This is a genomic window from Pseudomonas sp. GW458-11-26-14-LB4 (genome assembly GCF_059423925.1).
Window position 1 is genome coordinate 1 of record NZ_JBWKYU010000019.1, and the last position, 115343, is coordinate 115343.

At 61.8% G+C, this 115343-nt stretch carries 85 protein-coding genes, 1 pseudogene and 1 riboswitch (1 of these 87 running past the window's edge); of the genes and pseudogenes, 35 read left to right on the top strand and 51 right to left on the bottom strand.

All coding sequences use genetic code 11. The features are described from left to right. Positions 1–215: 215 nt before the first annotated feature. A riboswitch (cobalamin riboswitch) is annotated at positions 216–437 on the top strand. 121 nt (positions 438–558) lie between these two features. The 4 genes from AC07XZ_RS22135 (at position 559) to cobM (ending at position 2717) form a co-directional block, all read left to right on the top strand. After that, positions 559–756, top strand: coding sequence for a CbtB domain-containing protein (locus tag AC07XZ_RS22135; protein ID WP_007959524.1), 198 nt, complete (start codon positions 559–561; stop codon positions 754–756). An 11-nt stretch (positions 757–767) separates the two neighbouring features. Continuing rightward, entirely contained in the window at positions 768–1469 is a 702-nt protein-coding gene (locus AC07XZ_RS22140; RefSeq protein ID WP_102687629.1) for a CbtA family protein, read from the top strand. After that, positions 1466–1879 carry a cobalamin biosynthesis protein gene (locus AC07XZ_RS22145; protein ID WP_011334491.1) on the top strand — a complete coding sequence of 138 codons (414 nt, stop codon included), beginning with the start codon at positions 1466–1468 and terminating at the stop codon, positions 1877–1879. The genes AC07XZ_RS22140 and AC07XZ_RS22145 overlap by 4 nt, the downstream gene beginning before the upstream one ends. Positions 1880–1970: 91 nt before the next feature. Further along, a complete protein-coding gene (gene cobM, locus AC07XZ_RS22150; protein WP_102687628.1) occupies positions 1971–2717 on the top strand; it encodes a precorrin-4 C(11)-methyltransferase in 747 nt (248 codons plus the stop codon). 119 nt (positions 2718–2836) lie between these two features. Here cobM and nfuA read toward each other — a convergent pair whose 3' ends face one another. From nfuA to AC07XZ_RS22165, 3 genes are all read right to left on the bottom strand, one after another. Then, entirely contained in the window at positions 2837–3421 is a 585-nt protein-coding gene (gene nfuA / locus AC07XZ_RS22155; protein ID WP_007959519.1) for a Fe-S biogenesis protein NfuA, read from the bottom strand. 91 nt (positions 3422–3512) lie between these two features. After that, complete coding sequence (locus AC07XZ_RS22160; RefSeq protein WP_085745493.1) at positions 3513–4514, bottom strand: acyltransferase family protein; 1002 nt, start codon at positions 4512–4514, stop codon at positions 3513–3515. A 59-nt stretch (positions 4515–4573) separates the two neighbouring features. Beyond that, on the bottom strand, positions 4574–6868 hold the full coding sequence (locus AC07XZ_RS22165; RefSeq protein WP_102687627.1) for a fatty acid cis/trans isomerase: 2295 nt from the start codon (positions 6866–6868) through the stop codon (positions 4574–4576). A gap of 158 nt (positions 6869–7026) precedes the next feature. On the opposite strand from AC07XZ_RS22165, the gene metH reads away from it, so the two are divergent. Next, positions 7027–10737, top strand: a complete 3711-nt coding sequence (gene metH, locus AC07XZ_RS22170) for a methionine synthase (protein ID WP_102687626.1) — start codon at positions 7027–7029, stop codon at positions 10735–10737. Positions 10738–10801: 64 nt separating this feature from the next. On the opposite strand, the gene AC07XZ_RS22175 is transcribed toward metH, so the two are convergent. Beyond that, a complete protein-coding gene (locus AC07XZ_RS22175) occupies positions 10802–16057 on the bottom strand; it encodes a dermonecrotic toxin domain-containing protein (protein ID WP_102687625.1) in 5256 nt (1751 codons plus the stop codon). A gap of 177 nt (positions 16058–16234) precedes the next feature. On the opposite strand from AC07XZ_RS22175, the gene AC07XZ_RS22180 reads away from it, so the two are divergent. Beyond that, positions 16235–16453 carry a DUF2970 domain-containing protein gene (locus AC07XZ_RS22180; RefSeq protein WP_007959515.1) on the top strand — a complete coding sequence of 73 codons (219 nt, stop codon included), beginning with the start codon at positions 16235–16237 and terminating at the stop codon, positions 16451–16453. A 4-nt stretch (positions 16454–16457) separates the two neighbouring features. Here the strand turns inward: AC07XZ_RS22180 and AC07XZ_RS22185 are convergent, their stop codons facing one another. After that, positions 16458–17531, bottom strand: coding sequence for an ABC transporter substrate-binding protein (locus tag AC07XZ_RS22185; protein ID WP_102687624.1), 1074 nt, complete (start codon positions 17529–17531; stop codon positions 16458–16460). A 525-nt stretch (positions 17532–18056) separates the two neighbouring features. Here AC07XZ_RS22185 and AC07XZ_RS22190 point away from each other — a divergent pair. Next, positions 18057–19715: a nitrite/sulfite reductase gene (locus AC07XZ_RS22190; RefSeq protein WP_085745488.1), complete on the top strand. Its 1659-nt coding sequence runs from the start codon at positions 18057–18059 to the stop codon at positions 19713–19715. Then, complete coding sequence (locus AC07XZ_RS22195; protein WP_007959510.1) at positions 19699–20193, top strand: DUF934 domain-containing protein; 495 nt, start codon at positions 19699–19701, stop codon at positions 20191–20193. The genes AC07XZ_RS22190 and AC07XZ_RS22195 overlap by 17 nt, the downstream gene beginning before the upstream one ends. Positions 20194–20240: 47 nt before the next feature. Here the strand turns inward: AC07XZ_RS22195 and AC07XZ_RS22200 are convergent, their stop codons facing one another. Both AC07XZ_RS22200 and sohB read right to left on the bottom strand, forming a co-directional pair. After that, positions 20241–25232: an NEL-type E3 ubiquitin ligase domain-containing protein gene (locus tag AC07XZ_RS22200; RefSeq protein WP_146024023.1), complete on the bottom strand. Its 4992-nt coding sequence runs from the start codon at positions 25230–25232 to the stop codon at positions 20241–20243. 85 nt (positions 25233–25317) lie between these two features. After that, positions 25318–26340, bottom strand: coding sequence for a protease SohB (gene sohB, locus AC07XZ_RS22205; RefSeq protein WP_102687622.1), 1023 nt, complete (start codon positions 26338–26340; stop codon positions 25318–25320). A 207-nt stretch (positions 26341–26547) separates the two neighbouring features. Here sohB and AC07XZ_RS22210 point away from each other — a divergent pair, with 207 nt between their 5' ends. Continuing rightward, positions 26548–27258: a histidine phosphatase family protein gene (locus AC07XZ_RS22210; RefSeq protein ID WP_102687621.1), complete on the top strand. Its 711-nt coding sequence runs from the start codon at positions 26548–26550 to the stop codon at positions 27256–27258. Between the two features lie 48 nt (positions 27259–27306). After that, the gene (locus AC07XZ_RS22215; RefSeq protein ID WP_007959502.1) at positions 27307–27624 is read left to right on the top strand and encodes an SCP2 sterol-binding domain-containing protein; all 318 of its coding nucleotides are present in this window, start codon (positions 27307–27309) and stop codon (positions 27622–27624) included. A 74-nt stretch (positions 27625–27698) separates the two neighbouring features. Here AC07XZ_RS22215 and AC07XZ_RS22220 read toward each other — a convergent pair whose 3' ends face one another. The 13 genes from AC07XZ_RS22220 to AC07XZ_RS22280 form a co-directional block, all read right to left on the bottom strand. After that, positions 27699–28298 carry a hypothetical protein gene (locus AC07XZ_RS22220; RefSeq protein WP_102687620.1) on the bottom strand — a complete coding sequence of 200 codons (600 nt, stop codon included), beginning with the start codon at positions 28296–28298 and terminating at the stop codon, positions 27699–27701. 2 nt (positions 28299–28300) lie between these two features. Next, complete coding sequence (locus AC07XZ_RS22225; protein WP_102687619.1) at positions 28301–29338, bottom strand: hypothetical protein; 1038 nt, start codon at positions 29336–29338, stop codon at positions 28301–28303. 12 nt (positions 29339–29350) lie between these two features. Continuing rightward, positions 29351–29878 carry a PAAR domain-containing protein gene (locus tag AC07XZ_RS22230; protein WP_102687618.1) on the bottom strand — a complete coding sequence of 176 codons (528 nt, stop codon included), beginning with the start codon at positions 29876–29878 and terminating at the stop codon, positions 29351–29353. A 34-nt stretch (positions 29879–29912) separates the two neighbouring features. Next, positions 29913–31547 (bottom strand): ABC transporter ATP-binding protein, encoded by a 1635-nt coding sequence (locus AC07XZ_RS22235; protein WP_102687617.1) that lies wholly within the window; start codon positions 31545–31547, stop codon positions 29913–29915. A gap of 1 nt (position 31548) precedes the next feature. Continuing rightward, positions 31549–32571, bottom strand: a complete 1023-nt coding sequence (locus tag AC07XZ_RS22240; RefSeq protein ID WP_085745482.1) for an ABC transporter permease — start codon at positions 32569–32571, stop codon at positions 31549–31551. Further along, complete coding sequence (locus AC07XZ_RS22245; protein WP_102687616.1) at positions 32571–33635, bottom strand: microcin C ABC transporter permease YejB; 1065 nt, start codon at positions 33633–33635, stop codon at positions 32571–32573. Before AC07XZ_RS22245 ends, AC07XZ_RS22240 begins: the two co-directional genes overlap by 1 nt. Continuing rightward, positions 33622–35469 carry an extracellular solute-binding protein gene (locus tag AC07XZ_RS22250; RefSeq protein WP_102687615.1) on the bottom strand — a complete coding sequence of 616 codons (1848 nt, stop codon included), beginning with the start codon at positions 35467–35469 and terminating at the stop codon, positions 33622–33624. The genes AC07XZ_RS22245 and AC07XZ_RS22250 overlap by 14 nt, the downstream gene beginning before the upstream one ends. A 114-nt stretch (positions 35470–35583) precedes the next feature. Next, positions 35584–38238 (bottom strand): TonB-dependent receptor, encoded by a 2655-nt coding sequence (locus AC07XZ_RS22255; protein WP_102687614.1) that lies wholly within the window; start codon positions 38236–38238, stop codon positions 35584–35586. A 118-nt stretch (positions 38239–38356) separates the two neighbouring features. Continuing rightward, entirely contained in the window at positions 38357–38860 is a 504-nt protein-coding gene (locus tag AC07XZ_RS22260) for an RES family NAD+ phosphorylase (protein ID WP_102687613.1), read from the bottom strand. Further along, entirely contained in the window at positions 38857–39348 is a 492-nt protein-coding gene (locus tag AC07XZ_RS22265; RefSeq protein WP_102687634.1) for an antitoxin Xre/MbcA/ParS toxin-binding domain-containing protein, read from the bottom strand. Before AC07XZ_RS22265 ends, AC07XZ_RS22260 begins: the two co-directional genes overlap by 4 nt. Positions 39349–39602: 254 nt before the next feature. Continuing rightward, complete coding sequence (locus AC07XZ_RS22270) at positions 39603–42527, bottom strand: TonB-dependent receptor (protein ID WP_102687612.1); 2925 nt, start codon at positions 42525–42527, stop codon at positions 39603–39605. A 91-nt stretch (positions 42528–42618) separates the two neighbouring features. Next, positions 42619–43566 carry a FecR domain-containing protein gene (locus AC07XZ_RS22275; RefSeq protein ID WP_102687611.1) on the bottom strand — a complete coding sequence of 316 codons (948 nt, stop codon included), beginning with the start codon at positions 43564–43566 and terminating at the stop codon, positions 42619–42621. Then, positions 43563–44069, bottom strand: coding sequence for a sigma-70 family RNA polymerase sigma factor (locus AC07XZ_RS22280; RefSeq protein ID WP_102687610.1), 507 nt, complete (start codon positions 44067–44069; stop codon positions 43563–43565). The genes AC07XZ_RS22275 and AC07XZ_RS22280 overlap by 4 nt, the downstream gene beginning before the upstream one ends. 298 nt (positions 44070–44367) lie before the next feature. On the opposite strand from AC07XZ_RS22280, the gene AC07XZ_RS22285 reads away from it, so the two are divergent. From AC07XZ_RS22285 to AC07XZ_RS22300, 4 genes are all read left to right on the top strand, one after another. Then, positions 44368–46086, top strand: coding sequence for a hydrogenase maturation protein (locus AC07XZ_RS22285; RefSeq protein WP_102687609.1), 1719 nt, complete (start codon positions 44368–44370; stop codon positions 46084–46086). Between the two features lie 238 nt (positions 46087–46324). Continuing rightward, entirely contained in the window at positions 46325–47188 is an 864-nt protein-coding gene (locus AC07XZ_RS22290; RefSeq protein WP_085610473.1) for a LysR family transcriptional regulator, read from the top strand. A gap of 109 nt (positions 47189–47297) precedes the next feature. Beyond that, positions 47298–48443, top strand: a complete 1146-nt coding sequence (locus AC07XZ_RS22295; RefSeq protein WP_102687608.1) for an SRPBCC family protein — start codon at positions 47298–47300, stop codon at positions 48441–48443. Beyond that, positions 48440–49516 (top strand): SMP-30/gluconolactonase/LRE family protein, encoded by a 1077-nt coding sequence (locus tag AC07XZ_RS22300; RefSeq protein WP_102687607.1) that lies wholly within the window; start codon positions 48440–48442, stop codon positions 49514–49516. The genes AC07XZ_RS22295 and AC07XZ_RS22300 overlap by 4 nt, the downstream gene beginning before the upstream one ends. A gap of 15 nt (positions 49517–49531) precedes the next feature. Here AC07XZ_RS22300 and AC07XZ_RS22305 read toward each other — a convergent pair whose 3' ends face one another. Both AC07XZ_RS22305 and AC07XZ_RS22310 read right to left on the bottom strand, forming a co-directional pair. Further along, positions 49532–49702 (bottom strand): hypothetical protein, encoded by a 171-nt coding sequence (locus AC07XZ_RS22305; RefSeq protein WP_007959467.1) that lies wholly within the window; start codon positions 49700–49702, stop codon positions 49532–49534. Between the two features lie 109 nt (positions 49703–49811). After that, on the bottom strand, positions 49812–50054 hold the full coding sequence (locus AC07XZ_RS22310) for an HP1242/YdcH family protein (RefSeq protein WP_007959466.1): 243 nt from the start codon (positions 50052–50054) through the stop codon (positions 49812–49814). A 205-nt stretch (positions 50055–50259) separates the two neighbouring features. Between AC07XZ_RS22310 and AC07XZ_RS22315 the strand changes: the two genes are divergently transcribed. The 7 genes from AC07XZ_RS22315 (at position 50260) to AC07XZ_RS22345 (ending at position 56448) form a co-directional block, all read left to right on the top strand. Next, on the top strand, positions 50260–50781 hold the full coding sequence (locus AC07XZ_RS22315) for a DUF4142 domain-containing protein (RefSeq protein ID WP_102687606.1): 522 nt from the start codon (positions 50260–50262) through the stop codon (positions 50779–50781). Between the two features lie 240 nt (positions 50782–51021). Next, a complete protein-coding gene (locus tag AC07XZ_RS22320; protein ID WP_102687605.1) occupies positions 51022–51873 on the top strand; it encodes an STAS domain-containing protein in 852 nt (283 codons plus the stop codon). Positions 51874–51876: 3 nt separating this feature from the next. Continuing rightward, positions 51877–52239 carry an STAS domain-containing protein gene (locus AC07XZ_RS22325; protein WP_011334518.1) on the top strand — a complete coding sequence of 121 codons (363 nt, stop codon included), beginning with the start codon at positions 51877–51879 and terminating at the stop codon, positions 52237–52239. Next, positions 52236–52640 (top strand): anti-sigma regulatory factor, encoded by a 405-nt coding sequence (locus AC07XZ_RS22330; RefSeq protein ID WP_011334519.1) that lies wholly within the window; start codon positions 52236–52238, stop codon positions 52638–52640. The genes AC07XZ_RS22325 and AC07XZ_RS22330 overlap by 4 nt, the downstream gene beginning before the upstream one ends. Further along, the gene (locus AC07XZ_RS22335) at positions 52637–53647 is read left to right on the top strand and encodes an ATP-binding protein (protein WP_102687633.1); all 1011 of its coding nucleotides are present in this window, start codon (positions 52637–52639) and stop codon (positions 53645–53647) included. The genes AC07XZ_RS22330 and AC07XZ_RS22335 overlap by 4 nt, the downstream gene beginning before the upstream one ends. Further along, a complete protein-coding gene (locus tag AC07XZ_RS22340) occupies positions 53640–54515 on the top strand; it encodes a sensor histidine kinase (RefSeq protein ID WP_102687604.1) in 876 nt (291 codons plus the stop codon). The genes AC07XZ_RS22335 and AC07XZ_RS22340 overlap by 8 nt, the downstream gene beginning before the upstream one ends. Further along, the gene (locus AC07XZ_RS22345; protein ID WP_102687603.1) at positions 54505–56448 is read left to right on the top strand and encodes a PAS domain-containing hybrid sensor histidine kinase/response regulator; all 1944 of its coding nucleotides are present in this window, start codon (positions 54505–54507) and stop codon (positions 56446–56448) included. Before AC07XZ_RS22340 ends, AC07XZ_RS22345 begins: the two co-directional genes overlap by 11 nt. 51 nt (positions 56449–56499) lie before the next feature. Here the strand turns inward: AC07XZ_RS22345 and AC07XZ_RS22350 are convergent, their stop codons facing one another. From AC07XZ_RS22350 to AC07XZ_RS22360, 3 genes are all read right to left on the bottom strand, one after another. Then, positions 56500–59133 carry an excinuclease ABC subunit UvrA gene (locus tag AC07XZ_RS22350; RefSeq protein ID WP_102687602.1) on the bottom strand — a complete coding sequence of 878 codons (2634 nt, stop codon included), beginning with the start codon at positions 59131–59133 and terminating at the stop codon, positions 56500–56502. A 28-nt stretch (positions 59134–59161) separates the two neighbouring features. Beyond that, positions 59162–61273, bottom strand: a complete 2112-nt coding sequence (locus AC07XZ_RS22355; RefSeq protein WP_102687601.1) for a hybrid sensor histidine kinase/response regulator — start codon at positions 61271–61273, stop codon at positions 59162–59164. Between the two features lie 132 nt (positions 61274–61405). Further along, a complete protein-coding gene (locus AC07XZ_RS22360) occupies positions 61406–62095 on the bottom strand; it encodes a GntR family transcriptional regulator (RefSeq protein WP_102687600.1) in 690 nt (229 codons plus the stop codon). Between the two features lie 140 nt (positions 62096–62235). On the opposite strand from AC07XZ_RS22360, the gene AC07XZ_RS22365 reads away from it, so the two are divergent. The 7 genes from AC07XZ_RS22365 to AC07XZ_RS22395 all read left to right on the top strand — a co-directional run bounded on the left by AC07XZ_RS22365 (position 62236) and on the right by AC07XZ_RS22395 (position 69723). Then, positions 62236–63321, top strand: a complete 1086-nt coding sequence (locus AC07XZ_RS22365; RefSeq protein WP_085603189.1) for an ABC transporter ATP-binding protein — start codon at positions 62236–62238, stop codon at positions 63319–63321. 1 nt (position 63322) lies between these two features. After that, positions 63323–64240 carry an ABC transporter permease gene (locus tag AC07XZ_RS22370; RefSeq protein WP_102687599.1) on the top strand — a complete coding sequence of 306 codons (918 nt, stop codon included), beginning with the start codon at positions 63323–63325 and terminating at the stop codon, positions 64238–64240. Then, positions 64237–65025 (top strand): ABC transporter permease, encoded by a 789-nt coding sequence (locus tag AC07XZ_RS22375; RefSeq protein WP_007959453.1) that lies wholly within the window; start codon positions 64237–64239, stop codon positions 65023–65025. Before AC07XZ_RS22370 ends, AC07XZ_RS22375 begins: the two co-directional genes overlap by 4 nt. 18 nt (positions 65026–65043) lie before the next feature. Next, positions 65044–66096 (top strand): extracellular solute-binding protein, encoded by a 1053-nt coding sequence (locus AC07XZ_RS22380; RefSeq protein WP_102687598.1) that lies wholly within the window; start codon positions 65044–65046, stop codon positions 66094–66096. A gap of 275 nt (positions 66097–66371) precedes the next feature. Continuing rightward, positions 66372–67568, top strand: a complete 1197-nt coding sequence (locus AC07XZ_RS22385) for an amidohydrolase family protein (RefSeq protein ID WP_102687597.1) — start codon at positions 66372–66374, stop codon at positions 67566–67568. Beyond that, a complete protein-coding gene (locus tag AC07XZ_RS22390) occupies positions 67565–69052 on the top strand; it encodes an amidohydrolase family protein (RefSeq protein WP_102687596.1) in 1488 nt (495 codons plus the stop codon). The genes AC07XZ_RS22385 and AC07XZ_RS22390 overlap by 4 nt, the downstream gene beginning before the upstream one ends. A gap of 11 nt (positions 69053–69063) precedes the next feature. Continuing rightward, positions 69064–69723 carry a flavin reductase family protein gene (locus AC07XZ_RS22395; protein WP_085745460.1) on the top strand — a complete coding sequence of 220 codons (660 nt, stop codon included), beginning with the start codon at positions 69064–69066 and terminating at the stop codon, positions 69721–69723. A gap of 103 nt (positions 69724–69826) precedes the next feature. On the opposite strand, the gene AC07XZ_RS22400 is transcribed toward AC07XZ_RS22395, so the two are convergent. From AC07XZ_RS22400 to AC07XZ_RS22435, 8 genes are all read right to left on the bottom strand, one after another. Next, the gene (locus tag AC07XZ_RS22400) at positions 69827–70486 is read right to left on the bottom strand and encodes a DUF799 domain-containing protein (protein ID WP_007959444.1); all 660 of its coding nucleotides are present in this window, start codon (positions 70484–70486) and stop codon (positions 69827–69829) included. Continuing rightward, positions 70483–70845 (bottom strand): DUF4810 domain-containing protein, encoded by a 363-nt coding sequence (locus AC07XZ_RS22405; protein ID WP_007959442.1) that lies wholly within the window; start codon positions 70843–70845, stop codon positions 70483–70485. The genes AC07XZ_RS22400 and AC07XZ_RS22405 overlap by 4 nt, the downstream gene beginning before the upstream one ends. A gap of 29 nt (positions 70846–70874) precedes the next feature. Then, positions 70875–71561 (bottom strand): CsgG/HfaB family protein, encoded by a 687-nt coding sequence (locus AC07XZ_RS22410; protein ID WP_162130490.1) that lies wholly within the window; start codon positions 71559–71561, stop codon positions 70875–70877. Between the two features lie 217 nt (positions 71562–71778). After that, positions 71779–74877, bottom strand: a complete 3099-nt coding sequence (locus AC07XZ_RS22415) for an error-prone DNA polymerase (RefSeq protein WP_207252690.1) — start codon at positions 74875–74877, stop codon at positions 71779–71781. Continuing rightward, on the bottom strand, positions 74853–76268 hold the full coding sequence (locus tag AC07XZ_RS22420) for a Y-family DNA polymerase (RefSeq protein WP_102687595.1): 1416 nt from the start codon (positions 76266–76268) through the stop codon (positions 74853–74855). Before AC07XZ_RS22420 ends, AC07XZ_RS22415 begins: the two co-directional genes overlap by 25 nt. A gap of 7 nt (positions 76269–76275) precedes the next feature. After that, positions 76276–76893, bottom strand: coding sequence for a translesion DNA synthesis-associated protein ImuA (gene imuA / locus AC07XZ_RS22425; protein WP_007959433.1), 618 nt, complete (start codon positions 76891–76893; stop codon positions 76276–76278). Then, a complete protein-coding gene (gene lexA / locus AC07XZ_RS22430; protein ID WP_039768874.1) occupies positions 76893–77510 on the bottom strand; it encodes a transcriptional repressor LexA in 618 nt (205 codons plus the stop codon). The genes imuA and lexA overlap by 1 nt, the downstream gene beginning before the upstream one ends. Positions 77511–77548: 38 nt before the next feature. Then, a complete protein-coding gene (locus tag AC07XZ_RS22435; protein WP_102687594.1) occupies positions 77549–78466 on the bottom strand; it encodes a LysR family transcriptional regulator in 918 nt (305 codons plus the stop codon). 103 nt (positions 78467–78569) lie between these two features. Here AC07XZ_RS22435 and AC07XZ_RS22440 point away from each other — a divergent pair, with 103 nt between their 5' ends. From AC07XZ_RS22440 to AC07XZ_RS22450, 3 genes are all read left to right on the top strand, one after another. Then, entirely contained in the window at positions 78570–80324 is a 1755-nt protein-coding gene (locus tag AC07XZ_RS22440) for an amidohydrolase (protein WP_102687593.1), read from the top strand. A gap of 102 nt (positions 80325–80426) precedes the next feature. Then, complete coding sequence (locus tag AC07XZ_RS22445; RefSeq protein WP_102687592.1) at positions 80427–81164, top strand: TorF family putative porin; 738 nt, start codon at positions 80427–80429, stop codon at positions 81162–81164. 162 nt (positions 81165–81326) lie between these two features. Continuing rightward, positions 81327–82985 (top strand): phosphoethanolamine transferase, encoded by a 1659-nt coding sequence (locus tag AC07XZ_RS22450; protein WP_102687591.1) that lies wholly within the window; start codon positions 81327–81329, stop codon positions 82983–82985. A gap of 7 nt (positions 82986–82992) precedes the next feature. Here AC07XZ_RS22450 and AC07XZ_RS22455 read toward each other — a convergent pair. The 4 genes and pseudogenes from AC07XZ_RS22455 to AC07XZ_RS22470 all read right to left on the bottom strand — a co-directional run. Next, positions 82993–83262 (bottom strand): annotated as a pseudogene (locus AC07XZ_RS22455) (DUF971 domain-containing protein); the annotation flags it as partial. Further along, positions 83259–84221, bottom strand: coding sequence for a HEAT repeat domain-containing protein (locus AC07XZ_RS22460; RefSeq protein WP_102687590.1), 963 nt, complete (start codon positions 84219–84221; stop codon positions 83259–83261). The pseudogene AC07XZ_RS22455 and the gene AC07XZ_RS22460, both read right to left, overlap by 4 nt. Beyond that, the gene (locus tag AC07XZ_RS22465; protein WP_102687589.1) at positions 84218–85066 is read right to left on the bottom strand and encodes an ABC transporter ATP-binding protein; all 849 of its coding nucleotides are present in this window, start codon (positions 85064–85066) and stop codon (positions 84218–84220) included. Before AC07XZ_RS22465 ends, AC07XZ_RS22460 begins: the two co-directional genes overlap by 4 nt. Next, positions 85066–85848, bottom strand: a complete 783-nt coding sequence (locus AC07XZ_RS22470; RefSeq protein WP_041475308.1) for an ABC transporter permease — start codon at positions 85846–85848, stop codon at positions 85066–85068. Before AC07XZ_RS22470 ends, AC07XZ_RS22465 begins: the two co-directional genes overlap by 1 nt. 18 nt (positions 85849–85866) lie before the next feature. On the opposite strand from AC07XZ_RS22470, the gene AC07XZ_RS22475 reads away from it, so the two are divergent. Then, the gene (locus AC07XZ_RS22475; protein WP_085745448.1) at positions 85867–86097 is read left to right on the top strand and encodes a hypothetical protein; all 231 of its coding nucleotides are present in this window, start codon (positions 85867–85869) and stop codon (positions 86095–86097) included. A 7-nt stretch (positions 86098–86104) separates the two neighbouring features. Here AC07XZ_RS22475 and AC07XZ_RS22480 read toward each other — a convergent pair whose 3' ends face one another. The 7 genes from AC07XZ_RS22480 to AC07XZ_RS22510 form a co-directional block, all read right to left on the bottom strand. Further along, the gene (locus AC07XZ_RS22480) at positions 86105–87508 is read right to left on the bottom strand and encodes an ABC transporter substrate-binding protein (RefSeq protein WP_102687588.1); all 1404 of its coding nucleotides are present in this window, start codon (positions 87506–87508) and stop codon (positions 86105–86107) included. A 110-nt stretch (positions 87509–87618) separates the two neighbouring features. Continuing rightward, a complete protein-coding gene (locus tag AC07XZ_RS22485; protein ID WP_007959413.1) occupies positions 87619–87864 on the bottom strand; it encodes a 4Fe-4S dicluster domain-containing protein in 246 nt (81 codons plus the stop codon). Between the two features lie 25 nt (positions 87865–87889). Further along, positions 87890–89620, bottom strand: coding sequence for a fumarate reductase/succinate dehydrogenase flavoprotein subunit (locus AC07XZ_RS22490; RefSeq protein ID WP_085603144.1), 1731 nt, complete (start codon positions 89618–89620; stop codon positions 87890–87892). A 2-nt stretch (positions 89621–89622) separates the two neighbouring features. Beyond that, positions 89623–90369, bottom strand: coding sequence for a GntR family transcriptional regulator (locus AC07XZ_RS22495; RefSeq protein WP_085603142.1), 747 nt, complete (start codon positions 90367–90369; stop codon positions 89623–89625). A 95-nt stretch (positions 90370–90464) separates the two neighbouring features. Beyond that, the gene (locus AC07XZ_RS22500; protein ID WP_085745446.1) at positions 90465–91433 is read right to left on the bottom strand and encodes a Gfo/Idh/MocA family protein; all 969 of its coding nucleotides are present in this window, start codon (positions 91431–91433) and stop codon (positions 90465–90467) included. Between the two features lie 9 nt (positions 91434–91442). Next, entirely contained in the window at positions 91443–92330 is an 888-nt protein-coding gene (locus AC07XZ_RS22505; RefSeq protein WP_102687587.1) for a Dyp-type peroxidase, read from the bottom strand. A 268-nt stretch (positions 92331–92598) separates the two neighbouring features. Then, a complete protein-coding gene (locus AC07XZ_RS22510) occupies positions 92599–93636 on the bottom strand; it encodes an AraC family transcriptional regulator (protein WP_102687586.1) in 1038 nt (345 codons plus the stop codon). A 211-nt stretch (positions 93637–93847) separates the two neighbouring features. On the opposite strand from AC07XZ_RS22510, the gene AC07XZ_RS22515 reads away from it, so the two are divergent. From AC07XZ_RS22515 to AC07XZ_RS22525, 3 genes are all read left to right on the top strand, one after another. Continuing rightward, positions 93848–94795 carry a SphA family protein gene (locus tag AC07XZ_RS22515; RefSeq protein ID WP_102687585.1) on the top strand — a complete coding sequence of 316 codons (948 nt, stop codon included), beginning with the start codon at positions 93848–93850 and terminating at the stop codon, positions 94793–94795. Between the two features lie 253 nt (positions 94796–95048). Next, entirely contained in the window at positions 95049–95243 is a 195-nt protein-coding gene (relB, locus tag AC07XZ_RS22520; protein ID WP_102687631.1) for a type II toxin-antitoxin system RelB family antitoxin, read from the top strand. After that, positions 95176–95517 carry a type II toxin-antitoxin system RelE/ParE family toxin gene (locus tag AC07XZ_RS22525; protein WP_102687584.1) on the top strand — a complete coding sequence of 114 codons (342 nt, stop codon included), beginning with the start codon at positions 95176–95178 and terminating at the stop codon, positions 95515–95517. Before relB ends, AC07XZ_RS22525 begins: the two co-directional genes overlap by 68 nt. A 48-nt stretch (positions 95518–95565) precedes the next feature. Here the strand turns inward: AC07XZ_RS22525 and AC07XZ_RS22530 are convergent, their stop codons facing one another. The 7 genes from AC07XZ_RS22530 to gspL all read right to left on the bottom strand — a co-directional run. Continuing rightward, complete coding sequence (locus tag AC07XZ_RS22530) at positions 95566–108078, bottom strand: filamentous hemagglutinin family protein (protein ID WP_102687583.1); 12513 nt, start codon at positions 108076–108078, stop codon at positions 95566–95568. Between the two features lie 190 nt (positions 108079–108268). After that, a complete protein-coding gene (locus AC07XZ_RS22535) occupies positions 108269–109378 on the bottom strand; it encodes a substrate-binding domain-containing protein (protein WP_102687582.1) in 1110 nt (369 codons plus the stop codon). Between the two features lie 350 nt (positions 109379–109728). Further along, positions 109729–110940, bottom strand: a complete 1212-nt coding sequence (gspF, locus tag AC07XZ_RS22540; protein ID WP_102687581.1) for a type II secretion system inner membrane protein GspF — start codon at positions 110938–110940, stop codon at positions 109729–109731. Further along, positions 110940–112346: a type II secretion system ATPase GspE gene (gspE, locus tag AC07XZ_RS22545; protein ID WP_102687580.1), complete on the bottom strand. Its 1407-nt coding sequence runs from the start codon at positions 112344–112346 to the stop codon at positions 110940–110942. The genes gspF and gspE overlap by 1 nt, the downstream gene beginning before the upstream one ends. Further along, positions 112343–114694, bottom strand: coding sequence for a type II secretion system secretin GspD (gene gspD, locus AC07XZ_RS22550; protein ID WP_102687579.1), 2352 nt, complete (start codon positions 114692–114694; stop codon positions 112343–112345). Before gspD ends, gspE begins: the two co-directional genes overlap by 4 nt. Beyond that, on the bottom strand, positions 114691–115236 hold the full coding sequence (locus AC07XZ_RS22555) for a type II secretion system protein M (protein ID WP_102687578.1): 546 nt from the start codon (positions 115234–115236) through the stop codon (positions 114691–114693). Before AC07XZ_RS22555 ends, gspD begins: the two co-directional genes overlap by 4 nt. Beyond that, positions 115229–115343, bottom strand: the end of a protein-coding gene (gene gspL, locus AC07XZ_RS22560) for a type II secretion system protein GspL (protein WP_102687577.1). The gene runs 1031 nt beyond the window's last position; the window shows 115 of its 1146 coding nt (coding positions 1032–1146); the start codon falls outside the window, past its right edge; its stop codon occupies positions 115229–115231. Before gspL ends, AC07XZ_RS22555 begins: the two co-directional genes overlap by 8 nt.

Genomic DNA, 115343 nt, shown 5'->3' on the forward strand with positions numbered 1-115343 from the left:
GCAAACCGTAGGCGATGCCCCCGGATCAATCCCGGAGCGAAGGAACCCGAGCCACAGCGAGGGCCGTACGTCAGGGTGCAGCCTTTTTGGTTACTTTTTCGGCGTTTGGAAAAAGTGACCCGCCGTAAGGGCGGAACCCTAAGCAGCCATAACCGCAGCAACGGATCTGCCCCCAATCCCAATCCCAATTGACTCAAATCCCCCGCGCATGGTCTCCTACACAACTTGTTACGGGTGCCCTTCACAGGGTGAAACGGGAAACCGGTGAATCATGTGCTTTACTCTAAAGCCATGTCAGTCCGGTGCTGCCCCCGCAACGGTAAGCGAGCGAAGCGTCAGATCCACTGTGCCCACAGGCATGGGAAGGTGACGCTTGCAGGTCGGCCAGACGCCAACCCCTCGTGAGCCCGGAGACCGGCCCGCAACACACAGTGCGCATCTTGCGTTACTGAACATAACAAACCCGCGGTGGGCGGGCGCTGTTCGAACCTCTGCGTGCCCGGCCGCAGGGGTTTTCATGCGCTCTATTCACCCGCTGACACTCCAGAGGGAAGCGCCATGTCGATCATCAGCAGCACCGGCAGCAATTCGGACAAGATCTCCAGCACCACCACCCTGAGCCAACGCCTGACCGCCGCCGTCTGCGCGTCTATCCTCGGCGCGTGCCTTGTGTATTTCGCCGGTTTCTCGCACATCGAAGCGGTGCACAACGCCGCGCACGATACCCGCCACAGCGCCGCGTTCCCGTGCCACTGAGACCTGACGACATGATCAAGCGTATTGCGCAGACCGCAGGTTTCACCGGCCTTCTGGCCGCCCTGCTCCTGACGTTGCTGCAAAGCTTCTGGGTTTCGCCGCTGATTTTGCAGGCCGAGACCTTCGAGAAAGCCGAACCGATTGCCGAAGTTCACGAACACGCCGCCGGCACCGCCGCCCACACCCACGATGCCGAAGCCTGGGAGCCGGAAGACGGCTGGCAGCGCGTGGTCTCCACCACTGGCGGCAACCTGGTGGTTGCCGTGGGTTTCGCCCTGATGCTGGCGGGCCTGTACACCCTGCGTGCGCCGACCAAGACTTCGCAAGGCCTGCTCTGGGGCCTGGCCGGTTACGCGACCTTCGTGCTCGCCCCGACCATGGGCCTGCCACCTGAGCTGCCGGGCACTGCCGCTGCGGATCTGGCCTCGCGGCAGATGTGGTGGATCGGCACTGCGGCCTCCACCGCTGTCGGCCTGGCCTTGATCGCGTTCAGCCGTAACTGGCTGATGAAGATCCTCGGCGTGGCGATCCTTGCCGTGCCGCACGTGATCGGCGCGCCGCAACCGGAAGTGCATTCGATGCTCGCCCCGGAAGCCCTCGAAGCCCAGTTCAAAATCGCTTCGCAGCTGACCAACGTCGCGTTCTGGCTGGCCCTGGGCCTGATCAGCGCCTGGTTGTTCCGCCGCAAAAGCGAAGGTCAGTACCGCGCATGACCGATGACAGCGCAGCGCCGACCTTCGTGGTCGGCCTGGGCTGCCAGCGCGGCTGCCCGGCCAGCACGCTGCGTGCATTGCTTGATCAGGCGTTGCAGGCCCACCGAATTGATCTTGAGAAGGTCAAGGCGCTGGCCAGCATCGACCTCAAGCGCGATGAACCCGGTTTGCAGGAACTCGCCGCCCAACTGGCGCTGCCGTTGCTGTATTTCAGCAGCGAGGAACTGGCCAGTTATCAGCAACGTTTGAGTCATCATTCACAGATCGCCTTCGAACGCACCGGCTGCTACGGCGTAGCGGAAAGTGCTGCTCTGGCGCTCGCCGAACAGTTGATCAGTGGCCCGGCAAAACTGCTGATTTCCCGGCAAAAGTACGCTCAGGCAACTCTGGCATTGGCCGGCGCGGCGTAAAATCCCGATAATCCCCGCTTTCGATCATGAGCATTCTTCATCTGAAAGGCTTGTGAAGCACCGCCCTGCCCCTTTTCTACAGGATCCAACGATGACCGTTTACTTCATCGGCGCCGGCCCCGGCGACCCGGAATTGATCACTGTCAAAGGCCAGCGGCTGATCCGCAGTTGCTCGGTGATCATCTACGCAGGTTCGCTGGTGCCGACGGCGGTGCTGGAAGGTCATTGCGCTGAAACCCTGGTCAACAGCGCCGAGCTGCACCTGGAACAGATCATCGACCTGATCAAGACCGCCCATGCCAAGGGCCAGGACGTGGCGCGGGTGCATTCGGGGGATCCGAGTCTGTATGGCGCCATTGGCGAGCAGATTCGTTATTTGCGCGAGCTGGATATTCCGTTCGAGATCATTCCCGGCGTGACCGCCACCGCCGCGTGCGCCGCGCTGTTGGGCGCCGAACTGACCCTGCCGGACATCTCGCAAAGCGTGATTCTGACCCGTTATGCCGACAAGACCGCGATGCCTGCCGGCGAAGAGCTCGGCAACCTGGCGCAGCACGGGGCGACCATGGCGATTCATCTGGGGGTCAATCATCTGGAGAAGATCATTGCCGAACTGCTGCCGCATTACGGCACGGATTGCCCGATCGCGGTGATTCACCGGGCGACGTGGCCGGATCAGGACTGGGTGACAGGGACGCTGGAAGATATTGCCGAGAAGGTGGCGGCGAAGGGGTTTCGGCGTACGGCGTTGATTCTGGTTGGGCGGGTGTTGGGTAGCGATCACTTTAGCGAGTCGTCGCTGTATCGCGCGGGGCATGCGCACCTGTACAGACCGTGAATGGGACGCGGAGCGTCCACGGCTGCATTCCCACGCAGAGCGTGGGAACGATCAATTGAATCTCACGCATAAAAAAACGGCGCTCACGGGGCGCCGTTTTTCATGCCGCAGCGAACACCTTAGTAGTAGGCGTTTTCTTTCTGCGTGTGGTCGGTCACGTCGCGAACGCCCTTGAGCTCCGGAATGCGCTCGAGCAAGGTGCGCTCGATGCCTTCCTTCAGGGTCACGTCCGCCTGGCCGCAGCCCTGGCAACCGCCGCCGAACTGCAGCACGGCAATGCCGTCTTCAACCACATCGATCAGGCTGACCTGACCGCCGTGGCTGGCCAGCCCCGGGTTGATTTCGGTTTGCAGGTAGTAGTTGATGCGCTCGTTGATCGGGCTGTCGGCGTTGACCATCGGGACTTTGGCGTTTGGCGCCTTGATGGTCAGCTGGCCGCCCATGCGGTCGGTGGCGTAGTCGACGACGGCATCATCGAGGAACGCTTCGCTGAACGAGTCGATGTAAGCGGTGAAGCTTTTCAGCCCCAGCGCCGTGTCTTCAGGTTTCTCTTCGCCCGGCTTGCAGTAGGCAATGCAGGTTTCGGCGTACTGGGTGCCAGGCTGGGTGATGAAAACGCGGATGCCGATGCCCGGGGTGTTCTGCTTGGAGAGCAGATCGGCCAGGTAATCATGGGCGGCGTCGGTAATGGTAATAGCGGTCATGGAGACTCCTCGCAGGCTTGAGGCGGAGTTTACGCCAATCGGCGCGCGGCACAAAGTCCTAGTATTTACGTAGGAATAGTTCGCAAATCGGCTAGGTGCCAGGTTCACCGTCAATCCGCGCTTTAAGCCATTGATAACTGCGTTTTTCCACCCATTCGTAGCTCAGCCACGAACCGATAGCGATGGCCAGCGCACAGACGACAAACATCAAATACGGGTTGATCCCATAGCGTCGGGCCAGATAACCGCCGGCCGACAACACCAGCACATGCATCAGATACACCGAGTACGAACAGTCGCCCAGCAGCTTGAGCAGCCTGTTGCGCTCGACATGCCGCTCCAGCGCCATACTGGCCATGACCAGCACCGCACTGGGCACGCCCCAGTTCAGCAATCGGGGTTCCGGCGGCAGGTGATAGATCGCCAGCAACGCCGCGCCGATCCCCAATAAGGGCAGCCAAAGCGCCGGCCCGATCCAGCCGCGACGGTAAAGCATGCCGATGCCGATCCCCAGCAGGAACTCATAAACGATGTCCGAGCGATAAAACTCGCTGACCCAGCCAAACCCGGTCCAGGCCTGACACACCGCAAACAGCAGCGCCGCGACCACCAGCAAACGTACTTGCAGCCGGAACAACAGTGCCCAGGCGAACAGCACGTAGAACAGCATTTCGTAATTCAGGGTCCAGCCGACATTCAGAGTCGGATAGATCCCGTAGCCGCCGGGGTTTTCCGTCGGGATAAACAGCAACGACAGCAGCAAATGACTCCAGTCCACCGTCTGATCCGGCAGCAACGGCCGAGCGAACACCACCAGCAACGCCATCAGCACGGTGTAGAGCCAATACGCCGGAACAATCCGAAACAGTCGATACAACAGAAACCGCGCTGGCGGCAGTGCCTTGCCTTCGGTCGACAGGAAAATCACCAGCCCGCTGATCACGAAAAAGATATCGACGCCCACGGCGCCCTTGTCGATGAACAGCTGCCCTATTGGCCCGCGCGCCTCGAAATCGAAGAAAATCTGCATGAAGTGATGGCAGACCACCGCCCACGCGGCGAGCGCTCGCAGGGCCTGCACTGAAATCAACATCGATGGCGCTCCCGATCCCGTACTTCACAGGATTGGGACAACCGCCATCGCTCAAACGATCAAAGATTCTCGTACCGGTTCATGTCCAGCACGCCCTCTTCCACCGGATCGGTTTCGTGGATGTACTGGCTCAGGTCATGGAAATAGAACCAGAACTGCGGATGGCTGCGGCGGATGCCCCAACGTTCGACGATTTTCTCGAACTGCGCCGCGTCCCTTGCACTTTCCATGGCGTCGACAAACGCCGGCACCTGATCCGCCGGGATGTTGAACATGAAATTCGGGTAGCTGCTGAGCACGCCCGGATAAATCGTCAGCGTGTCCAGCCCCGGCTGATAACGCAGGGATTCACCGAGCAGGAACGCCACGTTGCTGTGGGCGCGGTTGCGCAGCAGGCTGTAGACCTCGCGTTTGCCGCTGCGGGTTTCGACCCGCAGCATCGTCGCTTCCGGCAATTGATCGATCACTTTCAGGCCCGCTGCCGGACGCGAGGTCAGGCGACTCAGCGCCTGCTCGGCGTTCTGCAGGGCTGGGTCGATGTTCGGGCGTGAGCAATAGGCATCTTCGCAGCGGTTGATCGGATCCGGACGCGCGTTGAGATCGCCGTAGCGCGCCAGCAATTGCATGGCGAAATCGCGTTTCGGGTCTTTCTCGTCGAGTTTCAGCGCGGTCGGCTTGTCGTCATCGATGGCTTCGTAATCGAGCCACATCTTGAACTGGCCGCTGCTCTGGTACCAATCGTCGAGGTAACCCTCGCGGGAATCGGCAGGCATCAGACGCAGGAAATTCTGCTCGGCGCCGTTGCGGATCAGGTCGAAATACAAGCGCGTTTGCGCCTGATGGGAGACGTTGCCGAACACATCGAAATTCACTGCCAACTGGTAATAGGTGCGCTCCAGCAGAGGGTAGTCGAACAGCCACATTGTCTGTGGCACCTCGCCGATCAGGCCTTTGGTCACTGAGGCGCTGTCGAAGTGGCGGAAGATGCTGAGCAAGGCGTTGTCGTTGCCGGCCCAGAGGGTCGACCAGCTCGGCGCCGGCAGGTCGGCGTAGCTGTCACGGCGCAGGGCTTCGTATTTGTTTCGCTTGTTGCGGTAGTTGTGCCACAGGCTCAGGACACTGCCGACGTCGTCGTTCTGCCCCGGCATCGCCAGCAACGGCGTGGCCTGGCCCCGATAGTTCGGGTCGGTGATGTACAGGTCGTGTTCCGGGGCCTGGAACAGCGCCCAGAAGTTGTCGCGGATCACGTCGGTCGCGATCTGTCCACGGCACACCGGGCCGCGAATGAAGGTGCGCACGAAGTATTCGGCGTTATCGAGCATGAACTGATAACGCGCCTGCGCCGGGATCGCCTCGAAGGTCGCGAACGGGTTGGCCCGGCTCTGCGGCCCGTAGCCCGGCAAGGCATTGACCTGCCAGTTGCCGTTGTAGAACAGGCTTTTGACCCGCGCCATCTTCGCCGCGCTCAGCGGATAGGTGATGTGGGTCTTGTGCACGATCACGCCCTGCACCGGCCACAGGCGGTAATACACCTGAGTGCCCGGATCGTCGTTCGGGCGACGCGTGGCGATCAGATCGATCGGCTGGCCGGTCGGTGTGCGCGAACGCACCCACTGGAAGTAATGCCCCGGCTCGCCGTCCTTGAAATAGAGGTGCGCCAGGAACCAGTGCTCGTACAGCCAGCGCCCGACCAGACTTTCCCGTGCGCCGGGCTGGTTGAGCAGGTTTTCCCACTGGACGATCTGCATCGCTTCCCTGGTGCTCGGCGCCAGACCTTGCTCGTCGATAGGGGCGCCGGATGCCAGCCAGCGTTGCAGCGTCTGGTATTGCTGATCGGTCAGGCCGGTCACCGCCAGCGGCATGCCCTCTTTCGGATGGGCGCCGGCGTAGCCGTCAAACTCGGCAGGCATCGCGCACAGGTTCTCGCGGTTGAGGCCCAGCACGATGTCTTCCGGCAGTTTGGCGTTGGGTGTCAGCGGCGTTTTGTGTCCCAACTCCAGCATGCGTGCCATCAGAGCGGCCTGACTGCCTTGGGCGTCGAGTACCGAATAAAAGTCCTTTTGCTGCCAGGCGCGTTTGCCGAAGGCGTCGTAGAACAGCCGCGTGGTCGGTGCCGCCTGGGTGCGTTCGCCATCGTAGACCGGCATCTTGCTCGCGCCACGGGCCGCGCCTTCGCCGCTGCCCAGGTTCAACTGACAGGCAGAGTCGTAGCACGCATGGCAGGCCACGCACTTCTCGGTGAAGATCGGCTGGATGTCTCGGGTGTAGGAGATAGAAGAAGAAATAGCGGGACTCTGCGCCGCCGCGCCAAAGCTTAAAAACAGCAATGCAATGCTGATGACGCGGTACGACATGTCCCTGATCCTGATCCTGAAGAAAAACGCCGCGATTCTACCGTTATGACGCCCGTACCAACATGAGCGATATTCATGCAAAAGCTCGACATGCTCTAAAACCGCACAGGTTTGTTATGATCCCGGCCCTTCGTCATGGTCTTTTTCGAGTAGTCCCAATGTCCGATCGCAGCGTTCGCCTTCAAGCTCTCAAGCAAGCTCTCAAAGAGCGCATCCTGATTCTCGACGGCGGCATGGGCACGATGATCCAGAGCTACAAGCTCGAAGAGCAGGATTATCGCGGCAAACGCTTCGCCGACTGGCCGAGCGACGTCAAGGGCAACAACGACCTGTTGGTCATCACCCGCCCTGACGTGATCGGCGGTATTGAGAAAGCCTACCTGGATGCCGGCGCCGACATCCTCGAGACCAACACCTTCAACGCCACCCGCATTTCCATGGCCGACTACGGCATGGAAGAACTGGCCTACGAACTCAACGTAGAAGGCGCACGACTGGCGCGCAAGGTCGCTGACGCCAAGACCGCCGAGAACCCGGACAAGCCGCGTTTCGTCGCCGGCGTGCTCGGCCCGACCAGCCGCACCTGCTCGCTGTCGCCGGACGTCAACAACCCGGGCTATCGCAACGTCACCTTCGATGAGCTGGTGGAAAACTACACCGAGGCCACCAAAGGCCTGATCGAGGGCGGCGCCGACCTGATCCTGATCGAAACCATCTTCGACACCCTCAACGCCAAAGCCGCGATCTTCGCCGTGCAAGGCGTGTTCGAAGAACTGGGCTTCGAGTTGCCGATCATGATCTCCGGCACCATCACCGACGCCTCCGGCCGGACCCTGTCGGGCCAGACCACCGAAGCGTTCTGGAACTCCGTGGCCCACGCCAAGCCGATTTCGGTGGGCCTGAACTGCGCCCTCGGCGCCCGCGAACTGCGTCCGTACCTGGAAGAGCTGTCGGACAAGGCCAGCACCCACGTTTCGGCGCACCCGAACGCCGGCCTGCCGAACGAATTCGGCGAGTACGACGAGCTGCCGGTGGACACCGCCAAAGTCATCGAAGAATTCGCCCAGAGCGGTTTCCTCAACATCGTCGGCGGTTGCTGCGGCACCACGCCAGGCCACATCGAAGCCATCGCCAAAGCCGTCGCCGGTTATGCGCCACGGCAGATTCCGGACATTCCCAAGGCCTGCCGCCTGTCGGGTCTGGAACCGTTCACCATTGATCGCAGCTCATTGTTCGTCAACGTCGGCGAGCGGACCAACATCACCGGCTCCGCGAAATTCGCCCGCCTGATCCGTGAAGACAACTACACCGAAGCCCTGGAAGTCGCCCTGCAACAGGTCGAGGCCGGCGCCCAGGTGATCGACATCAACATGGACGAAGGGATGCTCGATTCGAAGAAGGCCATGGTGACCTTCCTCAATCTGATTGCCGGCGAACCGGACATCTCCCGCGTACCGATCATGATCGACTCCTCGAAGTGGGAAGTGATCGAAGCCGGCCTCAAGTGCATTCAGGGCAAGGGCATCGTCAACTCGATCAGCATGAAAGAAGGCGTCGAGCAGTTCATCCACCACGCCAAACTGTGCAAGCGCTACGGCGCCGCCGTGGTGGTGATGGCGTTCGACGAAGTCGGCCAGGCCGATACCGAAGCGCGCAAGAAAGAAATATGCAAACGCTCCTACGACATTCTGGTCAACGAAGTCGGCTTCCCGCCGGAAGACATCATCTTCGACCCAAACATCTTCGCCGTGGCCACCGGCATTGAAGAACACAACAACTACGCTGTGGACTTCATCAACGCCTGTGCCTACATCCGTGACGAACTGCCGTATGCCCTGAGCTCCGGCGGTGTGTCCAACGTGTCGTTCTCGTTCCGTGGCAACAACCCGGTGCGCGAGGCGATTCACTCGGTATTCCTGCTTTACGCGATCCGCGCCGGGCTGACGATGGGCATCGTCAACGCCGGTCAGCTGGAGATCTACGACCAGATCCCGCAGGAACTGCGCGACGCCGTTGAAGACGTGATCCTCAACCGCACGCCGGAAGGCACCGACGCCCTCCTCGCCATCGCCGACAAGTACAAGGGCGACGGCAGCGTCAAGGAAGCCGAGACCGAAGAATGGCGCAGCTGGGACGTCAACAAACGTCTGGAGCATGCGCTGGTCAAGGGCATCACCACCCACATCGTCGAAGATACCGAAGAATCCCGTCAGTCGTTCGCGCGCCCGATCGAAGTGATCGAAGGCCCGCTGATGTCCGGCATGAACATCGTCGGCGATCTGTTCGGCGCCGGCAAAATGTTCCTGCCGCAGGTGGTGAAATCCGCCCGTGTGATGAAACAGGCCGTGGCCCACTTGATCCCGTTCATCGAACTGGAAAAAGGCGACAAGCCGGAAGCCAAGGGCAAGATCCTGATGGCCACCGTGAAAGGCGACGTGCACGACATCGGCAAGAACATCGTCGGCGTGGTGCTGGGTTGCAACGGCTATGACATCGTCGACCTCGGCGTGATGGTCCCGGCCGAGAAAATCCTGCAGGTGGCCAAGGAGCAGAAGTGCGACATCATCGGCCTGTCCGGCCTGATCACTCCGTCGCTGGATGAAATGGTCCACGTGGCCCGCGAGATGCAGCGCCAGGACTTCCACCTGCCGTTGATGATCGGCGGCGCGACCACCTCCAAGGCGCACACGGCGGTGAAGATCGAGCCCAAGTACAGCAACGACGCGGTGGTCTACGTGACCGACGCCTCCCGCGCCGTGGGCGTGGCGACACAGCTGCTGTCCAAGGAACTGAAAGCCGGTTTCGTCCAGAAGACTCGCGAAGAGTACATCGACGTCCGCGAACGCACCGCCAACCGCAGCGCCCGTACCGAACGCCTGAGCTACGCCGCTTCGATCGCAAAAAAACCCCAGTTCGACTGGGCCTCTTACACTCCGGTCAAACCGACCTTCACCGGCACCCGCGTGCTGGACAACATCGACCTCAACGTACTGGCCGAATACATCGACTGGACGCCGTTCTTCATCTCCTGGGATCTGGCCGGCAAGTTCCCGCGCATCCTCGAAGACGAAGTGGTAGGCGAAGCAGCGACCTCGCTGTACAAGGACGCCCGCGAGATGTTGACCAAGCTGATCGACGAGAAGCTGATCAGTGCCCGTGCAGTGTTCGGTTTCTGGCCGGCCAATCAGGTGCACGACGACGATATCGAGCTGTACGGCGATGACGGCAAGCCTATGGCCCGTCTGCATCACCTGCGTCAGCAGATCATCAAGACCGACGGCAAACCGAACTTCTCGCTGGCCGACTTCGTCGCGCCGAAGGACAGTGAAGTGACCGACTATGTCGGTGGTTTCATCACCACCGCTGGCATCGGCGCCGAGGAAGTGGCCAAGGCTTATCAGGACGCTGGCGACGACTACAACTCGATCATGGTCAAGGCCCTGGCCGACCGTCTGGCCGAAGCCTGCGCCGAGTGGCTGCACCAGCAGGTGCGTAAAGAGCACTGGGGCTACGCCAAGGATGAAGTCCTCGACAACGAGGCGCTGATCAAAGAGCAGTATTCCGGCATCCGCCCTGCCCCTGGCTACCCGGCGTGCCCGGACCACACCGAGAAGGCCACGCTGTTCGCCCTGCTCGACCCTGAGGCCCAGGAAATGCGCGCCGGTCGCAGCGGCGTGTTCCTCACCGAGCACTACGCGATGTTCCCGGCAGCAGCGGTCAGCGGCTGGTACTTCGCCCATCCGCAGGCGCAGTATTTTGCCGTGGGCAAAATCGACAAGGATCAGGTGCAGAGCTACACCTCGCGCAAAGGCCAGGAACTGAGCCTGACCGAACGCTGGCTGGCGCCGAACCTCGGCTACGACAACTGATTGACGCAATAAAGCCCCTGTCTCGGATGCACTGAGACAGGGGCTCGACTCCGTGACGCTCAGGTTACCTGACGTCCTCCTCTGGTTCGGACTCGCTGCCGGACCAGTCAACAAACTGATCGAATTCGGTATCGGTAAGCCAAAAATCGAGCGTCTCCCGCTTGATACCCAAAACCTGCTCACCACCCACTCTGTCGAGATGAGCCCTGAGTCGAATCAGACTGTCCGTCATCAAGGAACGCCAGTTGGGCGACATTCGCGTACCCGCCAGCAAAACGTCGTGGTTTCCGTCAAACGCCCTTGGCGGAATCTCTCTTATCGGGTTGTCTTCCAGGTTCAGCGAAAGCAGGCGCTCAGCCTGCAACACACCTTCCGGCCACTCGCGCAAGTCATTGCCATTCAAATGAAGGACTTCCAGTGTTGCGCTAACAGGCCCGTTGAACTGCCTCATATGATTGAAGCTCAACTCCAGCCAGCGCAACGCCGGTAATTGCTCGGCCGTGACTCCATTGAAAACCGTCAGACGGTTGTAGTTCAGCTTCAGCCATTTGAGCCGCGGCATGGGACCCAATGCGTCGACAACAGCCGGGAAATCGTTGAACCGGTTACCGATGAGCCCCAGTTCTTCCAGTCGCTCCATGCCAGCAATGACCGACGGCACTGCACTCAGCTCGTTGAGACCAAGATCCAGCCAGCGTATCCGGGAAAAAGCCTGAAGAAACTCTTGAACGTCTGCTCCGCTCAAACCGAGCCCCCTCAGGCTAAGCCCTTCCACGTGTGCAAACTCTGGAGACAGTCGAGGCAGTGTTCCCAATCTGGAGATATTGGCCAGATCCAGCGTTCGATCGCTACGCGCCGACGCCCCCAGCAGCCCCTTCCTCCAGCACTCCATGATTCTGAGCGAGGCCTCCCGGCGACCCTGTGACGTCGACCAGTGCCCTCCAAAAAGTGTGTTTCCTGATCGACGCGTAAAGATCCAGCCATTGAGCTGGCGTGTCATTGACTCCAATCTCTGATTCCAGTCTTCGATCCGCGCATTGACCTGTTCGACGCTTGCGTCCTGCAATAAACCCTCGGCCACTTCCTCGGCCTTTTCTTCGGTCAGGGATGGATGCACCCTGCGCAAACGCCGGGTAAACGCCGGAACATGATCCGTGAATGGTATTGGCGTGGGTATACGCATCAACCGGCCAGCCACCAGAGTGCCGTTCTCTAGCGGCCGACTGTCCTGCTCGGGCACATCTTCGAGCATGAATTGCGCCAGCGACCCCTGCGGCAGATCCAGCGCCAGTTCGCATCGCTGCTGCGCGACCCGCAACTGCAAGCGTGCGTCATCGGTCAGTGGCGTCCCTGTCAGATTCATGTTCAGCACCCACTCATCGCGGGCCAGGGCCTGCCGTGGAATGTCGGAAATCAACGTATTACTCAGGTCCAGCCATCTCAGGTTGCGCAGATTGTCAGCGCCGAGCGGCCATTCCTGAAGACGCGTCCCCTTCAAATCGAGCAATTCGAGACGCCACATCCCGGTGACATCCAGGCGACTCACGGGATTGTCGGAAAGGTCCAGCTCAAGCAGCCGTGCAGAGCACTCCCGAGGGATCGGGTTGGTGACCAGGTGGTTGCCACTGAGGTCGAGGAATTCAAGTTCGGGAAAATTGCGCAGGAATCCGCGCATCTGTCCGAGGGTGGCGTGGGGCGCTTGAAGTCGCATCACCGTGACATGGGAGAAATCCGCCGAGAAACCGGGCAATGCTTCATCAGTGGCCAGATCCAGGTGGCGCAACGTCGGGTTTTCTTCGGCGAATGGCCGTTTTCGCCAGCACCTTTTGAGGCGGGTCGCGATCCGGTCTTTTTGCGCCCGGTTCGGTCCGGTATTGGCCCAATGGTCCAGGGTTTGTTCAAGCTCAAGCCATTGATGCCTCAGATCCTCCAGCAATTGAAGAATGTGCGCATCGCTTTTGCCTGTCCGAATCATCTTCAGGAGCACGCCGTTGGCCCTGGAAATGCTCAGATCCGGATAAAGGCTGAGCAATCTCACGACCAGCGAAGGATTCAGACCGGAGAGCCCGACCGCTCCTTCGCCGCTCGCGTAGTAGCCCACCAAATGCTCTCTGATCCGCTGCGGTGGCTTGAACTTGAGTGTCCTGCGGCCGTGCAGCGCTAGCATCGTGGCCGTATCGCCGGCATGCTCGGTAGCGTAAGCAGTGATGGCTCGCTGAAGATCGCTTCCGTGGGCGGCCTCCGACAGGCCGATGGCCTTTCGTACGTCTTCGGGCAGCAGGCGCAAGACCGAAGCGTAAAAACCGTTTCCCGAGACCGGCAGCTCATTGAGCGCGACACCATGTTCATTGAAAGCCTGATAGACCGGCCCCTTCTTGACTACGCTGCGGCGCACAGCCGCGCTTTCGTGACCGATGGAATCGATCTGTCTGCCGTCGACACGACCGTCACGGATATCGAGCTGCATATCAGCGGACCAACCCGGCAACTTGCTCAAGGTGTGCAAGGCAAGGCGGCGAGTGTCAGCTGACATCATGTGCTCCATGTGCAGCCCGGCAAGCGCGCGAACCAGTCGACCGCGCCGTGCATACCATCGCGCCTCCTCCAGCATTGCGTCCGGCATACGCCCGGTGCTGTACAAAATCGCCATGTCGTCAGCATTGGCGTGGCGAAGAATCTCTTGCGCCGCGGCGTCGCTGAGTCCGGCGTAAGCGCGCTGCAACCTGTCAATCATGGGATCCGCGATGGCACTTTCCTGGAACAGGCTTTCGAACAGCGTCGGACGATTCGCCCGGGCGTAATCGGCCAGCAGATCCCGAAAAGCCTGAGGTCGCCATACCCGGTCACCCGCCTCCTTGTCACCGAATAACGCGGATATCTCGGACTCATCGAGGGCAGACAGGATTCTGGCGGGTAACTCACCATTGAGCACATGGCTGCGGCTCAGCCGGATCGGCGGTTTATTCGCCATCTCCGCCAATGGATGTTCCGAACCATAGCGGGTGGAAGGCCCGGTAAAGTCTGGGGTGTCATAGACCTTCAAAATGCGCCCGACAGGCCAGCCCGGCAGTTCGATGATCAAGGGCAAGGCGTGTAAATAGCGATGATCGATGTCCAGATCGCCTGCCAATTGCTCGATGACTTGCACAACACCACGATCAGTATCGAACAGTCGCAAGGCATCCATGAGTTCCGGAGGCGGCGAAAGGTTATCCATGTGCATCTTGCGTAACGCGTTGTCGCTGACCCCGCTGATCTCACCGATCGTGAGAAGTTGTTCGTCTGTATACGCTTCAGTGATGTGTCCGATGCGCCGCAACAAGGTCTGCCGACTCCATTTCAGCGGGTTCTCGAGCGTATGGCGCCACGCTCCCGCCGCGTTGTGAGTCAGGACAGGCTGGTACGCATGCGGATTGTCGGGGTACCTGATACACCAGCGCCCCAGCGCCCGGTCATACACCTGCTCATAGGTCTTGCCCTCGATCCGAATGAAGTGTCTGCCCTGTATCTCGTAACGCCCCAGCGCATCGGGCCGGACACCTGGATCGATGCGGACCGTGCTTTCATATCCTCCGAGATCGGACTTTCTCAATCGCGCATGGCCATCAGGACGCGTGACGGGATGCAGATCCTCGATAACCGGGGCAGCATCGACCGGCTTCAGTCGGGTCACCCCCTTCGTCACGCCCCCCATCAACGCGATCAACGCCAGATTGCTCGCAATGTCCACCAGATGCGCCGTGGCAGCATGCCGATCCCCTTCGCTCCACTCGATCACGCCCTCGATGGACTCTTCCAGAAGCTGGCAAGCCATGACCCCCATCATCACTTCGCCCAGCACGGGCACAAGCATCGAAACCGTGTTCAACACGAGCATGCCGCTGTTCAGCAACTTCGCGAACAGTGTCTTGCGAGCATTCGCATCGACATCCTCTACGGGCACGGCGTAACTGCGTGCATCTTCAAGCAGTTGCTCGCGATGACGTTCGAACAGGTAATCCCACAGGTCGATGTTGTCATCCCAGAAACGCAGCCCCTTGAACGGCATGTTGACCGGGGCGAGAAACGGATCCTGGTTGGCAACCTGTCTGATCGCGGGCGCGGGTGGCACCAGATCGACCAGTGTGTTTGGCAAAGGGCTCAGCCCGTTGATCCAGTCGTTGATCCGTGCAAGATAAGACGTGACCCTGCTGCTGAACGAGGCATCCGGTGCATTGTCAGTGAACTGACTGAAGTAGTACGCACGGTCGGCATAGGCTACGAACCTGCTGAAAAATCGTTGATATGGCGTCGGCGTGCCGTCATCGGCCGACGCGCTTTCCCGGGCCGTGAATCGCCGCTTGAGCGCGGCCTCCAGCTGCGAGGTCTTGTATCGTTTAAGGGGGTGATGCGGATCATCGGGAATGTACAGAATCAGTTCTTCAGGGTCCTCGAACCTCTCACTGATTGCGAACCACAGACAACCGGTCAGGCGACGCCTCATCAGGCTCATTTCACAGAACCAGATGCGCCGCCCCCCGAGCAGGGGTTGGCGCTCCCCATGGAGGATTTCCTGGATCGATGCATGATCCGCAGGCTCGATATCTCCTTGCAGCAGTGCTTGCTCGGCAGCCGCATGCAAGGCTGCTCTGCGCGCCGTGGTGAATAGTTCACGCAGTGTTTGATGGGCTGGCTGATTTTCGGAATACAGGTAATGCTTGAGGTATCGCTGATACTGGCCGCCAATGTCCAGCGTGCGGCAGGCGACCATGAATTGCCGGACCGACATCGAAGTGCGCACAGCCTTGAAAGTCCCCGCTGGCAATCGGGCAAGAAATCCCGAGCGCTTGTGAAACGCACCGTTCTCACATTCGGCCGCTTCGAAATTGTGCAGCGCGGCTTGCAGCAATGACATTTTCGACACCTCGAAGGTGCCGATCTCCGTGGACCATATTCCTGCATTGATCGGTTGAATCAGTTGCAAAAACGTATCTTCGACATCCAGTTCGACATTGAAACGATCCTTGAGCATCGCGCACAGCAGGGTTTTGCCAAACACATGGATGCCCTGCATGTCGGCCAGCGCGTGGTCCAATCGCGTCTGGGCGCGAAAGCTCGCCGTAAAACTCTCGTTCAGAACATTGCGTTGTCCAGACGAGGCCTTCCGATACCAGTCCGGCAAAATGGCATTGGCGTTTCTCAACGACGCACGACGATGGGAAGCAGCCTCCGTCAGCCAGTCGGGAATGGATTGTTCGAGCGTTGCTGCGTGAATGCTTCGGGAAACGTGCTGGCGGGAAGGCTTGATGCTGCTCGAATCCGGCTGAAAGGTTTCAGACATGCTCTCGTTCCTTGGAATGAAAGCATCAGAACACCATGCCAGGCGAACCGGACTGCGTTAGATAGTTATCGCGACGGGCGACGATTTGTTGCCATGGATTTCTTCTGGCGTGACCGGCTCCGCACGATTCGCAGGATTGGCTAAGCTCAAGAGGTACACTTTTCAGACGAGGGATTTATGGACGATCCAGTCGACAACAAGCCACCGACCTTCTGGCAGATGCTGCACAGCGTCATGGCGGCGGCGTTCGGGGTGCAGAGCGGCAAGAACCGGGCAAGGGACTTCACCCACGGCAAGCCCAGCCATTTCATCTTTCTGGGCATCGCGTTCACGGCGGTGTTCGCCCTGACGCTGTTCGGCATTGTGCAACTGGTGGTGCATCTGGCGGGCGTCTGACGGCTTAATGCATCAGGGTCTGCAGATTGAACGGGTAGCGATACGACACCGGACGGCCCTTCGCCGAGAGCTTGCGAAAGTGCACGCCGTAGTCCGGCGAGGCGCCCATGGCAAGGATTCGCCGGGCATGATCCCTGTCGATCAGTTGCAGCAACGGAATCTGCCGGTCACGGCCGCCATACTGATTCAGATCGACGCCTTGCGCATGATCATGCAGCTCGACCAATGCCCAGCCACCCAAAGTGAAATGGCCGCCGAGCAATGCGCTCAGGCGCCCGTCGACCACCGCCTGCAACGCTTCGGGCGAAGTGTTGACCGCACTGAACAGCACGTCCTTGCCCGGCACCTTGCCGGCCTCGGACGCGGCACGCATCGCGCCGAAGGCCATTTCATCATTGGCTGCCCATACCAATGAAACGTCGGGATAGCGGACCAGCAACTGCTTCGCCTGCTCGTAAGCCCGTTGCTGGGTCCAGCCGCCATAGACCAATTGCCGCAAACGCACCTGCGGATTCTCCGCCAGCGCTCGCTGCATGCCCTTTTCGCGCAATTGCGCCGATGGCGTGATCTTGAGGCCGGAAAACGCCAGCAGATCGATGCTTTCACCGGGCGCCACGGGCGGATGCAGGCGAATCAGCTCCTTCATCATCAGGTAGCCGCCCTCCTCGTCGTTGGGCACCAGGCTGCCTATCCGATCCGCGGCCTCTGTCACCAGCGCCTGCTGGTTGGGCGTCAGACCCGAGTTGACAATAAAAAGCTTCACCCCGCTGCCATTGGCCATCCGCAGAATCTGCGGTGCCACGTACTGTTCGTTGACGAAAACCAGATAATCCGGGCGCTCAGGCCCCTGCAGGGCCAGTCGCGCCTGCGCCAAGGTCAATTCCGGCTGGCGCTGGGCGTAGAGAATGCGCAGGTCGATGCCCAGGTCCCGGGCGGCAGCCTGCATGAATTGCGAGTAGCTGACCCAGAACGCTTCCTGCGTCGAGCCGGGATTCAGGAACAGCACCGACTCTGCACGCGCGCAGGTACCGAAAACCGCGCCGAACAGCAGCAGGCTGAGTTGGAAAAGCTTGAACATGAATCATCCGGGCCCAAGGAAAAATGGCCGCGCATTATAGCCATTGATCACCTGGCCTTTGGCGCTTGATCCCGCCTTTTGTCCGACAATCGTCGCAAGCGGGGCCCGGACAAGTCGTTTTACTGATGGCTGACCCAGAACACCGCCGTTCCAACGACCAGAATGATCAGGAACAGAATGGCCCATGCATCGACACTGCTATCGCTTTTCCTTGCCTTGGTTGGGTTGCTCATTGCATCGCCTCTTGTCGGTTTTATCGGTGATTGCAGAAAGACTCGACCACAGTTAAGACGATGATTGTCCGCACGACAAATGTGGGTTAGGTGAAAGGAATTCTCGTTAGGCGTTTTGGTTCTTTCCATATACTCAAACATCACTTTTGCGCATAACTGCAAACGGGTATATTGCCCCGGCTCCGTCAGGGAGTGCGCGGCCGTGCGCGCAGAATTGCAGAGGAACCATCGGACTCCAGCAAGCGAAAACGCAGCGTTTTCCGAGTGGCCAAAGCCTGAGAACAGGACTTATATGTACGTATACGACGAGTACGATCAGCGGATCATCGAGGACCGCGTCAAGCAGTTCCGTGATCAGACCCGACGCTATCTGGCAGGTGAGCTGAGCGAAGAAGAATTCCGCCCCCTGCGCCTGCAAAATGGCCTGTACATCCAGCGTTTCGCGCCGATGTTGCGCGTGGCGGTGCCTTACGGCCAGCTGACTTCGCGTCAGACGCGCATGATGGCAAAAATCGCCCGCGACTATGACAAGGGCTACGCCCACATCAGCACGCGGCAGAACGTGCAGTTCAACTGGCCGGCGGTCGAAGACATCCCGGACATCCTCGCGGAACTGGCCACCGTGCAGATGCACGCCATCCAGACCAGCGGCAACTGCCTGCGCAACGTCACCACCGACCAGTTCGCCGGTGTTGCGTTCGATGAGCTAATTGACCCGCGTCCTTGGTGCGAAATCGTTCGTCAGTGGACGACCTTCCACCCGGAATTCGCTTACTTGCCGCGTAAATTCAAGATCGCCGTCAACGGTTCGACCTCCGACCGTGCGGCCATCGAAGTTCACGACATCGGCCTTGAGCCGGTCCATAACGCTGCTGGCGAACTCGGTTTCCGCGTGCTGGTCGGCGGTGGTCTGGGTCGAACCCCGGTGGTCGGCGCGTTCATCAACGAATTCCTGCCATGGCAGGACCTGTTGAGCTACCTCGACGCGATCCTGCGGGTCTACAACCGCTACGGCCGTCGTGACAACAAATACAAGGCGCGGATCAAGATCCTCGTCAAAGCGCTGACTCCAGAAGTCTTCGCCCAGAAAGTCGATGCCGAGATGGAACACCTGCGCGGCGGCCAGACCACGCTGACCGAAGCCGAAGTTCATCGCGTCGCCAAACACTTCGTCGACCCGGACTACAAGGCGCTGAGCAATCAAGACGCCGAACTGGCCGCCCTCGACAAGGAGCATCCGGGCTTCGCCCGCTGGCGTACCCGCAACACCCTGGCGCACAAGAAGCCGGGTTATGTGGCCGTGACCCTGTCCTTGAAGCCGACCGGCGTTGCACCGGGCGACATCACCGACAAGCAGCTCGACGCCGTCGCCGATCTGGCGGACCGCTACAGCTTCGGCCAACTGCGCACCTCGCACGAGCAGAACATCATTCTGGCCGACGTCGAGCAGAGCCAGCTGTTCACCCTGTGGGGCGAACTGCGTGAAGGTGGCTTCGCCACGCCGAACATCGGCCTGCTGACCGACATCATCTGCTGCCCTGGCGGTGATTTCTGCTCCCTGGCCAACGCCAAGTCGATCCCGATCGCCGAATCGATCCAGCGCCGTTTCGACGACCTGGACTATCTGTTCGACATCGGTGAACTGGACCTGAACATCTCCGGCTGCATGAACGCCTGCGGTCACCACCACGTCGGCCACATCGGCATTCTGGGAGTGGACAAGAAAGGTGAAGAGTTCTACCAGGTCTCGCTCGGTGGCAGCGCCAGCCGTGACGCCAGCCTGGGCAAGATCCTCGGCCCGTCTTTCGCTCAGGAAGACATGCCGGACGTGATCTCCAAACTGATCGACGTGTACGTGGAACAACGCACCGAAGACGAGCGTTTCATCGACACCTACCAGCGTATTGGCATCGACCTCTTCAAGGAACGCGTCTATGCAGCGAATCATTAAGAACAACGAGGTCGTCGACGAAACCTGGCACCTGCTGCCCAAGGATTTCAACATCGACGAAATCAGCAACTGTGACGACCTGATCGTCCCGCTGCAGCTGTGGCGTGAACACGCCCGCATGCTCAAGGCCCGCGATGGCGGTCTGGGTGTGTGGCTGGACGCCGATGAAGAAGCCGAAGAAATCGGTGACGACGTGAACGAGTTCCAGGTGATTGCCCTGAACTTCCCGGCGTTCACCGATGGCCGCAATTACTCCAACGCCCGCCTGCTGCGGGACCGCTACGGTTTCAAAGGTGAACTGCGGGCGATTGGCGACGTGCTGCGCGACCAACTGTTCTACATGCGCCGTTGCGGTTTCGATGCCTTCGCCCTGCGCGCGGACAAAGACCCGTACGACGCCCTGGAAAGCCTCAAGGACTTCTCGGTGACCTATCAGGCCGCCACTGACGAACCGCTGCCGCTGTTCCGTCGCCGCTGATCGTACGTCTACCTCGAGCCCGCATTGGCGGGCTCGAGGTCGCTGCTTTATCCCTCTCTCGTTCCCAGTCTGCCGGGCCCCGGCGTGACCGGCAACGTCAAACCCGGATGCCTCGCCAGCGCCGCATTGGTCAGCTGTTTGCGCAGTTCCAGGCTTTCATTCCTGAAGTTGTCAAAGATCGTCGTCATTTGCTGACTGGCTGCTTCACGGGACAGTCCGACCTGCGCTTCCAGGCGCGCGAACGCGTGAGCACTGCGATCCAGAACGCTGGTAAACGCATCCTGGCGTGTCGCCAGCAAATACTCGGCCCAGAACTCCTGCCTGCTGACTGACTCCGAGAGTTGCGCCGTCTGCTCGGCCCTGACGACCTCCAGATAGGCGTGATCGATCTGCGCGTCCGTCACCTCGGCATCCAGTGGCACATTCAGCTCTGTGGGTTGTGCCGGCAACGCCAGGCGCTGCGCCAGTCGCACCCGATAAATCAGGCTGATATCCAGTGCCTGGCGTTGAGTGAAAGTTCCTGCGCGGGATCGGCGCGCGATATCGAGCAACGCCTGTTTTTCTACCTGCTGCAACCGGAACAGCCCGCGCAAGAGACGAACCAGATCGCCTTCGAGTGTCTGGGTACCGGTGCGGGCCGCCGCCGCTGCCCGATAACACAGAACCCTGACCTCCAGATCGCTGAACAGTCCCGCAACATTGGGCGCACTGACCCAGCCTGTGCGGGCCATGCGAAACAGCGCGCGACGCAACGAATCATCCTCACAGGCCGCTTCCAGCACATTCCATACCCGCTGCCCGAGCTGTTCGCGGGTTCTGGAGTAATCGGCCGTTTCACGCAGTTGCATGAGCACTTCAAAAAAATCCCGGGAATCCGGGTCAGCCGACAGTGACGACAACACTTGCTTGGCCCGACCGATCTCCACCGTCGGCAAGCCGTTTACCCATCCCGCCCCTTCCCGGTCACCGGCCAGTCGTGCGGTGCTGGTGTACTCGGTGGTGATGACGCCCAGACTTATGCCTTGCGACTGTTGGTACGCAGCGATGGCTTGCAGGCTCTCGGTCGACAGCGGATTGCCATCGATCGTAGTGCCGCGATTCAGTACAGCGCGGGAGGTGAAGACGGACGTCGGGATCTCGACAATCCTGTTGTTGCGCAGATCCAGAGATTCCAGATGCGCAAGCGCATCGGTATTTCCGGGCCATTCGGTGATGCCGGTGTTTCGCAGGCTCAAGTGGCGCAATTTACGCATTGCACTGACGTCCGGAGTACGCCCCAGGAGGGGGTTGAAGCCCAAATCCAGTGTGCGCAGGTGATGCTTGCCGGCCAGCTCTACAATCGTCTGCTGAGTAAGCCGGATACGGTTGTTGCTCAGATCCAGACCTGTCAGCCCCGGCATGTCCCCGATCGCGACAGGGATGCGTGTCAGTCCGTTACCTGACAGGTTCAGCACCCTGAGTCCGGGAAAATTGCGCAGAAACGTATTCAGACCTGCACTGGCGCCCACGCCGCTCATTTCCAGCGCGGTGATGTGGGAAAAATCGCCGATAAGAACCGGCATCTGCCCTAACGGCACCGCATCGAGCGTCAGGCTGTAGGTCGGATGCCCCGAGTGCGCCGTGTGACGGGTTTCCTTGCGCCACGCGCGCAAAATGGCTTGCATTGCCCGCGCCTTGCTATGGGCGGGGACCTTGAGCCTCGGACCTTCCTCACCCTGATAATACGTATCGCGGTGGGTCCAGCGCTCCAGGGTTTCCACCATCGTCCTGTATTGCTCGCGCAACCGTTCAAGCGACCTGATAGCCAATACTTCGTCGGCGCCCAGAGAGGTCACAAAACGTTTGATCTGTGCGGTTGATTGAGTCGGATACAACTCCTGCGCCCGACGCACGAGCGCGGGCGAAACGCCCTGAGAAGGGCTTGAAGGTGCCGATTGCTCGACGGTGACCTGTTCGATCCGCTGATCTGCCAGCCCCATCGGGGAGCGGTAACTCGAGTGTGCCGGTGCAATTTCCAGCACCTTGGCGAAGGCTTCGCGCCGCTGCAGCGCCAATGCGGTGATTTTCTCCCGCAAGCCCGTGCCGTCGACGTCCGTTTCAACGCCGATGGCCTTGCGACTGTGGGCCGGAAGGCTTTCCCACAGTGCCTGGAAAAAATTCGCACGGGTGCGTGACGGATGACTGGAGACGCTATTGCTGCGCGCATCCTGAACCTGATAGCGCTCGGCATAGGCTTCGACGAGCACTTTGTGTGGGGCATCGCTCGGGCCAACGACGGCCCGCTGATCGGCATACACACCCCAGTCCAGAATTTCGACAAATACATCGCCCGGCCAGCCCGGCAAATGGCTCAAGGTGTCGAGTACCAGCATGTCGGCATCGCGCCCACTGGCGGCGTCCAGATATAACCCCTCGTACGCGCGATTCAATCGCTGGACCTGCTGATAGCGCCTGGCTTCCTCGGCCAGACGCAACGGTACGATGCCGGATTCAAGCTGCGCCCACTCACGCGCATCGGCATGTTGCACCAGTTCGTCGGCGACACTGGCTGAAAGCCCCGGGAATGCCTTGATGATCGGCTCGCCTCTGGAAAGCTCACAGACGTCGCTTCGCCGGAACAACCGGTCCATCATCGCCATGCGCATCCGCGGCGCCAGCCCGGCAATATGTTTGCCCAATAACGCTATCTGATTTTTCGACTCCACAGTGGCCGAGCCCAGCAAGTGTGAACGCTCACTGTCGCTGAGTGCTGCCAGAACAGGGGTATAAAACTGGCCGTTGCGCAGCGCGCCCTCTGTGAGGTTGACCTGGCGGACAGCCTCGTCTGCGCCATAGCGTGTCACTTCATTACCAAAGATGTCTTTCACAATGACTGCCATGTCCTGTGGCCAGCGACCTGCTCCTGTCAGCAAATACAGTTGCAGATCGGCATCCGCCAGCGGCGCAGATGCGGGCGTATCAATTTGCGTCATGAACTGGCTGACGTCGGAGTCGGCACGAAAGCGTCTCACCGAGTCCGTGAGCATCGCCATAGGCTTGCCGCGTTCAACGAACAGTTTGCGCATGGCTGCCTGGCCGATCCCGCTTACTGCAATGGCTTGCAAGGCACGGGGGTCTGAAATCTTTTCTTCACGAAAACCCAGGCGACGGAACAGGGTCAACAAACTCCACTCGTGAGGCAGTTCGGAGTCATGACGCCAGGCGCCAGCTCCATTGGTCTCAAGCAATGGTGAATAACGCCCGGGCAAGTGCGGATCATGGACCTCCCACAAACCGGTGCCGGTAACCGGACGCACCGCGTACGCATTGGCACCCAGCGGCAAATAGCGGTTGTCTGCGCGCCATACCAGCCCTTGCGCATCCGCAGCAAAACTGCGCGGCAAAGACTCGCGCTGGCGGTAAGCCGTCATGTCCGGATTCCACAGGCGATAAGACATTGGCCCAACTGGTACCCGCCGTAGTCCCTGCATGAAACTTGACGAGCGCACGACGGTGTAAGCCTTACCCACCGCGACACCGCCGGCAGCGAAACCCGCCATGAGGATCAGATTCTCAAGCGTGTCGAACAGGCAATCGGTGGCATGTTCCTGATCACCGTGGGCCCAACTGTCGATGCCCTCGTAGATCTGACCGAGCAACTGTATTCCGGCGACGGCACAAATGACCTCGCCGAGAACCGGCACGAAGGACACAAAGAACAACAGCGTATTCAGCCCGATGGCTTTATAGGACTCTTGCCTGGCAAGGCGGGTTTTCTCATCTTCATCATCCGTCGGCACTACCAGCAGGCGAGTATCGGCCCGAACCTGCGCCGCGCGGTGCTGGAAGATCGCGAGAAACAGGTTGTGTCTTGCGTCACCCTGTAGATCGAGCCCTGTCAGCGGAAGGAAGGTCGTGGAAACGGGAAACTGGTTCGGTCGCGCTTTCAACAAACGTACATCGAGTCCGTTAAGGAAAACCGAGCGATCCTTCATCGGGATGAAGCGCGTGAAAAAACTGCGAAACTGCGAGCCGCGTAAACGCCCGCTCAACTCGACCTCGAACTTCTGGAAACTGGGATACTCTTTGAGAGGATGATCGGGATCACCAGGCATATAGATCACACAACGGTAATCGCCATCCGCATGTTCGCTGACCGGGCCGATGAACATCGGCCCTCTGAGCTGCACCTCAAGCATTTCAAGGCTTTGATAACCCAAGGTGTTGTTGCCCAGTGTGATTGAAGAATCCGAGTTCTTGACCGACTCAAGCATGCGGTACACATCCAGACTGATATGGCCACGCATGTAAGCGATATGCCGCTCGACATCAAACTGGTCTCTGGAAAAGGCAACGGATGATTCCTGCAGACTGGCGAGTTGACTGTCGCTGCCGAAGAATCCTTCCACATGCTTTTTATATTGTTTACCGAGATCCAGATAACGACAAAGCCTGGCAAACTCGTGAGGTTGTATCGACAATACCTTATTGTTTCGCCCGGTTATCCGCTGCGGGATATACAGCAATGAACTCTCGTGATAGGTGCTGGCCAGAGTTTCCGACAATTCGAAATTTTCACAGGCAGCGGTCAGCAAATCACGATTGATCGGCAGCACCAGTTTCCTGCGCAATCCCAACAGGCTGGACTTTGAGCGTACATGTTGAAAAATCGCCCCTTCGACCTCGAAAAAAGGTTCGCCCAGCTTCTCAGCCATGGCTTTGGCCAGCAGTGGCGTACAAAAACTCTGCGGGGATTTCAGTGCGCGCAATTGCTCAAGTGCGGCATGACGGGATTTGAAACTGGCCTTGAAACTTTCATAGAGATCGTTTCGAACAGTTTCTGAAGATTTAAGCAACCAGTCAGGAATCTGTTTTTCATACAATTCAAAAAAGACACCCTGTTGAGCGGGCGTCATGACTGGCAAGATCAATTTACTCTTTTCAACATCCATGCTTAGCAACTTTATTTCTGAAAGGGGCATCCAGAATAAAGTTTCAGACTCTTTCAATACAGCGTGATTAGTTGATGAATCAACCTGTAAAACAACAACAATACGCAACTATAAAATATCTATGTACCGCACTTTCTTCCGCTGAAAATGCAGCACGCCCGCGAGTTTGATTGCTCACGAGCGTGTGAGGTGTTTACCAGAAGCGTTGCTGAGTCAGCCGGCTCCACCAGCTCAGCAACACGCGATCCACCGAACCGCTGGCCGCCATGCCGATGCGCTCCTGCAGGCTCTTACGCTCGGCGTAGTGCAGGTGATAGACCTCGGACTGTTTGGCACGCTCGGCCAGGTATTCGTCGCTGGTCTTGAGTTCGTCGACCAGTTTATTTTCCAGTGCCGCGATGCCCAGCCAGACTTCGCCGGTGGCGACCTCGTCGATCGCCAGTTGCGGGCGATAACGGGCGACGAAGTTCTTGAACAGCTGGTGGGTGATGTCCAGGTCTTCCTGGAATTTCTCCCGGCCCTTCTCGGTGTTTTCGCCGAATACAGTGAGGGTGCGTTTGTATTCGCCGGCGGTCAGCACTTCGAAATCGATGTCATGCTTTTTCAGCAGGCGGTTGACGTTGGGCAACTGCGCCACCACGCCGATGGAGCCGAGGATGGCGAACGGCGCACTGATGATCTTCTCGCCGATGCACGCCATCATGTAGCCGCCGCTGGCCGCGACCTTGTCGATGCACACGGTCAACGGCACGCCGGCTTCACGGACGCGCGCCAGTTGCGACGAGGCCAAGCCGTAGCTGTGCACCATGCCGCCGCCGCTTTCCAGACGCAGGACCACTTCGTCCTTCGGCGTGGCCAGGGTCAGCAGCGCGGTGATCTCGTGGCGCAGGCTTTCGGTGGCCGAAGCCTTGATGTCGCCGTCGAAGTCCAGCACGAACACACGCGGTTTGGCGTCGGGTTTCTTCTTCTGTTTCTTCTCGGATTTGGCCTGGCCCTTGCGCAAGGCCTTGAGCTGATCCTTGTCGAGCAGGGTCTGCTCCAGCCGCTCACGCAGGCCCTTATAGAAATCGTTGAGCTTGCTGACCTGCAACTGGCCCGCGGATTTGCGCCGGCCCTTGCTGCGCAACGCAGCAAAACTCGCCAGCACCACCAGAATGGCGATGACCAGCGTCACGGTCTTGGCCAGGAAACTGGCGTATTCAGTGAAAAACTCCACAGTGACTCCTTCAAACGATGCGCGGTCATGAAACACACGCGGGAATTGGCTCCAGCATACCCATGCACCAGCCGGTCGGCCAGCCGTGAAACCTCTGGCAACAAGGCTGGAACGGGCATTTCAAACAAGCGTATGTTTTTTCATTGACAGCTCACCGTCATCCCCATAACCTCGCCACAACCTTCAACGTACCGGGATGACGCGGACGTGGGCAGCATCTACTTGATTCGACATGGCCAGGCCTCCTTCGGTGCAGACGACTATGACGTCCTGTCGCCGACCGGTGTACGCCAGGCGGAAATCCTCGGCCGCCATCTCGCCGAACTCGGAATCAGCTTCGACCGCTGCCTGTCGGGCGACCTGCGCCGCCAGCAACACACGGCCAACAGCGCGCTGGAACAGTTCGCCGCCGCCGGCCTGCCGGTTCCGGCACTGGAAATCGATTCGGCCTTCAACGAATTCGACGCCGACGCCGTGATCCGCGCCCTGCTCCCGGCCATGCTGCCGGAAGAGCCCGAAGCACTGGAAATCCTGCGCAACGCCGCGCAAAACCGTGGCGAATTCCAGCGCATCTTCGCCCTGATCATCGAGCGCTGGCTCGCCGGCACCTACGACACACCGGGCCTGGAAAGCTGGGTGGGTTTCGTCGAACGGGTACAGGCCGGACTGCAGCGGATTCTCGAACAGGCTGACAACACCCAGAAAATCGCGGTGTTCACCTCCGGTGGCACCATCACCGCCCTGCTCCACCTCATTACTCAAATGCCTGCCCGGCAGGCCTTTGAACTGAACTGGCAAATCGTCAACACCTCGCTCAACCAGCTGAAGTTCCGCGGTCGCGAGGTGGCTCTGGCTTCCTTCAACAGTCATGCACATTTGCAACTGCTGAAGGCCCCGGAACTCATCACGTTTCGCTGAGTCCGGATTACTGTGACCCTGCTGCAATCAACCAAAAAGGATCGAACCATGACCTCCGTAGCTGATGCCGTAAAAGCAATGCAAGCCAAGTTCAACCCAGCCGCCGCTGCCGGTCTGGATCTGGTCTTCGGTTTCAACATCACTGACGAAGACAAGCAATACGCCCTGATCGTCAAAGACGGCACCTGCGACATCCAGGAAGGCGAAAACCCGGACGCCAACTGCACGCTGGTGCTGGACAGCGAAACCCTGAAAGGTATCGTCAGCGGCGAAACCGACGGCATGCAGGCTTTCATGGGCGGCAAGCTGCGCGTTGAAGGCGACATGATGCTGTCGATGAAGCTGTCCGAGCTGTTCCCGGCATAAACGCCCGGAAGCAATTCACGAATCCCGCCTCTGGCGGGATTCGTGCTTCCAGAGACCGATGATTTCTCTAACCATCAACGTGTTGAACCCGGCGCTCTTTCCAGCTCTCGCTGAATATCTCGAAACGCAATGGCCGCTTCACTTCCTTCAGCCAGATGCTCAGCCATCGACCCAGTCAGCATCTTTTTGTCGTTGACATCCCAGTCAATCGTGATGACAAACGTGTCGCCCCCCACAGTCACGAACAACCAATAAGAGTCCACAGGTCTGTCCGGTTCGGAGAACGCGCTGTAGGCATATCGGATCTGGCGACGAAGATCAGGTGTATCGAGAACCAGCCCCTCTGTATCCACCTTCGGATAACGCTCCTCCATCGCAACCAGCACTTTGGTCAGAAACTCGTCATTCGAAATGCCCCTCAACGGATCAGGACTGGTGCGCAGCATGGTGACAGGACTCTGTGCGGAAGGCGTCCCCATCAAACGCGGTCGATACATTCCCGAGCTGAACCATCGTGTCGCGTCAAAGCGCGTTTCTTCAGGGCTCCAGTCGCCGTAATACATCATTACCCTGGCGGACATTTGATCTTCCTTGCTGTAATAAAAAAAAACCGTAGTGATGAACACCGCCAGCAAGATGAGCAGGAGGCTGTTCTTTCTCGATAGACGCAGCATGCTCAAGCGGGTCTGTACTCAAGAAGGTGAGCGGGCACACCCGTGGGGGTATCCCCGGAACGGACATCACGATGCGCACCCAACGCATCCAGCGGATAACCCACGGTTTTCTCGTGAAAACTGCGGCTGTCCTCATGTGCTACCAACTTGCGCTCCTCATCAGTAACCGTTGAAAGGGGTTTTTGCGGAGCCTTTTCATCTGGAAGCTCAGCCGTCGGGTTCTTCGCTGTCTTGCGGTGTTCTGCAAGCTTTCGTTGATACTCGATATTCTTGCGGGTGTAGCTTTCCATCGCCTCCCTGTCGGAGGCCATCCGCTGACGCGTGCCGGGCACCGATTGCCGCTCCGCGTTGGTGCCATAAGTCGTGTCGTAATTGCTGCGTCGCGGAAACGCCATGACGGTTGTCCGGGTGGCGTTAGCCATGATCTGCGCGAGGCTGAGTTCATAGTGAGGGTCTTCGCCCTCGAGCACCCAACGCTCGGCGTTGATGCCCAGCCCGGTGCGACAGGCATAAGAGTGAATCTTTGCACCGTATGCAAACGCTTCCGGCTTGAACATTTTTGCCTGGGCATCACGCAATCGGTAACTTTCACGCTTATCCAGCTCGTATCCCAGCTCGATTGCACCCACTACGCCATGGGAGAAAAAATCGAGCTGTTTGATTTCTCTGCCGCGACGTTGCCGGGTAAAGATGAAATCCACTAGGCCGGATATTGAATCCAGTTCCCGGTATTGCGCGCCATGATCGCGCTCGACTACCAGCTTCAAGGCCGCCAGCAGGTTTTGCGGGTAGTCATCCTTGAAAATCAGAAAGACGCGCTGTTTCGAAAAACTTGGTGTGCCTTCGGGATACTTCGTCAGTTGTCGGATGCCTTGATTGATGAAGCGCATTTTATTGCCCTTCTGCCCGCGCCAGTTTTCTATCGTCGACATGTAGGAAGCCCCCACCACCGTCACATAGTCCTGGGCCAGCGTTCCCGTGACCTGAGTCGTCGCATGCTGCTCAGTGGTCTGGGCCTGTTTCTTCTTTGGTGCAGCCACGCGTCACCCTCCTTAATAGTCGATGCCCAGGGCATCCAGATGGGCGGCCGCTTCCTTGCCCCACTGAACAACAATGGACGTCGGATCGGCAGTGAATACCCTCGCAGCATTGCCATGGTTGTCGGTATGGCCGACCAGGCGCTGTCCATCGCCGGTTTCGATGCAATAGAGCATGTCGGGAATTGCTTCGCCGGTGGTTTCGTCCACCAGCTGGAAGCGTTCACTGTGTTTTGGCACGGTGACAATCGGGCTGAAAGGCGCGGAACCGACCTGCGTGCCGACGAAAACGTCGCCGGAGCCGGTAATGATCATTCCACCATGGGCTGTGGCGCTACCAAGAAAGGCGATTGGCTTGCCATTGATCAGAATGTTGCCGATGCCCTCGGTGACCGAGTCACCGCAGGCGGTGGTATCACCGACTCGCAGCACGGGCATGCCATTGATGTTCACATTGGGTGAACCGCTGGTGCTGGGGTTGGTACCGTGTCCAGTGATCGGGCAGGCATTGAGATCGCTGAGGCGCGCGGCAGGTTTTGCCATCATCTACATCCTTGTATGAGCGGAACCGCGAAATTTACCGGATCTGCCCTGTGGGCGAAAGGCTGGCCTCCTGCCTGCCCGTCTCTGCCGTGATAGGTGTCACAAACGATGCAGCCAGCAGCTCCCGCGTATACGGGTGCCGAGCCGAATGAAACAACCCCGCCGTTTCACCACGCTCCACCACCTCGCCATCCTTCATCACGATCAGATCGTGGGCCAGCGCCCGCACCACCGCCAGGTCATGACTGATGAACAGATAGGTCAGCCCGTGCTCCTCCTGCAACCGGCGCAATAGCGCGACGATTTGTTTCTGCACCGTGCGATCCAGCGCCGAGGTCGGCTCATCCAGCAAAATCAGATCCGGCTTGAGCACCAGCGCCCGAGCGATGGCGATGCGTTGCCGTTGCCCGCCGGAAAACTCGTGGGGATAGCGATGACGCGTCGCCGGATCGAGCCCGACTTCCTTCAGTACATCGATCACCGCCTGCTCGCGCGCCTGCGCATTTAAATCACTGTGCACCTGCAAACCTTCGGCAATGATCTGCTCCACACACAAGCGCGGGCTAAGGCTACCAAACGGGTCCTGAAACACCACTTGCAGGCGTTTGCGCAACGGGCGCAATTGTTTGCCGCTCAGTTGCTCAAGCGACTCACCCTTGAAGCGGATGCTGCCGTCGGCGTCGATCAGGCGCAGGATCGCCTGACCCAGCGTGGATTTACCCGATCCGGACTCACCGACAATGCCCAGCGTCTTGCCCCGCTGCAGGTTCAGATCGATGCCATTGACCGCGTGCAGATACGACTTGGCCCGCAGCCATCCGCCACCCAACGGAAAACGCACATGCAGATCGCGAACTTCGAGCAAATCCTCCGCCGCATCACGGCACAGCGCCGCGCCGCCGGGTTCGGCGTTGAGCAATTCGATGCTGTAGGGATGCTGCGGCGCGCGGAACAATTGCTCGCAGCTTGACTGCTCAACGATTTCGCCCGCGCGCATCACCGCCACCCGCTGAGCGATGGTGCGCACCAGATTCAGGTCGTGACTGATGATCAGCAGCGCCATGCCCAACCGCTGTTGCAGTTCCTTGAGCAGCAACAGAATCCTGCGCTGGACCGTGACGTCGAGAGCCGTGGTCGGCTCATCGGCAATCAGCAACTGCGGTTCGCACGCCAACGCCATGGCGATCATCACCCGCTGCCGCTGCCCGCCGGAGAGCTGATGCGGATACGCTTTCAGCCGCTCGCGCGGTCGTTGAATGCCGACCAGTTCCAACAGTTCCAGAATCCGTTTGCGCGCCGCCGCGCCCGCCAGGCCTTTGTGCAGCGCCAGGCTTTCGCCGAGTTGGCGCTCGATGCTGTGCAACGGGTTGAGCGAACTCATCGGCTCCTGAAAAATCATTGCGATGCGGTTGCCGCGCAGTTGCCGCAGATAGCGCTCGTGCACACCCAGCAGCTCTTCGCCGCCATAACGGATGCTGCCGTCGATCTGCGTGATGTTCGGGTCCAGCAGTTGCAGAATGCTGTGGGCCGTCACTGACTTGCCGGAACCCGATTCGCCCACCAGCGCCAGGCATTCCCCCGGGCAAATGTCGAGGTCGATGCCGTGCACCACTTCCTGCCCTTTGAACGCCACCCGCAGGTCGCGTATTTCGATCAGATGTTCACGCATATCAAGTCCTGGGGTCGAAGGCATCACGGCAGGCTTCGCCGATGAATACGAGTAGAGAAAGAATCAGCGCCAGGGCAAAAAATGCCGTCAGGCCCAACCACGGTGCTTGCAGATTGTTCTTGCCCTGACCGATCAACTCGCCCAGCGAAGCGCTGCCGGCGGGCATGCCGAAGCCGAGAAAATCCAGCGCCGACAACGTCGCAATCGCTCCGGTCAGAATGAACGGCAGATACGTCAACGTCGCACTCATGGCGTTAGGCAGAATGTGCCGCACGATCACCTGTGCATCGCCGACACCCAGCGCCCGCGCCGCTTTCACGTACTCAAGCCCCCGGCTGCGCAGGAACTCGGCGCGCACCACGTCCACCAGACTCAGCCACGAAAACAGGGCCATGATCCCCAGCAACCACCAGAAGTTCGGCTCGACGAAGCCCGACAGAATGATCAGCAGATAGAGCACCGGCAGCCCCGACCAGACCTCCAGCAGACGCTGCCCGAGCAAGTCGACCCAACCACCGTAATAGCCCTGCAAGGCACCGGCGGCGATACCGATCAACGCGCTCACCGCCGTCAACGCCAGGGCGAACAACAGCGAGACCCGCGTGCCGAATATCACCCGCGCCAGTACGTCCCGCGCCTGATCGTCGGTGCCCAGCCAGTTTTCAGCGGTGGGCGGGCTCGGGGCCGGTTCAGTGAGGTCGTAGTTAGCCGTGTCGTAGCCGAACGGGATCGGCGCAAACCACATCCGTCCGCCCTGCCCCTCGATCAATTCACGCACCTGGGCACTGCGGTAGTCGGGCTGGAACGGCAGCTCGCCGCCGAAATCCTGCTCGGTGTAGCGCTTGAACGCCGGGAAATACCACTCGCCCTGATACGTCACCAGCAACGGTTTGTCATTGGCGACCAGTTCGCCGCCCAGGCTCAGGCCGAACAGCGCGAGAAACAGCCACAACGACCACCAGCCGCGTCGATGAGCCTTGAACCGCGCCCACCGGCGCTGTCCGATTGGAGAAAGCGTCGGCATCAGGCAGTCCTCGCGGTGAAGTCGATGCGCGGATCGACCAGCGTGTAACACAGGTCGCCCAGCAGTTTTATCAAGAGCCCGAACAGGGTGAAAATGAACAGCGAACCGAACACCACCGGGTAATCCCGCGACACCGCCGCTTCGTAGCTCAGGCGGCCGAGACCGTCGAGGGAGAAGATCACTTCGATCAACAATGAGCCGCCGAAAAACACCGTGACCAACGCCTGAGGCAATCCGGCCACCACCAGCAGCATCGCGTTGCGAAACACATGCCCGTACAACACCTGTCGTTCACTCAGGCCCTTGGCCCGGGCCGTGACCACGTACAACCGTGAGATCTCGTTGAGAAAGCTGTTCTTGGTCAGGATCGTCAGCGTCGCAAAACCGCCGATCACCAGCGCACTGACCGGCAACACCAGATGCCAGAAGTAATCGGCGACCTTGCCCCACAGCGACAGCTCGGCGAAGTTGTCCGAGACCAGCCCGCGCACCGGAAACCAGTCCAGCGCCGTACCGCCGGCGAACACCACGATCAGCAGCAACGCAAACAGAAAACCCGGCATCGCGTAGCCGATGATGATCGCGGCGCTGCTCCAGACATCGAACGCCGAGCCGTTGTGCACCGCCTTGCGGATGCCCAGCGGAATCGACACCAGATAAGTGATCAGCGTCGCCCACAAACCCAGCGACAGGGTCACCGGCAGCTTCTGCCAGATCAGCTCGGTCACCGACGCGCCACGGAAGAAGCTCTTGCCGAAATCCAGTTGCGCGTAGCTCTTGAGCATCAGCCACAAGCGTTCACCGGCACTTTTGTCGAAGCCGTACTGGCGCTCGATCTCGGCCACCAGTTTCGGGTCCAGGCCACGGGTCGCGCGGGACTCGCCGCCAACGCTTTCAACATGACTGGCACCCACCGGCGCGCCGACACCGATCCCCTGCAATCGGGCGATGGCCTGCTCTACCGGGCCACCGGGCGCGGCCTGCACGATCACGAAGTTCACCAGCAGAATCGCCAGCAAGGTCGGCACGATCAGCAGCAGACGCCGCAGGCTATAACCCCGCATGGGCGTACTCCTTTTGCTGCTGCATTTGCGTCGAGGTCAGCGCGGTCGGGCTGATTTCCCACCAGGTGTCGAGACCGGCGTCGTACAGCGGCGCAATCGTCGGGCGACCGAAACGGTTCCACCACACCGTGGAAATCCCCGGCGGGTAATAGTTGGGAATCCAGTAGTAGCCCCACTGCAACACCCGATCCAAAGCATGGGCGTGGCGCAGCAGACTTTCACGGTTGTCGGCCTGGACCACGCCTTCGAGCAGCGCATCCACCGCCGGATCGCGCAGCACCATGTAGTTGTTGGAGCCAGGATCATCGGCGCCGTCGGAACCGAAATAATTGAACAGCTCGCGCCCCGGCGCCTGACTCACCGGGTAACCGACGACGATCATGTCGTAGTCGCGGCTGCGTACGCGGTTGGTGTACTGCGCGGTGTCGACCTGACGGATATCGAAGCCGATGCCAATCTGCGCCAGATTGCGCTTGAACGGCAGCAGCAGACGCTCGAAGCCCTTCTGACCGTTGAGAAAAGTGAATTGCAACGGCTCGCCGGCGGCATTCACCAATTGATCGCCACGGGGTTTCCAGCCGGCGGACTCCAGCAATTTCAGGGCCTGCAACTGCTGCGCTCGGATGTTGCCGCTGCCGTCGGTGCGCGGCGCCTCGAACACCTGGCTGAAGACTTCATCGGGAATCTTGCCGCGCCACGGTTCGAGGATTTTCAGTTCTTCGGCATCCGGCAGTTCGGTGGCCGACAACGCGCTGTGGGAAAAGAAGCTGCGCTGACGCAGGTACATGCTGCGCATCATCTGCCGGTTGCTCCATTCGAAATCCCAGAGCATGGCAATCGCCTGCCGCACCCGACGATCCTGAAACATCGGCTTCTGCAGATTGAACGCAAACCCCTGGGCACCTTGCGCGGCGCCGGGTGCGAGGTGTTCGCGCAGCAACTTGCCCTGCTCCAGCGCCGCCCCGGCGTAACCGATGGTGTAACTGGTGGCAGAGAACTCGCGGTTGTAATCGAAGCCACCGGCCTTGAGCACTTGTCGCGACACATCGGTGTCGGCAAAAAACTCCACGCTCAACTGATCGAAGTTGTAGAGCCCGCGAGTGATCGGCAGATCCCTGCCCCACCAGTCCTTGATCCGCTGAAATTTCACGCTGCGCCCGGCGTCCACCGCGCTGACCTTGTACGGCCCGCTGCCCGGCGGAATCTCGAAGCCTGCGCCATCGGCGAAATTGCGTGTACGCCACCAATGCTCGGGCAACACCGGCAACGTCGCCACATCCAGCGGCAAGGTACGGCTCTCGTTGTTCTTGAACACGAAACGCACCTGGGTCGGCGACTCGACCTGCACCTCGGCGACATCGCGAAACTGTTGGCGATACTTGAGGCTGCCCTGAGTGGTGAACAGCTCGAAGGTGTAGCGCACGTCTTCAGCGGTGATCGGCGTGCCGTCCTCGAACCGCGCCTTGGGGTTCAAGTAAAAACGCAGCCAGCGCCGGTCCGCGTCCAGCTCCATCCGTTGGGCGACCAGGCCGTAGACACTGTACGGCTCGTCCTTGCTGCGATAGGCCAGCGGCGCGTAGAGCCAGCCGTCGATGTCGGCAACGCCGGTGCCTTTGTCGATGTAGGGAATCAGGTGATCGAACGGGCCGCTCTCCAGCGAAGAGCGGCGCAAGGTCCCACCCTTGGGCGCGTCGGGATTGGCGTAGGCCAGGTGCTGGAAGTCCGGGGCGTATTTCGGGGCTTCGCCGTAGACCGTGAGGGCGTGTTGTGGCGCGGCAAACAGCGCCGGGCTCAGCAACAGACCGACGCTGAACAGAATGACTCTGGAAAACATGGGCAGATCCTTTCACCACGTGCCTGCCTGACTGTGATGTGCAACAGGCCGGGCCTTTTTATAGGGCGGGGTTTAGAACGATGTGTTACTAAAACTCGCCCTGACCGATCATTCTCAGAACTTGTAATTGACCCGTGTGTACAACGTGCGGCCAAACGGGTCGCCGTATTTCGGGTCGTAGCCGCTCTGGAACGTGTAGGTCTGGTTGCTGAATGGTGGTTCGCGGTCGAACAGGTTTTTCACCCCGAGCGTCACCGCCAGGGTCTTGCGCCAGGTGTAGGTGCCGGCCACGTCCCAGACGTTGTACGAACCGACGTAATCGTGGGTCTCGCGATCCGAGTCGTGGTAACCGCTGGTGTAGCGGTTGGTCAGGCTCGCGCCGAGCGGGCCGTAGTTCCAGCTGCCGGTCAGGCTGTGACGCCAACGGGCCACGGCGCCGGCCGAGGCAAAGTCGCCGCCGCGGAAATCACCGAGCTTGTCGATGTAGTCGCCCTTGAGCTGCTGCTGATAGTCGTAACGGGTGACGTAAGTGCCTTGCAGACCGATGCCGAAATCGCCGTACGGCGTGCTCGGCAGGCGATAGTCGAAGCTCACATCGACGCCGTTGGTCTTGATCTTGCCGAGGTTGGCCAGGCCGGTGACGATGTGATCGATGGAACCATCAGGCTTGCGAATCAGGCGCTCCGGGTACAGCTCCGGGTTCTCGAACACCGCCGATTCAGGGAATTCGGCGATCTGGTTGGCGATGTCAATCCACCAGAAATCCAGACCGGTGGTCAGTCGATCAAACGGCTGATAAACGAAACCGAGGGTGACGTTGCGTGCGGTTTCCGGGCTCAGGTCAGTGTTGCCCCCGGAAGTACGGTTGAACTGCTGGGCGCAGTCGCGGTTGGCAATCCCTCCGTTGCTCGGGTTGCCGCCTGCGCAAAGGCGCGGGTCGTTGTAGTTGGCATTGGTGAACGAGGTGAACGTCGGGTTGTACAACTCATAAAGCGACGGTGCACGGAAGCCTTCACTGTAGGCACCGCGCACCACCAGTTCCTTGAACGGCTGGAAGCGGAACGAGTATTTCGGGTTGGTGGTGCTGCCGAAATCGCTGTACTTGTCGTGGCGCACGGCGGCGGATAATTCAAGGCTGTCGAGCACCGGCACATTGACCTCGGCGTACTGCGCCGAGACGCTGCGATCGCCCTCCACACTGCCGTTGGGATCGACGCCCAGGCTCTGCACGTCGCCGGCAAACGCGGCGAAATCCTGATGGAAGTCTTCCTTGCGGTACTCACCGCCCAGCGCCAGTGCCGAAGGCCCTGCACCGAACCAGTCGCCGATCTCGCGGCTGATACGCCCGTCAATCGCCTTGACCCGGCCCACCGCCGTCGAGTAATCACCGTCCACACTGTTGGCTGCCAACAAGGCCGAACCGGCAGCGGTCTGCGGACCGAACGGGTTGATCACACCGTCGGCAATACCCTGGCTGACGGCGCGGTCGTTCACATAACCACTGCGAATCGTGTTGACCACCTTGTTCTGGTTGTACGACGCGCCGAGGTTGTAATCCCACCCCACCAGCGTGCCGTCGAAGCTCAACAGCAGACGCTGACCGGTGTTGTCATCTTCATGCTGACGGGCACCGACGGCGGTTTCACGCCAGTTCACGTCCACTGGCTGCGTCGGGTCGAGGGCAAAACCGCTCGGGCCGGGCGTAATGCCGTTCCCCGGATAGAACGCGGTGCCAGGATTGACCTGATTACCCATCAGAGTGCCGGGCCCGATCTGCGTCCGGTTTTCGTTGCGGGCCCAGAAGTATTCGAGGCTGACGTTGTGTTCGTCCGACAGCTTGCCGGTGGCTTTGGCGAAGGCCGAGGTCTTCTCGGTTTCCGGCACCAGATCGAGGTAGTTCCACAGGCTCTGGCGGCAGATACCATTGCGCGACAGCAGCCCCGGCGCATTGCAACCGGAACCGGCCAATGGGTTGGTGGCGTTGCTGCCCTGGCTCCAGTTGGCAGGCGATGCCGTGCCGGAGGTGTAATCAAGACCACGCCCCGGTTGGTAGTTGTAGGTATAACCGCGATCTTCGGCGGCCAGCCGTTGTTGCTTGTCATAACTCACGACACCGAAAACATTGAAGCGATCGTCCTGCAAATCACCAAAACCCCAGCTGCCGCTGAAGTTGCGGCTTTCACCGCCACCGGAATGGGTCGGGGTGTCGTAATTGGTGCTGATCTGACCTTCGGTGAGGCTGGTCTTGGTGATGAAGTTGATCACCCCGCCGATGGCATCGGTGCCGTACAGCGCCGAGGCGCCGTCGCGCAGCACTTCCACCCGGTCGATAGCGGCGAACGGGATGGTATTGAGGTCGACGCCGGAGCCGTTGATCGCATTGGTCGCGTTGTTGCTCAGACGCCGACCGTTGAGCAGCACCAAGGTCTTGTTCGGGCCGATCCCGCGCAGGTCAGCGTAAGACGCCCCGCCGCTGCTCGACCCCACCGAGCGCCCGGAGCCTACCGAAGACTGGTTGGCCGAGATGCGATTGACCAGCTCTTCAGTGGTGGTCACGCCCTGCTTCTGCAACTCCTCGACGCGAAGGATGGTGACCGGCACGGCGGTTTCGGCATCGACCCGGCGAATCGCGGTGCCGGTGACTTCGACCCGTTGCAGTTGGGTGGTCGGCTCGTTGGCCGTGCTGTCGGCAGCGATGGCCGGCAACGTGTTGATCGCCAGCAGCAAGGCCAGGCTCAAAGGGGATTTAACGGGTGAAAAATGGATCATGAACAGCCATCCCTGCGTTTTGGTTTATGCAGGGATGTGCGATGGCGGATGTTGATTTATAGAGCGCGATTTAGACCGTTGGGTGCTGAGGTTATGCAAAATGCAGCATGACGCTGCATCAGACCAACGCCATTTCCCTGACCAGTCGGGTATCAAGGCTGAACCGCTCCTGCGAGACCATCTTGAACTGCCCCTCTGCCAGGTCACAACTCACCAGCAAGTTCCACGAATGCCGGGTTGCCGCCGAGGGAATCAGTACAAACGGATGTTCAGCCAGTAAAGCGTCGGCAAACAATCGCTGATTGGGTGACGGCCGTGCAGGGCTCAGCCAGTAAGGGTTCGGCACTTCTTCGGGCTGCACGATTTTCACCTTCGCGTCGCTGATGACCTCAAAGCACGTCAATACATAAGGTTCGCTGTCCAGGGCATCAAAACTGCGGTTGGCTGCCACCTCAAGAATGGCCGAGGAAGGATCGACGGATGCGTAGACGACGCGTCGTCCTGGTATGTTCCATCGACCGCCTCTGAGCTTTGACCCCATCCCGCTGTCCCACGTCCCTCCATAAACCTCGCGATCCAGCCGCCACGCATACCAATGCTCGTCCCACGGCAATGGGTTCATGGGTAAACCCCGTAGATAAGCTGACTCAGATACTGCTCCACCATCTGAAAACCCAATGGATGCAGGGTCAATTCCAGCGGCACATGACCGTAAAAATAGGTAGAGGGTTTCTGCAGCCAGTCCTCCGCCCGTGGTTGCCCCCCGAAGGCCCGAATGGCTAGCTCCAGCACCAATGCATATTGGTAGGCGATGACACTCTGCTGCGGGTCAAGCCGTACCGGTTTGCCTTCCTTCAGCAGCCGCCTTACCGTTCTGACCGACTTGCCAGTGATGAGTTTGACCATGTCGCCTTGCTGATAAAGCTCGGAGGTTGAAAGCATGTCGACGACGTCGTTCAGCTCGAAACCCTCATCGGTAAGCTGAATAATCAGCAGGGCGTCATCACCGATGTTCCGGCCATGCACGAGCAATTCGACAGGCTTGCCCTCGACTTTCTTCAAACCCGCCAACCGGGGCATTTTTGCGCTGGGCAAGGCGACATCCTCCATGGGGCACCTGGCACGATCATCGCGCCACTGATGGCGAGCGGAATAAGCAGGCGTTTCGTATTCGAGGTGTGCAGTTCGCATGATCAATCCATTATCAGAGGCCTGAGTGATAAGGCCGTTAACGACTTCAATGTCATCGCCGATGCTATAGATCACGCTTCCGACGGCCAACCTTAAAAAGTCGTCGGAAATATCCCCGTTTTCGCCCAAAGTCCGGCAACTTCCGTAGGACGCTGCCTGACGCCATTCCGTCCTCAACTGCCGAAGTGATAACTCACATCCAGCCACCACTGGCGCCCGTACGGGTCGTAGTTGCCGGTCGGGTAATACGGCCAGCCCGCCGAGTCGTCATGCTTGACCTGATTGAGCACGTTGTTCACGGTCAGCCCGACACTCGCCCGGTCGTTGAGTTTGTACCGTGCACTGGCGTTGAACACCGTCCACGGCGACAGGCGCCCGTCGCCCGCGCCGTTGGTGACCGAGCCGTAACGAATCCCCATCAGCGTTGCCGTGGCCTTCTGGTAATCCCAGGTCAGGCTGGCGTTGACCTTGCTGCGCCAGTCGTAGTTGGTGCGCGAGGTGCGCCAGTCCTGGGTCGGTGCTTCGTCCGATTCCTTGTAGTAATGCGAGAGCACCAGGGTGTAGCCCAGCGCCGAACTGAACGCGCCGTACTGCCCGGCGCCCCAGCGGATGTTGCTCTTGAAGTCCAGACCGCTGACCCGTTCGCTGGCGGCGTTGATCGCGTTCACCCGCACCCGCTGCAACTGATTGGGATCGACGGCGGCATTGCCGGGATTGCGATCGACGCGTGCCAGGGTCGACTGGCAGTTGGCCGAGTTGATGTCCTGGGTGCCATTGCGGCATTCGTTCTCTTGCTGCAACAGGCGGTTTTCGTCGACGGTGGTCAGCAGGTCATCGATCTCCACTCGCCAGAAATCGGTGGAGAAATCGAAATTGCGCGACGGCGACCAGACGAAACCGTAGGTCCAGGATTTGCCGCGTTCGGATTCCAGATCCGCCGTGCCGCTCTGGGTGTAATCGACGCGCCCACGGTCACAGGCGCCCTCCACGCCCTGGCTGCAACCGTAATAGTCGATCTGCGCCGGGTAGTAGCCGTTGCTGTCGGACTGATAGATGTAGTTCAGGTCCGGGGCGCGGAAACTGGTGCCGTAGCTGCCGCGCACCAAAAGGCTGTTCACCGGCCGCCATTCCAGGCCGAGGTTGTAGGTTTTCTGTTGTTCGGTGCGGCCGCTGAATTTGTATTGGTCCCAGCGCCCTGCCGCTGTGGCCAGCACCGTGTCGGTGACAGGAATGCTGAACTCGCCACCGGCCGCGTAACGCTTGCGCGAACCGCCGGAGCTTTGCGCAGGAGTCACGCCGTAGAAACTGCCGTCGTTGAGACTGTCGTCCGGGTCGATGCGATATTCCTGTTTGCCCGCCTCCAGTACCCCGGCGAATCCCACCGGGCCGGCCGGCAGGTCAAACAAATCGCCGTTGCCCGAAGCGTTGTAACTCGTGGACACCGACTTGCTGCTCTGCGTCAGGTTGCCGCGAAACTTCTCCCATTCCTGGGTTGTCAGGGGCCGGTCGAGGCGCGAGGCATCCGGCGCGAACACCGGGTAACCGTCGCGGGTGCCCAGTTGCGGACCGAGGTAGAAATCCTGGATCGACGACAGCGGCGTGTAACGCGTGGTGCGAACGCTTTTGTACTCGGATCGGTTGGCCGCCAGTTCATAGTTCCACCCGGTGTCGGCGATCTTGTCCGAAAGGCCCAGGGTGCCGGTCCAGGAGGTGTCGTGCCACTTGCTGTTGTTGCTGGTGCGCCCACCGATTTCCTCTTCGCCGAAGCGTCGATACCAACGCTCCAGATTGCCGCTGTTCTGGTTGATGAAATCCGGCGAAGTGAAGCTCGGGCCACGGGTGTTGTTCTGGATGTGATCGAGGCCGTACATCAGATCGGCGAAGACCTGGCCGCTGTCGCTGAAATGCCAGGTGCCACGGGTGTAGCCGTCGTAGTTTTCCTTTTGCGTCTGCACCGTCCAGTAATCGTTGTACATCTGGTCGGTGCGGCAACGTCCGCCGCTGTTGAACAGCTTGTTGTCGAACGTGCCCTGATAGGCGCCGCAACCTGGCCCCAGATAGCGATTGTTGGTCAGGTCGCGACGGTAGCCGACATCCGCCAGCGGTCCGCTCTGCATGAAGCCGCGATCATCGGCCCAGATCGGATCGCGGTTGGTCAGTTCAAGTCCGAACAAACCGTCGAAGTCGCCCCAACTGCCGCCGCCGCTGATCTGCAAACGCTGGTTGTCACCGCCGCCGCGCTCGCTGGTGCCGCCTTTGAGGTTGACGTCGACGCCATTCATTTTGTCCTTGAGGATGATGTTCACCACCCCGGCAATCGCATCCGAACCGTAGATTGCCGAAGCGCCGCTGCTGAGCACTTCGATACGCTCGATGATCGCCGACGGAATGTTCGCCAGGTTGGTGAAGTTGACCTTGCCGTCGTACGGCGTCGGGTAATCGGCGACCCGTCGGCCATTGATCAGCACCAGCGTGTGGTTGGGGCCGAGGCCGCGCAGGTTGAGGGCGCTGGCCGCCGGTTGCCAGGTGTTGCCGTAGTCTTCGCCCTGGGTCATGCCGGTGTTCTGGGTTTGCGTGGCGAGAGCGTCGTAGACGTTCTTGTAGCCGCGCGCTTCCATTTCTTCGTGGGTGATGACGTTGACCGGGGTTGCACCATCGCTCTGCGCCCGGGCGATCCGCGAGCCGGTGACGGTGACTTTTTCCATTCGGTAATCGGCGCTGCTGGCGGGCGCCACGGCAGCCGCCTTGACCGGCGCGGCGCTCGGCGCATCGGCCGGGCGAATGCTCAGGCCCTGGCTGCCCTGCTCGACTTGCAGACCGCTGCCGATCAGCGCTTTCTCTACCGCCTGACGGCCACCCAATGCGCCGCGCACCGCACTGCTGCGCTTGCCCTGCACCAGATTCTGACTGAAGGAAATCGGCATGCCGGTCTGCCGCGAGATGTCCAGCAGCACCTCGTCGAGAGCCCCGGCGGCAATGTCGAAGGTAAACACCTGAGCGGCAGCGTCTTGAGCCAGAACGGTGGCCGGGACAATGCCCGTCGCCAGCACGATGGCCAGCGTCAGGCGGGACAATTGTTGTTGTTTGAATGAGAACATCGAGGGGCTTCCCTGTTGAAGGCGTCTGCAGGGAATGAGCAGCGGGCCGGCGCTTTTTATAGGGGGACGGATAGACCGGGAAGTTATGGATTTATAACCGTGCTTCGATGCTGACCCAGTACGGGTTGTGCCAGGTGACGCGGATCGGCAGCGAACGCTCCAGTAGTTGCAGCGTGCGGTCGCTGTCGTCCAGCGGATAGAGACCGCTGAGGCGCAAACCGGCGACCTCGGGGCTCAGGTGCAGGATGCCGCGACGGTAGCTGCGCAGGCTGTCGATGACTTCGCTCAAAGGGCGATCACGCACTTCAAGCCGCCCTTGCACCCAGGCACTTTCCTGTCCTTTGCTGCGTTCCAGCGCGAGGATTTCCTGTCTGTTGAACAGCAGACTTTCGCCGGCCTCCACCACTTGCCGCGCGCCGCTGGCGGTGACCACTTCGACCTGTGAATGCAGCATCACCAGCCGCGTTGAATCGTCACCGCGCTGCACCAGGAATTTGGTCCCGAGCGCACGCATCCGCCCGTGCTCGGTTTCGACCACAAACGGTCGAGCCAGATTTTTCGCCACATCGATCAGCAGCTCACCGCTGCGCAAGTCCAGCAAGCGCTCGAGATTGTTGAAGCGCGGCACTACGCGGCTGCGGGCATTGAGGGTCAGAGCGCTGCCATCCTCCAGCGTGAATTCCCGACGCTCGCCGGTACCGGTCGACAACTCGCCGGCTTCCGGCAACCAGCCATAACGTCGACCGAGCAAACCGGCCAGCACCGCGATGCCGAGTACGCTCAAACTGCCACTGAGGAATCGGCGTCGACTGGACGGTGCATTCAAGCTGTGCAGCACACTCTCACGCGGCAGGCCGCGCAGGTTCGAATGGCGCAGCAGATTCAGCCCGCCACCCATTTGCTCGATGATCTGCTGATGCCGTGGATCCGCCGTGCGCCAGGCGTCGAAGGCCGCACGCTCCTGCAAGCTGACGTGCCCCGATTGCAGCAGTGCCATCCATTGCGCGGCTTCGTCGATCAGCGTTTCGTCCGGCCTCATGCCTGCATCGCCTGATAGCAACGCTTGAACGCTTCGACCATGTATTGCTGCACGCGGCTGGTGGACACGCCGAGGCGTTCGCCGATTTCGCTGTAGGTCAGGCCGTCGAGCTGGTGATAGAGAAACGCAGCCTTGGCCTTGGCCGACAAACCATTGAGCAAGCGATCCACCGCCAGCAGCGTTTCGATCACCAACTCCCGTTCCTCGGGCGACGGATGCACCGGTTCCGGCGTCAGTGCCAGGCTTTGCAGATAAGCGCGCTCCAGATCCTGCCGGCGCCAGCCTTCATAGACCAGCCGCCGGGCAATCGTGGTCAGCAGCGCGCGGGGTTCGCGAATCGCCAGCGGATCGGGCAGCGCCAGGACCCGAAGAAAAGTTTCCGAAGCAATGTCCTGTGCGCTGTGCGGGCAGCCGAGGGTACGGCTGACCGCTGCGCACAACCATCGGTAGTCCTTTTGGAACATTTGCCCGATGACCTGGTAATGCGGGTTGTGACTCCCCATGCCTTACTCCCTGAAAACGGGCTCCACCCGCTGCGAAAATCCATGGATACGCCGGGATCTTCCGGCGGTGATCAGGGGTGCGACTGTGCTATAGCGCCTGAGACATTTGAAGTAATAAAAAATCAGGATCAGCAAACCTTTGAGAATAAGGCACGTCGTCGCCACGGCAACATTGGCTGACACAACGTTGATCTCGATCAGTGGCGCCAGCCACGCCAGTCTCTAACCTTGCGCCTCCATCGATAGCCACGGACGGCTCACCGGGAGCCTGCGGCTGACCTTTCAAGGAAGAGCAATCATGCGATCACTCAACATCATTCTTCTGTCGTCGGCGTTCAACGGCCTGACCCAGCGTGCCTGGCTGGAACTGCGTCAGGCCGGGCATTCACCCAGCGTGGTGCTATTCACCGACGAAACCGCCGTGTGCGAGCAGATCGAAAACAGCGGCGCTGACCTGGTGATCTGCCCGTTCCTCAAGGATCGCGTTCCCCACGCGCTGTGGAGCAATCCGCAGCGTCCGGTGGTAATCATCCACCCGGGCATCGTCGGCGATCGCGGCGCCAGCGCACTGGATTGGGCGATCATGCGCGAGCTGCCGTCCTGGGGCGTGACCGCCCTGCAAGCGGTAGAGGAAATGGACGCCGGCCCGGTCTGGGCCACCTGTGAATTCAACTTGCCAACGGGCCTTCGTAAATCCGAGCTGTACAACGGTCGGGGCAGCGACGCGGCGATCCGTTGCATCCGTGAAGTGGTGGAGAAATTCATCGACGGCTTCGAGCCGGTGGCGCTGGATTACAACGATCCGACAGTGCGCGGGCGCTTGCAGCCGAACATGAAACAGGACGACCGCACCTTCAGCTGGCACGACTGCTCACGCTTCATCAAGCGCTGCATCGATGCGGCGGACGGTCAGCCCGGCGTACTCGCCAGCCTCGCCGGCGGGCAGTATTACGTGTACGACGCGCACCTCGATCAGCGCACCGGCATGCCCGGCGAGATTCTCGCGGTACACGACGACGCGGTGTTGGTGGCGACCGGTGATCACAGCCTGTGGATCGGCTCGCTGCGACGCAAACCGCAACCGGGCGAAGAAACCTTCAAGCGTCCGGCGCGGCATGTGCTGGCCGGAAAACTGGCGCACGTGCCGGTGCTGGACTGGTCGATTGCCAACGCACCGTTCAGCGACGAGCCGTATCAGCCGATCCGTTATCGCGAGTCAGGCCGGGTCGGCGAGCTGACGCTGGAGTTCTACAACGGCGCGATGAGCACCGAGCAATGCCGGCGTATGGTCGAGGCGCTGCGTTGGGCCAAATCACGCGACACTCAGGTGCTGTTGATCAAGGGTGGACGCGGCAGTTTTTCCAATGGCGTGCATCTGAACGTGATCCAGGCCGCCGAAGATCCGGGTGCCGAAGCCTGGGCCAATATCCAGGCCATCGATGATGTGTGCGAAGAATTGCTCAGCGCGCGGCAACTGGTGGTCAGCGGGGTCACCGGCAATGCTGGCGCCGGCGGTGTGATGCTCGCCCTGGCGGCTGACATCGTGTTCGCCCGTGCTGACATCGTGCTCAACCCGCATTACAAGAGCATGGGCCTGTACGGCTCGGAATACTGGACTTACAGCCTGCCCCGCGCCGTCGGCCCGGCCATGGCGGAACAATTGACCCAGGCCTGCCTGCCGGTCAGCGCTGCGCAGGCGCTGCAACTGGGCATGGTTCAGGAAATCGGCCCGCGCTGCCCGGACGAGTTCTCGCTGTGGCTGCTGCAACGGGCCAACAGTGTGCTGAGCGATCCGACCTATGCAGCGGTGCGGGAGCGTAAGTTGCGGGTCGATCATGTGTTGATCCGTCAGTGTCGCGAGGCGGAGTTGCAGGAGATGCAGGAAGACATGCTGTACAACCGCAATCAGTTTGCCGAGAAGTGCCGCAACTTTGTGTACAAGCGAAAGACTTGCTGTACGCCGGCGCGGTTGGTGGAGGAATGGGCGCGGGTGGTTGAGACCGATCTGGTCAGTTGATCGGCGGTGCCTGTTTTTCCCCTCACCCTAGCCCTCTCCCCCAGGAGAGGGAACTGATCCGGGGATATTGACGAGATACATCGACTTGGAATATCTGCTTTGAATCCATAATCGACTCGGTCTTTCAGGTCGATGTATGGCGCAAGACAACTCGGTCGATCCCCTCTCCCTCGGGGAGAGGGCTAGGGTGAGGGCGCTTTTGCCTTACAATGCGCGCACCTCAACCACCGGCCCGCCCATGGACATCGATCTCGCCCGCACCTTTCTGGAAATCGTCCGCCACGGCAGCCTCGCCGCGGCGGCGGAAAAGCTGTTCGTCACGCAGACTGCAATCACCGCCCGGGTCCAGAAACTCGAAAGCCAGTTGGGCAGCACGCTGTTCGTGCGCAACCGTGCCGGTGCGCGGCTGACCGCCAACGGCGAGGCCTTCGTGGTCTACGCCAATCAACTCGTGCAGACCTGGGAAGCCGCACGCCGCGACCTGCCCTTGCCCGAGGGCTATCACAACGTGCTGCACATCGGTGGCGAGGTCAGCCTGTGCAACCCGTTGATGCTCAGTTGGGCCGCCGAATTGCGCGAGAAAATCCCCGGCCACGCCTTGCGCATGGACATCCGCGACGGCGAAAACCTGCTGCGCCAGCTCGAACTAGGCGTACTCGATGCCGCGCTGGTCTATCAACCGGAATACTGGCCAGGACTGCAGGTCGAGCAGGTGCTGGAAGAGAAACTGATTCTGGTGACCACGCCGGGCCGCCCTGCCCCTTACGTGTACATCGACTGGGGCCCGGACTTCCGCCGCCAGCACGACGCAGCCCTGCCGGAAAAAGCCAAGGCTGCGCTGAGCTTCAACCTCGGCCCGCTGGCCCTGCAATACATCCTCGAGAACGGCGGCAGCGGCTATTTCCGGACCCGGGTCGTGCGCACCTATCTGGAAAGCGGCGCGCTGGAGCCGGTGACCAAAGCCCCGGAATTCGGCTACCCGACCTACCTCGTCTACTCCCGTGACCGCGACTCGGCGATCCTGCAACAGGCGTTCGACCTGCTGCGTGAGGTGATCAGAGCCGATGACGACTGGTCGCAGCGCTGGAACCCGTTGAGCTGACGGCCGCTATGCACCGGAGCATGGCACTTGTGACCTGAAGGTTGGCCCTGCACAAACGGCGGGATCGGCTACGCTGCCGGGATAACGACAATATCCGCAGGTGACCGCAGTGAGGCAGACCACCGAGGCTTTTCGCAGCCGCTACCGTGCGGCGATCCATCCCCGCTACAACCCGTGGCTGCACGGCGCGTTCGTGCTGCTGTTCGGTGTGTTGGCCATCGGCGCGTTCTGGAGCAGCGTGCACCAGGTGCAACCGCTGGAATGGCTGACCGTGCCGCTGACTCTGCTGTTCTTCAATTTCGGCGTGTACATGGTGCACCGCCACCTCGGCCACCACAAAAAGAGCTTCGCCCGGATGTTCTATGCCCGGCATGCCGGCGATCATCACAGCTTCTTCACCCCCGGCCACATGACCTACGACGGCGCCCGCGACTGGCGGGTGATTCTGTTCCCGGCCTGGCTGATCGTGCTGCACACGCTGGCAATCACCCTGCCTCTGTGGTGGCTGTTTGCGCAGGTCAACAGCAACGTCGCCGGGCTGTTCGGCGGCTGCATGGTGTTCGGTTACCTGACCTATGAAGTGTTTCACGCCTGCGAGCATCTGCCGCCGCAGAACCCGCTGACCCGCCTGCCGTGGATCCGCCAGATGCGCCGTCTGCACGAGCTGCATCACCGTCGCGAGCGCATGCAGGAGCGCAATTTCAATATCGTTTTTCCGCTGATGGACTACCTGTTCGGCACCCTCTACTGGGAGCCGGAAACCGCCCCTCTGACCGATTCGAGAACGCCCATGACCCGCATGCAGCACACCGTCGACATTGCCGGCGATCCGATCGCCGTCCTCGCCTACGCCGCCACCGTCAGTCGCTGGCCGGAGTGGCATCCGTCTTCACTGAAGATCGACGGCCCCAGCGGTGCGCTACATGCCGGTGCGCGATTCGACGAGGACATTCACGCTGGCGGGCGTGAGGGGCATTTGCGCTGGGAGGTCACCGAATACCTGCCGGGCCGGCGCTGGTGTGCCCGGGCCCAGAGTGATCAGGGTCTGTCGTTGCGGCTGACCTATGAATGCTCGGCGCACAACGATGCCACTCGGTTTGTGCGAACCCTAGATTATCAGTTCGAGGGCATCGGCCTGCGCATTGCCAACCACTTGCTGCTCAAGCGTCGCATCGAGCGCGAATCGGCGGCTTCGATGCTGGCCCTGCGTGACATGGCGACCCGGCACCTCGCTCTCGCGGGAGCCCACGTGTGAGATGGCGTTATCTGCTGTTGCTGCTGATTGTCGGCGTTCTGGCCTTTTTGTTGTTGATGCCGACCAAGGTCGAGCCCGTGGCCTGGACACCGCAACCGGCGCCCTCGCTGACCGAAGGCCAGTACGCTGACAATCAGCGGCTCAAGGGTGCGGCGCAAGTCGGCCCGAGCAACATCGAAGGCCCGGAAGCGCTGCTGCTGGAAAACGATTTTTTGATCACCGGCCTGCACGACGGACGCCTGCTGCGCACCAGTCTCGATGGCCAACAGCGCAAGGTGCTGGCGGATACCGGCGGCCGGCCGCTGGGGCTGGCGCGGCATCCCAACGGTTTGCTGGTGATCGCCGACGGGGTCAAGGGTTTGCTGTCGCTCGACGCGCAGGGTCGGCTGGTGGCGCTGACCACCGAAGCGAATGGCCTGCCGTTCGGGTTTACCGATGACGTGGCCATCGACAAGTCCGGGCATTACGCCTACTTCAGCGATGCCTCGAGTCGCTGGGGTTACGGCCGCGATAGCGAAGCGATCATCGAGCACGGCGGCGACGGACGCCTGCTGCGTTATGACTTCCAGACCGGCAAGACCGTCGTGCTGCTCGACAAACTGGAGTTCGCCAACGGCGTGACGCTCGGCCCCGATGACGCCTATGTGCTGGTCAACGAAACCGGCGCCTACCGCATCAGCCGCTATTGGCTGACCGGGCCCAAGGCCGGCACCCATGACCTGTTCATCGACAACCTGCCGGGGCTACCGGACAACCTCGCGTTCAACGGCTGGGACCGTTTCTGGGTGGCGCTGTACACACCGCGCAATCCGCTGCTGGATCGCACGGCTGAACACCCGTTCGCACGCAAGATGATCGTGCGGGCCATGACTGTACTGCCCAAACCGGTGGAGAAGCGCGGGTTCGTGCTGGGCCTGGATCTGGACGGCAAAGTGATCGCCAATCTGCAGGATGCCAGCGCCGGCAATTACTCGCCGATCACCACGGTGCGCGAGTATGGCGAGTGGTTGTATTTCGGCTCGCTGAAGGCGACGCACATGGCGCGGCTGCCTCTCGAGGCAGCCTTGAAGTGAGGCGATGGCAGCCGGTCAGTTACTGGATCGATCGAACTTGTCCGGATCCTCATCCTCCGGCACTTCCTCGCTCTTGCGTTCCTCTTCAGGATTACGGACGGTGTGCGCCGGACTGTTCGGCTCGGGATGGGTGGGTACCGGGTCGAATGCACCCTGCTCTTCACTGGGGAATTTTGGATCTTTCATAAGGCACCTCGTTGAGAGTCGCAATGTGAAGACTCTGAACATTCGAGGTGCCGGTCGGGGCTGTCGTTCCAGTCGTTTCACCAGCGAGGGCCGGTGGCGCGACTGACGGTCAGGTTCGAGCCTGCAACTGCTCGACGATCTTGTCCTTGACCTGCAGGCGTTTCTCTTTGAGTTTCTTCAGGGTGTCGTCGCTCGGCGCATCCGAGGTCGCCGTCTCGGCCTTGACGACTTCGGCGTCCGCCTGGGAATACTTGTTGATCAGTGCATCCAGATGTGGATCCGCGGTGCGTCGCTGCTGGATTTCTTCCTTTGTCAGTTTCAAGTCCTGTAACAAATCATGGGTCACCGGCATGGAACACCTCCGTCAGTTGATCGGTAGCCAACGCGACCGATTGCGCTGGCCAGGTATCAGAATGGCCTCGGTTGACCGGTTCTGTCGACCACCTGTCAGACCAGCGGTGCCCGTTCGTCGCCCTGTCGCAAATGCGATAAAACCTTTGGTCGGCCAATTCCCTCCATTGAATAACGCTCACAAAAACCTGCGTGGAGAAACACCAATGGACGGATTCAAACTGCGTCATCTCTTTCTGGCCGTTGCGTTGAGCACCGGCATGGGCTCGGCTTTCGCCGCTACCGACAACGATTTTGTCGACAACGCAGCGGCCGGCGGCATCGCCGAAATCGAAACCAGTCGCCTGGCGCTGGAAAAAAGCCAATCCGCCGACATCAAAGCGTTTGCCAACATGATGATTACCGACCACGGCAAGGCCAACGATGAACTGGCGACGATTGCCAAGGCCAACGACATCGAGGTGCCGGACACCACGACCCTGGTCAAACAAGCCAAAGAAAAAATACTCGAAGTCCGTGATGAGTCGTTCGACGCCGCCTATGCCAACAATCAGGTGAAGGCTCACGAAGAAACCATCGAGCTGTTCAAGAAACAAGCCAACACCGTGACCGACGACAAAGTCAAAGGCGCCACCGAACTCAAAGCCTTTGCGCAGAAAATGCTGCCGGCACTGGAGAAACACCTGGCCCACGCCAAAGAGCTGCAGGCCAAACACTCCAGCAAGTAACCGCCAGATACGCAAAGAGGCCGCCTCCATTGGACGCGGCCTCTTTGCGTTGGGGCCTTGTTGCAGGCAAAAGATCAGCATTCCCGGCCACGCCGACTAGAGTTACCGGTGCGTTCCTTGCGGTAGATCAAAAATATCCTCGCGGGAACGAACAACTATTTCGAACGGCCAGGGTCATTCACTTCGCGCCGGTCATTTTCCGAAGAACCGGCCCCCAATTCGCAATGGAGCAACAGGCACATGGCAGCACTGCAGAACAGCACACTCGATGCGATGAAAAACAAACAGTCACAACTGCTGGGCGAATGGATCAACGGACTGCAAGCCAGCGGTGCTACCCGCAACCTCAAAGAACACGACATACAGCAACAGACCGGCGAATTCCTGCAACTGGTGGTCAGTGGCCTGGAAAACGACAGCGGCACCAACATCGCCGCGCCGGGCTGGGAAGGCATGCGCCAGTTCCTCGAAAAACTCTCCCATAGCCGGGCCCAGCTCGGTCAGGATTCGCAGCAGACTGCCAGCTTCATTTTCTCGCTCAAGGGCCCGCTGTTCGCCCTGCTGCAAAACCATTATCAGGACCAGCCCGCCCTGCTCGCCGAACAGCTTTGGGAAATCTCCGAACTGTTCGATGCTTTCGGCCTGTACACCATCCGCACCTTCCAGAAGTCCCGTGAAGCAGTGATCAAGCGCCAGCAGGAAGAACTGCTGGAGCTGTCGACCCCGGTGGTCAAACTGTGGGATGGCGTGCTCGCGCTGCCGATGATCGGCACCCTCGATTCGCAACGCACCCAAGTGGTGATGGAATCGCTGCTGCAACGCATCGTCGACACCGGTTCGGAAATCGCCATCATCGACATCACCGGCGTGCCGACCGTCGACACGCTGGTGGCCCAGCACCTGCTCAAGACCGTGACCGCGATCCGCCTGATGGGCGCCGATTGCATCATCAGCGGCGTGCGTCCGCAGATTGCCCAGACCATCGTCCATCTGGGCCTGGATCTGCAGGGTGTGGTCACCAAAGCCAATCTGGCCGACGCACTGAAGCTGGCCCTGACCCGTCTGGGCATCACCCTCACCAAGACGGTCTGAACAATGGAACGTATCCCGATTCTTCAGATGGGTGACTTCCTGCTGGTGACCATCCAGGTCGACATGCACGACCAGCTCGCCCTCACCCTGCAGGACGATCTGTCCGAGCGCATCAGCAAAACCTCGGCGCGCGGGGTGTTGATCGACATCTCGGCGCTGGACATGGTCGATTCGTTCATCGGCCGGATGATCGGCACCATTTCCGGCCTGTCGAAAATCATGGATGCCGAAACCATGCTCGTCGGCATGCAGCCGGCGGTCGCCATTACCCTGGTCGAGCTCGGTCTGTACCTGCCGGGCGTCAGCACCGCGCTGAACGTCGAGCGCGGCATGAAACTGCTGCAGGAACGAGTACGCCAGCAATGACCGTGCGCAGCAGCGGTACCCAACCGATCAACATCGAGCAGGATGTGGTGCTGGCGCGGCAAACGGCGCGCAAGCTGGCCACCGAGTGCGGCATGCGCCTGATCGACCTGACCAAACTGGTGACCGCCGTCAGTGAACTGGCGCGCAACACCATGGTGTATGGCGGTGGCGGAGACATGGACTGGCAGATCCTCGACGATAACCACAAGGTCGGTCTGCGCCTGACCTTTCGCGATGAGGGCCCGGGTATTCCCGACATCAAACTGGCAATGACCGACGGCTGGACCTCCGGCAGCGGTCTGGGCCTGGGCCTGACCGGGGCCAAGCGGCTGGTCGACGAATTCGAACTGGACACCGAGCCCGGCAAAGGCACGCGCATAACGATCACCCGATGGACATGAACATCAGCGGGACATTGACCCAGGTGTTGGTGATCGAGGACAGCAGCCAGATCGGCCATGCCCGGCGTACGGCCCAGCGTCTGGCCGAGCAACACGGTTTTGGCGAAAGCGATGCCGGCCGCGTCGCGCTGGTGGCCACGGAGCTGGCGAGCAATGTGCTCAAACATGCCGGGCACGGCGAATTGCACCTGCGTCTGTTACCGCGTCAGGGTGACGACGGCATCGAAATGATTGCGGTCGACCGTGCCCAGGGGTTTGATCTGGACGCGTGTCTGGCGGACGGCTTTTCCACCGGTGGCACTCAGGGCATCGGCCTCGGTGCAGTGGCACGCCAGGCGGATGTCTTCGATGTTTTTGCCGACCATCGCGGCGCAGTGCTGCTGGCTCGTCTGTACCCGCGCAGCGACCGGCAGGCGGATCTGCCGTATGGTGTCAGCCAACACTCGCTGCACGACGATCCGGCCTGCGGCGATGTCTGGCATCTGGCGACGCATGGCGCCGATGTCAGCGCTCTGATAGTCGACGGACTGGGCCATGGCGAGGACGCCGAGCGTGCGGCCCGTGCTGGAGAAAAGGCCTTTGCCCTGAATCCGTTCGGTGCGCCGACGCTGCTGATGGAAGACATGCACCGCGAGATGATCGGGAGTCGGGGCGGCGCGGTGGCATTCGCGCAGTTTCATGCCGACCGCGCCAGTCTGTCGTTCACCGGTGTCGGCAACATCGGTGCCAGCCTGATCGCCTCCGACAAGTCGCGCGGATTGGCCTCGCATCCGGGGATCGTCGGCGGCCAGTACCGAAAAGCCCAGCCCTTTGACTATGCTCACGTGAACGGACATCTATTGATCATGTACAGCGATGGCTTGCAGTCCCGTTGGAATCTACAAGACTACCCCGGTCTGGTGCATCGCCATCCCGCCGTGATAGCCACCGTCCTGCACCGCGATTTCTGTCGCGGGCGCGACGATGTAACGGTGCTGGTCGTTGCCCTGGAGGCCGCCCATGGCTGAGTCCCTGACACTGAGCAACGCCGAACAGGCCGCGTTGATCGCCCAGTTGCAGAGCGAAACGGCGGCACTGCGCGAAGAACTCGACGAAACCAATCAGGGCGTACTCGCGCTGTACGCCGAACTCGACACCCAGGCCGAACAACTGCGCCAGGCGTCCGACCTGAAAAGCCGCTTTCTGTCGTACATGAGCCACGAGTTCCGCACCCCGCTGGGCTCGATCCTGAGCATCAACAGCCTGCTGGCCGACGAACTCGACGGCCCGCTGAGCCCCGAGCAGCACAAGCAGGTGGCCTTCGTCAGCAGCGCCGCCCGGGAACTCAGCGACATGGTCGATGACCTGCTCGACCTGGCGAAGATCGAGGCCGGACGCATCAGCATTTCTCCGGCGTGGTTCGACATGTTCGATCTGTTCGCCGCACTTCGGGGGATGTTCCGGCCGATTGTCGACGCCACGGCGGTGGACCTGATTTTCGAGGAACCGGTGGGTTTGCCGCGCCTCTTCACCGATGACAAGAAGCTGGCGCAGATTCTGCGCAACTTCATTTCCAACTCGCTGAAATTCACCACCCGTGGCGAAGTCCGGGTCTCGGCACGCCTGGAAGGTCAGGACAAAGTGCGATTTGCGGTCAGCGACACCGGCATCGGTATCGCCCCCGAGCTGCACGGCACCTTGTTCGAAGACTTTTCTCAGGTCGACTCACCGCTGCAAAAACGCCTGCGCGGCACCGGCCTGGGCTTGTCGCTGTGCAAGCGCTTCGCCGAATTGCTCGGTGGCCAGGTCGGTGTCGAAAGTACGCCGGGCGTGGGTTCAAGCTTTTTCGTGATCATTCCGTTGGCGATTGCTGAGGAGAACGTCGATGAAACATGACATCCGTCTGTTGATCGTCGATGACAACGTTGCCACCCGCTACGCCTTGCGCCGACGCCTGGAGCGCCACGGTTACGAAGTGCTCGAGGCCGGTACCGGCGGCGAGGGGCTGACCCTGATCGCCAGTCAGTCGCTCGATGCGCTGATCCTCGACGTCAACCTGCCGGACATGAGCGGGTTCGACATCGTGCGTAAACTGCGCGCCGACCCGGGCACCGCCCTGCTCCCGGTGATCCACGTGTCAGCGGCGTCGATCCAGACCGGCGACATCATCACCGGCCTCGATGCCGGGGCCGATGCGTATCTGATTCACCCGGTCGATCCCGATGTGCTGCTGGCGACTTTGCGCACCCTGCTGCGGGTGCGCGACACGGAGAATGCCTTGCGCGAAAGCGAGGCGCGTTTTCGGGAGATCTTCGTCAACATCTCCGCGCCCATCGCGGTGCTCGACGCCGACCTGAAAGTCCACGAGTGCAACCAAGCCTTCTCGCAACTGATCCAGGACAACCGCGACCCGCAGACCCTCAGTGAATGCTTCGCCGAGGATCAAAGCGCGATCCTTGACGAGCTACGCTTGCGACTTGTGGACGGCGAACGCTGGAAAGGCACACTGAACATGCGTGTGCAGGGCGAGATCCGCGAAACCCAGTGGCAGATATCACCGTACCGCACGCCAGAGCTCAGCCTGGTGTTCGTCGAAGACGTCACCGAACACCGCCATCGTGAACGCTCGCACCTTGCGCGACTGGACGACACCACCACACAACTGGCCAAGGAAGTCGCCGATCGGGTACGCGCCGAATCGCAGCTGCTGCAAGTGCAGAAAATGGATGCGCTGGGCAAACTCACCGGCGGCATCGCCCATGACTTCAACAACTTGCTGACCGGGATCATCACCAGCCTCGAACTGATCCAGAAACGCGTCGCCGATGCGCGCCCGGACAAAGTCCAGTTCTACGCCGAAGCGGCTCTGAGTTCGGCGATGAGCGCGGCCTCGCTCACCCATCGCCTGCTGGCTTTTGCCCGCCAGCAACCGCTCGACACACGCCCGGTGGATATCAACGACCACGTGCGTTCGCTGGAAGATTTGCTGGTGCGCACCATCGGCGAACGCATCGCCCTCAAGCTCGAAATGACCACCAAACCTGCCATCGCGCTGGTCGATCCGATCCAGCTCGAAAGCGCAGTGCTCAATCTGGTGATCAATGCCCGGGACGCATTGCCACGGGGCGGCAATATCTGGGTCAGCACGTACGCGGCGTATTCCCACGGCGACCCGAACCTCGCCGATGGATCCTACGTGGCGCTATCGGTGCGCGATGACGGTACCGGCATCGAGCACAGCGTCATCGATAAGGTGTTCGAGCCGTTTTTCACCACCAAACCGCTGGGCCAGGGCACCGGGCTGGGGCTGTCGACGATCTACGGTTTCGCCCGCCAGTCCGGCGGTGATGCGCACATCCGCAGCGTGGCGCGGCGCGGCACCGAAGTGACGATCATGCTGCCGGCCACCAGTGATCCGAGCGCTGTCGATGTGGCCCCGGTGGTCATTGATCCGCTAGGCGCGGGCGAACATGTGTTGATCGTCGAAGACATGCCGGCCGTGCGGCTGTTCGTCACCGAGGTGCTGGAAGACGCCGGTTACCGCTGCACCCAGGTCGGCGACATCGAAACCGCGCTGGAGCGCTTGCAGAACGACCCGTCGATCAACCTGCTGCTGACCGACGTCGGTCTGCCGCGCATGACCGGCCGCGAACTGGCCGACGTTGCCCGGGGCTGGCGAGAAGGGTTGCCGATTCTGTTCATGACCGGTTACGCGGAAACGGCGATCAATCGCCAGGTGTTCCTCGGGGCCGGCATGGACATGCTGGTCAAGCCCTTCCAGATCAGTCATTTGCTGGACAAGGTACGCCGCACGCTCGACGGCACCTGACACACCGCCATCGCGGGCAAGCCCGCGATGAGGCCCGCCCAGGCGACTCAGTTATCGGTTCAAGGCACGGGCAAGAAACGGCGCAGTCCGGCTCTTCTTGCTCGCCGCCACTTTCTGCGGCGTCCCGGCCACGACGATCTTGCCGCCCTGATCCCCCGCACCCGGGCCGATGTCGATCACCCAGTCACTCTGCGCCACCACGCGCATTTCATGCTCGACCACGATCACCGTGTGCCCCGCCGTCACCAGCGCATCCAGCTGCTCCAGCAAGCGGTCAACGTCGCGCGGGTGCAACCCGGTGGTCGGTTCATCCAGCACATACAACGTCGCGCCACGCTGGCTGCGTTGCAGCTCGGTGGCCAGCTTGATCCGTTGGGCTTCGCCGCCGGACAGTTCGGTCGCCGGTTGCCCGAGGCGCAGATAACCGAGTCCGATATCACGCAGCACCTCCAGCGAACGGCGGATCGCCGGTTGCTCGGCAAACACCATCACTGCTTCGTCCACCGTCAGCTGCAGCACCTGCGCGATGCTCAAGCCCTGCCAAAGGATGGCCAGGGTCTCGGGGTTGTAACGCGCGCCATGGCAGGTCGGGCACGGCGCATAAACGCTGGGCATGAACAACAACTCGACACTGACAAACCCCTCGCCTTCGCAGGTCGGGCAGCGACCCTTGGCGACGTTGAAGGAAAACTGCCCGGCGTCGTAACCCGCCGCTTTCGCCTCGTCGGTCGCGGCGAACAACTTGCGCACGTTGTCGAATAGCCCGGTGTAGGTCGCCAGATTCGAACGCGGGGTGCGGCCGATGGGTTTCTGATCAACCTGCACCAGACGCTTGATCGACTCCAGCCCGGCGCTGACCTGGCCGGTACTGGCAGTCGGGGTATCGTCTTCCAGGTTGAGTTCTTCCGGCTCGGCGTCACTGACGCTGCGCCCGAGCTGCGCGCCGACCAGTTCCAGCAGCGCCTGGCTGACCAGACTGGATTTGCCCGAACCGGAAACACCGGTGACCGAGGTGAAACAGCCCAGGGGAAATTCGGCGCTGAGGTTATTCAGGTTGTTGCGGGTGACGCCGTCGAGCTTCAGCCAGCCCGATGGTTTACGCGCAGTGCGGGTCGAACGTTGCTGTTCGGCGAACAGATAGGCGCGGGTCTGCGAGTCCTCGATCGCGGCCAGCCCCGGCGGCGGGCCGCTGTAGAGAATCTGCCCGCCCTTTTCACCGGCCGCCGGGCCGACGTCGATCAGCCAGTCGGCGCGGCGCATGGTGTCCAGATCGTGCTCGACCACAAACACGCTGTTGCCGTCGGCCTTCAGACGCTGCAACGCTTCGAACAGGGCCTCGCCGTCGGCCGGGTGCAGGCCGGCGGAAGGTTCGTCGAGCACGTAGATCACACCGAACAATTGCGAGCCCAGTTGGGTGGCCAGCCGCAGTCGCTGCAACTCGCCGGACGACAGGGTCGGCGTGCTGCGCTCCAGCGCCAGATATCCGAGCCCGAGATCGGTCAGGGTGCTGACCCGGTCCAGCAAGTCCTCGGCAATGCGCTGCGCGGCCAGGCGTTTTTCCAGCGACAGGTTCGGCGTATGGCGCACGTCCGGCGCGTTGGCGTGGCCGCTGGCGCCATGGGCCACGCGCTGCTGGCGGGCTTCGCGGGTCTGGCTGTGGGACAGGGTTTCGCCGGCTTCATCGGCGTGTTCCAGCCAGCTCGGGTCCGCCACCGGTTTCAAGACTTCGGCGACTTGCAGCAACGGCATGCGCGACAACTCGCCGATGTCATGCCCGGCAAACGTTACCGACAACGCCTCGCGCTTGAGGCGCTTGCCATCGCACAACGGGCACAGGCTGCCGAGCATGAATTGCGACACGCGCTTCTTCATCAGCGCACTTTGCGAATGGGTGAAGGTGTGCAGGATGTAGCGCCGGGCGCCGGTGAAGGTGCCTTGATAACTCGGCTCCATCTTGCGCTTGAGGGCGACGCGGGTCTCTTCCGGCGTCAGCCCGGCGTACACCGGAACGGTCGGTGTTTCCTCGGTGAAGAGGATCCAGTCACGCTGTTTTTTCGGCAGCTTGCGCCAGGGAATATCGACGTCGATGCCCATGGTCACCAGGATGTCGCGCAGGTTCTGTCCCTGCCAGGCCAGCGGCCAGGAGGCCACGGCGCGCTGGCGGATGGTCAGATTCGGATCGGGCACCATCAGCGCTTCGGTGACTTCGTACACCCGCCCCAATCCATGGCACTGCGGGCAGGCGCCTTGCGGCGTATTCGGTGAGAAGTCCTCGGCGTAGAGCATCGGCTGCCCCGGCGGATAGCTGCCGGCGCGCGAGTACAGCATGCGGATCAGGCTCGACAGCGTGGTCACGCTGCCCACCGACGAGCGCGTGCTCGGCGTGCCGCGCTGTTGCTGCAGGGCCACGGCTGGTGGCAGGCCTTCGATGGAATCGACGTCCGGCACGCCGACCTGATCGATCAGCCGCCGCGCATAGGGCGCCACCGATTCGAAATAGCGCCGCTGGGCTTCGGCATACAGCGTTGAAAACGCCAGCGACGACTTGCCCGAACCCGACACCCCGGTGAACACCACCAGTGCATCGCGAGGAATGTCGACGTCCACGTTCTTCAGATTGTGTTCACGGGCACCGCGCACGCGAACCATGCCGGCGGCAGAACTGGAATTGCGTCTGGAAGTCATCGGCCAGCCTTGGTCAGGGGATTGGAGCTCAGGTGCTGAGCACGGAACGGATCATCTGCAGCAGTGCTTCGGGGCCATAGGGTTTGCCGAGCAAATGGGTGTCGGGGCTGAGCTGGTGGTTGCGCGAGATGATGTCGCGCGTGTGCCCCGAGGTGAACAGCACGGCCACCGGCGGCACTTGCACCTTGGCCCACGCCGCCAGATCGGAGCTCTTGATAAGACCGGGCATGACCACGTCGGTGAAGATCAGGTCGACCCGAGCGCCTTCCATCAACATCTGCATGGCCGCGTCACCATTGCCCGCCGTCAGCACGCGGTAGCCTTCTTCGCGCAACAGCTCGACCGCCGAGGTGCGCACCGCTTCGTTGTCCTCGACCACCAGGATCGTCTCGTGACCACCCGCCTGCTGATGATTGACGCTCGGCGAGTCATCGAGCACGGGGCGCAGGCTGCGCGGGAAATACAACTGCACTCGCGTGCCCTGGCCCACCTGGCTGTCGATCTCGACATGCCCGCCGCTCTGTTTGACGAAGCCGAACACCATGCTCAAGCCGAGGCCCGTGCCCTGGCCGTCGGCCTTGGTGGTGAAGAACGGTTCGAACACCTGCTCGAGTATGTGCGGGGCAATGCCGACGCCGCTGTCACTGACCGAAACCCGGACGAAATCCCCCGGCACGATGCCCTTGCCCGAGCAGAACGCCCGATCCAGTGAGAGATTCGAGGCACCGAGCACTATCGTGCCCTCGCCCTTCATGGCGTCCCGGGCATTGATCGCCAGGTTGAGAATGGCGTTTTCCAGTTGATTGCGGTCGACGTTGATGTGCCACGGATCTTCCGGCAGCTGCACGTCGATCTGAATGGTTTCGCCCAGGGCTCGTTGCAGCAACTCGCCGACGCCTTCGAAGATCTGCCGGGGATTGCACACCGCCGGCGACAGCGGCTGACGCCGGGCAAACGCGAGCAGTTGCGAAGACAGCTTGGCGCCACGTTCCACCGCCGCCAGCGAGGCGCTGACCCGGCGCTGGACGTTGGCGTTGTTCGGTTCATGTCGCGCCAGCAGGTGCAGGTTGCCGGCGATCACTTGCAGCAGGTTGTTGAAGTCGTGAGCCACGCCGCCGGTGAGGCCGCCGATGGATTCGAGTTTCTGCGACTGGCGCAGTTGCTCTTCGGCGGAGAGACGCGCGCCGACTTCATCAGCCACCCGTTGTTCGAGATTGCGGGTGAATTTGAGCAGGGACTCTTCGGCGATCTTGCGCTCGTGGATGTCGATCAGCACGCCGGGAAAACGGAACGGCTGTCCCTGCTCGTCGAACTCGCAGCAACCGCTGGCCAGCACCCAGAGGAAACTGCCATCAGCGCGTATCACGCGGTATTCGGCGTTGTACGGCTCGCCGGTGCGCACCGCATTCTCGACGCATTCCTGCACCCAACTGCGGTCGTCGGGATGAATGTGCGCCTCGGTAACGTGCTGCGGCAGGTTGGTCAGGTCCTGATCCGGCGGAAAGGAAAATGTGCGGGCAAATCGCTCATCGGCCGACAGCACATTGTTTCTGACGTCCCAGACAAACGAGCCAAGCAGTGCCCCGGCATTGAGCGCCAGGCGCACCCGTTCGTTGTCGGCGCGGTAGGCATCTTCGGCAGCCTGACGCAAGCGTTCGGACAGCACCAGTTCAGTGGTTTCCACCACCATCGCCATGACGCCCGAAGGCACACCGGCATCGTTGGCCACCGGGCTGTAATACAAATCGAGCCAGACATCCTCGGGTACGCCATCGCGCAGCAACACCAGGACCTTATTGCGATATTCCAGGGTGCCGCCGGCCAGACAGGTGTCGACCACATGGCGATTGAAGTCAGCGACCTCCGGCCAGCCCAGTTCTACCGGCACCCCCAGCAGATACGGATGCCGGCCACCGGCAAATCGGGAATAGGCATCGTTGTAGATCATGTAACCGGCATGGCCCCAGAGCATGACCATCGGCAGCGGCGAAGCCAGCATCAGCTGGACCGTGCTGCACAGGCTGGCCGGCCAGGTTTCGAGGGGGCCCAGATCCGTGCCGCTCCAGTCGAACGCACGGATCCGCCCGGCCATCTCGCCTTGCCAGCCGTCACACCCATGGCTATCGGATAAAAACTGCATTGGCTGCTTCAACGCCTTGTGGTGGGTCCGGTTCTATCGCTGCGCGTTCAAACGCCGCGCCCGTCTGTTTCGAGCGCGCCGGGCAGCGATGGTTTCATTAGAGGTATAGCCGATTTCACCTGGGCTCGATGCTCAGACCTCGATCAGGTGCTTGAGCGGATGGTAGCCGCTCTTCATCTTCGCAGCGACGTCGAGGATCGCCTTCTGGATGCCGTCCAGGTGCATGCAGGTCAGCTCGATCGCGGCGCTCTGATTGCCGGCCTCGATGTACTCGATCAGCCGCAGGTGCTCGTCGTCGCGGCAAGCTTCGTGGCTGTCGTCATCCAGCGCGGCGGCGTACAGCGAGGCACGGGAAATCAGCTTCTGGAACCAGTCGAGCAACACCGGATTGTTCAGGCTGCGGGCCAGTTTGATGTGGAACTCACCGAGCAGGTGAATCAGCCGCTCGTGATCGCCCGCTTCGTGGGCTTCGTCTTCCAGCAGCAAGTGATCGCGCAAGTCCTGCATCACTGCAGAGTCCTTGCGCCGGCACAGTTCGGTGACGATGCCGATCTCGATCAGGCGGCGGGTTTCGAACAGCGAACGGATCTCTTCATCGCTGGGGAGCGACACCGACGCACCTTTATTGGGCTCGGTGGTGACCAGTCCGTCGGCCTCCAATTGCTTGAGCGCCGCCCGAACCGACGTGCGGCTGACATTGAACAATTCCGCCAGCGACGCCTCGCCCAGCTTCATCCCCGGACGCAGCGAACGCTTGCTGATTGCCTCGTAAACCCCTTGGTAGACGCGGTCGACCGTGGTTTCCGTTTTTTTCTCGGTCATTCAAAAACTCCTTCAATGCTGGCAACGCTGCCCGACGAACGACTCAGTCAGGGAAATGGGGGGTTGCGCAAGCAGATTAATCCGGGTATTTCTAAATTGCATTCAGATATTGCATACAATAATTAGAGGATTGCACCATTATGGGTCAACCAATAGCCATTGAAGTGCGTAACGTATCCAAGCGGTATTCTGATGATCCAGGCCTGGCGCCGGCCCTCGATAACGTCTCGGTGAACATCGCCGACAACGAATTCTTCACTCTCCTCGGCCCCTCGGGCTGCGGCAAGACCACCCTGCTGCGCACCATCGCCGGTTTCGAACACGTCAGCGACGGCGAGATCCGTCTGGCGGGCGAAACGGTCAATCACCTGCCGCCGTTCAAGCGTCGGGTCAACACGGTGTTCCAGAGTTACGCGCTGTTTCCGCACATGAGTGTCGCGCAGAATATCGCCTTCGGCCTCGAGATGCAGGGTCTTGATCGCAAGACGATTCCGGGACGGGTCGACGAAATGCTCGCGCTGGTGCAGATGGAGCACCTGGCCGGGCGCAAACCGGCGGAATTATCCGGCGGCCAGCAGCAACGCGTGGCTCTGGCCCGGGCCCTGGCGCCGAAGCCGAAAGTGCTGTTGCTCGACGAGCCGCTGTCGGCGCTGGATCTGAAGCTGCGCAAGGAAATGCAGGTCGAACTCAAGCGCGTGCAGCAGGAAGCCGGCATCACCTTCATCTTCGTCACCCACGATCAGGAAGAAGCCCTGACCCTGTCCGACCGGATCGCGGTGATGTCCGCCGGCAAGATCCTGCAGATCGGCACCCCGACCGACATCTATGAACGACCGCAGCACCGCTTCGTCGCCCAGTTCATCGGCGACATCAATTTCCTCCCCGGCCAGCTCAAGCGCGGTGAACACAACGAAAACATTTTCGTGCCCAACGGCATGCCGGTGGAAATCCCTTGTCCGCCCCAAGGCGTCAGCGGCAGCAGCGTGCAACTGGCGTTCCGCCCCGAGCGTTCGCAACTGGTCGCGGCGGATCAACCGCATCATCTTCGCGGTGTGATCGAGGCGGTTCTGTATGTCGGCACCGCGACGCTGTACCAGTGCCGCTTGAACAACGACATCAAAGTCATGCTGCGGGAAAACAACGAAGGCCTGAACCGTGGTCGTGCAGTCGGCGAGCGCGTGGCGGTGCACCTGCCGCCCCAGGCCTGCCTGTTGATGGAGGCCTGAGATGAGCGTCAGCAGCACTTCCCCCTCCCTCAACCGAGCGCTGTTGCTCAGCCCGGTGGTGTTGACCCTGCTCGCCCTGATCGCCATTCCGTTGGGGATCATGGGTTACATCAGCCTGCTGCCGCGCAACACCTACGGCGGCGTTGACTGGCAGGCCCAATGGCAACTGCAGAGTTACGTGCAGCTGTTTTTCCAGGAAGGTTTCGACGGCGAACTGGAGCTGAACTGGGTCTACGCCCAGGCGCTGTTGCGCTCGGTGTTCCAGGCCAGTGGCACCACGGTGCTGTGCTTTCTGTTCGGATTTCCGGTGGCGCTGTGGATGTCGAGCCTGACTCCGCGCCGACGCAATCTGATGGTGTTGCTCATCACCATTCCGTTCTGGACCAACCTGCTGATCCGCAACTACGCGTGGCTGATCATCCTGCGCGAACAGGGCTGGGTCGCCCAGAGCCTCAACGCGCTGTTTCCGAGCGCCGGTGGCATCACCCTGCTCTACAACGACTTCGCGGTCAGCGTCGGTCTGGTCTACAGCTTTCTGCCGTTCATGATCCTGCCGATCTACTCGACCCTGGAAAAACTCGACTGGCGTCTGGTGGAAGCCGCCTATGACCTGGGCGCCAACCGCTGGCATGCGCTGCGCCGGATCATCCTGCCGCTGTCAATGCCCGGGGTGATTGCCGGCGCGTTGCTGGTGTTCGTGCCGAGCCTCGGCGCCTTCATCACCCCGGCGATCCTTGGCGGCGGCAAGACCCTGATGATCGGCAACCTGATCCAGCAGCAATTCGGCACCGCGCGCAACTGGCCGCTGGGCAGTTCGCTGTCGTTCCTGTTGCTGGGGATTCTGCTGTTGTCGCTGGTGCTCTACGCCCTCTACAGCCGTAGCACGGCGAAAACCCTGAACCGGGGAGCGAAAGCATGATCTCTCTGCACCTGAAAAAACTCCCGGCGACCCGGGAAATCAGCCTGCTGATCCTCGCCTACCTGTACGTGCCGATCCTGGTGTTGATCGCCTACAGCTTCAACGCCAACCGCTCGGCGACGGTGTGGACCGAGTTCTCGTTCGCCTGGTACGGACGGATCCTGGCCAACCCGTCGATCCAGACGGCGGCGCTGAACTCGATCATCGTCGCGACCATCGCCACAGTCTGCGCCACGACCATTGCACTGCTAGCAGCCCTGGCGACTTACCGGCCGTTCTACGGACAGAAAATGGTCGAGGGCGGGATCAACCTGCCGCTGATCCTGCCGGAGATCGTCACCGCCGTGGCCACCCTGCTGCTGTTCATGGCGCTGGGGATCAAGCTCGGGCTGATGACGGTGATCGTCGCGCACATCGGCTTCTGCATTCCGTTCGCCTACCTGCCGATCCGCGCACGGCTCAACGATCTGGACAAGAGCCTGCTGGAGGCCGCCAACGATCTGTACGCCAACCCGTGGCAGGTGTTCCGCCGCGTGACCTTGCCGCTGCTGTGGCCGGCGGTGTTGTCCGGTTCGGTGCTGGCGTTCGTGGTCAGCCTCGACGATTTCATCATGACCTTCTTCGTCGCCGGGCCCGGCTCGACCACGTTGCCGGTGTACATCTTCTCGGCGATCAAGGCTGGTGTGACGCCGGAAATCAATGCGATTTCGACCCTGATGCTGGTGATTTCCATCGTGCTCGTGGTGCTGGCCTTCTGGCTTGGCCAACGCGGCAAACAACAATAAACCTGGAGCGCTCTGTTCATGAAAACCAAAAGCATGCGTTTGGCAATTTCCGGTCTGGCCCTGAGTTGTTTCACCGCGATCAGCGCCCATGCCGCCGAGCCCAAGCAATTGTTCTTCTACAACTGGACCGATTACTACCCGGTGGACCTGCTGGCCAAGTTCGAAAAGGAAACCGGGATCAAGGTCACCATGGACGGCTACGACAGCAACGAAACCCTGCTCGCCAAGTTGCAGGCCGGCGGCGCGGCGTATGACGTGATCGTGCCGTCGCAGTCGATCATGCAGACGCTGATCAAGCAGGATCTGCTGCTGGAAATCGACGCCCCGAGCCTGAACAACTTCCAGTACGTCAAAGGCCCGTTCCGCGACCCGAGCTTCGACCCGGGCCGCAAGTTTTCGGCGCCGTATCTGTGGGGCACCACCGGGTTTTCCTATGACAGCGCCCGGGTGCCGGGCGGCAAGCTCGATGATTCGTGGAAAGAATTCTTCGAACCGCGCAAGGAACTGCAAGGCCAGCTCGCCGCCCTCGACACTTCCAGCAGCGTGATCAACGCCGCCAGCCATTACCTGAACGTCGACGAATGCACGGAAAACCCGCAGGACGCCAAACGCATACTCGAACTGCTGCAAAAGCAGAAACCGTTTTTGAAGATGTACAGCTCCGACAACACCGTGGATCGCATGGCCTCGGGCGAAGTGATCATGATGCAGAACTGGAACGGCTCGACGGCCCGCGCCACGTTGCAGAAGAGCACCATCAAATACGTGTACCCGAAAGAAGGCCTGGCGATGTTCCAGGACAACTTCGCCGTACCGAAAAGCGCGCCGCATCCGGGCAACGCCAAGATCTTTATCGACTGGATGATGAAACCGGAGAACGCGGCGGCCGTGTCCAACGCGATTGCCTATGCCAACGGGATTCAGAGCGATCAGTTGCTGGATGCGAAATGGAAGGTCATGGACGCGATCAACATGCCCGAGGAATACGCCTCGCGGCTGCGGCCGGAGAAGGAATGCAGCAACAAGGCGCGGGAGCTGCAGGACCGGATCTGGTCGAAGCTTAAGGGTTGATCGTGGATCGCTGGTTTTATCTGAGCGCGCGACTCCCAGATCGACTTGAAAGCCCCCTCACCCTAGCCCTCTCCCGGAGGGAGAGGGGACTGACCGAGTTGTCTTGCGCTGTCCGCCGACCTGAAAGACCTGGTCGATTATGGATTCAGAGCCGTTCATTCAGGTCGGCGTAGCTCTTCAATATCCCCCATTCGGTCCCCTCTCCCTCCGGGCGGTCCGACGTTTCGGGAGGGCTAGGGTGAGGGGAAAAAATCCAAAGAACAAATGAGGTTCCAATGACTGCCCCCCGCTGGCTCAGAAACATCCGCCCCTACGGCGCCCCCGCCGAAGACCTGCTGATCGAAAACGGCAAATTCACCCAACGCCGCCCGGCCTCCAGCACCCCGCTGGCCGCCACCGACATCGACGGCCAGAACCAGCTCCTGACCGCACCGCTGGTGGAAAGCCACGTCCACCTCGACAAGACCCTGTACGGCCAACCCTGGCGCCCGAACAGCGCCGGCCCGACGCTCAAGGACTACATCAGCAACGAGCGCCGCGTCCTGCGTGAAGTCAAAGCGCCGATCGCCGAACGCGCCGGCGCGCTGCTGGAAAACTGCATCGCCCGGGGTTCGCTGACCATGCGTTGCCACGTCGACATCGACCCGGAATTCGGCCTGCGCCACGTCGAGGCCATGCAGCAACTGCGCGAAACCTACAACGACCTGATCGACCTGCAACTGGTGGTGTTCCCGCAAACCGGCCTGATCAGCCGCCCCGGCACCGCCGAACTGATGCGCGAAGCCATGGCCCTGGGCGTGGAAAACGTCGGTGGGCTCGACCCGTGCGGCATCGACAACGACCCGATCGCGCAACTGGACTTCGTGTTCAAACTGGCCAGCGAGTTCCAGCGTGGCGTCGATATTCACCTGCACGACAAAGGTGAACTGGGCCTGTGGCAGATCGCCCGGATCGCCGATTACACCGAGCGCTTCAACCTGCAAAACCGGGTGATGATCAGCCATGCCTATTGCCTCGGCATGTTGCCTTGGAGCCAGGTCAAACCTGTTGCCGAACGCCTCGCGGCGCTGGGGATTTCGCTGATGACTTCGGCACCGGCCGATTGCGCCGTTCCACCGTTTCTGGCGCTGCGTGAGGCCGGGGTCAACGTTTGTCTGGGCTCCGACGGCATTCGTGATGCGTGGTCGCCGATGGGCAATGGCGACATGCTGGAACGGGCGATGCTGCTGGCGTTCCGTTTCGACCTGGGCAAGGACGATGAACTGACGGCGGCGTTCGACGCCGCGACGGTGAACGGTGCGCGCGCATTGGGGATCGAGGATTACGGCTTCGCCATCGGCAAGCCTGCGGATTTTCTGCTGATGCCGGTCGAAACCCTCGGTGAAGCCGTGGTTTCGCGCCCTGTGCGCCAGGTCTATCGCGGCGGCGAACTGATCGCCAGCGGCGGTCGTCTGCTGGGCAGCCGTCTGTGAAACGGATCGGCCTGAAGGCCGGTTGCGTGGTCGGCTTCGACGGCACGCAGCATGTGCTGTGGCGTGACGGTGAAGTGGTATTCAGCGGATCGCGTATCGAATTTGTCGGGCGCGGATACCAAGGGCCGGTGGATCAGTGGATCGACTACGGCAATGCGCTGATAGGCCCCGGTTTCATCGACCTGGATGCCCTCGGCGATCTCGACTCCACGGTACTGACCCTGGACAACGGCGACGAGCGCGCGATGGGCCGGATGTGGTCGGCGGAGTATCTGGCGGCCGGCCCGCGTGAGTCGTTCAGCCCCGAAGAAGAAGTCTTCAAGTACCGCTACGCCTTCACCCAGTTGATCCGCAACGGCATCACCACGGCGATGCCGATCACCTCGATGTACTACCGCGAATGGGCGGAGACCTACGACGAGTTCGCGGCTGTGGCCGATGTGGCGGGCGAGCTGGGCCTGCGCACGTACCTCGGCCCCTGCTACATGAGCGGCATGAGTTACTGGCGCGCCGACGGCACCCTCGCCCACCACTGGGATGAGGCTCGGGGCCTGGCGGGACTGGATGCGGCCGAACGGTTTTTCAAGGATTTCGATGGTGCGCATGCCGGGCTGATTCGCGGTGCGCTGCTGCCGGATCGCATCCAGACCTGCACCCCGGCGCTGCTTAAGCGCACGTCCGCATTGAGTCGCGAGCTGAACGCGCCGATGCGTTTGCACTGCTGTCAGGCGCTGGGTGAGGTGGCGATGGTCGAACAGTTGCGCGGCACTACGCCGCTGGGCTGGTTGCAGCAGCTGGACTTGCTCAACCCGCGCAGCCTGTTGCCCCACGGCATCTACACCTCGGGCGATGACGATCTGCAACGGGTCATCGACGGCGGCGCCAGTCTGGTGCACTGCCCACTGGTGTTCGCCCGCGATGGCGAAGCACTGAATTCGTTCGGCCGCTATGGCGCCAAAGGCATCAACTTCGCCCTCGGCACCGACACCTGGCCGGCGGATTTGCTGGCCAACATGCGCCACGGTCTGAACATCGCCCGCTTGATGGAGGGCGGCTCGGCACTGACCAGCAGCCTCGATCTGTACAACGCCGCGACCCTCGGCGGCGCCAAGGCATTGGGCCGCGACGACCTCGGTCGCCTGGCCCCCGGCGCCAAAGCGGATATCACCGTTTTCAACCTGCGCGGTCTGCACCTGGGCCCGCTGTTCGATCCACTGAAAAACCTGCTGCTGGCCGGGCACGGCGACGACTGCATCGCCAGTTTCATCGACGGTCGCTGCGTGATGCACGACGGTCAGGTCAACGGCGTCGACTACCCCACTCTGCAACGCCAGGCCCAGCGCCAATACGAAAAACTGATGCGCAGCCACAGCGACCGGGCCTTTGGCCGACCGGACTGGAAAACCCTGTTCCAACCGGCCATTCCGTTCGCCGACGACTACAGCGCCGAAGCGCCGTTGAGCGCCATCGATCCACTTCTTTAGAGAACACTGCCATGCACAGCTTCGACTTCAGCCAACTGAGTCCACGGGAAAAATACAAGATTCTGATCGGCAGCGTGGTCCCGCGCCCGATTGCACTGGTCACCACCATCGACGCCGAAGGCCGGGTCAACGCCGCGCCGTTCAGCTTCTTCAATGCGCTGTCGGCGGACCCGCCCATTCTCGCGCTCGGCGTCGAGAACTACGGCGATCAGAGCCCGAAGGACACCACGCGCAATATCCAGATGAATCAGGAATTCACCGTCAACATCGTCAGCGATGCCTTGGTGGAAGCCATGAACGTCTGCGCCGTGCCGTTCGCGCCGGGCTTCGATGAGTTGACCGCAGCAGGGCTGACGGCGATTCCCGGCACCTCGGTCAAATGCCCGCGAATCGGCGAAGCACCGGTGGCGCTGGAATGCCGGCGGATGATGGCGCTGAACATCGGCCAGTCGCGGGAGATCATTTTTGGCGAAGTGTTGATGGCGCATGTGCGCGATGAGTTGATCGATCCGAAAACCCTGTACATCGATCAGTTGGGGCTGGATGCGATCGGGCGCATGGGCGGCCATGGTTATGCGCGCACCCGGGATTACTTCGATTTGCCGACCCGCTCGTTGCAAGCGTGGACGGAAGCACCGGGGGGCGGCGAGCGGTTCTGGCCCGCCAAATAAAAAAACGGCCCACCGAGGTGGCCCGCCGTGCTGATCGTTCCCACGCTCCGCGTGGGAATGCATACCGTGACGCAGAGCGTGGGAACGATCAGCAGCCTGGGTTTCAGTCAGTGCCGTACTTCGGCGACCGAGGCCCGTACAGCAGGCCCGCCGGATGACCGGCCGACAGCAGTCGATTGCTGGCCACACCGGCAATCGGGTAGCCGGCATCGGTGGAGCTGTTGATGATCTGCTTCACTGCCGCGGTGATCAGCATGCCGATCAGCCCGCCGGCATTGCTGTTGTTGCCTTCCTCGCTCGACGCCCGGGCCGCACCGGTCCACAGGGTGACGCCGGTTTTCAGGTCGACCAGCTTGGCGCTGGCGGTGACGGCAGTTTCGCTGCTGATCACCATGTAGCGCGTGCCGTATTCGCTGACGGTGATGTACAGCGCCGCGTCGGCACCGAAGATTTCCTGCAGCTTGTTGGCCGGCGCCGCATGGATGTCATCCGGCGTGGTCAGGCCGTTCTGGCGGAACGTTTCGTCGACCAACGTGATCGGCAGCACGTAGTAACCGGCTTCGGCCAACGGGAACGTCACTTGCGACAACAGGCTGTAGGACGCCTTGACGTCCGGCGAGGTGTTCAGCGGCGGCAGCACCAGAATGGATTTCGGCCGCGCTTGCTTGTACGCCGAATAGTCCACGGTCTTCGGTGCAACGCAGCCACCGAGAACGGTCAGCGCCAGGCCTGCGGCCAGCAGTTTCAAGGCACGGGAGATCATTGGGCATCTCCGGTCTTGGCGTTTTTAAGCAGAAAATCCATGTAGGTGCCGGACTCGGGGAACAGGGTTTTCTCGGTGCGCAATTGCTGCACCATCTGATCGTCCTTGCCCATGCTCAGGTACAGCAGACCGAGATGAGCGTGATAACCCGGCGGTACCGGCTTACCGCTGGCGCGGATCTTTTGCAGATCGGCTTCCAGCGCTTCGGCCTGGGCTTCTTTCGGCGTTTCGCTTTTGAAGTATTCGTAGACTTGTGGCTGGTAGCCTTCCCACTGATACAGGGTTTGCGGGCTGCTGCAACCGGCCAGCAAGGCGCCAGCAGTCAGGGCCATCAGCGACCGGGACAGGGACAGATTCATGGTGTGTTGCTCCTTGCAATGGGCGTCTATCAGTTGCCCGGTTTCCAGGCACCGGCGTTCATGCCATCAACCAGGCGATTGATCGCCTCGCGCATGGCCAGATCGAGGACTTTGCCGTTGAGGGTGGAGTCGTAGGCAGCGGTGCCGCCGAAGCCGATGATTTCGCGGTTGGACAAGGCGTACTCGCCGGCGCCCTGGGTCGAATACACCACTTCGGAGGTGCTGATGTTGACGATGTTCAGGTTGACCTTGGCGTAGGCGACCTGAGTCTTGCCACGGCCGAGAATGCCGAACAGTTGATGATCGCCGGTCTCTTTGCGGCCGAACTCGGTGACGTCACCGGTGACCACGTAATCGGCGCCTTTCAGACGCTGGGCCTGGCCCTTGATCGCCGCTTCCTGCTGGATTTCGCCCATGTTGTCGCGATCCAGCACCGAGAAACGGTTGGTCTGCTGCAAGTGAGTGATCAGGATGGTCTTGGCCTGGCCGCCGAGACGGTCGACGCCATCGGAGAAGATCCCGCGCATGTAGCTCGAACGGTTGTCGAACTTGCCCACGGCCATCGGGATACGCACACCGGACCAGGCCTGGGAGGCGCTTTCCACCTTGGCCACCGGCAATGCGCGGGAGCTTTCGGTGGCGCAACCGGAAAGCGAGCCGGCCAGGGTGCCGAGAACGGCAATCGCAACGCCCGAGACCAACATCCGGGAGATCATTCTCACTGTGCATTCCTTCTGAAATTCGATGTGTCCCCGCACGGTGATGTTGTGGGGGATCGGGAAAGGGGCGGCATTATGCCAAAGTGCCATCAGCGAGGACAGGTTTTTTTGACGTCAGTGAATTGGCTTGCAAATCGGTTAGCAGCCGTCCTCTGCCGATCGTTCCCACGCGGACGGTTCGACGCCTCGACGTGGGAACGATCACTACGGCGTGTCAGTGGAAATCGCGGCTTTGCACCCGAATTCCGTTGAGCAGCGAGCTAAGGTCACTCAAGCGTCCGGCGATCAGATGCCGCACCTCGCCTTCACGCTCCCAGCGGCCATCGACCTTGAGCAATTGCGAGCCCACCAGCACCTGACGCTGACGCTCGGCCAGATCGCGCCAGACCACCACGTTGACGTTGCCGAACTCGTCTTCCAGGGTCACGAAGGTCACGCCACTGGCAGTGCCCGGTCGCTGGCGCCCGGTCACAAGACCCGCCACGCTGACCGGCCGGCCATGCTCGACCTCCAGCAACTCCCGGGAACTGCGGCAGCGCCATGCCCGCAACTCGTCGCGCAATAACGTCAACGGGTGCGGCCCCAGCGTGGTGCCGAGGGTGGCGTAGTCAGTGAACAGGTCTTCGCTGACGCTCGGTGTCGGCAGCAGCACATCCGGCTCTTCCTGACTCGGCAACCCGGTAAACAACCCAAGCTGTTTCTGCACCCCGGCCACTTCCCAACGCGCCCGATGGCGGTCACCGGCCAGGCCGCGTAGCGCTCCCGAGTCCGCCAACAGCGCCTGAGCGCGACTGTCGAGCCCGGCGCGTTCGCCCAGATCCGCGACGTCGGCAAACGCCCCCCTCGCCCGAGCGTTTTCAATGCTCCGCGCATCTTCCTCGCGAAAGCCCTTGATCATCCGCAGGCCCATGCGAATGGCCGGCTGCTCGCCGGCAATCGGCTCCAGGCTGCAATCCCAGTCACTGGCGCGCACGTCCACTGGACGGATCTGCAAATGATGGCGGCGCGCATCCTGGAGAATCTGATCCGGGCTGTAGAAACCCATCGGCCAGCTGTTGATCAGCGCACAGGCGAACGCCGCCGGTTCGTGGCACTTGAGCCAGCAACTGGCATAGGTCAGCAAGGCAAAACTGGCGGCGTGGGATTCAGGGAAACCGTAGCTGCCGAAGCCCTTGATCTGCTCGAAAATCTGCGCGGCGAATTCCGGGCTGTAGCCGTTTTTCTTCATGCCCGCAGCCAGCCGTTCCTTGTGCGGCTCCAGCCCGCCGTGGCGTTTCCACGCGGCCATGGAACGGCGCAACTGGTCGGCCTCGCCGGGGCTGTAATCGGCGGCGACAATCGCGATCTGCATCACCTGTTCCTGAAACAGCGGCACGCCGAGGGTGCGCTTGAGCACCACTTCCAGCTCCGGGGACGGGTAGGTTTCCTCTTCTTCCTTGTTCCGCCGGCGCAGGTACGGATGGACCATCCCGCCCTGGATCGGCCCCGGCCGGACGATGGCCACCTCGATCACCAGGTCGTAGAAGGTTTGCGGGCGCAGGCGCGGCAGCATCGACATCTGCGCCCGGGATTCGATCTGGAACACGCCGATGGTGTCGGCGCGGCTGATCATGTCGTAGGTCGGGCGATCCTCAGGCGGGATGGTCGCCAGGCTCAGGTCCTGATGGCGATGACGGCGCAGCAGGTCGAAACAGCGGCGGATCGCGCTGAGCATGCCAAGGGCGAGGATATCCACCTTGAGCAACCCGACGGCATCGAGATCGTCCTTGTCCCACTGGATGATGGTGCGGTCGGCCATGGCGGCGTTTTCCACCGGCACCAGCGTGTCCAGCGGTTGCTCGGATATCACGAAACCACCGGGGTGCTGCGACAGGTGCCGGGGGAAGCCGATCAGTTGCCCGGTCAGGCTCAACACCCGGTGCAGCAGCGGACTTTCGGGGTCGAAACCGCCTTCGCGCAGGCGCTCCACGGGCGGGGTTTCATCGCTCCAGTGACCGCAGCAGTCGGCCAGCGCATTGATCTGGTCCGGCGGCAGCCCCAGCGCCTTGGCGACATCGCGGATCGCGCCGGAAGCGTGGTAAGTGCTGACCACCGCCGTCAGCGCCGCACGACGGCGGCCATAACGACGGAACACGTATTGCAGGACTTCTTCCCGGCGTTCGTGCTCGAAATCCACGTCGATGTCCGGCGGCTCGTTGCGCTCCCTCGACATGAAACGCTCGAACAGCAGCGTGGTGCGATCCGGGTCGATTTCGGTGATGCCCAAGGCGAAACACACCGCCGAGTTGGCCGCCGAACCCCGGCCCTGGCAGAGGATCTTCTGCTCCCGGGCGAAGCGCACCACGTCGTGCACGGTGAGGAAGTAGCTTTCGTAGCCGAGCTCGGCGATCAGCTCCAGTTCATCGTCGATCTGCTTGAGCACCTTGGGCTGTGCGCCTTGCGGCCAGCGCCAGGCGATGCCCTCTTCGGTCAGGTGGCGCAGCCAGGAACTGGCACTGTGTTCCTCGGGCACCAGCTCTTTGGGGTATTGATAGCGCAACTCGCTCAGGTCGAAGGTGCAGCGGCGAGCCAGTTTCACCGACTCGTCCAGCAAGGCCTGCGGATACAACTCGCTCAACACATCAAGGCTGCGCAAATGCCGCTCGCCGTTGGGGTGCAGGCGTAACCCGGCTTCGGCCACTGGAACGTGATGGCGGATCGCGGTCATGGTGTCCTGCAAGGCCCGCCGGCCTCGGGCGTGCATGTGCACATCGCCGCTGGCCACGGCTGGAATCTGCAGCTCATCCGCCAGACTCAGCAGCGCGGCCAGCCGTTGTTGATCGTTCTGCCCGCGATGCAACTGCACCGCCAGCCACAGCCGTTCGCCGAAGGTCTGTTTCAGCCAGCGGCCCTCCTCCACCTCATCGACCGCATCCGGCACCCACAGCACCAGCAATCCCGGCAACGGTTCGCTGAAATCCTCGCGCAGCACTTGATACTGGCCTTTTTGGGTACGCCGTCGGGCCTGGGTAATCAAACCGCACAGGGCCTGATAACCCTCGATGTTCTCCACCAGCAACACCAGTTTCGGGCCGTGTTCGATGCGAACTTCGCTGCCGATAATCAGCGGCAGCTCCACGGACTTCGCCGCTTGCCAGGCACGGACGATCCCGGCGAGGGTGCATTCATCGGTGATCGCCAGCGCCTGATAGCCGTGTTTTTTCGCCCGCTGAAACAGCTCCAGCGCACTGGACGCGCCGCGCTGGAAACTGAAATTCGACAGGCAGTGCAGTTCGGCGTAACCCTGATTCACGCGAACCAGCCCTGCAGCCACAACGGACCGCCCTCACCCACAGCCCGGTACGCCCAGCCTTGCTGGCCGCCGCGGTTCTGGATCAGGTAATAGTCGCGGCGCACGTCGTCGCCGTCCCACCAGCCGGACTCGATGCGTTCCGGGCCCATGAGGATGCGCGCCGAACCTTCGGGCACGGACTGCGGTTCGCCCAACAACCAGCCCGGACGCTGCACGCCCGGCAATGCAGGGCAGCGCTGTTTGTCGTCGGCGTTCTGCCATGCGCACTCCGGTCGATGATCGGCCTGAAAACGCAGGCCTTGCACCGCCTCATCCCCCAGTCGCGCGCGCAGGCGTTCGCGCAATTGCTCCCAGGGCAAGGTCTGCTGCGGGCGGTCGTCGAACAGTTCCTGAAACTGCGGCACGAAACTCGGCAAGTCTTCGGCGCGCAAACGAAAACCGCGCACCGGGGCTTCGACCTGCACCTGCTCCAGTCGGCCACGGGCCAGTTCAAAGAGCATCGCCGGATCGCGCTCGGCGCTGAGCAGGCCGACCTTGATCAATGTGTCCGGCAACCCGGCGTGTTCCAGATGCAGATCGAAGCGCTGCACGCCGCTGTCGCGTCCGCACAAAAACGCCGCCAGATCGGACGTCAGGCGGCGCAAGGGGAACAGCAGCGCCTGATGGGACTGCACGTCGAAATTGAGTTCGATACGCACATCGAAGCGATCCGGCGGCAGGTAGAACGCCAGCGCCAGCGGCCGTGCGCCGAACAGCGCGTCCAGGTGCTTGAGCATCGGCGCCTCGAAACGCCGGGCCAGGGCCTGACGCGGCAGGTTCTGCACCTGATGGAGGTTACGCAGGCCCATGCGCGACAGCGCCGTGGCCACGCTCGGTTCAAGGCCGATGCGGTCGACCGGCAATTGCCCGAGGTGGTGGCGCAGGGCTTCACCGTCGGGCACCACCAATCCGTCGTAGGCGTTGGCCAACACCCGCGCCGCCACCGGATTGGGCGCGGCGACGATGCGATGACGAAAGCCCAGCTCTGTCAGCTCGGTACGCAACCGCGCCTCGAACTGCGCCCAGGATCCGAACAGCCCGAGGCTCGATTCGATCTCGAACACCACCGTGCGCGGGTAATGCACGCTGACCTGGGCGCTGAAACGATAGGCCCAGGCGGCGAGAAACTGCTGCCAGTGCTCGACCTCGGCCGAATCGTAATCGACGGTGGCAAACCCTTTGCTCATGGCCTGCGCGGCGGTCATCGACTGCCCCGGCCGCAAGCCCAGTGCACGCGCCGCCGGGTTGACCGCTTGCAGCACCCGGCGCTGTGCCGGGCCGCTGAGCAGCGCCAGCGGTTGCTCGGGATCGGGGCGTTGACGCAGCACGGCGTCGAGGGCCAATTGCGGGAACAGAATGCAAACCCAGCGCATGGCGACCTCAATGCCCCACGGCGAAGGCAATCGGTGCGCTGCGCGCCAGACCACCCCGGCACTTGAGCACGCGCAATTGCGCCGGGCGGGCATCGATGGCAATGCGCAACGCGGCCGGCGACGGGTTGACCGCCTCGCTCAATGGCCGCCATGCAAACGCCAGGGTCTGGCCGGTTTCCGCCGCCACCTGCAAACGGCGCAAGGCGCGGTCATCGGCCTTGTGCGGCCAGCACAGCACCGCGCCGCAACTGCCCGAGCGCAGGCATTGTTCTGCCGCCCACAACGCATCGCGTTCGCTGGCCTGGATCACCGACAACTGACGCAGATCGACCCCGGCATTGGCCCAGGCCTGCGGATACGGCACAAACGGCGGCGCCACCAGCACAATGCGCTCCCCCGCCGCCGACAGCCGCGCCAACGTCGGCCACACCAGTTGCAGTTCGCCGACACCGGGCCCGGCCAGCAGGATTTCGCTCAGTGCCGCTTCCGGCCAGCCGCCACTGGGCAACGCTGCGTCCAGCGCCGCGTGCCCGGTGGGTTGCGGGCTGGCGGCGGGTGGCGCAGGCCGGCCCTTCCAGACCTGGCCGCCGTTGAACAGCGTATCCAGCGCAACGACGGCACCCATCAGCCTTGCCTCACCAGACCGCAGAACACCCCTTCGATGGCCAGATCCTGATCGGCCCGCACCACAATCGGCTGATACGCCGGGTTGCGCGGCAACAGGCGAACCTCATCGCCAATCCGCTCGAAGCGCTTGATGGTGACTTCACCGTCGAGTCGCGCCACCACGATCTGGCCGTTGAGCGCCTCGGGGTTGCGCCGCACGCCGACCAGATCGCCGTCGAGAATCCCGTCCTCGATCATCGAATCGCCCTGCACCCGCAGCATGTAGTCGGGCGTGCGGGAGAACAGCGCCGGGTCGAGCATCAGCCGATTGTGCAGGTCAGCATCGGCGCCGATGGGCGCACCGGCGGCCACCCGGCCGAGCACCGGGACTTCGAGCAGTTCGGGCCGCGCCGGTTGTCCGAGCAGGCGAATGCCCCGGGCCTGATGCGGATTGACCTCGATGAACCCGGCTTCGGTGAGCGCCAGCACATGCTTGCGCGCCACGCTGCGGGAGGCAAAACCAAAAGCCTCGCTGATTTCAGCGAGGCTTGGGGGCTGACCGTGTTCGGCGATGCGTTCGCGGATAAAGGTCAGGATGGCGGTACGGCGGGGAGTCAGAGTCGTCATGGAGTACATTTGTACTCCTGTGGGATTTTCCTGACAAGCACCGCCAGTCAGCTCAAACCGCGCTCCGCCAGAAACCCCGCGATGTAGTCGATAAACGCCACAACCTTGGCCGTCGCCCGCCGATGGCTCGGGTACACCGCCAGAATGTGCGGGCCAAAACTGTCCGGATCGATGTCGTAATCCGCCATGACTCGCACCAGTCGCCCGGCGGCGATGTACGGCGCAGCGCTCCACAATGGCGTGTGCAGCAAGCCGCGCCCGGCCAGGGCGCTGGCCAGCAGCAAATCGTAATTGTCACTGCGCAACAGCGGCGCCGCCGGTTGCGCCAGGCTCAGGCGCTGGCCGTCGCGTTCGGCCCACCAGAATTCGCGGCTGAGCAACGGATGCCGATACAGCAGCCATTCATGCTGATCGAGGGTTTGCGGCGTCACCGGCAAGCCCTTGCGCGCCAGGTATTCGGGGCTGCCGCACAGCGCCAGGCGATTGCTGCCGACCACCCGGGCGATCAGCCCCGGCAAGTCGTCATGCCCCTCGCGCAACGCCAGGTCGTAGCCGCTTTCCAGCAGATTGACGAATTCGTCGCACAAATCCACTTGCAGGCTGATCTGCGGGTATTGCTGCAAAAAGCCGTCACACACCTGATCGAGAAACGCCCGCCCGTAGGCCAGCGGTGCGGTGATTTTCAGGCTGCCACGCAGACCGTGCTGCAACTGCTCGATTTCCTCGCTGGCCTCGTCCAGCCGTTGCAGCACCTGGCGTGCGGTTTCCAGATAGAGCCGGCCGATTTCGGTCAGCAGAATCCGCCGCGTGCTGCGCTCGAACAACCGCGCCCCAAGCTCGGATTCCAGATGATTGACCGCTTTGGTCAGGGCCGACGGGGTCTTGCCCAGTTGCTCGGCAGCGCGGCTGAAACTGCCGAGCTGCGCGGTGACCACGAACATTTTCAATGCACCCAACTTGTCCATGCTTTTTCCATTCAGGCAAAAACGTTTTTCGTGAGGGAGGCGTTCTGTCGGGCGTTGGCAGCCACTAATCTGGCCATCAGACGCAATAACAAGGAAATGTTCAATGAAAAGATTCATCCCGCATTTCACAAAAAATCTGCTGATCGCCGCTGTGAGTTTTGCCTCGATGGAAGCCATGGCCGCCACCGATCTGGTGCTGCTCAATGGCAAGATTTTCACCGCCGACCGCGCTCAACCGAAGGTTCAGGCACTGGCCGTGGAGAACGGCAAGGTGCTGAAAGTCGGCACGGATGCGCAGATCAAGGCCTTGATCGAGCCCGGCACCCAGGTGATCGACCTCAAAGGCCAGGCGCTGATGCCCGGCCTGATCGACAGCCATTCCCACGCGATTTTCGGCGGACTGGAAATGGTCTCGGCGAACATGGAAGACGACGTGGTCGGTCTGGATGAACTGGAAAAACGCCTGCGCGGCTGGCGCGACGACGGCAAGGCCCGGCATGGCGACGTATTGAGCGTGGCCGGCATGAGCTCGGCGTATTGGGCCAAGGCTGAAGCGCTGGGCAAAATCTTCAACCAAGGCGAATGGGCCGACGTGCCGGTGGTGTTCACCGGCAGCGATCACCACACCGCTTGGGCCAACAATGTGATGCTCAAGCGTGCGGGCATCGACGCCGCGCTGCTGAAAACCCTTCCGGACGCGGAAAAAGACACCATCGGCAAACTGCCCAACGGTGAGCCGAACGGCTTTGTGGTCGACGCCGGCTGGGATCGGGTCGCCTCGAAAATGCCGGTGCCGAGCCCTGCCGACATGCTCAAGGCCGCGAAATCGGCGGTGCGTTTCAACAACAGCCTCGGCATCACCGCGTGGATGGACCCCGCCGCCAACGCCGCGCCGGGCGAGCCGGTGTTCGCGCTGAAGCCCACCGAGAAAACCGTCGGTGTGTTGCCAGCCTATAAAGCCCTGTCAGAAAGCGGCGGCATGACCGCCCACGTCGCCGCACTGCTGGTGGCCAATCCTAAAAGCGTCCCGGCCGATCTCGACACCCTCGACAAGGTTCGCCAGCAGTTCCAGGGGATCCCCAACCTGACGCTGCCGGGGATCAAGATCTTCGCCGACGGCGTGATCGAGTACCCGGCCCAGAGCGCGGCGATGATCGATCCCTACAGCAACTCGCACAAACAGGGCGAGCTGCTGATCGATCCACAGCATTTCGGCGAACTGGTCAGCGCCATCGACCAGCGCGGCTGGCTGGTGCACATCCACGCCATCGGCGACCGCGCGGTGCGCGAATCGCTGAACGGCATCGCCCAGGCGCGCAAGGACCGGCAGAGCGGCGTAACTCACTCGATCACCCACCTGCAAATGGTCAACCCGAAGGAGTTCGCCCGCTTCAAGCCGCTGAACGTGATTGCATCGATGCAACTGCTGTGGGCCAGCGCCGACGACTACACCACCGACATGATCAAGCCTTACGTCAGCGCCCTCGCCTTTCGCTATCAATATCCCGCGCATTCGTTGCTCAAGCAGGGAGCGACGATTGCCGGCGCGAGCGACTGGCCGGTGTCCTCGCCGAACCCGTGGAACGCCATGGCCCAGGCCATCACCCGCACCGGGCCGCTGGGCGTGCTCAACGCCGACGAACGCCTGGACCGCGAAACCATGTTCTACGCCTACACCGCCAACGCCGCGCGAACCATCGGCCTGGAGCAACAGATCGGCTCGCTGAGCCCCGGCAAACAGGCCGATTTCATCGTGCTCGATCGCGACGTGTTCAGCGTCGATGACAAAGCCCTGCATGACACCCAGGTGCTGCAAACCTGGTTCGCCGGCCGCCAGGTCTACGCCCCTACCCTCTAATAACAATCGCCGTACCCGCTGCCCGACCCCGCGCCCGTCGCCGGGGTCCGGCGCAGCCTTGCCCGCTTCCTGCCCATAACAACCACAACAACGGGACTTCACATGAAAGCATTGCCCCTGTTCGCCCTCACTTCCTTGAGCCTGCTGCCCTTGAGCAGCCACGCAATCCCCCTGAACGATGATTTCGCGGTGCTGGTCGACCTGACCTTGGCCAGCGACTACCGCACCCGCGGCATCTCCCAGACCCAGAACGATCCGGCCGTACAGGCCGGTCTGACCCTGGCCCACAGCAACGGCTTGTATCTCGGCGCGTGGAGCTCGAACGTCGATTTCGGCGGCGGCCTGAAAACCCGTCAGGAAGTCGATTACTACGCCGGCTGGCTGTGGCAGGCGACCGAGGCTGTGAGTCTGGATCTGGGCTACATCAAATACGCGTATCCCAAGGAGAGCCAGTTCAACCAGAGCGAGGTGTATTCGATTCTCAGCGCCTACGGCGTGAAACTCGCGGCCTATTACTCCAGTGACGCGCCGGGTATCGACAGCAAACAGAGTTCGCTCTACAGCTACATCGGCTATGAAACCGAATTGCCGTTGGATTCCGGGCTGAAGCTGCGCTACGGCAACATGGACTTCAAGGACCCGCACATGTACTCGGGATCCGGCCACAGCGAAGAGTCCTACCGGGAGTGGGAAGTCAAACTGACCCACAACCTGGCCGGCGTGGTACTGGGCCTGAGCTACATCGACACCGATCTCTCGCAGAGCCAGTGCCTGAGCAGTTGGGGCTTCAAGGACGTGTGCACGGCGACGGTCGTCGCCAGCGTCAGCAAATCCTTCTGACCCACCGCAATTCCCCCGTGGGAGCCGGCCTGCTGGCGCCCACATTTTTTTGCAATTACCGTGATTTTGTTACCGGATGTTTACGGAATTTTTACCAATGTTCTTCTACAGTTACGCGCGTAACCGTACGGGTTTTCGACTGACGTAGAGGAAAGTATCGAAATGGCTTTGGGCAAAGGACTGCGTTTACCGTCCATCACTCCGACCCGCCTGGTGCTGCTGTTTTCGCTGGCACTGGTGGCGCTGTACAACCTGGCGACCTGGAAGGCGCTGGGAACGCTGATCACCCTGCAAGGCGCGCACAAACTGGCGTTCTTCGCGTCCTTCGGGCTGTTTCTCTGGGCGGCGATCACGCTGCTGCTGACGCTGGTGTCGTTTCGCTGCACGCTGAAACCGGCGCTCACGCTGGTGGCCCTGCTCTCCGCCTGCGCCGCGTATTTCATGAACGAATACGGAATCACCATCGACACGGTGATGATCCAGAACGTGTTCGAAACCAATCCCGGGGAAGCCACGGCGCTGTTCAGCGGCAAACTGCTGGCTTACGTGTTGTTGCTCGGTGTGTTGCCGGCCGTGCTGATCTGGCGCTGGCCGGTGGTTTATCGGCCGTTCTTTCGGGGCTTGCTGAACAAGGTGCTGGTGATCGCGGCCTGCGTGCTGGTGATCGGCGCTTCGGTGGGCGCGTTCTATTCGACCTACGCGCCGATCTTTCGCGAGGAAGACAAGCTCACCCACTTCATCAACCCGACCAACTACATCTACGCGATCAGCAAATACACCAAGCAGCGGCTGGGGATCAAAAAGCATTTCGTGGTGCAGGCCATCGGCGAAGACGCGGTAATGAGCGCCAAGGCAGCCGGTCGCGAGAAGAAATCGCTGATGGTGTTCGTGGTCGGCGAAACCGCCCGGGCCGACCATTTCTCGCTCAACGGCTATGAGCGCGAGACCAATCCCGAGCTGAGCAAACTCGACATCCTCAATTTCACCAACGTGCATTCCTGCGGCACCTCGACAGCGGTGTCGGTGCCGTGCATGTTCTCGATGTTCCCGCGCGAGGACTACAGCGACAAGAAAGGCAAAACCTACGAAGGCCTGCTGGACATCCTGCAACGGGCCGGTGTGCAGGTGCTGTGGCTGGACAACAACAGCGACTGCAAGGGCACCTGCCTGCGGGTGCCGAACCGCGACATCGCGAAGAACCAGCCGGGGCCGTTCTGCGACGGCAACAACTGCCTCGACGAAGCGCTGCTGGCCGACCTGCAAGGCTACATCGACAGCCTCAAGGGCAACGCGATCATCGTCCTGCACGCCGACGGCAGTCACGGCCCGGAATACTACGAGCGCTACCCCAAGGACATGGAGCGCTTCAAACCGATCTGCCACACCAATCAGCTGGGCAGTTGCAGCCATGACGAACTGGTCAACGTCTACGACAACACGATCCTCTACACCGACCATTTCCTGGCCAAGGTAATCGAGCTGCTCAAACGCAATCAGGACCACCTCGATACATCGATGCTGTACGTGTCCGACCATGGCGAATCACTGGGCGAGAACGGCCTCTACCTGCACGCCGCGCCCTATGCGCTGGCGCCGGAAGCCCAGACTCATGTGCCGATGGTGATGTGGTTCGGCAACAACACCCTGGCGCAACTGGGCATCGACCGAGCCTGCCTGCAAGGCAAAAGCAGCCAGCCGGATCTGAGCCACGACAACCTGTTCCATTCGGTGCTCGGGTTGTTCGAAGTCAGGACGTCGCTGTATCAGCCGGGGCTGGATATTTTCCATGGCTGCCGGCCGGCGATGACGGCGGGACAGTGATCCCCTCCAGCTGCGCCAGATAGGCCCACGGGTAAATCCCGCGCTGATGGCCATCGCTGAACACCAGTTGCAGGCCGTAGCCCTGAGCGTTCAATTCGATGACCCGCACACGCGGGTCAACCATGGGCGGCGAGCCCCGCAGGCGAAATGCCCGGCATTGCGAGCACGGGCACTGGCGGCGCAGTTCGGCATGGTCGAGCAACTGCTCGCGGCCATCCGGCCAGCTCAGCCGTAACCGGTGTTCACTTTGGGAATTGCCGACCGACAGCGGATTCATTGCAGCTGACTCAAGGCAATCCGCACGGCTTTGCGCACTTCCGGGTCGCCGTCGTCCTGCGCGGCCTGCAACGCCGCCACCGCCCCACGATCGTTCAATTCGCCGAGGGCCAGCGCGGCTTCCTTGCGCAGGTTACTGATGCGATGACCGAGGGTGTCGATCAGGGCGTCGAGGGCAGCGACGTACTTGAGGCGCCCGAGGCTGCGGGTGGCGCGCAGGCGCACCTGCCAGTAGTCGTCGGCCAAGGCTTCGATCAGCGCCGGCCCGGCGTCAGTGTGGCCGACCTTGCCGAGGGTGGTCGCGGCTTCTTCGCGCACTTGCCAGGCCTGGTCCTGCAAGGCCTGACGCAATGCGGGCAGTATTTCGGCGTCACTTGCCAGACCCAGGGCGCCGGTAGCGGCGCGGCGCACTTCGGTGTCCGGGTCATCACTCGCCAGGCGGGCCAGGGCTGGCAACGCGTCGAGTTGCTTGAGCCAGCCGAGCACGCCGACGGCTTCGCGCCGCACGCTGGCGTCGGCATCGTTCAGCGCCTGAATCGCGGCCGGTGCAGCGCCGGGGAAACGCAATTCACGCAAGGCCCGGAACGCGGCAATCCGTACGCCGGTTTCGGCATGGGCGGTCCACGGCAGAATCACCCTGCCCGCCGCTTCGGTCTTGAGCAGGCTCAGGCTCTGCGCCGCTGCGGCTTGCACCGCCGGGGACGGATCCGTCAGCGCCTGGCACAACGCTTCAACCACCGGCTCGTCTTCCCAGGCTTCCAACAGACGCGCCGCTTCGGCACGCACTTCTTCGGCGGGGTCTTCGGCCAGGCGCTCGACCAGCCAGAGCAGACCGTCCGGCTCTTCGAGGTCGGCCAGATCGATCAGGGCAATCCGCCGTACACCGGCGTCATCAGCGGTCAGGCGTGGTTGCAGGGCAAGAATGTCGTCGTTATCGGTCACAGCAAAAAATGAGGTCATAGGGCAAATCGCGGCAAGGTGTTTTCAGGAGGCAAACCGAGCGGATTGAGGCGCGGCAGCGGTCGGTCGTTGTCGTGGCGCAGCAGATCGAGGCAGTGGCGCTTGAGGCGCGAAAACTCGTGGCTGGTCACCAGTTCGATGTTGCGTGGCCGGGGGAAATCCAGACGCAGGTCTTCGATGATTCGCCCCGGCCGTGCGCTCATCACCAGCAAGCGATCAGCGAGGAACAGCGCTTCGTCGATGTCATGGGTGACGAACACCACGGTGGTGCGAATTCGCGTCCAGATATCCAGCAGCAATTCCTGCATGTTCAGGCGGGTCAGCGCGTCCAGTGCGCCGAAGGGCTCGTCCATCAGCAACAGCCGGGGGCGATTGACCAGCACCCGGGCGATTTCCACCCGTTGCTGCATGCCGCCGGAAAGCTGATCGGGCCAGCGCTCGGCGAAACCTTCGAGGCCGACCAATTTGAGGATTTCATCGGCGGCGCGATGGCGCTCGGCCTTGCCGATGCCGCGCATCTTCAGGCCGAAGGCAACGTTGTCGCGCACCGTGCGCCACGGGAACAGGGTGTGATGCTGGAACACCATGCCGCGTTGCGGTGACGGGCCGGACACTTCGGTGCCATCGACTTTCAACTGCCCGCCATGGGGTTGCAGATGCCCGGCCAGCGCACCGAGCAAGGTCGATTTGCCGCAACCGGACGGGCCGAGAATGCACACGAACTGGCCGGGTTCGATCTGGCAATCCAGCCCCTGCACCGCTTCGAACGCTTGCCGACCTTCGCCGAGGACGATGGACAACTGGCGGATATCGATCCGCCCTTCCGGGGTTTGCATCACGCTCATCAGGCTTTTCCTCGTGGTCGATGCCAGGGCGTGAACAGCCCGCCCAAGCGTTTGATCAGCAGGCTGCTGCCCATGCCCAACACGCCGATCAGCAACATGCCGACCACGATGTCGGCGTAGTTCTGGATGGTGTAGGACTCCCAGGTGTAGTAACCGATGCCGAACTGGCCGGAGATCATTTCGGCGGTCACCAGACAGAACCACGACGTGCCCATGCCGATCGCGAGGCCGGTGATGATGCTCGGTGCGGCGCCTGGCAGGATCACTTCCAGCAGAATCGCCCGACGCCCTGCCCCGAGGCTTTTGGCCGAGGCGATCAGCCGTGGATCGACACCTTCGACGCCGTGCACGGTGTTGAGCAGGATCGGGAACAACGCGCCGGTGAAGGTGATGAAGACCATCGACAGTTCGGAGGATGGGAACATCAGGATGGCCAGTGGAATCCAGGCGACGGCGGGGATTGGGCGCAGCACTTCCAACGGTGGCAGCAGCAGGTCTTCGGCCCATTTCGAACGGCCGATGGCCAGGCCCAGGGCGATGCCGATCACCAGCGCCGCGAGGTAACCGGCAAAGACCCGGCCGAGGCTCGCGCTCAGGTGCTGGATGAGCTTGCCGGAGTCACCGAGGCCGAGCGCGGCTTCGATCACGGCCAGCGGGGTCGGGACGTTGGCGAAGGTGACGAGGCCGAGGTTCCAGTGGTGGCTGGCGGCTAGTTGCCAGAAGAGCAGGCAGAACGCTATGGAGGTTGCTCTGGTGGTCCAGCGGGCTTTCGGGATTTTCATGGATCGGAATTCCGTGTGATGACTGAGATCGAACCCCCTCACCCCAGCCCTCTCCCCCAAGGGGGCGAGGGGGAAAGGGGGCAGATCTTCAAGCCTTTCAAAACCTGTACCCGACTCGAGAACGAGCAGATGTTCATGATTTTCAAACCTGAGTTCGGCTCGATATCTCAGGTCGGCGTAACTCTTCAGAACAACACCGTCAGTCCCCTCTCCCTCCGGGAGAGGGTTAGGGTGAGGGGGAGCTTTTGATCTGCTGTTAACGTGCAGCCACGGCCTGGGTCGTGGCATCGGTGAAGTCAAACACCTTCCCGCCCTGCGCCGAAGCAAATTGCTGCGCCTGCCCCTTGAGCAAAAACGCGCTGAGGCGCCCCTTCGCATCGCTGGCAAACCACGCCTGCTCCGCCAGCAACTTGATCCCGCTGTCACTCGCCTGCGCATACACCGCCCGGATGTTCTTGCCTTCCGACTTCAGGCCGGCCAGTGCGTTAAACGCCTCCTCAGCCGAGGCATACCGCCGGACCTTGTCCTCGCCGCGCACCCAGATTTCCGCGACATGACTGAAATCGCTGATAGCTTTTCCAGTCACCGCATCGACAGACTTCAATGGCGTCTGCGCGTAGCTGGCCAGTTGCGCCGTGTAATCCAGATTCGAAGCCTTGAACGCCGCACGAATGTACTGATCGTCAATAAAGGTATTCAGATCGAGCCCGCGATCCGCCTTCTTCAGCAACTTCAACGTGTCGATGGCGGTGCCCAAGGCCTGGCGATATTCCGGCTTCCAGCTCAGGTCGCGGGTCTGTACGCCCAGCGGGCCGTGGAACAGGTAATTGACCTCAGCATCGACGCCAGTCACCTTGGCGATCAGTTCGCTGTATTTCTCGGGTTCGGCGGCCAGCAGTTGATTGGCCTCGATGCTCGCACGCAGGTAGGCGACGACGATTTCCGGGTACTTTTTCGCGTAGGCCTGATCGACCAGCGCACCGTGGAAGGTCGGCGCATTGGCCTGGGCGCCGTCGTAGATCTTGCGGGCGAAGCCACGGCTCGGGAACAGTTCGGCGAACGGCACGAAGTCGGCGTGGGCGTCGATCTTGCCGGCCTGCAACGCGGAGCCCGCAACCTCTGGCGGCTGGGCAATGATGTTCACGTCCTTGAGCGGATCCCAGCCCTGCTCCGCCACGGCGCGCAGCAACATGCCGTGGGCAGTGGACGCAAACGGTACGGAAATGGTCTTGCCCTTGAGCTCACTCAGCGACTGCACGCCGGACGCGCTCGGCACCACGATGCCGTTGCCGCTGCCCTTGATACTGCCCGACAACACGCTGATGAACAGGCTGTGTTTGCCGGCGGTTTCGAACGCCACGCCGTTGAACGCACCGGGAAAATCGGCCATGGCGCCGAAGTCGAGTTTGCCGGCGACCATCTCATTGGTCAGCGGTGCGCCGCTGGTGAAGTTCTTCCACTGCACGTCGTACTTGGCGTCTTTGTAGGCGCCGTCGTGAGGCAGGTATTTGTCGAGCAGGCCCAGCTCGCGAATCAACAGGCCGCCGGCGGCGCAGTTGATGGTGGTGTCCTGGGTGCCGATGGCAATGCGGATGGTTTCGGCCGAGGCCGACAGGGTGAACGAAGCCAGTACCAGACCGGCGATTGCTGCACGCAACATGGTTGAATCCCCTCGAATCATTTTTAGGATGTTCGTCTCCGCCGCGATCAGAGCGCGGTGGGAAACGAGGGGTGTGTTGAATCAGGCGTCCGGTGTTGCCGGATAGCGTTTTAGCGAAGCAGATACGGGATTTCGACTTTCACCGCACCGGTCGGGCAGTCCTTTTCACAAGGCATGCAGTACCAGCATTCGTCGAACGCCATGTAGGCCTTTTGCGTGGCCGGATTGATCGCCAGCAGGTCCATCGGGCAGACGTCGACGCACACGGTGCAGCCCTTTTCGGCGATGCATTTGTCCTCGTCCACGGTGACGGGGGCGTTGGAGCGGAAGAAGATTTCCTGGGCTTGATAGGCCATGGTTCGGACTCTCTCTAGTGGTGCATCAAGCGGCGAAAGCGCCGACCCGAAGGCGGTCGTAAGCCTGCATTTCCTCGGCGTCGAGCGGGATGATGTAAGGCTCGACGGCTTTCTTGAAACTGGTCATGCGCCCGTCCTCGCCCTTCTTCAGGTGGCAGTGGCAGAACCATTCGCGGTCGTCCCGTTGCGGGTGATCGACGCGGTAGTGGTACAGGCCCCAGCGGCTTTCGGCGCGGAACAGCGAAGCGCGGGCGGCCATTTCGGCGCAGTCGCGAATCACGCTGGTTTCCATGGCGCGCATCAGTTCGTGGGCGTTGTTGGCCTTCATCTCGTCGAGATCGCGTTCGATGTCGCTGAAGCGTTGCAGGCCGATTTCCATCTTCTTGGTCACTTTCGGCGGTTGCAGGTAGTCGTTGACGAAGCGCCGCAGCTTGTACTCGACCTGCGCCGGCGGCAGACCATGCTCGCGATCCAGCGGTGCGTAGACCCGGGCCTTTTCCTTCTCGATCTGCTCGGCATCCAGCGCAGAGAACTCGCGCCCGGCGACAAACTCCGCCGCGTTGTTGCCCGCGAACCAGCCGTAAGTGAACGCGCCAAGCATGTAGTTGTGCGGCACGGCGGCCATGTCACCGGCCGAGTACAAACCTTTCACCGACGTTTCGGCCCGCTCGTTGACCCACACGCCAGACGCCGAGTGGCCGCTGCAAAAACCGATTTCCGAGATGTGCATCTCGACCATCTGCGTGCGGTAATCGGTGCCGCGATTGGCGTGGAACTGGCCGCGGCTTGGACGTTCGTTGCTGTGCAGGATTTCCTCGATGTTCTGGATGGTTTCCTCGGCCAGGTGATCGAGTTTGAGGAACACCGGGCCGTTGCCGCTCTCCAGTTCCTGATGGAACTCCCACATCATCTGCCCGCTCCAGTAGTCGCACTCGATGAAGCGTTCGCCCTTGTTGTTGGCGGTGTAGCCACCCAGCGGGCCGGTGACGTAGGCGCAGGCCGGCCCGTTGTAGTCCTTGATCAGCGGGTTGATCTGGAAGCACTCGAGGTTCGCCAGTTCGGCCCCGGCGTGATACGCCATCGCGTAACCGTCGCCGGCATTGGTCGGGTTTTCGTAGGTGCCCATCAGATAACCCGAGGACGGCAGACCGAGTCGCCCGGCCGCGCCGCAGGCGAGGATCACTGCCTTGGCTTTGATCACATGGAAGTCGGCGGTGCGGCAATCGAAGCCCATCACACCGTTGACGGCGCCCTCCTCGTCGGTCAGCAAACGGGTGCAGACCAGTCGATTGGTGATGCTCACCCGCGCCCGCTTCAACTGACGATACAGGACTTTCTTGATGTCGTGCCCTTCCGGCATCGGCAGCACGTAGGCGCCCATGTGGTGGACTTTCTTCACCGCGTAATCGCCGGTCTCGTCCTTCTCGAACTTCACGCCCCAGCGGTCGAGCTGCTCGATGGTTTCAAAGCTGTGGGTGGCGTAGGCATACACCGCCGCCTGATTGACGATGCCGTCGTTGGCGATGGTGATTTCCTTGGTGTACTGCTCGGGCGTCGAATGGCCGGGGATGATCGCGTTGTTCAGGCCGTCCATGCCCATGCTGATCGCGCCGCTGCGCTTGACGTTGGCCTTGTCGACCAGCAGCACGCGCAGTTCCTTGTTCTTTTCCTTGGCCTTGATCGCGGCCATCGGGCCGGCAGTGCCGCCGCCGATCACGACGATGTCGTATTCCTGTTCGAGAGTATTGCGGGTCATGTTCAGGCCCCTTTTTGCCGGTCGATCCGCAGGCGGTACTGGAACGCATCGCCACGGTAGTAAAGGTGTTCGAAGTCCAGCGGTTGGCCGTTGGCGTCATGGGTCAGCCGTTCGATGCGCATGATCGGCGAGCCGGCCTCGACGTTCAGCGCCTGGGTCAGGTCGCTGTCGGCCAGCACTGCGTCGATGGCCAGATCGGCGTGGCCGAGGGCGATGCCGCAGTCGTTTTCGAGGATCAGGAAGATGTCGCGGGTGACCAGATCGGCCTTCTCCAGCCGCTCGCCGACGGCTTTGGGCAGATAGGTAATTTCCAGCGAAATCGGCTCGCGGTTGATCAGCCGTACACGCTTTATCTGCGCGACGATTTCGCCTTCGGCGACCTGCAAACGCTCGGCGACCAGTTTGTCGGCGGCGATGAATTTGAAGCTGCGCAGGCGGTTGATCACCTCGTAGCCACGGCCGGTCATGGACTCGGCTAGGCCTTGCAGGGTGCTGACGTTTTGAAAGGTCTTGGGTTTGGCAACGAAGGTGCCTTTGCCGTGGATCTTGAAGATCAGCCCTTCTTTCTGCAGATCGCCCAGGGCCTGGCGCACGGTGATGCGGCTGACCTTGAACAGCGTGCCAAGCTCGCTTTCGGACGGCATCTGGCTGTCTTGCGGGTATTCGCCGTCGAGAATCCGGGCGCGTAGCACGTCGCGCAGTTGGGTGTGCAGAGGAACGCTGCCAAGGGAGAGAACGTTATCGGTCATCACGGGATCACTTGTTATAACGAGTTATGATGTGATCTTAGAGACGTTATGACAAGCTTGAGAAATATTGTTTGGGCATAACCTTAGATGCGCCTTCAGTGGCGCTTGAGGATCTGATCCATGACCCAATCGGTCTTGAGGGCTTCGGCGGCGACTGCGGGGTGCTGCGACTCACCGCGAATCTGCGCATTCATGCCCAGTACGTGGTGCCACTGGATGTGTTCGTGGTGAGGGATTTCCAGGCTGATGTGTTCATCGGCGTGCAGTTCGACCGGATGCTCGTCGAACACCGAAAACCCGATCCGCCCTTGGCTGCCGATGATCTCGACCCGATCTTCGCGCCGGTCCGCGACAAAGCTCCAGCAGCCCATGCCCAATGCGCCCGAGGCGAATCGCCAACTGGCGCTGACCGCATCCTCCGCCGCATAAAGCCCGGCCTGACGTGCGGTGAAGCCGGCGACCTCAACGATGTCGCCGAGCAGGTACTGGAACAGGTCAAAACCGTGGCTGGCCAGATCCGCGAAGTACCCGCCCCCGGCCACCGCCGGATCGGTGCGCCAGTTTGCGCTACCGTCCAGATCCTTGGGCGATGGCGCCTTGGTCAGCGTCCAGCTCAGATGCCGCACCTCGCCGATGCGCCCCTGCTCCAGCCATTGCCGAACCTGCTGGAAACGCGGCAGTGAACGACGGTAATAGGAAACGAACAGGTGCAGGCCGGCATCGGCAAACACCTGCTGCATCTCGCGGCTTTGCCCGGCGTTGAGGGCCATGGGTTTTTCCACGCAGCAATGCTTGCCGGCGGCGGCGACTTTCAGGCTGTAGGCGTGGTGGCTGTCGGGTGGCGTGGCGATGTACACCGCGTCCACCTCGGGGTCGTTGATCAAGGCATCGACGTCGGTGTAAGTCCGATCGATGCCGTGGCGCGCGGCGTAATCGGTCACGGCTTCGAGGCGGCGCCCCATCACTGCGACCAACGCCGAACCGGGCGCCTTGTAGAAGGCCGGTCCGCTCTTGCGTTCAGCGACGCTGCCGCAACCGATCATGCCCCAACGCACCACGTTCATTCTTGTGCCTCAGCCGATGCGCAGTGCGCGCAGATCGAGGTGACCGTTTTGCAGCGGCGGGCACCAGTAGTAGCCGCCGGTGATCGGCCGGCTGATGCGATAGAGACCGTCGGTGATGCCGTCTTCCAGACCGCTCATGCGGCGCAGTTGCGCTTCAAAGGCATCGAGGGAGAAGCCGAACGCCAGGAACATCAGGCCGGCGCGGTCGCCTTCGATCCACGGCATCGAACGACGCACGACGAAGGCTTCCGGGGCGAAGCTTTCCTGGGCGGTGCGCTTGACGTGGGCGGACACCGGGGCATCGTCGATCTCTTCGTTGTCGCTCAGGCGACGACCCATGATGTTGTCCTTGTCCTCGGCGGACAGCGCATGGAAACCCTTGAGGTCGTGCTGCCATTGCTGGATCGCGGCAAAGCTGCCACCGACCAGACCCTCGGCGCCTTCACTTTGCAGTGCGGCAGCGACAGCGGCTTCGTCATGCGGGTTTTCGGTGCCGTCTTCATAACCGGTGAGGTCATGGCCGTCCTTGTGGCGGAAGGCTTCCTGCATCTGCACCAGACGCAGCGCCGGGGCCAGTGCGGCCTCAAGTGCGGTGCTGCGATTGAGCAGATCGCCACGATCGACACCGTGCAGCCAGACCCACAGGGCGTGCTGGGTCGACGGGTTTTCCACGCCAACGCCGGTCAGCGCCGGGAAGCTGCGCAGGCCGTCGATGTTCACATTCAGGGCCTTGGCCAGGGATTCACCGAAACCGACCACCGCCGACTTGCCGTCCACCAGGTTCAGCAGGTTGTCGATCGCCTGCGGCAGCGCTTCAACCGACTCGAGGGCGAAAAACAGGTGACGTGCTTGCGGCGGAACAGGGGTGGCGAGAATGCCCGGCTGGTAGTAACTCATGTCGACTCCTTGGAAAGAGCGCGGAGTTTAACTGTAGCCGGAGGGTTTGTGTGGAGTTGAATGGCCTCAAAAGCGCCCCCTCACCCTAGCCCTCTCCCGGAAGAAGAGGGAATTGATTGGGGAAAATTGAGGAGGTACGCCGACCTGAACGAACGATGGTGAATCCATAATCGACACAGAATTTTCAGGTCGATGTATCGCGCAAGACAACTCGGTCGGCCCCCTCTCCCTCGGGGAGAGGGCTGGGGTGAGAGGTATCGGTCTCAAGTCAAATCAAAGAACTCTCCATGCGCCACGCACTCGGACTCTTCCCCGTCCAACGCTTGAACGCCCGGCGAAAACTGCGCACGTCGCTGTAGCCGACTTCCTCGGTAATCCGCTCGATCGGCATCTCAGGATTGGCCAGCAAACTCATGGTGCGTGCCTGCCGCACTTGCTCCAGCAACGCTTCAAAAGTCAACGAATGCTCAGTCAGCCGCCGACGCAAAGTACGGCTGCTCATGTTCAAGTCACCAGCAATCTTTTCAATGTGACTGCCCCGACTCAGATCCCGCGCAATCGCCCGCTCCACAGCCTGGATCAGATCGAGTTTCTGATGAACCTGCGCCGCCTCCAGTTCCAGCAACTTGACCGCCTGACGCAGCGCCAGCGAATGGTGGTTGGGCAGGTTCACATCCAGCCACTGCACGTCGATCAGCATGCGATTGTGCAGGCACCCGAAGCGCACCTCCGGCCCCAGCAGCCGCCGGTATTCATCGACGTAGTCCGGCGCGGCGTGCATGAACTCCACGGCAATCGGCTTGAACGTCTCGCCCACCAGCGCCCGGCCATAGACCAGCAGGCTGGCGAAAAACTCTTCCACCGCAAACACCTGCACCTCGGCAAACGGCAGGCGGCATTCGACGTCGACGTACACCTGATCGCCCACCACATCGACGCTGGAAACCACGATCCCACCGGAGGTGTGCTGATGCCGGACCCCGATTTCGAACGCATCGCGCAAGGTCTTGCACAGCGACAGCACGTGCCCCAGCAGCCCCAGCGTACCGAGCACATTCTGCGCACCGACCCACAGGCCCAGCCCCTGATTGGGCAACGCTTTAAGCGCACGCTGGATCATGGCCACGGCCTGGCGATAGGAAATCCTCTGCGCCGGATCCTGCAAATCCTCGAAATCAAAACCCAGGCCACGGCACAGACTCTGCGGCTCGATGCCCTTGTTGGCGGCGACTTCGGCCAGGGTTTGCAGGAGAAATGGCGACACCAGCGCCAGTTCGAAGGTCGGGTCTTGGACTTTTACGTTCATGGAGGCTGACATTCCGGATCACGCTGAATTGTTATTTTTGTAACCGGTTATGTCGAAGGAAGTTAGCACAGGGTTGGCGGGCTGTCCGCAGAAGTCCCCTTACGTGTCCGCCAATACCCTGCCCTGTCGTGCGCCAAGGGCTTATTTCTATAGTGGCCGGGCGTCCTGCGTGCCGGCGTTGCGCCCAAACACAATAATAATGAGGACGGACATGACCCCGAACCGCGCGACATTCCCTGTGCGACTGGCGCTGAGCCTGCTCGGCTGCGCCGCGACCCTGCCAGCACTGGCCACCGAAGCCGGCGTCGACAACATCGGCCCCGGCACCGACGGCTTTTTCATGCTGCCGTTGGAAGTCGACAGCCTTCCGGAGAACATGGTCGCCTTCAACCTCTACTACAACCACTACAAGTCACGAAAGCTCAACATCAGTTCGCTCGGCGGCAAGGTGCCGAATGTCGAGATCGAATCCACCGCCGTCATCCCGCGTCTCGATTACCTGAGCCCGGTGCGGATTTTAGGCGGACGTCTGGCCGGTTACATCGCCCAGCCGTGGCTCAAACAGGAAGTCTCGGTGTTCGGCCTGAGCGACACCCGCGAAGGCATGGGCGATACCACCATCGCACCGATCATCCTGTGGGACATGGGCAAGGACCTGACCCTCGGCGCCGCCGTGGAAATCACCGTGCCCACCGGCGAATACAGCGTGGATCGGCTGGCCAACACCAGCAACAATTTCTACACCTACAAACCGCTGTTCTCCTTCACCTGGTTGCCGACCGAGCGCACCGAGGTGTCGATGAAGACCACCTACAGCTTTAACGAGAAGAACAAGGACACCGACTACAAGTCCGGGCAGATCTTCCACTTCGATTACTCGGCCAGCTACAAGATCACCGACGACCTGATGCTCGGTATCAACGGTTACTACCTCAAGCAGACCACCGACGACAAACAGTTCGGCCACACCGTGCAATTCGCCGGCCAGGACGTTGATGACGGCGTACGCGGCAAGGTCTTCGCCATCGGCCCGGCGCTGCACTTCACCTTCCTCAAGTACGCCAGCGCCGAGATCCGCTGGGCCAAAGAATTCGACGTGGAGAACCGGCCAGAGGGGGAAATGTTGTGGGCGAAGGTGAGTATTCCGTATGCGTTCTGAGTGCATTTGTAGGAAGGTGCGCGCGGATTTGTAGGCTGGAAACCTGAAAAACAGAGGGGAGGAATAGGCCTACAGCGGCGGTCGAGATTGCCGGACAACGATGGGAAACGTCCGGCAGATTTGAAAGGGGGACTTGCAGATACTGGGTCCCGCTACCTCATGGTTCCTCAAGGGCTCATGGGGCGCATCGTCTGCCAGTGACGACAATGGGCCATTCCCCCTTAAACTGCTGAAATTGATCACGGAGATCACTATGAGCATATTGCATTCCCCGTTTTACGCTGACTTCGAATCCGAAGAAGAGGCAGAGAGCTACGATCGCTGGTTTCGTGCGGAGGTACAGGATGCACTTGATGATCCAAGTCCTGGCATTCCCCATGATGAAGTTATGGCAATGCTCGACCAGATACTGGAAGAGATGCGCAGGAAGCGCCGCTCTGCTGCTTGAATGGAGCAGCAAGTCCTCGCGTCAACTGGCTGATATCTTCAAATACATCGAGCAACACAACACCAACGCTTCAATTTCGCTAAGAAACAAGGTGGGTGCAGCAGCACAGCGACTTTCATCAATACCTTATGGTTACCGACCCGGCCGAGTACCTGGCACTCGCGAAATGGTGATTCATCCGAACTATCTGCTGGTTTATCGAGTGAATGGCCATATCAAAATACTGAGGGTGCTTCACGCCCGACAAAAATACCCCTCAACTTCAGCAACATAAAAAAAGGGCGGCCAAACGGCCGCCCGAAGCGTACTACACGAGAGTCCTTTACAACGTCAGCTGTCCCCGCTCCTCTTCGGTCAGCTGCTGTTTCGCCTGTTCATCCAGCGCTCCGGCGCCCAGCACCTGCACCGGGCTGTTGGGGTTGTAGCCCGGCGTCGGTGCGCGGCTGGCGCCGTCGCGGGTCGGGGCCAGTTGTTCGTTGCCGAAGCTCAGTACCTGCACGGTGAACACCGAAGCCTGGTTCTGGCGCGACGCGGCCTGTTGCTGACGGGCAACGTCTTCCGCCGCCTGGGTCGCCGACGACGCGGCGGAACTGGCGGAGGTGATCGCCCCGGTGTTGACCGCCGACACCACCGGCACGCCGGTCGCCTTGCCCTGCACCGAAATGTTGGCGGCGTTGACCACCGTCAGCGCGGCGATGTTGACGTTGCCCGAGACGCGAATGCCCGCCTCGCCCGCATCGATGGTGCCCAGCGGCGCGATCAGGTCGATGTCCCCCGGTGCCACTTCGGCAATCGGGTTGAGCGTGGCGATACCTGCGCCGGTGCTCGGCACCGATGGCGACAGGGTCACGTTGCCCCAGGTGTCGTACACGCGTTTGGGCGGGGTGTAGACCACGGTGGTTTTCGAACCGCGACCGGCGTTGATGTCGCCCTCGGCGGACCATCCAAGGATCGAGCCGCCAAACGTGGTCATGATCCGGCTCTGTCCCAGCAGAATGCTGCCCTGGGAATAGAGCTGAATGTTGCCCGAGCCCTGGGTGATGATGCCCGCCGTGGATGGCGGCGCCGCGCCCTCGATGCCGAACACCTGACCACCGCCCGGGGTGAGCATCTGGATGTCACCACCGAACAGCGTCTTGACCCCTGCGCCGCCGTACATCGTGATATCGCCGTCATAGCGGATCGGATTGCCGGCCACATCGACGGTCGGGAACAGTGAAGCAATGGCGTTGCGACCACGCAGATAACTGCCTTTGCGCGGGCCGTCGACATCGTTGTATTCCAGGCCACCAGCACGCAGCTCGGCGAAATACACCTGACGGGCGAAGATCGCCTGCTCGGTACTCGGCAGTGCAGCGAAGAAGGCTTGCGCCTGTTCGGCGTTGCCGCTGAAGCCATAGCCAAGGGTCAGCCAGCTCTGCAGTTCATCGAGGTAAGTCTTGACCACTTTGCCCGGTTGCCCGTTGAGGGATGCGTTCGGGTCCGCGAGGTTCTGCGGGTTCAGGTAACGGGCGATGAACCGCGAATAATCCGCTCCCTGTACGCCCGTACCGGCCTGCATCACCAGGCTGGCGCCGGGGCGGTTGTCCCCCGCCAGAATCGGTCCGATGCTGGTAATGCTGGCACGGTCCTCCATCAGGATGTTGCGCCCTGCCTTGATGTCCAGCACACCCGGGCCGGCGATTTCGAAGCTGCTGTAGAGGATGTCGCGCCCTGCCGAGACCCGGGAAATATCCCGTGAATTGTTGTGCACGAACAGATTGCCGGTCGAGGCGACACCCTCTGTATTCGGTAACCCCATCTCGCCGTTGGGCGCCGTGGTCGGTTGCCCGAGAAAGGTACCGGAAGCCACGACGTCGCGCCCTGCCAGCATCCAGACAGGGCTGGCCGCCTCGTACCAGGTACGTTTGGAGAGGCTGAACGTCAGTGTTTCACCACTGCGCACCCCCACCAGATCACCGGTCAAAGCATAGAACCGTGCGGGCGCCTGCACCTCACTCAAACCCGAGTAACTGTTGGCACTGAAAGCAAACAGCGGATATCGCAAGTTTTTATCGGGTGAAACCCCATCACTGCCACGGTTGGTCATGATCGGCGTTTTCGATGTGTTGTTACCGTAGCCATTGAAGGCCGGCGTGAATGGCGTAGCGATGGCCGACGGACTGGCGCCCGACTGGTTGATTGCGTAGCCACCGGCATAGATCGAATCCTGCGCCAGGAGCTCCAGTTGCCCTGCCTTCGAGGGCGCCAGCAACAAGGAGTACGCTGTGGCCGGCAAAAATCCGCTGCCTTGCATGTAGGTCGCCGACGGCCCGGCATAAATCGAGCCCTGGGCCGCCACCGCACGCAGGATCGACGGATATACGAAGCGCCCATCGGTGGGAGATGTGTTTCGCCCGATCATGGGCCCCTGCCCGTCAACCTCGCCCAGCTGTGTACTTGGCGTCAGGTTGCCTCCAGCCGAAAACAGATCGATAGCCGTGTGATCGGTCCATAGCGAGAAACCACTCAATCCGCCCCCGTCATGCACAACACCGTCAGCGGTGGTGAACGGCGTCGAGTTCTGCAACCGAACCCGGCCCGGGTCCGCCGCGCCACCCAGCACCAGGTCGCCGCGGGTATTGAGGCTCATGCCCGAGTCGCCAGGGATCAAGACCAGGCCGCCGGAGGCACTGCCAGCGGTGGATGTGAACGGGTCAAACGGTCGGACTTCGCGTGGGTCCTGCACATAGGAGGCTGCGCCGTACTGCAGATTGATTCCACCCAGCGCCCCGCCAGTCAGTCGGGCCGCGCCGCGCAGGTTGATCAGAGCGCCTTGCAGGTCGTGTCGGGGGACTCCCACGCCACTGTTGCCGGCCCGGGCCTGCAACGACGGATTGAGCGAACCGCCGATGCGGATGTCCATGTCACCGCCACCGGTCAATTGCAGCCGTCCATCGTCGCCGACGCGCCCGGTACTCCCGACCGCCACGATCAAGCCTTGGCCACGGGGGTAAAGATTGGTGTTGGAGTTTTCGCCCAACGCCTTGACCATGCCCCCATCGGCACCTGCGCGCAGGCTGATGTTGCCGCCACCCAACGTGCCGAAACCGGTGAAGCCAACCAGGAACGGCCCGGTATCGACGCCTTGATCCGGCAACGGCTGAGTCGCATAACTGCCGAAGTTGATCCACCACGCCGTCGGCACATCGCTGTTGCCGGTCCCCTGACGCCAGAGCCAGTTGCCCACCGCCACACTGGGCACTTGCTCAGGTGTTTCCAGGGTTGCCGAAGGGCCACGCCGACCCAGCACATCCCCCGAAATCGAACCACCGGCGTTGATGGTCAGGTTGCCGCCCATTTGCGGGTACCAGGCCTGATACAGACTGTCGTTGCCTGTGACCCACCGCTCGTAATCGCTGCCGGCACTGCCCAGCACCGAACCGTTGTCCGACAGACGTCCGCGCGGCTGGTTGAAGCGCGGATCGATCTCTTCGGATTGGGTGCCGGCGGTATAGACGCCGAACGGTGAGTCCATGCTCAGATCACCGGCGGCGAGCACGTCCAGATCCCCGGTACCGGTACGCAGTACGCTGAACATCTGTGTGCGGGTCCTGACGGTGATGCCCGGTTTGTTTTCCACGCACAGCTCAGGGAAAGACCCACACCAGGCAAGCACGTCGTCATCGCTTATCGGTGACCCCGGGGGCATGCCCATCCAGTTGTCCGGTGCCCACGTCCATCGCGGTGCAGAAACGCAGGAGTTCGGTGCCCAGTCGCACCATTCCTTGAGCTCGTCAGGCACTGGTTCGCCCGGGGTGAAGCCACCCAGGTTGCCTTCACCCCAGACCAGGGTTGGTGCCTTTTCAGTGACTTTGAGCCCGTAATGAGTGTCGGCCAGACGCAGATTGCCGTCGCTGGAAACCGGCTTGATCGCACGCGTATCAGCGGCACCCAAATCGGCCCCCGCCACCACCCGCATCGACCAGGACGCGCTGCCGGCCGGTAACAGGCTGGCAACGGCCCAGTTGCGCCCCTGCTGGTTGCCGTTCAATGGCCGCAACTCGATAAAGGCCGTCCCATCGGCCAGCACCACGTCGGTCATCGACGGAATCAAAGAACCGCGCAGCAATGCCAGCGATCCACTCAAGCGCACGCCTTTGATCGCGTTGGTACCGGCTTCGACGCTCCCCGGCAACGGCACGCCTTTAGGCCAGCGAATCGCTTTGACAGACGTGACGTCATTCAAGCGAATACCCGCGCCAAGGCGGCTGCCGCCCGGCAATGTGAAGTTGTCGGTCAGCAGCGTTCCAGCGGCAAAAATCAACTGGCCCGAGGCATCGTGAACCGCGCCTGCCAGTACCGTACCGGCGCCCAGCGTGTACGGCGCGGCCAAGGTCGCTTCGGTTGGCAACAACGTGCCAGCGGCCAGGGTCGTCGCTTGCAGCGGCACGTCGTAGTTCAGCGTGACGCCCGCCGGGAACAGCGTGCCCTCCGCCAGTGTGACGCCTGCACCCGGCACCACCAGATCACCGCCGAACGGCTGAATCCCCGGCAACAGTTTCCAGCCCGCATCGTCGACCGTCTCGGGTGGCGGTGCAAAACCGTCGTTGAGGCTGCCGTGGATATCGAGATTGCCGCCGGCGCGAATCACCAGGCTGCCAGACTCGCCAGAGCCATAGGCTGCGGTTTTCTGCGTATGCGGATTGAGACTGGCATAGCGGTAACCGGACAGATCCACATCGCCCTGCATCACCAGATCGCCGTCGGCGGTTTTGCTGACGATCTCGACACCCGGTCGCAGATGGAAGGCATCGGCATAGGACGCATTGTTCAGGCCGGCCAGTTTGTTCTGCAGCAGGTTGCTGTTGAGCAACGCGGCATCGATGAACGCCGTGTTGTCGCCATGGATGCGGTCAAGGTAGGCCTGATCGATCACCTGATACGGACGTCCGCTGGCCGCCGGGTCTGCACCGTCGCTGGCATCGCTGTAACGGCGCGTGGCATTGAGCCCGATCGAACGGGCGCCCTGAATGTTCAGTGCGCCGCTGGCATCGATGGCGATGTCGCCGCCGGCCAGACGTGGTGCGTTCAACTCCAGCGTACCGCGCGGCAATCCATCGGACTGCCCGGGCAATGGCCCCGGTGCAGCGTCGGTGCCGTGGCGCAGATCGATCCGTGCGCCGGAGCCCAGCGTCAGCGTTCCGGCGCCGGAGTTGAGCTCGACCATCGCCCGGTTCGGTGCATCGATGATTTTTCCGTAGCTGTCGACCCGCAGCACACGGCCATGGGCGTCGAGCACGGCGCTGCCAGTCACGGTCAGGCCGTTCTTCGCCGACAGACGAATCGAACCAACCCTTGAACCACTCGCGTCGACAAGCCCCGCGACGGTCAGGCTACCGTTGTCCACCGAGACATTGACCTCACCGGCCTTGAGCCCGTCGCCGATCAACAGATCGCCCTGCTTGAGTTGCAGGCTGCGGCTGCCAAAAACCTGCCCTGCGTTCAAGCGCTGGTTAAGGGCTGCAAATTGCTGGCTCGGATCGCCATTCAAGTGTTGCGCGCGGATGTCCACGCCACCGGCCTTGTACGGCACCCATGTGCCACCCGCGTCATAAATGCCGCTGCTGGCGCCGAGGATCTGGCCCTGCAGATCGACCATCCCGGCATCGCTGGCCAAGGCGATGGCGCTGAGATTGCCGGCCTGATTGTTCTGCGCCGACAGGTCGATGCTTGAGCCCCCGAGCTGACGGATATTGCCGTGGCTGCTGTACAGCGCCACATCACCGCCCCAGCTGTACTTGTTCACATCGTTGAACGCCAGGGTACGCCCGGCCATATCCAGGTAGGCGCCACTGTTCAGGGTCAGGTCTTCTGCCGATTTGATCACCAGTTTGCCGCTGGCCAGAGCAATGCGACTGTCGAGCGTGACATTACGCGCATCGAGCGTCAGTTCCGCGCCCAGGACATTGGCCGCCGCTGGGGTACCGGCGCCCGTGAGAGTCAGGTTGTTACCGGCCTTGAGCAGGTTCACCGAGGCCGCCTCCCCCGTCAGCAACGGGGTGCGCAGGTTGAGGTTGCCGCCGCTGTAGGCATAGCCCCCGACCGGGTCGAAAGCGCCTTGCGCCTGATACACCGCAAGGCTGCCTTTGTGGTTGGCGGTGATGTGGTCGCTGGCGGTCAGATTGACGTTGGCAAAGCCCAGCACCAGGCGATCGTTCTGCTCCAGTCCACTGGCCTGCGGGTTGGGGCCGTAGCCGAATTCGATGCGCTGGGCCTGAATGTCGAGTGTGCCCTGACCGGTGCCGGCGCCGCCAGAGATGACAGCAGCGGGCGCTTGCGTGGCGCCGTTCCAGACCAGATTCGCAGTGCGGATGCTCGCAACGTCTGCGGCTTGGCCCAAGCCATAAATGGCCGGTGTGCTGAGTATCAGATTCTGCAGTTTGCTGACGCCGGTCTGCCGATCCAGCGTGTCGAGGCTGACAGTGCCATAGAAATTGAAGGCATCGCGACTGGTCAGGCTCAAGGTCTCCAGGGCCGGAGCGCCAAACTGCGTATCACCGCGCAACAGCCGGTCGAGCACGTTCTGGTTCAGGGTCAGGCCGGTCGGCACGCGACTGCCGGCGGCACTCAAGGCCTCGGCACTGCCGGCATTGATCGTCCCCACCGCCAGCGTCAGATGGCGAGTACCGAAGCGTACCGTTTCGTCGAGCTCGAACTGTTTGTCTGTAGCGGCCGTGATGCTGCCATTGGAGTAAAGCAGCGTCGGGTTGGTGCAGGCGTTCGTCGGGCAGTTGCCGATGCGAATATCCCCCGCGCCGGAGGTAGGGGTCGACAACGATGGCGCGAGCACGTTGGTCCAACCGTTCGAGACCACCAGCAGACCTGCCGTGCCCGGAGCATAGATAAAGCCTGCGGATGAATCGTACGGTGCGTCGCCGCGCCCCAGAGTGTTGATCCCCGAACCGGCTTCGAGCGTGATGCTGCCACGGGTACTGGTGGTACGCAGCAGCACTTCAGGCGCAGACAGCATGGCGCCCTCACGCAGGGTGATATTCGATGTATCACCGATGAACGAAACGATATTGCCCGCCGTGTTGTAATCGATCGCCGGTTGCGCGCCGATGGTCAGACGGCCTGCACCCAATCTGTTGAGGCTGTCGGCATACAGCGACACGCCGCTGAAACCCTCGGTACGCCGATGCCCGTCGCCGAGCAGTTCGACATCCCGCGCGCCCCTCACCACCGCCGTCCCAACCACGCCGCCAGTGGCCGGTTTGAACAACACCTGTCCGGCGAAATCCAGCGCAATACCCTGCTCGGCGCCCGACATCAAGTACAGATTCAGCGACTTGCCATCCATCGGCGCCAACGCCCGTGGCACGCCACGCCGTGCAGCGTCACTGCGGACGAATTGAGTAAAACCGGTTTCGTTGTACTGCGAATAACGGCGCACGACATCGGCCGAGGTCAGGATGACCTGGCTGGCCAGGTTGTCACGCAGCCCGGTGTTGGCGATCGACATCAACCCCGAGCTGGTCCATGAACCATTGCGCAAAGGCAACGCGCCAGGCGTGACACCCGCTGCGGCCTGGCCGTTGACCTCGACCCGGAACGCCCCCGGCAACAAGGCGAATGTCGAGGGCAGCAGCGTATAGGTGCCTGCCGCCAGCCCCGGCACGCCGGCGCCGAGGGTGATTTGCTGGCCGATGCGCGGATCAACCGCTCCCGCTTCGGCGAGCATCGGCGCGTAGGTGCTCTGATTGCCGGGCACGATGGCGTACACCGGATTGCTGGCCAGGCCTGGCAAGCTGAACGTACCGTCGGTGGCATTGCGCACCAGCGGATTGAAGCGTGCATCGGTAGAGCCGCCCCGCCCGGACACAAACCCGGCCCCTCGCAGGTCGCCGCCGCCAGACAAATCGATCAATGCTCCCTGCTGCACATCGACGTACCGCGAGGTCAGCGTTACACCGGCGGTTTCTGCGGTAATCCCCTTGAGCACAACCGATTTGCCAGCGTATCGATAGTCGATGCCGTCGGTGGTGCCGCCATAGGGCATGACCAGTCCGTCCGCGCTGACCGACGTCACACTGCCCGGCAACAAATGCAGGTCATGGGTGTTGACCACGGTCTCGTCGCCCAGGCGGATCATGCCCAGCGGCGCACGAATAACGCCGCCCTGCTCAATGTGCCCGGCAGCCAGCGTCAAGTCGCCAAACACCGAGTAAGGCACGGCGGCCGGGGCGCTCCTGGCGCGGGTGATGCGCAAGGTGCGCGCCGGGTCGGCGCCCGGGTGCACGCTCTGATAACCGACCCGCACCTCGGCAGTGACATCACTGGCCGGATAGATTTGCGCGGCCTGCAGGTTCAGGTCCCCAGGCGTCCACAACTCCGTTTTAGTGGTGTACCCGGTCGGAGCCAGAAAGCGCAGATCCCCCCGGCTGTGCAAGGTCACCTGATCAAAGCCGCGCCGACTGACCTCGATTGCCGCACCGTTGAGTAACGCAATCTTCCCCGCCGTGCCGAACGACAGGCTGTTGCCCAGATCCAGCAGGTCCGCCGTGGCGTTGAACGTGGCGGGTGCCACCTGGGTCGTCGGAGTGTTCATGACTCGCGGGCGCAGATAACCCGGCGCGTCGAAGTATTTGCCGGTCCCCGACAACCGCAGATACGGCGCTGACAGATTGATCCGCGCAGTCTCTCTGGCGCCGTCGGCCAACGCCAACGCGCCGGCATACAGGCTCAGGCTCTGGCGGCTGTGCAGATCGACATCGCCGTCGAACGACAGCAAACCATTGCTCAGCAGGCTCAGGTTGTCGAAACCGCCGGCCATCAACTGATTGGCGCCCAGGCGGGCACGACCGTATTGCAAGGCTGAAGCAGCGGCACCGGGTTGCAGATCCTGCGGCAGCTGGGACTTGCCTGCGTCCTGTCCAAGGATGATTTCCCTGGCGGCACGCACTGTATTGGCGGCGAGGTTGAGGTCGTAGAGCGGCGTCTCCAGTGCAATGTCCAGACGCCCGCCGGCTGCGCGCGCACCACCGGCGACTGCACGCAGGCTGCCATCGATGAACAGTCCGTTATAGGAGCTCAGGCTTATTCGTCCACCATCGGTGGCTATCGGCGTTGGGCCCTGCCCGGCGATATCCAGCGTGGCTTGAGCACCGGACGCGTCGAGTCGTGCACCCTCACGCACGATCACATAGGCATCGGCCGATGTCGCCGTGGCTTTTTTCGCATCGATTTCACCGCCGACGATGATCGTGCCGCCCTTGCCCACCAGCCCGTAAGTACGACCCAGCGCATCCACCGCCGTGGCCGCGCGGCCAGCCACATCCAGCACTGCGTGTTCGCCGATCCAGATCGAGCGGTTGTGCGCTGCGTTGTCAGCCAGTTGTGAGTTGTCGGCGACGTCGTTCAAACCGAACTGTTGCTGGCGAATGTCGAGGGTGCCACCCCAGGCATTCAGTTCGCCATTGAGGGTGATCTGTCCCGCGCCGCGCAAGTTGATGCTCTGCCCGGGGTCGACGCTGATGCGCGAGCCCTGGCCGAGGCTCAGGGTCGTGTGCGCAGGATCGAGCAACCTGACTTCGCTGCTACCGGCCTGCAGCGTCAGGCTGGCACCGGCACGCTGCGTCAGTTGGGCCTTGGTCGGATTTTCCTGATAGAGCGGCGGCGTCCACAGCTCCAGTGCCCGCTGCGGCGCGGCACCGCTGACCTGATTGGCGGCCGCCTCGCTGAAGCGATAGACCGGCATCGACACATCAATGACGGTGTTATCCGTCACTTCCATCCGGTTCAGGCCAATCAGGTTGTAGGTCGAGAAGCCTTTTTCAAACAGCGTCGGCGTCAGCTGCAACACAGAGTCGGCCTGACGCTTATCGGTCTGGCCAATCAGCACATCGCCGGTCTGCAGAAACAAACGGCCGCCGCCAGACACACCGTAACCCCGCAGCTGGCCGTCCAGAGTCAGATGACTGTCACCCGACGCGGTCAAGGCGCCGGCCTCCAGCGTCACGTCACCACCCTTGCCGCCGCGCGTCTTGCCATTAGCCAGAATCGCCCCGCCGGAAGACACGTCCAGCAGGCTGCCGGCACCGATCTCGATGTCACCGCTGCTGCGAATCGACACCACGCCACCATCCAGATACGCCAGGCTGGCGGTATCGTCCGGGTTGGTGCGCAGGTTGCTCCACAGACCGCGAGTGTCCAGTTGTGCCCCTTCAGCCACGCTCACGCGGGTAGCCTTGCCGGTCGGCGCGACGAGTCGGGTGTCGGTGAGGCGATCGGTGTTGAGCTGATTGAGCACATTGCCCAGATGCAGGCTGCCGCCACGCGCGGTCAGGTTTGCGTTGACCTGCACGTCCGGCCCGTAAAGGGTGATGTCGCCGCCATTGTCGACGGTGACGGCACCTTGGACGTTGATCCGTTCCTTGGCCGCCACTTTCAGCGTGCCCAGTTGCCAGTCACTGAGTTGCCCGGCATCGAGGAACAGCTTGCCGTTGCGCGCATCGGATACGGCGCCAGTCAGATCCCGATCATTGCCGTCAACGGGCCGTTCGCCGCCGACCTGCACCTGATCGAACAATGGGTTGAGGCCGTAGAGCAAACCACCGGAAGCCGCCACGTACGCCGGGTCATAACTGCCGACAATCAACTGCCCGCGCCGCGCCAGCGCCGTCTGACTCTGCACATAGCCATCGAGTACGGCACGCGGTGCCTGGATCTGGCGCTCGCCCTGATAAACCTCGCCAAGCATTTGCCCTTCGAGCACAGCGTTGCGGGTGCCGATCACCAGTTGCCCGGCATCGCGTCCCACGGTGTAGCCCGACTCCCGACGACTGGACGGCGCAATCAACGGGTTGTAGTAATAACTCGTCTGACCCCAGCGTTCACTGCTGTCTTCAAAGCCTTTGTACAGCCCGGTGTAGAGCAGATCGCCCGGTGCCTTTGAGACCTCATACAGGCGCCCGTCGGCCCCGCGCAGCCAGCTCTGGCGAATCTCGCCGCTTTGTACATCCAGCGTGCCGCCGGACAGGTTGATCAGCGAGCCCTTCTCGGTCACCACGTCATTGCCGGCAAAACTGACCATGCCGCCCTGAGCCATCCACTCGCCGACGCTGTGGCCCTGGGTGCCGAGGTAACCGCCGACCTCCAGCAGACCACCAGCGGTGTACCAGCGATCCGTGGCGTAGCCGTTAGTGCCGGCCGGGACGTAGACCAGTTCGCGCACATCGACCCAGATGTCATTGCTGTTGAGCGCACCCTTGTCGCGATTGACCGAAGCATCGCGCTGCTCGTTGCCCTGGACGTTGATCTTGATGCTGTTGGATTCCATCGCGACTTTCACGCCGATGGCACCGGAGACATCGATCAATGCGCCGTCACGCACCAGACTGCGACGCTGCGCCGCCACTGCAACCTGGCCGCCCGTGGCCAGGGTGATCGAACCGTTCTGGAACTCGACGCTGCCGCCGCTCTGGATATCAATGCGCGACTGATCGCTGCGAATCCGGTTGTTCGGTGTAACGCCGGTCAGCGCCGCCTGATGCTGACTGTCGAGGGCGGTCAGATCGCTGCTGTCGAGCAGGATCGCCGTCGCGCCGCCCTGCCCCAGCGTCACGCTGCCCTGGGTGTCGGTGGCCGGATTGAGCAAATGAATCGTGCCGCGAGTGGCGACCGAGGTGCTGGCCAGCAACACACCATTTTGCACGACCTCATGGCCGGTCAGGGTGATGTCGCCGGTCGCGGCCTGAATCAGGCCGTTGTTGCTGACCTTGCCGGCAGCGCTGCCGGTCTTGAAGCCCGGCGTGACTTCGTTGCCGAACGTCGTCGAGAAACCATTGCCTTCAGTGCCCGAGCCTTTGCGGATGTAAAAGCGATCCCCCGCGCCGAGCACGGTCTGGCCCTTGCCAGTGTTGATGCTGCCGTCGTTCTGCACTTCGCTGCCGAGCAGCAAGGCATAGCCGCCGGCATCGGTCGATTTGGCCGGCCGCGCGGTCTCGATGGACGCGCCGCGCTCCACCAGCACTTTGCCGGCCGCCTCGGTGAACGTCGGCTGGCTGCCGGTGCTGTCGAAATACAGGCCGCGGTCGCGGAACTGAATGTCAGTGATGTTGGCCGCCGCCGCCACCAGGTTGCGCACGTTGACCTGACTGGTGCCGCTGAACACGATGCCGTTGCGGTTGATCAGCATCACCGTGCCGTCACCCTTGATCTGGCCCTGAATCTGGCTGGCCCGCGCATTCGGATCGTTGACGCGGTTGAGCACCGCCCAGTTCGACTGCTGGACGAAATCGACGGTGGTGTTGCGCCCGACGTTGAAGGTCTCCCAATTGAGGATCGCCTTGTCGGCGGTCTGCTCGATCTTCACCGTGGTCTTGCCATCAACCTGAGTCTGCTGCGGGCCCTTGGCGTTCTGCCAACCTTGCGTGAGGCTGTTATCGACCTTCAGACCGCCCTCGCCCAGACCATCAGGCACAAACTGCACCGTGCCCAGCGCCGCCGCACGACCGGCCGCCTGCGCCGCCTGTTGCGCCGCAATCGCGGCCACCGTGTTGTTCAAGGTCTGAATCGAGCGTTGCAGCTGCTGATTGGCCTTTTGCTGCTGCGCCAGCGTTGGCGTCATCCCCGGCAATCCGCCCACGCTCGGGCGCGCTGCGGCGGCCTGTTGCGCCGCGCCCTTGGCGGCGAACCATCCCGAACTGAACGCAGTCGCCGCCTCGGCACTGCCTGCCACCAGACACAAGGCAATCGCCTGCGCCAGGGGCTTGAGCAACCACAGCGCCGGATCGGCGTCCATGCGCTGCTGAGGCTGAACACGGGTACTGCGACGGGATGGGCGAGCGAGCATCACTACGAGATCCTTTTTGTTTGCCACATGAGGCCGCAGGTCGGCTTGCCCCTGCTGTTACGACATAGGCGGTTGGCGGGGGCCGCGACCGAACGGATGTCACACAAACTTCATGAACGAGGTGTAGATCGGCCAAAAAAAATGGCAGCAGCCCGAAGGCTGCTGCCATTTCATTGCCGTGAAGCGAGGCTTACAAAGGACGGCCGACAGCGTTGCAGACGCTGGCGTTGTTGATGTCCAGGTTGTTGCCCGAGGTGTTGGTGACGAAGTTGGCAGTCACAGCCGCTTTCCAGTTGGTTGGAACCGGAGTGAAGCTGTGAGCGATGGTGGCAGCGTTGTTGCCCGGGTTGCTGTAGTGGGTGGTCAGGAAAGCTTTGACATCAGCGGCCACGGTGGCGTCCTTGTAGCACTGGCCGAAGATGAAGTTGGTGTAAGCCACGATCGGGTAACCGCTGGCTGGGTTAGGAACGACCGGTACCCACTGGGCAGGGTTCGAAGGCGCGGTTGGCAGAGTCGCCGAACCCAGTGCCAGCGAAACGTTGGCGGTGGTTGGCTGTACGCCGTTGACGCGAGCAACCACGGCGTTGCTGGCGGCGTTCACACCGTCCGGACCAACGTAACCGATGGAGCCGTCAACGGCGTTGACTTGAGTGGCCACGTCAGCAGTACCGGCAACGCCTACCCAGGTCGAAGGCAGGGTCGAACCGGCTGGCAGACGAGCGCTGGCGAAGGTGGAGTTGGTGGCGAACCTGGTCGGGCAGATCGAGTTCAGGTGACGGGTCAGGATTTCCGTGGTGCCGCTGGAAACGTTGCGATAAACAACGCGGATCGGCGTGGTGTCGGAAGTGCCCAGCAGATCACCCCAAGTAGTTTTGGCGCCGGAGAAGGCGTCGCACAGCTGAGCGCTGGTCAGGTTCAGAGCGGTCTGACCGGATTTTTTGTACGGAATGGCAACCGAAGTGGCCACCGAAGGCAGCTGGATCAGCGGGCCGTACGAAGCGCCGAAGTTGGTGTTGTAGGTGCTGATTTCCGAAGCGCTGAGGATCGAGTCGCTACCGGCGAAGTGAACCGAACCGGTGGTGTTGAACAGTGCCGAGTTGTTGGTCAGGAAAGCGGTCTTGCCGGTGCCGCTACCGGTACCCAGGTAGCTGAAGTTGGCTGGCAAGATGCTGTTGGCAGAACCTTTGTACAGAGCGGCAGGCAGAGTCGCGCCACCACCGGTTACGTTGGCAGCCATGGCCTGGGCGGAAGCCAGGGCAGCGACGGTCAGGGAAGCTGCGATCAGAGTGCGCTTGAACATGAAGAATCTCCTTTTCAACGTTGGTTGTGAACACAGGTTTTCAGGGGACTTGCATGACACTGGGAAGACTCACCGCCGACCTTCGCAAGCGGGGTCCGTGGTTAAGTCGCACTGAGAAATTCGCAGTTTCCGGTGACAGATAAAGGAAAAAACCTCGGGAGGTGCAGGCTGATTTTCGAGGGATTTTCTCGGGTGTTCCGGGGGGGGGGTGCGGAGTGTCTGCGGCAAGCTTTTCGGGGGAATCGGCCACAGCCCTTGTAGGGCCGTTGCAGATGACAGAAAGGAGAACCCGAGGATGCCGGATTTCGCGCTCGGGTGAGATCTGACGCTGGTAAAAAAAGTTGAGAAAACTACTGCACCAACTGGTTGATCTCGATGATCGGCAACAACACCGCCATCACGATCACCAACACCACCCCGCCCATCACCACGATCATTAGTGGCTCAAGCAGAGCGGTCATGCCCATCGCCCGGCGCTCGATATCGCGGGACAGGGTTTGCGCAGCACGTTCGAGCATCGGTGGCAGCGCACCGGTTTTCTCGCCGCTGGCGATCAGGTGAATCAGCACTGGGGGAAACACGTTCTCCACTTTCAGCGCAGCCGCCAGGTTGACGCCCTCGCGCACTTTGGCGGTGGCCTCATTGACGCTCAGGCTCAGACGATCATTGGACAAGGTCTGCCGCGCCGCTTCCAGCGCTCGCAACAACGGCACCCCCGCACCGCCGAGAATCGCCAGCGTCGAGGCGAACCGTGCAGTATTCAGCCCCAGCACAAACCGCCCGATCAGCGGCAGCTTCAGCACCCGATGATGCCAGCTCAAACGCGCCGCCGGATTGCGCAGATACAGGCGCCAGCTCCAGAACGCACCGGCCATGACCCCTGCACACAACCAGCCCCACGCACGAATGAAATCACTGGCATTGAGCATCGCCAGCGTCAGCCCCGGCAGATCCTGCCGCGCCTGGGAAAACGCGCTGACCACCTGCGGCACCACGTAACTCAGCAGGAAAATCACGATGCCGATCGACACCAGCCCGACCACGCCCGGATAGATGAACGCGGTGAGAATCTTGCCGCGCAGGTTGTTGCGCTCCTCGATGTAATCCGCCAGCCGCTCCATCACCTGCGCCAGATCGCCGGACTCCTCGCCCGCCGCGATCAGCGCCCGGTAAATCTCCGGAAAATCCCGTGGCCGCGCCGCCAGCGCTTCGGCCAGGCGCATGCCGCTGCGCACGTCGGCGCGCACGGCGCTGAGGGTGTGGGCGATGTGTTTTTTCTCGGCCTGTTCTACCGTGGCGCTCAACGCAGCTTCCAGCGGCAGGCTGGCGCCGAGCAGACTCGACAGTTGCCGCGTGGCCCACGCCAGATCGTTATCCGAGAGCTTGGCGCTGAACAATCCACCGCCGCCATGCTGGGAGACACTGCTTTCCTTCTCCACCGACAACGCCGTCAGGCCACGACCGCGCAGCACGCCAAACGCGGCGCCCTGACTCTCCGCCTCCAGATGCCCGGACTCGATCTTGCCGCTGGCATCGGCGGCTTCAAAACGATAGCGATTCATCAGGCGTCCCGTGTCACACGAAGGATTTCTTCCGGCGCCGTGGCACCGCTGCGGATCCAGCGCTCGCCGTCCTCGCGCAGGCTGAACATCCCGGCCTTGCTCGCGGCCGCGCGCAACGCCTGCTCCCCTGCCCCCTGGTGAATCAGGGTGCGGATGTCGTCGTCGATGCAGAACAACTCATGAATGCCGGTTCGGCCGCTATAACCGGTGTGATTGCACGCCGCACAGCCCACCGGGCGCCAGGTGCCGGGCGTCGCCGGGTCTTCCTGTTTGCACTGATTGCACAGCCGCCGCACCAGGCGCTGAGCCAACACGCCGAGCATCGACGAGGCCAGCAGAAACGGCTCGACGCCCATGTCGACCAAGCGGTTGACTGCCGACACCGCGTCGTTGGTGTGCAACGTCGCCAGCACAAGGTGACCGGTCAGTGAAGCCTGCACAGCGATCTGCGCGGTTTCGAGGTCGCGGATCTCGCCGATCATGATGATGTCCGGGTCCTGCCGCAGAATCGCCCGCAACGCCAGGGCGAAAGTCATGTCGATCTTGGCGTTGACCTGAATCTGGCTGATGCCCGGCAGGTCGTATTCCACCGGGTCTTCAACGGTGAGGATGTTGCTGGTGCTCGCATCCAGCCGCGCTAGCGCTGCATACAGACTGGTGGTCTTGCCGCTACCGGTCGGGCCGGTGACCAGCACGATGCCGTGGGGCTGGCGGATCAGGTGATCGAGTTTGGCCAGTACCTGCGCATCCATGCCCAGGCTTTCCAGATGCAGGCGTCCGGCCTGCTTGTCCAGCAGACGCATCACCACTCGCTCACCATGGCCGGTGGGCACGGTCGAGACGCGAATGTCGATCGGCCGCCCCGCTACGCGCAAGGCAATGCGCCCGTCCTGAGGCAGGCGTTTTTCGGCGATATCGAGCTGCGCCATGATCTTGATCCGCGACACCAGCGCACCGTGCAACGCCTTGCGCGGCGAGACCACGTCGCGCAGCGTGCCGTCGACCCGGTAGCGCACCACCGAATGGGTTTCGAACGGTTCGATATGAATGTCGCTGGCCTCGTCCCGCGCCGCCTGGGTGAGCAAGGCGTTGATCATGCGGATCACCGGCGCGCCGTCCTGGGTGTCGAGCAGGTCGGTGATTTCCGGCATGTCCTGCATCAGACGGTCGAGGTCGACTTCGTTTTCCGCCGCGCCAACCACCGCTGCCGCGCTGCCGGTGTCGGCGTAGGCAGTAGCGAGCAAGCCGTCGAGTTCGTCATCGCGCACCCGCTCAAGCCTGGCCGCGCCGAACTGCCGTCGTACCTCGCTGATCGACCAGCCCGGCGTCGACGGGCACACCGTCAGCACGCCGTCGCGCAGCAGAATCCGCTGCGCCTTGGCCCAGGCGTAAGGCAATGCGCTCATTGCAGCGGCACCGCTTTGATGGTCGCGCGCGGGCCGGACACCGGCGCCGGCACGCCTTGGGCAGTGGCCGGCAATTGCGGCGCCTGCATGTCCGGCATCGCCCAACTGCGCTCCGGTTGCAGACCGCCCTGAGCGCGGCGCATGAAGTCGTAGCGGTTCAGCGTGATGCTGCGCCCCGCCGCGCTGTCGCGAATGATGTACGGGCGCAGGAACACCATCAGGTTGGTCTTGGTGATCGAGCGACGCTCGTTGCGAAACAGTGCGCCGATCCCCGGAATGCTCGACAACCAAGGCACCGCGTCATTGCTCTGGCTGTAGCCGTCCTGCAGCAGACCGCCGAGCACCATGATCTGCCCGTCGTCGAGCAGGATGCTGGTGTCGAGCGCGCGTTTGCTGGTGACGATCCCCGCCGAATTGGCCGCCGCCGAAGCGCGTTCGTCGATGCTGCTGACTTCCTGATAAATGTCGAGCTTCACCGTGCCGCCCTCGGAAATCTGCGGCCGCACGTTGAGCTTCAAGCCGACCTCTTCGCGGGTCACGGTCTGGAACGGGTTGTTGCTGGTGCCCCCGCCGCCGGTGACGTAACTGCCGCTGACAAACGGGATGGTCTGGCCGACGAAAATGCTCGCCGCTTCGTTGTCCAGGGTCAGCAGGTTCGGCGTCGACAGCACGTTGGTGCCGCCCTTGCTCTTCAACGCCCGGGCCAGCACTTTCAGGTCGAGAATCTTGCCGATCCCGGGAATGTCGACGGTGCCGTTGACGTAGCCGAGGTTGAGGCCTTGCGGCAGCACATCGAGGCTGGTCTTGCCGTTGACATTGATCCCCGAACCACCGAGGTTGGCGCCGCCGATCACACCGTTGCCGCCGAGGTTGCCGGTCTGCCATTGCACGCCGAATTCGCTGGCGTCGTCCTCGCCGACTTCAACGATCAGGCTTTCGATCACCACTTGGGCGCGGCGCTGATCGAGCAGATCGATGACTTCGCGCAGGTTGCGATACAGCGGTTCCGGCGCGGAAATCAGCAAGGTGTTGGTGGTCGCGTCCGCCTGAATGGTCACGCCGCCGGCGCTGAAGGCGACGTTCTGTTCGCTGCTTTGCGCATTACTGCTGCCGCTGCTAGCGCTGCTGCCCTGGGCGTAGCTGCCGCCGGTGCTGCCGTTGTTGGTGGTCGACGTGCTGCCGTTGGTTTGCGTGCCGCTCTGGCCGTTCTGCCCACCGCCCGAGTTGGTGGAGCTGCCCATGTTGCTGAGCACCGAACGCGCATTGTCGCTGGTGCCGCTGTCGCTCTCGCCGGTGAGCAATCCGCGCAGGGCCTGGGCCAGTTTGCCGGCCTGGGCGTTTCGCAGGTACACCACGTGCAGGTTGCTGGGATTGCTCTGCGCGTTGTCGAGTTTGTAGATCAGGTTGCGCGCCAACTCCGTGCGCTCGGGGCTGCCGGCGCGGATGATGATGGTGTTGGAGCGCGGGTCGCCGATCACTGCGATTTTCTGCGTCGGGTCATTGCCCGGCGCGTCGAGTAGGTCGGCGACCATCGGCGCGATGTCGGCGGCGATGCCGTTCTGGATCTGCACCACGTCAGTGTCGATGGCGCTCGGGGTGTCGATGCCCTGAATCAGTTGCGCGACCCGCGTGAGGTTCTCGGCGTAATCGGTGACGACGATGGTGTTGTTGCCCGGATAGGCGTTGATCGGGTTGTTCGGCGACACGATCGGGCGCAGCACCGGGATCAGGTTCACCGCGTTCTCGTATTGCAGGCGGAACGTGCGGGTGAGCATGCCGTTGCCGGCCGGTTTGTCAGCGCTGTAGATCGGCCCGCCAAGCAATTTGGCGTCGGCCTCCGGCACCACCTGCGCCACGCCGCCGACATCCACCACGCTGAAACCTTGCATGCGCAGCGCCGCCAGCAACATGTCGTAAGCCTGATGCGCCGGCACCTGGCCTTCGGAGACCAGCGTCAGGTTGCCCTTGACCCGAGGATCCACCAGAAACTGCTGGCCGGTGGAGCGCGACAACGCCCGCACCACCGCTTGAATATCGGCGTCGACAAAATTCAGCGTCACCGGTTGATCGCCCAACGGATTGGCCGGCAACGTCGTGCCGCGCGCCGAACCACCGCTGCGGGCGCGTTCGGTGATGTTGTGCAATTGCTTCGGCGCAGGTCTTGCCTGAGCCTGCGCACTTTCGCGGTCGAGCACCGCGTCGCCACTGCGCTGAGTGTTGGCCAGCGGCCGGCCGAGTTCGCTGTCCACCAGCAGCGGCGGTTGATTCGATGGCGTGGTGTTGCTGCACGCGCTCAATGCCATCAACAGCATCGGCAACGCCATGCGTTTGGATCCTGACCCCTTCATGAAGCTTCCTTAGCGCCCAGCGCCTGATCCATGCGTACGGTGCCCGACAGAGTGCCGGCGGTGTCATCGGTCGCGGCGTCGTCTGCACGTTGCAGACGGGCCTCGACCACTTGCAGTGAAAAATTCCGGGGTTGGCTCAGCAGCCAGTCGAGCACGGCGTCGGCGGGTGCCGCGTCGAAGGTCAACTGCCAGCCGGCGGACGCGGCCGCCAATTGGTAATGGCCGCCCAGTCCGCTGGCCTGCAAAGTCTGCTGCAGCGACTGCTCCAGGTTCTGCCCGTCGGGGCGCACACTGACGTCGCGCAACAGCACTTCCAGCGTTTCGGCCTGGGCGCGCAATTTCGGGGTTTCGACTTGCGAGGCGGCGATCTTCTTCAGCGGCGGCTGAACCAACGCCACCCACACAAACAGCCCCAGCAACAGCGCCGCCATGCCGCCGACCATGCGTTTTTCCCGCAGCGCCAACGGCTGCCAACGGTCCTGCAACTGAGCATTGAAGCGCTGCCAACCGGCGCGGTATTTCGCAAGCGAGGGGCTATTCATCTTCGGCTCCGCTGCTGTCGTCGTTGTCGGTGGCGGCGGTCGCCTCGCCGGCCGGGCGCAGGACCCAGCCGTCGTCGTTCGGGCTGATGGTGATGCCGGCCTGGGCC

Bases quoted from the DNA above. Each gene is read 5' to 3' on its own strand.
- AC07XZ_RS22135 (WP_007959524.1), top strand. From the start codon at position 559: ATGTCGATCATCAGCAGCACCGGCAGCAATTCGGACAAGATCTCCAGC.
- AC07XZ_RS22140 (WP_102687629.1), top strand. From the start codon at position 768: ATGATCAAGCGTATTGCGCAGACCGCAGGTTTCACCGGCCTTCTGGCC.
- AC07XZ_RS22145 (WP_011334491.1), top strand. From the start codon at position 1,466: ATGACCGATGACAGCGCAGCGCCGACCTTCGTGGTCGGCCTGGGCTGC.
- cobM (WP_102687628.1), top strand. From the start codon at position 1,971: ATGACCGTTTACTTCATCGGCGCCGGCCCCGGCGACCCGGAATTGATC.
- nfuA (WP_007959519.1), bottom strand. From the start codon at position 3,421: ATGACCGCTATTACCATTACCGACGCCGCCCATGATTACCTGGCCGAT.
- AC07XZ_RS22160 (WP_085745493.1), bottom strand. From the start codon at position 4,514: ATGTTGATTTCAGTGCAGGCCCTGCGAGCGCTCGCCGCGTGGGCGGTG.
- AC07XZ_RS22165 (WP_102687627.1), bottom strand. From the start codon at position 6,868: ATGTCGTACCGCGTCATCAGCATTGCATTGCTGTTTTTAAGCTTTGGC.
- metH (WP_102687626.1), top strand. From the start codon at position 7,027: ATGTCCGATCGCAGCGTTCGCCTTCAAGCTCTCAAGCAAGCTCTCAAA.
- AC07XZ_RS22175 (WP_102687625.1), bottom strand. From the start codon at position 16,057: ATGTCTGAAACCTTTCAGCCGGATTCGAGCAGCATCAAGCCTTCCCGC.
- AC07XZ_RS22180 (WP_007959515.1), top strand. From the start codon at position 16,235: ATGGACGATCCAGTCGACAACAAGCCACCGACCTTCTGGCAGATGCTG.
- AC07XZ_RS22185 (WP_102687624.1), bottom strand. From the start codon at position 17,531: ATGTTCAAGCTTTTCCAACTCAGCCTGCTGCTGTTCGGCGCGGTTTTC.
- AC07XZ_RS22190 (WP_085745488.1), top strand. From the start codon at position 18,057: ATGTACGTATACGACGAGTACGATCAGCGGATCATCGAGGACCGCGTC.
- AC07XZ_RS22195 (WP_007959510.1), top strand. From the start codon at position 19,699: ATGCAGCGAATCATTAAGAACAACGAGGTCGTCGACGAAACCTGGCAC.
- AC07XZ_RS22215 (WP_007959502.1), top strand. From the start codon at position 27,307: ATGACCTCCGTAGCTGATGCCGTAAAAGCAATGCAAGCCAAGTTCAAC.
- AC07XZ_RS22220 (WP_102687620.1), bottom strand. From the start codon at position 28,298: ATGCTGCGTCTATCGAGAAAGAACAGCCTCCTGCTCATCTTGCTGGCG.
- AC07XZ_RS22230 (WP_102687618.1), bottom strand. From the start codon at position 29,878: ATGGCAAAACCTGCCGCGCGCCTCAGCGATCTCAATGCCTGCCCGATC.
- AC07XZ_RS22235 (WP_102687617.1), bottom strand. From the start codon at position 31,547: ATGCGTGAACATCTGATCGAAATACGCGACCTGCGGGTGGCGTTCAAA.
- AC07XZ_RS22240 (WP_085745482.1), bottom strand. From the start codon at position 32,571: ATGCCGACGCTTTCTCCAATCGGACAGCGCCGGTGGGCGCGGTTCAAG.
- AC07XZ_RS22245 (WP_102687616.1), bottom strand. From the start codon at position 33,635: ATGCGGGGTTATAGCCTGCGGCGTCTGCTGCTGATCGTGCCGACCTTG.
- AC07XZ_RS22250 (WP_102687615.1), bottom strand. From the start codon at position 35,469: ATGTTTTCCAGAGTCATTCTGTTCAGCGTCGGTCTGTTGCTGAGCCCG.
- AC07XZ_RS22255 (WP_102687614.1), bottom strand. From the start codon at position 38,238: ATGATCCATTTTTCACCCGTTAAATCCCCTTTGAGCCTGGCCTTGCTG.
- AC07XZ_RS22260 (WP_102687613.1), bottom strand. From the start codon at position 38,860: ATGAACCCATTGCCGTGGGACGAGCATTGGTATGCGTGGCGGCTGGAT.
- AC07XZ_RS22265 (WP_102687634.1), bottom strand. From the start codon at position 39,348: ATGGAGGATGTCGCCTTGCCCAGCGCAAAAATGCCCCGGTTGGCGGGT.
- AC07XZ_RS22270 (WP_102687612.1), bottom strand. From the start codon at position 42,527: ATGTTCTCATTCAAACAACAACAATTGTCCCGCCTGACGCTGGCCATC.
- AC07XZ_RS22275 (WP_102687611.1), bottom strand. From the start codon at position 43,566: ATGAGGCCGGACGAAACGCTGATCGACGAAGCCGCGCAATGGATGGCA.
- AC07XZ_RS22280 (WP_102687610.1), bottom strand. From the start codon at position 44,069: ATGGGGAGTCACAACCCGCATTACCAGGTCATCGGGCAAATGTTCCAA.
- AC07XZ_RS22285 (WP_102687609.1), top strand. From the start codon at position 44,368: ATGCGATCACTCAACATCATTCTTCTGTCGTCGGCGTTCAACGGCCTG.
- AC07XZ_RS22290 (WP_085610473.1), top strand. From the start codon at position 46,325: ATGGACATCGATCTCGCCCGCACCTTTCTGGAAATCGTCCGCCACGGC.
- AC07XZ_RS22305 (WP_007959467.1), bottom strand. From the start codon at position 49,702: ATGAAAGATCCAAAATTCCCCAGTGAAGAGCAGGGTGCATTCGACCCG.
- AC07XZ_RS22310 (WP_007959466.1), bottom strand. From the start codon at position 50,054: ATGCCGGTGACCCATGATTTGTTACAGGACTTGAAACTGACAAAGGAA.
- AC07XZ_RS22315 (WP_102687606.1), top strand. From the start codon at position 50,260: ATGGACGGATTCAAACTGCGTCATCTCTTTCTGGCCGTTGCGTTGAGC.
- AC07XZ_RS22320 (WP_102687605.1), top strand. From the start codon at position 51,022: ATGGCAGCACTGCAGAACAGCACACTCGATGCGATGAAAAACAAACAG.
- AC07XZ_RS22325 (WP_011334518.1), top strand. From the start codon at position 51,877: ATGGAACGTATCCCGATTCTTCAGATGGGTGACTTCCTGCTGGTGACC.
- AC07XZ_RS22330 (WP_011334519.1), top strand. From the start codon at position 52,236: ATGACCGTGCGCAGCAGCGGTACCCAACCGATCAACATCGAGCAGGAT.
- AC07XZ_RS22335 (WP_102687633.1), top strand. From the start codon at position 52,637: ATGAACATCAGCGGGACATTGACCCAGGTGTTGGTGATCGAGGACAGC.
- AC07XZ_RS22340 (WP_102687604.1), top strand. From the start codon at position 53,640: ATGGCTGAGTCCCTGACACTGAGCAACGCCGAACAGGCCGCGTTGATC.
- AC07XZ_RS22345 (WP_102687603.1), top strand. From the start codon at position 54,505: ATGAAACATGACATCCGTCTGTTGATCGTCGATGACAACGTTGCCACC.
- AC07XZ_RS22350 (WP_102687602.1), bottom strand. From the start codon at position 59,133: ATGACTTCCAGACGCAATTCCAGTTCTGCCGCCGGCATGGTTCGCGTG.
- AC07XZ_RS22355 (WP_102687601.1), bottom strand. From the start codon at position 61,273: ATGCAGTTTTTATCCGATAGCCATGGGTGTGACGGCTGGCAAGGCGAG.
- AC07XZ_RS22360 (WP_102687600.1), bottom strand. From the start codon at position 62,095: ATGACCGAGAAAAAAACGGAAACCACGGTCGACCGCGTCTACCAAGGG.
- AC07XZ_RS22365 (WP_085603189.1), top strand. From the start codon at position 62,236: ATGGGTCAACCAATAGCCATTGAAGTGCGTAACGTATCCAAGCGGTAT.
- AC07XZ_RS22370 (WP_102687599.1), top strand. From the start codon at position 63,323: ATGAGCGTCAGCAGCACTTCCCCCTCCCTCAACCGAGCGCTGTTGCTC.
- AC07XZ_RS22375 (WP_007959453.1), top strand. From the start codon at position 64,237: ATGATCTCTCTGCACCTGAAAAAACTCCCGGCGACCCGGGAAATCAGC.
- AC07XZ_RS22380 (WP_102687598.1), top strand. From the start codon at position 65,044: ATGAAAACCAAAAGCATGCGTTTGGCAATTTCCGGTCTGGCCCTGAGT.
- AC07XZ_RS22385 (WP_102687597.1), top strand. From the start codon at position 66,372: ATGACTGCCCCCCGCTGGCTCAGAAACATCCGCCCCTACGGCGCCCCC.
- AC07XZ_RS22395 (WP_085745460.1), top strand. From the start codon at position 69,064: ATGCACAGCTTCGACTTCAGCCAACTGAGTCCACGGGAAAAATACAAG.
- AC07XZ_RS22400 (WP_007959444.1), bottom strand. From the start codon at position 70,486: ATGATCTCCCGTGCCTTGAAACTGCTGGCCGCAGGCCTGGCGCTGACC.
- AC07XZ_RS22405 (WP_007959442.1), bottom strand. From the start codon at position 70,845: ATGAATCTGTCCCTGTCCCGGTCGCTGATGGCCCTGACTGCTGGCGCC.
- AC07XZ_RS22410 (WP_162130490.1), bottom strand. From the start codon at position 71,561: ATGATCTCCCGGATGTTGGTCTCGGGCGTTGCGATTGCCGTTCTCGGC.
- AC07XZ_RS22420 (WP_102687595.1), bottom strand. From the start codon at position 76,268: ATGCGCTGGGTTTGCATTCTGTTCCCGCAATTGGCCCTCGACGCCGTG.
- imuA (WP_007959433.1), bottom strand. From the start codon at position 76,893: ATGGGTGCCGTCGTTGCGCTGGATACGCTGTTCAACGGCGGCCAGGTC.
- lexA (WP_039768874.1), bottom strand. From the start codon at position 77,510: ATGTACTCCATGACGACTCTGACTCCCCGCCGTACCGCCATCCTGACC.
- AC07XZ_RS22435 (WP_102687594.1), bottom strand. From the start codon at position 78,466: ATGGACAAGTTGGGTGCATTGAAAATGTTCGTGGTCACCGCGCAGCTC.
- AC07XZ_RS22440 (WP_102687593.1), top strand. From the start codon at position 78,570: ATGAAAAGATTCATCCCGCATTTCACAAAAAATCTGCTGATCGCCGCT.
- AC07XZ_RS22445 (WP_102687592.1), top strand. From the start codon at position 80,427: ATGAAAGCATTGCCCCTGTTCGCCCTCACTTCCTTGAGCCTGCTGCCC.
- AC07XZ_RS22450 (WP_102687591.1), top strand. From the start codon at position 81,327: ATGGCTTTGGGCAAAGGACTGCGTTTACCGTCCATCACTCCGACCCGC.
- AC07XZ_RS22460 (WP_102687590.1), bottom strand. From the start codon at position 84,221: ATGACCTCATTTTTTGCTGTGACCGATAACGACGACATTCTTGCCCTG.
- AC07XZ_RS22465 (WP_102687589.1), bottom strand. From the start codon at position 85,066: ATGAGCGTGATGCAAACCCCGGAAGGGCGGATCGATATCCGCCAGTTG.
- AC07XZ_RS22470 (WP_041475308.1), bottom strand. From the start codon at position 85,848: ATGAAAATCCCGAAAGCCCGCTGGACCACCAGAGCAACCTCCATAGCG.
- AC07XZ_RS22475 (WP_085745448.1), top strand. From the start codon at position 85,867: ATGACTGAGATCGAACCCCCTCACCCCAGCCCTCTCCCCCAAGGGGGC.
- AC07XZ_RS22480 (WP_102687588.1), bottom strand. From the start codon at position 87,508: ATGTTGCGTGCAGCAATCGCCGGTCTGGTACTGGCTTCGTTCACCCTG.
- AC07XZ_RS22485 (WP_007959413.1), bottom strand. From the start codon at position 87,864: ATGGCCTATCAAGCCCAGGAAATCTTCTTCCGCTCCAACGCCCCCGTC.
- AC07XZ_RS22490 (WP_085603144.1), bottom strand. From the start codon at position 89,620: ATGACCCGCAATACTCTCGAACAGGAATACGACATCGTCGTGATCGGC.
- AC07XZ_RS22495 (WP_085603142.1), bottom strand. From the start codon at position 90,369: ATGACCGATAACGTTCTCTCCCTTGGCAGCGTTCCTCTGCACACCCAA.
- AC07XZ_RS22500 (WP_085745446.1), bottom strand. From the start codon at position 91,433: ATGAACGTGGTGCGTTGGGGCATGATCGGTTGCGGCAGCGTCGCTGAA.
- AC07XZ_RS22505 (WP_102687587.1), bottom strand. From the start codon at position 92,330: ATGAGTTACTACCAGCCGGGCATTCTCGCCACCCCTGTTCCGCCGCAA.
- AC07XZ_RS22510 (WP_102687586.1), bottom strand. From the start codon at position 93,636: ATGAACGTAAAAGTCCAAGACCCGACCTTCGAACTGGCGCTGGTGTCG.
- AC07XZ_RS22515 (WP_102687585.1), top strand. From the start codon at position 93,848: ATGACCCCGAACCGCGCGACATTCCCTGTGCGACTGGCGCTGAGCCTG.
- relB (WP_102687631.1), top strand. From the start codon at position 95,049: ATGAGCATATTGCATTCCCCGTTTTACGCTGACTTCGAATCCGAAGAA.
- AC07XZ_RS22525 (WP_102687584.1), top strand. From the start codon at position 95,176: ATGAAGTTATGGCAATGCTCGACCAGATACTGGAAGAGATGCGCAGGA.
- AC07XZ_RS22530 (WP_102687583.1), bottom strand. From the start codon at position 108,078: ATGCTCGCTCGCCCATCCCGTCGCAGTACCCGTGTTCAGCCTCAGCAG.
- AC07XZ_RS22535 (WP_102687582.1), bottom strand. From the start codon at position 109,378: ATGTTCAAGCGCACTCTGATCGCAGCTTCCCTGACCGTCGCTGCCCTG.
- gspF (WP_102687581.1), bottom strand. From the start codon at position 110,940: ATGAATCGCTATCGTTTTGAAGCCGCCGATGCCAGCGGCAAGATCGAG.
- gspE (WP_102687580.1), bottom strand. From the start codon at position 112,346: ATGAGCGCATTGCCTTACGCCTGGGCCAAGGCGCAGCGGATTCTGCTG.
- gspD (WP_102687579.1), bottom strand. From the start codon at position 114,694: ATGAAGGGGTCAGGATCCAAACGCATGGCGTTGCCGATGCTGTTGATG.
- AC07XZ_RS22555 (WP_102687578.1), bottom strand. From the start codon at position 115,236: ATGAATAGCCCCTCGCTTGCGAAATACCGCGCCGGTTGGCAGCGCTTC.